This is a genomic window from Bradyrhizobium sp. ISRA442 (assembly GCF_038085055.1).
Classification (GTDB): Bacteria; Pseudomonadota; Alphaproteobacteria; order Rhizobiales; family Xanthobacteraceae; genus Bradyrhizobium.
Map to the genome: position 1 here is coordinate 1 of NZ_JALGCN010000022.1, position 111,062 is coordinate 111,062.

The following is a 111,062-nucleotide window of genomic DNA, read 5'->3' on the forward strand; positions in this document are numbered from 1 at the left end:
CTCGCTCGTCGCGTCCTTCAACACCTTCTGCAGGGTGTCGCCCTGCATCCGCACGATGTCGTCCTGGTACTTGAGCAGCGCACCCAGCGTGTCACCGACCACTTGCGGGGTCAGCGAGCGGGCATCGAGCTCGGACAGCGCAGTGGCCCAGTCGATGGTCTCGGCAACACCCGGCGACTTGTAGAAGTCCTGGTTGCGCAGTGCCTGCACGAAGCGCACGACCTGCTGCGACAGTTTTGCGGAAATGCCGGGCACGCGAGTCTTGACGATCGCGAGCTCACGCTCGGCCGCGGGATAGTCGACCCAGTGATAGAGACACCGCCGCTTCAGCGCATCGTGAATCTCGCGCGTGCGGTTGGAGGTGATGATGACGATCGGCGGATGCGGCGCCTTCACGGTGCCGAATTCCGGAATGGTCACCTGGAAGTCGCTGAGGATTTCGAGCAGGTAGGCCTCGAATGCCTCATCGGCACGGTCGAGCTCGTCGATCAGCAGCACCGGGGGACCTGCGACATCCGGCTCCAGCGCCTGGAGCAGCGGCCGCTTGATCAAATAGCGGTCGGCGAAGATGTCGCTGGAGAGTTGCTCGCGATCGGTATCGCCGGCGGCTTCCGCCATCCGGATGGCGATCATCTGCGCGGCGCTGTTCCACTCGTAGACCGCCGAGGAGATGTCGAGGCCCTCGTAGCACTGCAGGCGGATCAGCTTCCGGCCCAGCGCCACCGAGAGCACTTTCGCGATCTCGGTCTTGCCGACGCCGGCCTCGCCCTCGAGAAACAGCGGCCGGCCCAGGCGCAGCGCGAGATAGGTCACTGTGGCGAGCGACCGCTCCGCGAGGTAACCGCGCGAAGTCAGAAGTTCGAGCATCGCATCGACCGATGCCGGCAGGGCCGCTGAAGTCATGAAAGAGCCAGTCTCGCTACGCCCTCACCGGAGGACAAGTTGGAGCCGAGGAGTGAGGAAGCCTCACTCCTTGGCATTGGCCGCGTCGACGGCCCGCCGCGTCAGCACGCCGATCAGGTGCGCGCGGTATTCGGCGCTGCCGTGGATGTCGCTGTTCAGACCCTCTGCCGGCACGTTGATGCCGTCCAGCACCTTCGAGGAGAAGCGCTTCTTCAACGCTTCCTCGAACGCGGTGACGCGGAACACGCCTTCGGAGCCTGCGCCGGTGACCGCGACGCGCACGTCGGACGGACGGCGCGCGACGAACACGCCCACCAACGCGTAGCGCGAAGCCTGGTTGCGGAATTTGACGTAGGCCGCCTTCTTCGGCAGCGGGAACATCACCTTGGTGATGATCTCGTCGGCCTCCAATGCGGTCGAGAACAGTCCCTGGAAATACTCTTCGGCCTTGAGGCGGCGCTTGTTGGTGACGATGGTTGCGCCGAGCGCGAGGACTGCGGCCGGATAGTCCGCCGTCGGGTCATTGTTGGCGAGCGAGCCGCCGATCGTGCCCTTGTGACGCACGGCCGGATCGCCGATGCCGCCGGCAAGGTTCGCAAGCGCCGGGATCGCCTCGCCGACAATGGCCGAGCTCGCGACGTCGGCATGCTTGGCTGTGGCGCCGATCACCAGCGAGCGGCCCTTCATCTCGATCGTGTCGAGCCCCTCGATATGGGAGAGGTCGACCAGATGCGGCGGGCTCGCGAGCCGCTGCTTCATGACGGGAATCAAGGTGTGGCCGCCGGCGATCACCTTGGCGTCTTCGTTCTTCACCAGGAGATTGGCTGCCTGCCGCACGGTCCCGGGACGGTGATATTTGAATTCGTACATGAGGGCTTCCTGATCGCGGACTGCGCGGGAGAATCGGAGTTAGGCGAGATCGGATTTCGCCATCGCCTTGGCGCCGGCGGCGATCGAGGCGACGATGTTCTGATAGCCGGTGCAGCGGCAGAGATTGCCTTCCAGCTCCTCGCGGATGGTGTGGTCGTCGAGCTCGTGGCCCTTGCGGTGGACGATGTCGATCGCGGTCATGATCATGCCCGGCGTGCAGAAGCCGCACTGCAGGCCATGGTGCTCGCGGAAGGCCTCCTGCATCGGATGCAGCGGCGCACCATCGGCGGCCAGCCCCTCGATGGTCTTGACCTCGTGGCCGTCGGCCATCACGGCGAGCGTGGTGCAGGACTTCACGGCCTTGCCGTCGAGGTGCACGACGCAGGCGCCGCACTGCGAGGTGTCGCAGCCGACATGGGTCCCGGTGAGATGCAGATTCTCGCGCAGAAACTGCACCAGCAGGGTGCGGGGATCGATGTTGGCCGTGACAGGATTGCCGTTCACGATGAGGGAGATTTTTGCCATAAGACTCTCTATCAGCGCCCCGACGGGTCCCGTCGAAGCGGTTCTTATAATTATTCCAGCCCATCATATGGGCCATTCCACCATCGGGCAACATCGCCCAAAGCGCAGGCGGCCATGACGAAGGCGACGGGCCGTTAGCCCTGTACCGCCTTGGCAAAGTTCGCGAAAAATTCGTCGGCGAGCTTCTTGGCGGCGCCGTTGATCAGGCGCTGGCCGAGCTGCGCCAACTTGCCGCCGATCTGCGCCTCGACGTCATAGGACAGAAGCGTGCCGCCGTCCTTGTCCGACAGCTTCACGGCCGCGCCGCCCTTGGCGAAGCCGGCCACACCGCCCTCGCCTTCGCCGGAGATCTTGTAGCCGTTCGGCGGGTCGAGATCGCTCAGCATCACCTTGCCCCTGAAGCGCGCCGATACCGGGCCGACCTTCATCTTGGCCACCGCGCGAAAACCGCCGTCGTCGGTCTTCTCCATCTCCTCGCAGCCGGGGATGCAGACCTTCAGCACCTCGGGGTCATTGAGCTTGGCCCACACGGCCTCGCGCGACGCCGCAAGCTGGACTTCGCCGTTCATTGTCATGGCCATGGGGCGCCTCCCGGATCGGATTACTGCTCGTGCTGCTCAAGTAACGCACGGACGCCGCAAAGGAAAGGGCGGCGCCCGGTCACGTGCAATGCATATTCGCAACCGCAAAATGCTTGCGCCAGCGGATTTGGATTGGCAGAGCCGGGCCATGATGGTTAGGTCCCGCGCAACATGAGCACATCCCTCTCTCCCCTGCTCGCGCCGATGCTGTCGAGCGCCGCCATGCGGGCCGTCTGCGATGATCGGTCCACCCTGCAGAACATGCTCGATTTCGAGGCCGCCCTGGCGCGGGCCGAAGCTGCCATCGGTGTGATTCCCGCGGCCGCGGTCGCTTCGATCGAAGCCGCCTGCAAGGCTGGCTCGTTCGATCTCGCGGCCCTGGCCGAAGGCGCCACCAGGTCGGGCAACCTGGCGATTCCACTAGTCAAGGCGCTGACCGCCAATGTCGCCAAGACGGACAGCGAGGCTGCGCGCTACGTGCATTGGGGCGCGACCAGCCAGGACGTCATCGACACCGCGACCATGCTCACGCTTCGTGCCGGCAGCGACGCGCTGGACGCCGACCTCAGCCGCGCGATCAAGGGCTTTGCCGCGTTGGCGCGCAGCCATCGCAACACCGCCATGGTGGCACGGACCTGGCTCCAGCACGCGCTGCCGATGCCGTTCGGGCTGAAGGCCGCCGAATACGCCGCAAGCCTCGCCCGCGCGCGCTGCCGTCTGCGGCGGCTTCGCCGCGAGGGCCTCGCGCTGCAATTTGGCGGCGCCGCAGGCACGCTCGCAGCGCTCGGCGACAAAGGCCTCGCGGTTGCCGAACGGCTCGCACAGGAGCTGAATCTCGCTTTGCCCGAAGCGCCCTGGCACACCCATCGCGACCGGATCGCGGAGACTGCTTCAAGCTTGGCGATTCTCGCCGGAAGCTGCGGCAAGATCGCCCGCGACGTCTCGCTGATGATGCAGACCGATGTCGCCGAAGCGTTCGAGCCCGCCGGCGAAGGACGGGGCGGCTCCTCCACCATGCCGCACAAGCGCAACCCGGTCGCGGCCGCAAGCGCCCTTGGCGCCGCGACCATGACGCCGCAGCTCGCCGCGACGATCCTTGCCGCCCAGGTGCAGGATCACGAACGCAGCGCCGGCCCGTGGCACGCGGAATGGCCGACGCTGCCGCAACTGATGCTGGTTACCTCAGGCGCGCTCGCCGCCATCGTCGACATCGCCGAGGGCCTCGACGTCGACGCAAGCCGCATGCGCAGCAATCTCGATGCGACACACGGCCTGATCATGGCGGAAGCGGTGTCGATGGCGCTGGCCGAGAAGGTCGGCAAGAGCAACGCGCATCATCTCGTCGAGGCCGCGAGCAAGCGCGCGGTCGCCGAGAAGAAGCATCTGCGCGAGGTGCTGTCAGCCGATTCGCAGGTCACCGCGCATCTGCCGCCGGAAAAAATTGCGGCATTGTTCGAGCCGATGGCCTATCAAGGAGCGTCGCAGGCCCTGATCGACCGCCTGCTCGACAGCCTCGACCGCGAATAGAACGGAGATGCCGCCATGCCCATGATCGATGCCGACGGTTGCCTGCTCAACGTCTCCGTCGAAGGCCGCGACGGCGGGCCGACCCTGATGCTCTCCAATTCGCTCGGCTGCACGCTGCAGATGTGGGAGCCGCAGATGAAGGCCCTGACGCAGGTGTTCCGCGTCATCCGCTACGACCGCCGCGGCCACGGCAAGTCAGGCGTAGCCCCGGGCCCCTATTCGATGGAGCGCTTTGGCCGCGACGTGATCGCGATCCTCGACGATCTCAACATCGAGAAGGTGCATTGGTGCGGCTTGTCGATGGGCGGCATGGTCGGCCAGTGGTTGGGTGCCAACGCGCCGGAGCGGGTCGGCAAGATCGTCCTTGCCAACACCTCCTGCTACTATGCCGAGCCGACCAAATGGCTGGAGCGCATCCAGGCGGTGAAGCAAGGCGGCATCGCAGCGGTCGCCGATGCCGTGCTCGCCGGCTGGCTGACGGCCGATTTCCGCGAGCGCGAACCGCAGATCACCGCGAACATGAAGTCGATGCTGCTCGCCTCCCCGGTCGAGGGCTATCTCGCCTGCTGCGAGGCGCTGTCGACGCTCGACCAGCGCGAGCTCTTGCCGAAGATCAAGAGCCCGACGCTGGTGATCGCCGGCCGCCACGACATGGCGACGCCGATCTCGGCGGGCGAGCTGATCCGCAGCAAGATTCCCGGCGCGAGCATGACGATCATAGACGCCGCCCACATTTCCAACGTCGAGCAGCCGCACGCCTTCACCGACGCGGTGGTGGGATTCTTGACGCAACGCTGATCTCACAACGCGTCGAGGAGCGTAGCGACGAAGCAATCCAGACTGTTTCCGCGGACACATTTCTGGATTGCTTCGCTGCGCTCGCAATGACGGAGAGGAGGATAGGATGGACGACCAGAAGCGCCGCGATGCCGGACTGAATGTGCGCCGCAAGGTGCTGGGCAATGCCTGGGTCGACAAGTCGATCGCCAACCGCAACGCGTTCAACACCGACTTCCAGGACCTGATCACCCGTTATGCCTGGGGCGAGATCTGGACCCGGCCGCATTTCGACGAACGCACGAGACGGGTGCTGGTGATCGGCACCATGGTCGCGCTCGGGCAATGGGACGAATTCCGCCTGCACGTGCGCGCTGCGCTTGCCGAGGGCGGCTTCACGCCCGACGACATCAAGGAGATCCTGTTGCAGCAGGCGATCTATTGCGGCGTTCCGGCGGCGAACCACGCCGTGAAGGAAGCCTCAGCGATTGTGCAGGAGCTCGGCCTGCTCAAGACCTAGCAGTGCGGCGGCCTCATTGGCCTGCGGCGCCTCCGGCCGTTCGATCACCATCACGATCGCAGCACCGAGCAGCAGCAGCAGCTCGGTGGCATGCAGCCGAAGTGCGGCCATCTCGCCCACCTTAGATGCCATCACCATGCTGGTGAACGAGATCAGGCTGCCGATCGCAAGCGCGATGCCGAGCGCCTCGTCGCTACCGCCGGTCTTGCGGGCGCGGGGAATGCACAGAAGGGCGAGGTAGATCGCAAAGAACGCCACCACGGTCGCCCGGCCGAGTGCCAAGAGCCAGGCGGCACGCACCGTGCTCAGCCCCGCCAACTGGAGATGGTCGCTGAGGAACAGCGCGACCGCGACGCTCGGCCGCTCGTAGAGGCCGTGCACCGGCGCCACCATGATGTTGAAGGCAACGAGCGACCAGGCCGGGATGAAATAGGCCGCCAGCAGCGCGCCGTTGACTGAGCCGATCCGCCAATTCCTGAACATGCCGCTTCCCGCTTCGTTTGCCGCGGCCCGCGACGGACGGCGGCGATCTTTCCGGGAGCTAACTCGCATCAGACTGAGGCGGCAATTTAAACCCTTTGTTTACCTTAACTGTTCCCCGCTCCCGTCATTCCCGGGCACCGCGCGATCGGCGAGCCCGGAATCCATTCATCCACAGCGCCTGCGGCCCGATGGATTCCGGGTTCGCGCCACGCGCGCCCCCGGAATGACGGCAGCCACAAAAAAGGCCCCGCCCTTCGACGGGACCACCCTATTCTTACTCATCCTTGGGCTATCAGTCTTACCTGTTGTCCTGCTGACCGCCCTGCTGGCCGGGCTTCTCGCCCTGGCGCATCGGATCCTGCTGCTGCTGTCCGGGTTTCTGACCGCCGCCCTGCTGTTGCTGAGGGGTGCGCTGGCCGGGGTTCTGACTCTGCTGGCCCGGATTCTGGTTCTGCTGCTTCGTCATTCGGGGGAACTCCCTTGTTGGACGTCAGAGGCGAAATAACGGCCGCCCTGCATTTTGGTTGCCCGCGGAACCGGGTTCCTCCCTGCATCTGGGAACCAGCGGCGAAAAATGACCTCTGTACAAGCCTTTCTGCTGAGGCCTGGCCTGTTGCGGCGGCCAGTTCCGTCCTGTTAAGAAAAACCAAACGAACGAACGCTCAAGGGCTGCCGGGGCCCAAGAACTCTCTAAAGAGCTCCCTTTGAGCCGCGACAGGTTTGGTACGGCAGCCTATGGATTACTTCGCCCAGCAGCTCATCAACGGCCTCGTGCTCGGCTCGATCTATGGCCTGATCGCGATCGGCTACACGATGGTCTACGGCATCGTCGGCATGATCAATTTCGCCCATGGCGACATCTTCATGATCGGCGGCTTCATCGCCCTGATCACCTTCCTGATCCTGATCTCGATCGGCGTGACGGCGGTGCCGGTGATCCTGCTCGTGGTGCTTCTGGTGTCGATGGCGATCACCGCGCTCTATGGTTGGACCATCGAGCGCATCGCCTACCGGCCGCTGCGCCACTCCTTCCGCCTCGCCCCGATGCTGTCGGCGATCGGCATGTCGTTCGTGCTGACCAACTACTCGCAAGTTGCGCAAGGCGCCCGCGTCAAGCCGATCCCGCCCTTCATCACCGGCGGCTACACCTTGCATGAGAGCCCCGAGGGCTTCGTGATCCAGCTCTCCAACATCCAGATCATGGTGGTCATCATCACCATTGTGCTGCTGGCGATCTTCACCTGGCTGGTCTCGCGCACCCGGCTCGGGCGCGACATGCGCGCCTGCGAGCAGGACCAGACCATGGCGGCGCTGCTCGGCGTCAACGTCGACCGCACCATCTCAATGACCTTCGTGATCGGCGCGGCGCTCGCCGCCGTCGCCGGCCTGATGTACCTGCTCTATTATGGCCTGGTGGATTTCTTCATGGGCTTCGTCGCCGGCATCAAGGCGTTCACCGCGGCCGTGCTCGGCGGCATCGGCTCGCTGCCGGGCGCGATGCTGGGCGGGCTCGCAATCGGCCTGATCGAGACGTTCTGGTCGGCCTATTTCTCCGTGGAGTACAAGGACGTCGCCGCATTCTCGATCCTGATCGTGGTCCTGATCTTCATGCCGACCGGCCTGCTCGGTCGTCCCGAAGTCGAAAAAGTCTGACGGACCGGCCGCGTGACAACCTCCCCCACCATGCCGGCCAAACCCAGAGCGGGCATCCTCTCCATCCTGAAAACCGCCGTCATCAACGCAACTGTCGCGGTGGTGCTGTTTTCGCTGATGGTCGGCATCCGCACCGAGGCCGGCTCCGACGGCCAGCTCACCTACTGGACGCGCTTCGGCGAGCTCGCCTCCCTCGTCGCCGTCGTGTTCGGCGGCTCGATCGTGATCGAATTGTTGCGGCAATGGATCGGTCCGAGCGGCGCCGAACGGCTCGTGCCGCCTGCGGTGCAAAGCGGAATAACATTCCTCGGCCGCTTTCTCGCGCCGGCGCTTCTGATCTTCGCCCTGCTGATGCCCGTGATCTTCTATGACCAGCGTTACATCCTCGACCTCGGGATACTCGTCCTCACCTATGTGATGCTGGGTTGGGGCCTCAACGTCGTGGTCGGGCTCGCCGGCCTGCTCGACCTCGGCTACGTCGCCTTCTACGCGGTGGGCGCCTATTCCTACGGGCTGCTCGCGACCAATTTCGGCTGGTCGTTCTGGATCTGCCTGCCGCTTGCCGGCATGCTCGCGGCCCTCTGGGGCGTGATGCTCGGCTTCCCGGTGCTGCGGCTGCGCGGCGACTATCTCGCGATCGTGACGCTCGCCTTCGGCGAGATCATTCGCCTCGTCATCATCAACTGGCAGGACCTGACCGGCGGACCGAACGGCGTCTCCGGCATTCCGCGGCCTACGCTGTTCGGCATCCCGCTCGACAGCAGCGACGACGGGCTCGCCGCCAAGCTCGGCATCGAGTATTCGCCAACGCACCGCATCGTATTCCTGTTCTACGTGATCCTAGCCCTCGCCCTCCTCACCAACTGGGTGACGATCCGCCTGCGCCGCCTGCCGATCGGCCGCGCCTGGGAAGCGCTGCGCGAGGACGAGGTTGCCTGCCGCGCGCTCGGCATCAACACGACGACCACGAAGCTGACGGCGTTCGCGACGGGCGCGATGTTCGGCGGCTTTGCCGGTGCGTTCTTCGCCACGCGCCAGGGCTTCATCAGCCCGGAATCCTTCACCTTCCAGGAATCGGCACTGGTGCTCGCCATCGTCGTGCTCGGCGGCATGGGCTCCCAGCTCGGCGTCGCGCTCGCCGCGCTTACCATGATCGGCGGCTTCGAGCTGTTCCGCGGGCTCGAAACCTACCGCATGCTGGTGTTCGGCATGGCGATGGTGCTGATCATGATCTGGCGGCCGCGCGGCCTGATCGGCCACCGCGCGCCGACGGTATACCTGACCAAGGCGCAGGCGATCTCCTCCGACCTCGTCAAGGAAGGTCACGGATGAGCGGCGAGACGATCCTGGAAGTCGACCGGCTCACGATGCGCTTCGGCGGCATCGTCGCCGTGCACGAGCTGTCCCTCTCGGCCGAGCGGCGCAAGATCACGGCGCTGATCGGGCCGAACGGCGCCGGCAAGACCACGGTGTTCAACTGCATCACCGGCTTCTACAGACCCACCGGCGGCACCATCCGTCTCACCCATGACGACGGCAGAGAGATCGCGCTGGAGCGGCTGAACGACTTTCGCATCGCCAAGCGGGCCAAGGTCGCGCGCACCTTCCAGAACATCCGCCTGTTTCCCGGCATGACGGCGCTGGAAAACCTGATGGTGGCGCAGCACAACACGCTGATGCGCGCCTCCGGATTCACCTTCCTCGGCCTTATCGGCGTGCCCACTTACCGTAGCGCAGAAGCGAGCGCCATCGAGCTCGCCACCGAATGGCTGCGACGGGTCAACCTGCTCGACCGCGCCGACGATGCGGCCGGCAACCTCGCCTATGGCGACCAGCGCCGGCTCGAGATCGCGCGTGCGATGTGCACCGAGCCCGCGCTGCTGTGCCTGGACGAGCCTGCCGCCGGCCTCAATGCGCGCGAGAGCGCCGCCCTGAGCGAGCTGCTGCTGTCGATCCGCAACGAGCAAGGCACCTCGATCCTCCTGATCGAGCACGACATGTCGGTGGTGATGGAGATCTCCGACCACATCGTGGTGATGGACCACGGCGTGAAGATCGCGGAAGGCTCGCCCCGCGAGATCCGCGACGATCCCAAGGTGATCGCCGCCTATCTCGGCGCCGATGAGGAAGAGGCCATCGCCGTGATGGAGAGCGGGTCGTGACCGCGCCCCTGCTCGCGATCCGCGGCCTGCGCGCCGCCTACGGCAAGATCGAGGCGCTGAAGGGCGTCGACATCGAGATCAATGCCGGCGAGATCGTCGCGCTGATCGGCGCCAACGGCGCCGGCAAGTCGACGCTGATGATGACAATCTTCGGCAAGCCGCGCGCCCGCGCCGGCCAGATCCTGTACGAGGGCCGCGACATCACCGATGTGCCGACCCACGAGATCGCGCATTTGCGCATCGCGCAATCGCCCGAGGGCCGGCGCATCTTCCCGCGCATGAGCGTCGCGGAAAACCTCCAGATGGGAGCGGATGCCACCGGATGCACGGACGCGGAACGGGACGCTACGCTCGAGCGCGTGTTCACGCTGTTTCCGCGGCTGAAGGAACGCTACGCCCAGCGCGGCGGCACGCTGTCCGGCGGCGAGCAGCAGATGCTGGCGATCGGCCGCGCCCTGATGAGCCGCCCGCGCCTGCTCCTGCTCGACGAGCCGTCGCTCGGGCTCGCGCCGCTGATCGCGCGCCAGATCTTCGACGCGATCCGCGTCCTGAACCGGCAGGACGGCCTGACAGTGCTGATCGTCGAGCAGAACGCCAACCATGCGCTCAAGCTCGCCCATCGCGGCTATGTCATGGTCAATGGCCTGATCACGCTGGCCGGAACCGGGGCCGAGTTGCTGCAGCGCTCCGAGATTCGCGCCGCCTATCTGGAGGGCGGCCGTCACGGCTGACGGCGCCGGGACCGACCGAGTACGGCCGAATCTGGCGAGATACCCCGCCGCTGCCCGTATTTTGCCGGTGACTTCTCCCGAAAATCATTCGAGAATGGCGCCGGTTTGAGCCGGGCCTGCCCGGCAACGTCCACAGGCGATCACCCCGCGAGGTATCTCATGAAATCACTGAAGCTCATCGGTCTGGCATTCGGCGCATCGATCGCGCTGTCGAGCGCGGCGTTCGCGCAGGATGTCACAATCGCAGTCGCTGGCCCGATGACCGGCGGCGAGTCCGCCTTCGGCCGTCAGATGAAGAACGGCGCGGACATGGCCGTGGCCGACATCAACGCCGCCGGCGGCGTCAACGGCAAGAAGCTCGCGCTCGACGTCGAGGACGACGCCTGCGATCCGAAGCAGGCGCGCTCGGTCGCCGAGAAGATCTCCAGCGCAAGGATGCCGTTCGTGGCCGGGCACTATTGCTCCTCGTCGTCGATCCCGGCCTCGGAAGCCTATGCCGACGGTAACGTGCTGCAGATCACGCCCGCCTCGACCAACCCGCTGTTCACCGAGCGCAAGCTCTGGAATGTGGCGCGCGTCTGCGGCCGCGACGATCAGCAGGGCCTGATCGCGGCGCAGTACATCGCCAAGAACTTCAAGGGCAAGAACATCGCGATCCTCAACGACAAGACCACCTACGGCAAAGGTCTTGCCGATGAGACCAAGAAGGCGCTCAACAAGGCCGGCATCACCGAGAAGATGTACGAGTCCTACAACAAGGGCGACAAGGACTTTAACGCGATCGTCTCGCGCCTGAAGCGCGACAACATCGATCTCGTGTATGTCGGCGGCTACCACCAGGAGAGCGGCCTGATTCTGCGCCAGATGCGCGATCAGGGCCTCAAGACGGTGCTGATGGCCGGCGACGCGCTCGCCGACAAGGAGTACGCCTCCATCACCGGCCCGGCCGGCGAAGGTACGCTGTTCACCTTCGGTCCCGATCCGCGCAACAAGCCGACCGCGAAGAAGATCGTCGAGGCCTTCAAAGCCAAGGGCATCGATCCCGAGGGCTACACCCTCTACACTTACGCCGCGATGCAGGTCTGGTCGCAGGCGGCCAAGAAGGCGGGCAGCACCGACGCCAAGAAGGTCATGGCGGCGATGAAAGCCGGCAAGTGGGACACGGTGATCGGGCCGATCGAGTACGACGCCAAGGGCGACATCAAGCAGATCGACTATGTCGTCTACAAATGGGATGCCAAGGGCGGCTACGCCGAAATCGTCGGCGGCGGCACCTGAAGCACACAGCGTGCGGAGGGCTCTGCCGGCCTTAGCCGGTGCCCTCACGCCATCCAATCGAGACAGCGCCCCGGCTTGCCGGGGCGTTTCTTTTTGCGGTGCGGTCAGACCGCCGCACGCACCTCGCCAAGCGCGGCCGCCTGCGCGATCTGCAGCGCCTGCAGCAGGTCGTTCGGCCGAAACGGCTTTTGCAGGCAGACCACGTTGGCGAGGTGGGGCGACTGCTCCATGAAATCGAGCGCGGTCATCCCGGATACCGCGACGATCGGCAGCGCCGGTACGCGCTCGCGAAGGGTCGCAATGACGTCGACGCCGCTGGTATCGCCGAGGAAAATGTCCACGATCGCCGCGTCGAAGGAGTTTTCCTCGAAGGTTTTCAGCCCGGCGGCGCCGCTACCGGCCTCCACGACCTCGTAACGATTGACCCGCAGCAGGATCGCGACCATCGCGCGGACATCCTTCTGGTCGTCGACGATGAGAATTCGGGTCATGGGAACACCCCCGGATCCTGAAATCAAAATCGGATGATTCAAAGCTGGAACCCGCCGCAGCGGATGGGCATTATGGCACCGTCCAGTAAAGCGCATCTTACCCTGACCCTATTCCGTGTTCTCACGAGAATTAAGCAAGCTGTAACCTTCGGTTGAGCCGCGGCCGCATCGGTTCGGAATGCGCGCCCGGAACCCGCTACCATGGAGGTCAAGGCTGCCGGCTCGAATGGATTTTGCGGGAATGAGCAAAACCGGTCTGCAAGAGGTGACCGTGCCTTCGATCGATCGAAGCACATTTCTTTCGACCGTGCCGGCCACATCGAAGGATCACACCGCAGCATTGGTGATCGTCGGTGTTTCCGCGATCCTGTTCGCGCTGGCCGTACCCTTTGCCGGTATGCCGCTTGAACGCGTGCCGGCCTTCATCGCGAGCTATCAATCCGCTCTCGCCGTCTGTGACGTCATCACTGCAGTCCTCTTGTTCTCGCAATTCGCCGCGTTGCGGACCCGTGCATTGCTGTGGCTTTCGAGCGGCTATCTGTTCACAGCGGCAGCCGCTGTAGTCCACGCGCTGAGTTTTCCCGGCCTTTTCGCGCCGAGTGGACTATTTGGCTCCGGCCCGCAGACAACCGCTTGGCTCTATATGATCTGGCACGGCGGCTTTCCGCTGTTCGTGCTGGCCTATGTCTGGTGGAAAGGGGTGAACGGAGGGGTCGAAATCTCGGGCCCGACGCGAAACGCGATCATCGGCAGCGTGCTCGGAGTCGGCGCCGCGGTGGCGGCCGTCACCTGGATCGTCACCGCACGCCACGATCTGCTTCCGGCACTGTTGAAGGAAGGCGGCGGCTTCACGACGGCGCAGGTAGGCGTGATCTCGTTCGTGTGGTCTTTGAGCTTTGCCGCCCTGATTGGCCTCTGGTTCAGGCGGCCGCATGCGGTGATCGACGTCTGGCTTATGGCGGTGATGTGCGCCTGGCTGTTCGATATCGCGCTGTCGGGGATCTTCAACAGTGCCCGTTTCGATCTCGGCTTCTACGCCGGTCGTCTTTACGGCCTCTGCGCTGCAATCTTCGTGCTCGCGGCGCTGCTGATCGAGAATGTCCGTCTCCAGGCGCATACGGTCGACCTCGTCGGCAGGCTGCGCGAGCAGTCGGCCTCGGATCGCGACTTCTATGGCAAGCGCCTCGCGCTGTACGGCGCCGTCGTCGAGTCCTCCAACGACGCCATCATCACGACCTCCCTCGACGGCATCATCACCGGCTGGAACAGGGCCGCCGAGCGCCTGTTCGGCCATTACGCCACCGAGGCTATCGGCAAGCCGATCGATCTCATCGTGCCCAAAGACCGCAAGCCGGAAGTCCGTAACATTCTCAACCGCATCAGCAGCAACGAATCGATTGCTCAGCACGAGACGGTGCGGCTGCGAAAGGACGGCCGTCAGCTCGATGTCGTGCTCAACATTTCGCCGCTGAGGGCGGCGGGCGGGGAGATCATCGGCATCTCCAAGATCGCGCATGATATCACCGAGGAGATGCAGTCCAGGGAGAAGCTGCGCCGGGAGGTCGAGGAACGCCAGCGCATCTTCGAGACGTCGCAGGACCTGATCCTGGTCACCGACGGCTACGGCAATTTCGTCCAGGTCAGCCCGAGCGTGACCACCATCCTCGGCCTCAAACCGGAGGACATGATCGGGCACAGCGCGACCGAGTTCATCCATCCCGACGATCTCGAAAGTACGCGCAACGAGATGCGCGCGGCGCGACGTGGCCAGATCAAGCGCAGCTTCGAGGCGCGCTACTACCACTACGATGGTCACGAGGTCACGCTGAACTGGATGGGCACCTGGTCGGAGCCCGTGAAGCGCCATTTCTTCATCGGGCGCGACCTGACCGAGAAACAGGCTGCCGAGGCCCAGTTCAGGCAGATCCAGAAGATGGATGCCATCGGCCAGTTGACCGGCGGCGTCGCCCACGACTTCAACAACGTGTTGACCGTCATCACCGGCACGATCGGCATCCTGGCGGATGCCGTCGCCGATCGTCCCGAGCTTGCCGCCATCACCAAGCTGATCGACGATGCCGCCGAGCGCGGCGCGCAGCTCACCAAGCATCTGCTCGCCTTCGCCCGCAAGCAGCCGCTTCAGCCGCGCGAAATCGACGTCAACAGGCTGATGCTCGAAGCCGCCAAGCTGCTGCATCCGACCCTTGGCGAGCAGATCACCATCACCCCGCAACTCACCGAAGATGCCTGGCCGGCGCTGATCGATCCGAACCAGCTCACCACCGCGATCCTCAATCTCGCCTTGAATGCGCGCGACGCCATGCCCGACGGCGGCACGCTCGTACTGGAGACCCGTAACGTCTTTCTCGACGACGGCTATGCCAGCATGAACGCCGACGTCGCACCCGGCAACTACGTGATGATCGCGGTCAGCGATACCGGCAGCGGAATTGCGCCCGACTTGATCGATCGGGTATTCGATCCCTTCTTCACCACCAAGGAGGTCGGCAAGGGAACGGGCCTCGGGCTCAGCATGGTGTTCGGCTTCGTCAAACAATCCGGCGGCCACATCAAGATCTACAGCGAGGAAGGCCACGGCACGAGCGTGAAGATCTACCTGCCGCGTTCGACCGGCGTGCAGGAGACCGAGTACGAGGCGCTGCAGAATGTGCCGATCACCGGCGGCGACGAGAAGATCCTGATCGTCGAGGACGACGCCCTGGTGCGGCAGTATGTCGTGACCCAGATCAAGAGCCTCGGTTATGCCGCGCTCGAAGCCGCCAACGCGGCCGAGGCGCTCGCCGTCATCGATGCCGATACCGGCATCGACCTGCTCTTCACCGACGTCATCATGCCGGGCGCGATGAACGGCCGTCAGCTTGCCGACGAGGCGGCACGCCGGCGTCCGGACCTGAAGACGCTGTTCACCTCGGGCTACACCGAGAACGCCATCGTCCATCACGGCCGCCTCGATTCCGGCGTGCTGCTCCTGGCAAAGCCCTACCGCAAGTCCGAGCTCGCCAGGATGATCAGGACGGCGCTCGCCAGTTGAGCGAGCCCGGCGCCTGCGCTATCGCTTCAGGCAGGTCGCCTGCCCCAGGAGTGCCGTCCTTGAAAAACCTTCTCACCGATATTGCCGGCGTTCGCGTCGGTCACGCCGACGACGCCAAGCTCGCCTCCGGCACGACCGCGATCATCTTCGATTCCCCGGCGGTGGCGGCGATCGACGTCCGCGGCGGAGGACCCGGCACGCGCGAGGTCTCGCTGCTCGATGTCGCCAACACGGTCGAGCGCGTCGACGCGATCGCACTGTCGGGCGGCTCCGCCTTCGGGCTCGATGCCGGCGGCGGCGTACAGGCCTGGCTCGCCGAACAGGGCCGCGGGTTCAGGATCCGAGAAGCCGTGATCCCCATCGTGCCTGGCGCGATCGTGTTCGATCTGCTCAATGGCGGCGACAAGTCCTGGGGCCGCTTTTCGCCCTATCGCGATCTCGGCTACGCCGCGGCCGCCTCTGCCGGCCCCGACTTCGCTCTCGGCAGCGTCGGCGCCGGCCTCGGCGCCACCACGGCGACCTTCAAGGGCGGGCTCGGCTCGGCATCGGCCATGACGGCGAACGGCGTCAAGGTCGCCGCGATCATGGTGGTCAACGCGGTCGGCAGCGTCACCGTTGGTGACGGGCCGTGGTTCTGGGCCTCGCCGTTCGAGGAGAACGGCGAGTTCGGCGGGCGCGGCTTGCCGACCGGGTTCACACCGGACATGCTGGCGATGCGTATCAAGGGCGGCCCGGCCGCAAACGCGCGCGAGAACACCACGATCGGCCTCGTCGTCACCGACGCTGTTCTAACCAAGGCGCAGGCCAAGCGGCTCGCGATGATCGCGCAGACCGGATTTGCCCGCGCCATCTATCCCGTCCACGCCCCGCTCGACGGCGACGTGCTGTTTGCGGCGGCCACCTGCGAGAAACCGATCGAGCCGCTGGTCGAGCTCACCGAGCTCGGCATGGTCGCCGCCAACGTCGTCGCGCGCGCGATCGCACGCGGCGTCCACAGTGCCACCGCGCTGCCGTTCGCGGACGCGCTGCCGGCGTGGAGGGATAAGTTCGGCGCGTAGTAGGGACGCCCTCTCCCCACACGTCACGCGTCATCGCCCGGCGAAGACCGGGCGATCCAGTATGCGAGAGACGGTCGTGTGAAATCGACAGGCTGCGGCGTACTGGATGCCCCGCCTGCGCGGGGCATGACACCGTCATCGGCGGAAGAAGCGCCCCAGGCTCACACGCTCATCGACATCGATGAAGACGCGGTCGCGGACGAAGCCTGCCCCTGGCGCTGCATCATCTGCTCGAACCAGTTATAGGCTGCGTTGCCGGCGCCCGACGCGCCCGGAACCGTCGTCGACATCTTGAAACCGTCGGCGTAGGTGACCGTGGTGGTGGTCGAGCCGTCGGCGTTGGTCGTTGTGGTCGAGGTCGAACCGCCCGACTGCGAGCTGCCGGACGCATCGCCCGAGCTGCTCGCGCCCTGGGCGTGATGGTGGCCGTGATGGCCGCTCTTCAGCGCCTTCGACATCTCGTCGAGGCTGACGTTGCCATCGGAATTTGCATCGAGCTTCGAGAACACGTCATCGGCCTGCGCCAAATTGGTACCACCCGCGCCCAGTGCGTTCTCGAACTCCGACTTGGTGATACTGCCGTCGCCGTCGGCATCGATCTGCGAGAACAGATCCTTCAGCGCATCCTGCCGGCTCATCGACGAGGTCGAGCTGACGGACGTGCTCGTGCCGTTCGACGACTGGCCTTGCGCAGCAAGCAGCGCGCTCATCGTCTCCGGCGCGATCTGCGGGCAATTGCCCGAGTTGACCGACGAGGTCGTCGTGCTGGTCGTGCCGTTGCCGCTGTCGATCGCGAACGGGTTGGTCGCGCCTTGCGAAAAGCCCGTCTTCTGCGCCGACGAGGATTTCGAGCTCGTCAGCGACTGGATGGCATCGAGCGCAGTCGAGACGGCACCGAGGGCGAACAACATTGCACTACTCCAACCGATGCGGCATGCCGCGGCCAATGTTCTTACGCTTGTGTCAGCAAGCGCCGTGCCAGCACGAAAAGCTCAATGAAATCCGGCTTGGCCGCGCCTTCGGAGCCCCGGGAACATCGGCAATTCATGCCGCAGAGGGCAGAAATTTCCGCCCACAGGAACGACGCCTGCCCTGCATTGCCCGGCGCAAATGCCCATGTTAGGCGAGGCCTCACCTCTTTCGGCCGCCACGGGAAACAACGCCCATGACCCAAGCCCTCAGCCCCCGCCCCCTGGCGATCGCGCCCTCCATCCTGGCCTCGGATTTCTCCAGGCTCGGCGAAGAGGTCCGCGCGGTGGACGCGGCCGGTGCGGATTGGATCCATCTCGACGTGATGGACGGGCATTTCGTGCCCAACATTTCCTACGGCCCCGACGTCATCAAGGCGATGCGCCCGCATACGAAGAAGATCTTCGACGCGCATCTGATGGTCTCGCCCTGCGACCCCTATCTCGAAGCGTTCGCGAAAGCCGGCTGCGACCACATCACCGTGCATGCCGAGGCAGGTCCGCATCTGCACCGCTCGCTGCAGGCGATCCGCGCGCTCGGCAAGAAGGCCGGCGTCTCGCTCAACCCGGGCACACCGATCAGCGCGCTCGAATACGTCCTCGACCTGATCGACCTCGTGCTGGTGATGTCGGTCAATCCCGGCTTCGGCGGCCAGGCCTTCATCCCCTCCGCGATCGGCAAGATCCGCGATATCCGCGCGATGACCGCGGGCCGCCCGATCGACATCGAGGTTGATGGCGGTGTCGGCCCCGACGTCGCCGGCGCGCTGGCCGCCGCCGGCGCCAATGCGTTCGTCGCCGGCACCTCGGTGTTCAGGGGCGGCACGCAGGAAGCCTACAAGACCAACATCGCCGCGATCCGTAACGCCGCGCTCGGAGCGCGCGGCGAAGCGATCTGAGCCGCATCAAGCTCGACATGCGCGATGCAAGAGCCGCGGCTCCAGCCGCGATGCAGCGCGCAATCCTTAAAATTGCAACCTAAGTCCGTACTCCTCCGGACTTCCCTGATTCGCACAAATCACTTCAAGTGGGTCTTGCCTGTTTGGCGGGAGCACATCATGACGACAACCCTGGTATGGACTGGCGTGGCGTTGTGGCTTGGTTTTAGTGCATTTGTCGTTTTTGGCCCATCGGCCGGGCCGGTGAAGGCCGCACGCAGCATCCGGCATCGAACTTTTTTGGACTGACTGATGCAACCGCACTGCCCGAACTGCCTGAAGGAAATGACCAAGGCGACCGCTTCGCGCAGCCTTTTCAATTGCGAGCCCTGCCGCGAGATCATCCAGTACTTCGGCGGCAGCGCAGATCATAGCGAAGCCGGTCCGCACTTCTCTTGGCCCATCCGCCGCAAGCGCGCCCCGCACGCGGGCCACCCGGCCTGACCCAGCCTGTGGGCGAAGCGCTATCCCGTCGCCTCGCCCGTATCCGCCTCTGCCGCATCCGCAGCCATCCGCGGCGGCCGCACCACGGTGACGGTACAGGTCGCTTCCGCAGCTACCTTGGCCGAGACGCTGCCGAGCAGCGTGCGCCTGAACGAGCCCTGCCGCGCGCCGATGATGACATGATCGACCTGGTTGACCTCGGCGAACTCCAAAAGCGCCGCGGCGGGATCGACGGCCTCCAGCACGTGAACCGATAGCCGGCTCTCATCCAGCTTGAGCGGAGTGGCCCAGTGTCTGAGCGCCACCAGGCGGTCGATATGCTTGTTGGAGCCCTGCTCGTCCAGTGTCCGGTCGATGGCGATGCGGTTGAGTTTCAGCACATTGACGCAGGCAAGCCGCGCCGACGGGAGCGTCGCGAGAATGCGTTCGGTCGTGACACGCAGCGCTTCGTTCAGCTCGGGCGCGCCTTCCGCGGTGTCGAGCGCGACCGCGAGGATCGGGCTCGATGCAATCTGCGCCGCGACATCGGCTTTCGCGCGCGGCAGCGTGACGCCCTGGTTGAAGCGGCGCCGCCAGGCGACGCCGAGGGGATCGCGCTTCAACCGCTCCGAGCGCGCGGTGAGCTTGACCTGGTCCGGATGGGCAAGGTCGAAGGCAAGCTGGGCCGCGGTCGGATAGCGCCAGACCGGTTCGATCTCCAGACAGCGCAGCACCACCTCCTGGAGCCAGGGCGGATAGTCGGGGCGCAGCTTGCGCGGCGGATGCGGATCGCGCCACAGCCGGCGCCGCATCGCGCGCAACGTCTCGCCCTCGCCGAACGGCCGCTCGCCGGTGGTAAAGAAATAGAGCAGCACGCCGAGCGAAAACAGATCGCTGCGCGGATCGTCGCGCACGCCCAAGAGCCGTTCCGGCGCCATGTAGGGAGCGGTGCCGTAAGGCAGGCGGAACTCCTCCTGCAACAGGTCCGGCAGATGGTTGTGGTGCGACAGGCCGTAGTCGATCAACACCGCCTCGCCACTGTCGCGGAACATGATGCTGCTCGGCTTGACGTCGTGATGGATCACGTTCTGCCGGTGCAGGTCGGCGAGCGCGGTCGCGATTTTCGCGACGAGCAGCCGCGCCTCGTCGTAGGCCAGCGGCAGGTCGGGCAGCCGCTTGTAAAGCGTGGTCCCCGGAATGCGCTCGATGACGACATAGGGCTGGTGGGCGAAATCGCCGGTGCCGAAACACGTAGGCACGTGGCGTCCCGCAAGCCTCGGCAGGATCATCATCTCCATCTCGAAGGAGACGATCGCCGCGGGGTGCTCGCCCTCGGACACCCGCGGGATCTTCATCAGCAACGGCACGTCGATGCCAGGATGAGTGACGGTCCACAGCGTCGCCATGCCGCCGGCATGGACGCCCTCGCCGATGGTGTAGCCGTCGATCTCCGCGCCGGGCTTGACCAGAGGTTTCGGCATCGCCGTCAGCGTCCTTCCGACAGGCGGTCGGCCAGCCAGGGCGGCAGGCCGTTCTCGCGGATCCGGTTCGCCGCGCTCGCGATGTCATAGGGCGCGCGGCAATAGGTGATCTCGCACGAGACCGTGTCGAACAGCACGAAGGCCGCCGACGGATCGCCGTCGCGCGGTTGGCCGACGGCGCCGAGCACGGCGAGCCATTGCCGCCCGCGCAGCAGCGGCACGGAGACGTCGGTCTTGGGCACGAGGCTCGTCATCTTCGCCGTCACCGACATCGAATAGAGCGCGGGCCGGTGGATATGGCCGCAGAAGGTGACGTGCGCGGGCGTCGATATCAGGCTCTTGGCGGCGTCCGCCGTCGAGCGGATATAGTTCCAGCGCTTGGGACTCGAGGCTTCCGAGTGTACGAACAGACGGTCGCCGTCCTCGACGAGCATCGGCAGCTCGGCGAGGAACCGGCGCTGCACGGTGTCGAGCCGCCCCCGCGTCCATTCGATCGCGATCTGCGCCGCGGCATTCATGGTCTCGGCCGACGAATTCACTGCCTGGTCGTGATTGCCGCGCACCGCGATTGCGCCATGGGCGACCAGCTCCATCGCGGTATCCACCACCCATTCGGGATCGGCGCCATAGCCGACGAGATCGCCGAGCAGCACGATCCGCTCGGCGCCGCGCACCCGCGCGGCCTTCAGGCAGGCATCGAAAGCCTGCCGGTTGCCGTGGATATCCGAGAAGACAGCTAGGAGCACACACCCTCCACCCTCGAAAGGCTATCTGGAAGCCGATAAAGCCAATTTGAGGGACATCAACAAGATGCGCCAGCGCGGGGCGGTTTTCCAGCGCACTGCTATCGCAATGGTGAAGAGCCTATTGCTCGTCCTTCGGCGGCATCCGGGGCGGCGGCAGCGGTGTGAACACCGCGCCTTGTGCGCCGGCAGGCGGAGCATTGAATTCGCCGGTCGAAGAATCGCCCCCGCTGGTCTCGAGGATGGTCTTGGGCGTCACATATTCCCGGACCATGTCGATCAAGCTGCCCTCGCCACCGCCGAAATCGGCGGCGCGGCCGCCTTGCGGATGCCCTGCCGCGATCTCGTTCTGCGCCGTGTGGGTCTTGTCGGCCAGCCTATCGTTGTAGGGCACGCGGAAGGCCCGTGGGATGCCGCTCGGGCGATTGTCCTCGTCGAGCTCCTCGACCCAGAAATAGATCGAGCCGGGGTCGCCCTCCAGCGAATGCGGCTCGACGATGCGCGCCTGGAGCAGCTTGAAGGAGGTCGGCATCCGCTCGGCGCTGGCCCAGCCGAGCAGCCCGCGCATGCCGCCGAAGCTGACGACATAGAACACGCTGGTCACGACCACCGCGACCGCCTTCAGCGACCAGTGCAGGCGCGCATAGACCAGCACGACCAGCAGCAGCGCGCCGATCACGGCGTAGGCGACCGACAGCGTCAGGATGACCAGTTGCAGATCACTCACGGCGTATCCTCACACCGGTCTTCGGATCGACGTCGCCGCCGTTGCGCCAACTGCTGCGGAACGTCTCCAGCAGCGATTTCGGCCGCTGGTCGACGTTGACCACCTTGCCCTCGGCATCGAGCCGGAACCGCACCGCCGTCTTCTCGTCGCCGGTGTGATCGAGCGTGAATTTGTTGTCGAAGATGACCTGCGCGGTCGGATTGAGCTTTTGCACCTTCACGTTCGCCTGGACCGGCTCGCCGGTCGTCGCCACGAAGTGGGAGACGTTGACGGTGTATTCGCCGGCGACGATGCCGCGCACCGTGACGATCTCCTCGCGGATCGGCGACGCGATCTTCTTGCCGTTGACCATGATGAAATCGTTGGCGCCGCCACGGTCATCGCGGTCGAGCGTGAGGAAGCCGGCCTCGCGGTGCCGGTACCAGGCGATGTTGCCGGCGGGATCCTGCACGAACAGGTCGAGATCGTCGGGGTGATTGTCCGGCCAGTCCAGCGTGATCATGAACTCGGCTTTGGAGTCGATCTTGCCGTCTTTGGAATCCGGGGAGACCGCGAGCAGGGCGAGGAAGAACAGGAAGGCGATCACCTGGAGCGCCTTGAACAGCATCACGCCCAGCGGATCGAACGGCTCCTCGCGCGGATAGAGACCGAAATCATCCAGCATGACGGCGTTCCAGAGCCGGCGTGACATAGGTCTCGGTCAGCACCACGGCATCCGAGAACACCCGCTGGGTCGCCGCATCGAGCATGTAGTATTGGATGCGGACCAGGATCGAGCCGACGAGGCCCGCAAGCGTCGTGTACATCGCAACCGCCATGCCATCGCTCATCAGCCCCATCGAAGACCGCATCGCGACCTTGTCGGCGGCGTCCAGGCCAGCGATCGGCGCCAGCATGATGATGAAGCCGATGATGGTGCCGAGCAGGCCGAGCTTCATCAGCGTGTCGGAGACAAAGGCGCCGAAACCATTGGAGCCGCGCAGGCGGTCGGCCAGGGTCCGCAGCAGCAGGGTCTGGTCGACCGGCCGGTAGTCCTGCGCGGTGGCCTTCGTCACCAGGCTTTCGATGTGATCCCGCACCAGCCCGCGTGGCAGCGAGGCCCCGCCGGCCTCGAGCGCCTTGCTGCCACTGGCCGCCGCCAGCACCGTGCGGCAGCGCCGCGCCGCCGCCCCCTCACGCGCGATCGCCCGCGTCCGCAGAAAGCAGTGACCGCAGGTGGCGACGTAGAGCACCGCGATGACGCTCGAAATGTAGGTCCGGTCCGAGGTCAGCATCAGGTGGATCAGCCCGAACCGCCACAACAGGACGACGGCGAAGACGGAAAGGCCGGTGAAGATCATCCAGAACAGGAGCGCGCTCCGCTCCGACGGGTCGGCCGGTTGCCGTGCGGTCGGTCCAATCGTGATCGAGCTCATGCTGCATTGCTCCCGGCCTGCAACGATCTTTCGTCGCGGATTAGATCAAAATTACCGCCCCCGGTCCAAAGAGCCATGCCCAAACTGGCTTGGGAAATTTGCCCGAGCCTCATCCCTGCCCTTCCCTGCAATTGGCAAGGCGCGGCGGCGTTGTTACTGTGAGCTTAGCAAACGTCGGGGGTGATCGCATGCGTCTCGTGCTCCAGCTCGTCGCCCGCCTGCTTCTCATCGTCGCGCTCTGCCTCGGGGCAGCGACGGTGTGGGCGACGTTCGATGCCTATCGAAGCGTCGACCGCGCCACCGCGACATCCGCGCAGCGCGTCGCGAAAGCGTTGGAGGCACTGTACTGGCGCGAGCTGTTGTTGCGCAGCAGCAGAATGCGCGAGCACCTCCTGCCGGTTCCCGACTGGCGCACGCTGGAGACGATGAAGCTGATCTCGCCTGGCGTCTGCGTCGAGTTCCAGCCGGCGGCCGCATTCGAAAAGCCGCTCTGTGGCCAGAACCAGGGTATCGGCAAGGCGCCGCCCCGATGGTTTGCAGCGATCGTGCCCACGTTCCTCGGCAGCCATGCCGAGGTGGTGCGGCCCGTCAGCCCCCGCGCAGCCGCGGCCGGCACGGTAGTTGCGACCCCGGATGAAGCGGCCGCGATCTCGCTCGCCTGGGAGTACATCCTCAACGTGATTGACGTCGCGCTGTTGATGTCGGCGGCGATCGCGCTGCTCGCCTCGCTGGCGATCGCGCACACGCTGGCGCCAGCGCACGCGATCGTCACCGCGCTGCAGCGCATGGCGCGCGGCCAGTATCGCACGCCATTGCCACGTTTCCGCTCGATGGAGCTCGCAATGATCGGCAAGGCCGTGGGCGAGCTCGGCGGCCGGCTGGAAGAGGCGACCGAGCAGCGCGCAGCCCTGACAAGGCGCCTGATCGAGATCCGCGACGACGAACGTCGCGCGCTCGCCCGCGAGCTGCACGACGAATTCGGGCAGAACCTGTCGGCCATCCTGGCCTTCGCCAACACGATCGAGACGGCGAGCGCAAAGGAGAGCAAGGACAACGGCACTGCGCAGGATGCGCGCATGATCTCGCAGGCCACCCACCGCATCATGGCCTCGCTGCGCGATACGCTGAAGCGTCTGGGCAATCCCCTGCCCGAGGAGCTCGGGCTGGAGGCGAGCCTTGTCAATCTCGTCGATCGCTGGCGCTCGCAGAGCGCGACACAGCCGACGATCCAGCTCGATCTCAAGGGCAACCTCGCCGACATCAGCGGCCCGGCCGCAACCACCGCCTATCGCGTCGCCCAGGAATGCCTGACCAACGCGCTGCGCCACAGCGCGGCGCGCGAGATCTCGTTGCGGATCGAGCGCCGTTCGGGCGCAGACGATGCGCTCGTGATCCGGGTGGAGGATGACGGCGGCGGCGATGCCGAACAGGTGGCGCGCTCCGCAGGCTTTGGCCTCACCGGCATTCGCGAGCGTGTTGCGGCGGCCGGCGGCTCGCTGTCGATCCTCCCCGCAACGCGTGGCCTCAGCGTGGCCGCCACGATCCCGCTCGCGGCGTGAGGCCGGCATGACCGAGGTTGCGACAACAGGCATCTCCGTGCTGCTGGTCGACGACCATCCGATCGTGCGACAGGGCTATCGGCGCGTGCTGGAGAGTCAGGGCGATCTCCGTGTCGTGGCGGAAGCCGACAACGCCGCGGACGCTTATGCCGCCTTCAAGGCGCATGATCCCGACGTCGTCGTGATGGACATCTCGATGCCCGGCGCGAGCGGCCTGGAGGCGATCCGCAACATCCGCGCCCGCAGCCCGCGGGCGCGCATTCTGGTCTTCACCATGCACAACGAGGCGGTGCTGGTGAAAGCCGCCTTCAGCGCCGGCGCCAGCGGCTTCGTCACCAAGAGCAGCGAGCCGTCCGCAGTGGTCAGCGCGATCCGGGGCGTTGCCCGCGGCGAGCGCGCCATGAGCGACGACATCGCGCATGTGCTGGCTGAGGACAGCCTCGCGCCGACCGGCTCGGTGCTGGATCAATTGGGTGAACGGGAAATCGAGATTTTGCGTCAGTTCGCCGGCGGCGCTACGACCGAGCAGATCGCCTCACAGCTCAATCTCAGTGTGAAGACGGTCCAGAACTATCACTATCTGATCAAGGCCAAGACCGGCGCGCGCACGGACGCGCAACTCGTGCGGCTGGCCGCGACGTGCGGGCTGACGAAGATCTAGCAGCAAGGCTGCCGGATTCTCTGAGTGGACATCATAACTTTTCAAGTCTCTCTTCCCATCCGATTGCTGTACGAAATGGAACAGAGACCGTTCAGCTCCGGTTAGCACTGGAGTCGAAGGAGTAATGTCATGAGTAAGGCTAATCACAAGGCCGTCCCACGTCCCCCGATCATTACAGTAGGTGAGCTCATCGACGAACTTTGCCGCTTGCCGGATACGGCCATCGTCCACTTCCGCTGCCCCATGCTCGATCAGGAGTTAACATTCTCGCGCCTTCGAAAGCGTTCAAAGGACACAGTCGAAATCGCAGTCAATGTATACCCGGAAAGCCCGTCGGTTGTGCCATCGACCGGCGCCGCACTTCACGCACGGAAGCAGGCGGCCCCCTCGCCGTCGCATGGCGATGGAAACCTTCTTCACAAGCAGAGAGGGTGAAGTAGGCGTTACGAACTTTGGAATGGGAGCGTCGGTCTAAGCGGTCTGCAAACCGCGCAGAAGCAGCGCCAGCGTCGCATCGACGCGTGCCGGCAGATCGGCATCCTTCCACTCGTCGGCATGCGCCGGATGGTGGAAGCGGCTGGTGGCATCGAAGATCGCGCGTGCGGTGGCCTTGGTGTCGGTGACACGGAAGACGCCTTGCTTCACGCCGTCAACGAGGATCGCCGACATCTGGTCGATCAGCCCGTCCTTGTGGCACTTCACCGCGGCGCAGGCTTCGCGCGCCAGCGTCAGATAGGTCTGGAACATCTCGGGATCGTCGCAGACGCGCTCGCGCTTGGCGGCGAACAGCGTGCGCATCCAGCGGTCGAGCCGCTCCGGCGCGGGACCAGTGCTGTCCTCGGCGATCTGGCGCAGCGGTCCGTCGATGCGCTCGAGCCAGCGTTTTGCAACGGCTTCGCGCAGCGAGGCCTTGCTCGGGAAATGCCGGTAGACGCTGCCGTGGCTCACATCGAGAGCACGGGCAACGTCAACCACCGTGGCCTTGGCAAGTCCGTAGCGCCTGAGCACATCCTCAGTGACTTCGAGGATCCGCTCCGGCGTCAAGACAACGGCTTCATTCATGCCAGCACCATGTTCCCGATAAGGGCTCACTCATCCGGCGATGGAGCTGCTTCCGAAGCGCCCCTGCCGGTCGTTTCGGAAAGCTCTCGCCTTAATGAGGCAGTTTTGCAGCCTGCGCCGCGATCTGGCGCGCCACCAGCAAATTGAGCCAATGCCCAATCGTCCCGGTGAAATTGAGGATTTCGGTCGTCATTTTCTTGTTCTCCACTCGTCCGCGGCTCCTGCCCCTTCAATTACGTCCCTCGATCCGCAGATGTTTCGGATGTCGGGCGCCCCCGGGAGGTAGCCACGGGACGCCCAATCGGAGCGTCCGGAAACGGATATACACGTCTCGCTGACAGATTTCAATATCTGTTAGTCAATGATCCGTGATTGACAGTTAATTTCTGGACCCGGCTCGTTACGTCCGGACTGGCCGCGTTTCGCGCATGGCCGCCGGTCATCCCCTGCTACCTCGTCCCAGCCGTTTGTTTCGCCCTCCCCGCTCTGCTAAATCGCGGCGTAAAAAGCATTTTGGCCGGAGCAGCGCCCCTTGTTCTCCTTGGGACGCCCCGCCCCACCTTCCTGGAGCCGTCAGATGATCCCCCGTTATACCCGCCCGGAAATGGCCTCGATCTGGGAGCCGCAGACGCGGTTCAAGATCTGGTTCGAGATCGAGGCGCATGCGGCGGACGCACTGGCCGAGCTCGGCACGATCCCCAAAGAGGCCGCCAAGACGGTCTGGGACAAGGCGAAGAACGCCACCTTCGACGTCGCCCGCATCGACGAGATCGAGCGTGAGACCAAGCACGACGTCATCGCCTTCCTCACCCACCTCGCCGAGATCGTCGGCCCCGAGGCACGCTTCGTGCATCAGGGCATGACCTCCTCCGACGTGCTCGACACCTGCCTCAATGTCCAGCTCACCCGCGCCGCTGACCTCCTGCTCGCCGACCTCGACAAGGTGCTGGCGGCGCTGAAGAAGCGCGCCTTCGAGCACAAGATGACGCCGACCATCGGCCGCAGTCACGGCATCCATGCCGAGCCGGTCACCTTCGGCCTCAAGCTCGCTTATGCCTATGCCGAATTCTCGCGCGCCAAGGAGCGCCTGATCGCGGCGCGGAAGGAGGTCGCGACCTGCGCCATCTCCGGCGCCGTCGGCACCTTCGCGCAGATCGATCCGCGCGTCGAAGAGCATGTCGCAAAGGCCATGGGCCTGACGCCGGAGCCGATCTCGACGCAGGTGATCCCGCGCGACCGCCATGCGATGTATTTTTCAACCCTCGGCGTGATCGCCTCTTCCGTCGAGCGCCTCGCGGTGGAAATCCGCCATCTCCAGCGCACCGAGGTGCTGGAGGCCGAAGAGTTCTTCTCCGAAGGACAGAAGGGCTCCTCCGCGATGCCGCACAAGCGCAACCCGGTGCTGTCGGAGAATCTCACCGGCCTCTCGCGCATGGTGCGGGCCTATGTGACGCCGGCCCTGGAGAACGTCGTGCTCTGGCACGAGCGCGACATCTCGCACTCATCCGCCGAGCGCATGATCGGCCCCGATGCGACCGTCACGCTCGACTTCGCGCTGGTGCGCCTTGCCGGCCTGATCGACAAGCTCCTGGTCTACCCCGCCAACATGCAGAAGAACCTCGACCGCCTCGGCGGCCTCGTGCATTCGCAGCGCGTGCTCTTGGCCTTGACCCAAAAGGGCGCGAGCCGAGAGGACGCCTACAAGCTCGTGCAGCGCAACGCCATGCCGGTGTGGCGCGGCGAAGGCGACTTCCTCCAGCTCCTGAAGAAGGACGCGGAGGTGAAGAAGTATCTCACCGACGCCGAAATCGAAGAGCAGTTCGACCTCGGCTATCACCTCAAGCACGTCGACACGATCTTCAAGCGCGTGTTCGGCGAGAGCTGAGCGCGTCCGTAGCCCGGGTGAGCGCGGCGATACCCGGGGAGCCACGCACAAAGATCCCGGATGTCGCTTCGCTCATCCGGGCTACAACAACACAGAGACGGAGCCCTCATGCCCATCGTGAACCGCATCGCCGCCCTCTCCGACGAAATGGCCGCCTGGCGCCATGACTTCCACGAGAACCCTGAATTGCTCTACGAAGTCCACCGCACCGCCGGTATCGTCGCGGACAAGTTGCGCGAGTTCGGCTGCGACGAGGTGGTGACGGGCATCGGCCGCACCGGCGTCGTCGGCGTGATCCGCGGCCGCAAGTCCGCCTCCGGCAAGACCATTGGCCTGCGCGCCGACATGGATGCGCTGCCGATCATGGAGACCTCGGGCGTTCCCTACGCCTCCAAGATCCCCGGCAAGATGCACGCCTGCGGCCATGACGGCCACACCGCGATGCTCCTGGGCGCTGCCAAATATCTCGCCGAGACGCGCAATTTCGACGGCACCGCGGTTGTCATCTTCCAGCCCGCCGAGGAAGGCGGCGGCGGCGGCAAGGCGATGGTCGAGGACGGGCTGATGACGCGCTGGAACATCCAGGAGGTCTACGGCATGCACAACATGCCGGGCCTCGCCGAAGGCCATTTCGCGACCACGCCCGGGCCGATGCTCGCCTCCTCCGACAACATCCGGATCACCGTCAACGGCAAGGGCGGCCATGCCGGCGCGGGCCCGCACAAGGCGATCGACAGCGTGCTGATCGGCTCGCAGATCGTCAACGCGTTGCAGTCGATCGTCGCGCGCAACGTCGATCCCTTGAAATCGGCGGTCATCTCGATCACGCAATTCCACGCCGGCACAGCCTTCAACATCATCCCCGAAGTCGCCGAGCTCAGCGGCACCGTGCGCACGCTCGATCCTGAAGTGCGCGATCTCGTCGAACGCCGCATCGGCGAGGTCGCCGACAGCGTCGCCCGCGCCTATGGCGGCTCGGCCGAGACGAAATATACGCGCATGTATCCGGTGACGATGAACCATCCGCGCGAGGCCGGCATCGCCGCCGAGGTCGCCCGCGACATCGTCGGCGCCGAGCGCGTCAACGACAAGTTCATCCCTATGATGGGCGCGGAAGACTTCTCCTTCATGCTGGAGGCGCGCCCCGGCGCGATGATCCTGGTCGGCATGGGCGACGGCAACGAGTGCCACCACCCGGCCTACGTCTTCAACGACAACATCCTCGGCCACGGCGCCTCCTACTGGGTGCGCCTGATCGAGACGAGGATGCCGGCGGGCTAGTAGGTTCGTAGGGGACGACTACGTCCGCCGCAGCTCAACGAGCGAAGGCGGAAGGCGTAACCCACCTCGTTGCTTTCCGCGGATCGAGAAGTGGTGGGTTACGCTTCGCTAACCCACCTACGCGCTCCGTTAGAACATCTCTTTTACATCGGGGGGCCGCGGTTCGAATCTGTGACCGCCCACCAGCTCGCCTGGCCTAGCTGGTCGCTGTCAATTGCAGATTTCCACGTTGCTGCCGATGCCGGGCGCACCTCCGGCGAGCCCATTTCGAAATTCCACCCGGCAACCTTTCGCTACCGGCCGGCAGCCGGCGTTGTTGCATACGACTTGCCCGCTCGACTGCGGTTTGGATGGAGCAGACTCGACCTTCTTGCGTTCCGCGTCCCGCGAGGTCGCGTCGTCACGTTTGGCGACCGGCTTCTTCTCCTGGACCTTCTCGCATTCATTGTCGTCATTGACGCGATAGCCGGCGCGGCAGGTGATCTTGACGCATTGATCACCATCGGCCCTGAAACCGAAATTGCACACGAGCGGGCAGACCCGGCCCGGCTTCGCTTTCAGAGCATCGAGCGCGTCGACGCTGGCGAGCTTCACGTCGAACTGGGTGCCGGCGTATTTGTTGAACATCGTCAGCGAGCGCTGCGATGCGGCGCTCCAGTCGCCGTCGGCGGCAGCGGACAGGCAGCCCACGCGGCGCAGTTCGCTCTGCACGGATTTTGTCAGATCAGCCGCCGACAACGTCGACGCCGGCGCAGGCGAGAGAGCGGCCACTTTCTGGTTCTCGCCCTCAGGCATCTGCCGATCCGTCGACTGCTTTGCGCTCTGCTCCGCTGACGCCTTCTCGGCGGCCTGCTTGGCGGCGAGCTCGGCTTTGGCCTTCTCCGCCGCCTGCTTCTCCGCGAGCGCTTTCGCGGCGGTAGCCTCGGCCGCCTTGCGTTGCCGCTCGGCCGCTTCGGCTCTGGCCTGCTCGATCTGCTTCTGCTTTTCCGCCGCGATCCGCGCCTCTTCGGCGGCCTTGGCCGCCGCAGCCGCCTTCTCCTGCTCGGCCTTCTGGGCGCGTTCGTTGGCGAGCCTCGTCTTTTCCTGCTCGGCCGCCCTCGCCTTTTGTTCGGCTACCGCGCGCACCTCTTCGGCGGCAATCTTGTTCAACTGGCCCCTGGCCAGATTGGCGTAGAACCCCTCCGGATATTGCGTCAGAAACGCTTCCCAGGCGTCGCGCGTGGCGAGCTGGAGCGCGAGCTCATAATCCCTGCGAATGGCCTCCTGCGGATTGGCTTGCGGACCGGTCGGTGCCGGCCTCGCCGCAACCAGGGGCACGTCGTCGCCGCCGAGCGAGCCGTAGACATAGGGCTCCTGCTTGTAGCCCGTGCTCTTGAGCACATCGTCGCGCACAAAGCCGAAGGCCTTGCGCAGGTCCAGGCCCGGCTTCGGCAGGTACTCGACAAGCGCCGTGGCGAACGGACTGTTCTTGGAATCGCCATCCGACGCCGTCGATCCCGCCTTGGCCGCAAAGGCAATCATGGTATTGGGGCTGGTTGGCTCAACCTTGGCCAGCCCGCGCCCGATCGCGCGCGACGCCAGCGTGCGCTTCATCGTCTTCGCGAACGGATTATCGCGGCAGGCATCCAGAATGATCAGGCGCAACTGCTTGGCAGGCTCGACCGCGAACAGCGCGCGCTCGACCGGGACGGTCTCGTCGAGAACGTCGCCATCCGTCTCCAGCGCGGCATCGGTCGGAATGAGATAGTTGTTGCCATCGAGCTCGATGCCGTGGCCGGCGTAATAGATCACCGCCATATCGGCATCGCGGGTCCTGCCGGCGAACTCGCGCAACACGCGCCGCATCTCGCTGGCGTTGAGGTCCAGCTTGATGTCCACGGAATCGAAGCCCGCCTTCCTGAACATGCCGCCGACCAGGGTGGCATCGTTGACGGGATTGCCGAGCTTGGGCGCGCTCTTGTAGGCGGAATTGCCGATGACGAGCGCGACACGCTTTTCGGCCTGCGCGGGCGCGCAAGTGAACAAAGTTGCAAAAATCAATGCACAGAATAATCGAATGATATTCGCGTAAATCACCCGCGGATGCTGGTCCACTGCTTAGTTCGCCGTCGGCTAGTTGCACACCTCGTAATTCCCGCCAGTCGTGACATTCGAGCTGACCCTTCCGGGGATCACCCCGCTCACGAGCCGGCACCCTTTTTGCACCGGGCGACAGCCGGTCGAACTGCAGATAATCTGCCCGCTCGCCTCAGGTTTGGACGGCGAGGATTCGGTTGCTTTCCGTTCCGCGTCGCGTCTCGAAGGATTCTCGCGCGTCGCGACCGGCTTCTTGTCCTGGACCTTCTCGCATTCATTGTCGTCGCTGACGCGATAGCCGGCGCGGCAGGTGATCTTGACGCATTGATCGCCGTCGGCCCTGAAGCCGTGATTGCACACCAGCGGGCAGACCCGGCCCGGCTTCGCTTTCAGCGCATCGAGCGCGTCGACGCTGGCGAGCTTCGCGTCGAGCTGGGTGCCGGCATATTTGTTGAAGAGCGTCAGCGAGCGCTGCGATACGGCGCTCCAGTCGCCGTCGGCGGCGGCGGAAAGGCAGCCCACGCGGCGCAGTTCGCTCTGCACGGATTTTGTCAGATCAGCCGCCGACAACGTCGACGTCGGCGCAGGCGAGAGAGCCGCCACTTTCTGATTCTCGCTCTCAGCCATCTGCCGATCGGCTGTCGGCTTTGCGCTCTGCTCGGGTGACGCCCTCTCCGCGGCCTGCTTTGCGGCAAGCTCGGCCTTGGCCTTCTCCGCCGCCTGCTTCTCCGCAAGCGCTTTCGCCGCGGCAGCTTCGGCCGCCTTGCGTTGCTGCTCGGCCGCTTCGGCTCTGGCCTGCTCGACCTGCTTGGCCTTCTCGGCGGCGATGCGCGCCTCCTCAGCAGCCTTCGCCGCAGCGGTGGCCTTTTCCAGCTCCGCCTTCTGGGCCCGCTCGCTGGCGAGCCTCGTCTTCTCCTGTTCGGCAAGGCGCGCCTTCTCGGTCGCCGCAGCCCGCTCCTCTTCGGCCGCAATCTTCTTCAACTGAACACGCGCCAGATTGGCGTAGAATCCGTCGGGATAGGCTTGCAGAAATGCTTCCCAGGCCTCGCGGAGGCCGGCCTGCAACGCCAGCTCGTAGTCGCGGCGGACGCTGTCCTGCGGATTGGCCTGCGGGCCGGCGGCGACCGGCTTTGCCGGGACCAGCGCCACGTCATCGCCGCCCAGCGAGCCATAGACGAACGGCTCCTGCTTGTAGCCGGTCGCCTTCAGGACGTCATCGCGCACGAAGCCGAACGCCTTGCGCAGATCGAGGCCGGGCTTCAGCAGATGATCGCCAAGCGCCGTTGCAAAGGGACTGTTTTTGGAATCGCCGTCGGAGGCGGTCGAGCCGGCCTTCGCCGCAAAGGCGATCATCGTGTTCGGGCTGGTCGGTTCGATCTTGGCGAGACCGCGGCCGATCGCCCGCGAGGCCACCGTCCGCTTCATGGTCTTGGCGAAGGGGTTGTCGCGGCAGGCATCCAGGATGACCAGGCGAAGCTGTTTCGCCGGCTCGATGGCGACCAGCACGCGATCAAGCGGGAACGCTTCGTCGTAAACGTCGGTATCGGTCTCGAGGGCGGCGTCGGTCGGAATCAGGTAGTTGTTGCCATCGACCTCCATGCCATGTCCGGCGTAGTAGACGACCGCGACGTCGGCATCTCGCGTACGGGTGCCGAACTCGCGCAGCGCCTTGCGCATCTCGGCTCCGCTCAAGTCCTGCTTGACCTCGACGGAGTCGAACCCGGCCCTCTTGAACATGCCGCCGATCAGGCCCGCGTCGCTCACCGGATTGGCGAGCTGCGGCACGCTTCTATAGGCCGAATTGCCGATGACGAGCGCGACCCGCTTCTCGGCGTGAGCCGGTCCGTAAGTCAGCCAGGTCGCAAAAATCAATAATCCAAAAAGCCGAAACGGAATCACTGCAGTCCCCCCGGATGCAATTCCACAACACTACTGGCAGCATGGCCGAATGCCAAATCGTCCTATGTGATATTCGTCACACAAGGCGCCCTCGCCTGAATTTGGCGAGAGCTGAGGCCAGGCCTGATCCGGGGGGCTGCACTAAGCGTGCACTACCTCGTGCCGCATCACGAACGGTGCAAGCAGCGCGTGTACCTCGCCAACGACCAGCTCGCGCTCTTCCTCCGGGAGCCCGGCGAGCGTCACCGTGGCGATCGAGCCGTGGCTGCCATGGGCGCCGACCTGCACCTTGCAGTCGATGCCGCGCTCGGCGATCGGCGCCAGCACCTTGGTGAACACGCGCTGCGCAGCGTCCCAGCGAAGCTGCGGCTTGAACACCTTGCCGACGCCGGTCACCGGCATCGGGTCGATCGGGATGACCTGCACGGGCACGGCGGCGCGCTCCGGCGTGCGCTCGCGCACCCACGCCTCCAGCTCGCCCGGCTCGACCTTGGCGCCCGGCTTGAGCTGCACGTAGCCGACGGGAAGCTCGCCGGCATAGGCGTCGGGCTGCCCGACGACCGCGGCGAAGCCGACGGCGGGATGGCGGAACATGATCTCCTCGATCGGTGCGGGATCGATGTTGTGGCCGCCGCGGATCACGAGATCCTTGGCGCGGCCGGTGATCCAGAGATAGCCGTCGGGATCCAGCCGGCCGAGATCGCCGGAATTGACCCAGACCTCGTCGACGAAGGCGCCCTTGTTGTGTTCGTCGTTGAGATAGCCGCCGAACACGCCCGGCCCCGCCATGATCACGACGCCGATCTCGTCGGGCGCGCAGTCGCGGATCAGGCGGCCATCGGCATCGAGCTGCACGATGCGCACGCGTGCGTAAGGCATCGGCAGTCCGACCGAGCCGAGCCGGATCGGCCGCGACGGATAGGCCAGGGTGTGCACGCTCGACGTCTCCGTCATCCCGTAGACCTCGACCACCGGCAGCTTGAGCTTGTCCTGGATCGCCGAGCCGACGGCGACGGGTATCGCCGAGCCGCCGCCGGCGGCGTATTTCAGGCTGGAGATGTCGGCGTTGCCCGGCGGCACAGCGAGCGCGGCGGCGAGCACCGTCGGCACGCTCGACAGCGCCTCCACCCTGAAGCGCTCGACCAGTCCCCAGATGTTCTTCACCGAATTCGGATTGCGCCATCCGCTCGGCGACAGCACGACGAGTGATCCGCCGCTCGACAGCGTCAGCAGCACCTGCGTCAACGAGCCACCGACATGAAATAGCGGCATGCCGAACAGCATGTTGCCGCCGGGCTTCGACTTCAGCATCAGACCGAGCGCCCACGCCTGATAGACCTGGTTGGCATGGGTGTGGCGGACCAGCTTCGGCGTGCCGGTGGTGCCGCCGGTGTGGAAATAGGCGGCGATGTCGTCGCGATGAATCTTACGACCGCTGACGAGCCGGTCGGACGGCTGCTGCTTGATCAGGTCGCTGAATGCGTAGATTCCCTTGTCGGGATCGCCGCCGCCGGCCACCTGCACGATCGCCTTGAGATGTTTGAGCTGCGGGCGGATCTGCTCGACCTTCTGCCAGATGTCGGTGCCCGGCATCGGCCCCAGCACCACCAGAATCCTGGTGTTCGCGGCCTCGAGAATCTCGGCGATCTGGTGCGGCTCCAGCAGCGGATTGACGGGGTTGGCGATGCCCGCGGCCTCCGCGCCGAACAACGTCACGAAGGCGTCGGGCACCAGCGGCAGCATGAAGCTGATGACGTCGTCCTTGTCCGCGCCGAGCGCGTGAAACATGTTGGCGGCCTGCGTCACGCGGGCGATGAAGTCGCGGTAGCTGACGACGAGCGGCGTGTCGGCCGGATCGGCATTTTGCAGGAACTGGATCGCTGCCCCATCGGGGTTGCGTGCGGCTCCAAGCTGGATCGCGTCATAGGTGCTCTCGGCCGCAACGCGATCCGCATACGGGACCTGCTCGAAGGCCCGGACCTCTTCGTCCGTCAAAAGGTCCGGATAGTCGTTGCCGATAAGCCGATCGAGCGCATGGATGCCCGCCATGGTATTCCGTCCTCCCTCATGTTCATTCCCCGCCCCTTGTCGTTGACATTTTGGTTCAGGCGAGGTCCCGACCGATTGTGGGTCGAGCGCGGACAGAATGATGGATGAACTGGCGTTCGTCCATTGCCTCGGCACTGCGGCGACAATATCTGCTGACGCTGGATCGGAGAATCTGGTGCGGCTCACAACCCTCCCGCTGCCGAATCACGATCTGTTCGGATCACAGGCGCAACGAACGGGCAATTGCCGAAACTCCCGTTCGGGTTAAAATTTGCCCCTTGCGGCAGGACCGCCGGAAACTCCATTCAAGCGGTCGTCATTCGATTTCGGCTATACGTCTTAAGACCATCGATCAGGACTGAAGGCCTTACGCGGGGACATATCATGGCGTCCAGCAGCGCAGACATTTCGACGATCCTCGACCGCATTCTCGACGCGGCAACGGACAACCTCAGGATCGCGAAGATTTTGGTCCAGATGGGCCTCGATCCCAACGACGTCACCTACGACGCGATCTTCAATCGGCTGCTGGAGATCTTTCTGCACAACATCACGCTGGCCAATCTGCTCGCGGCCATCGGCGCCGGCTTCTTCGTCGCCACCTTGCTGATGCGGACGATGGTGCCGTTGCGCGTCGTCAACATGATCGGCTGCGTGTTCTTCGCCGCCTTCGGCGCGCTCTCGGCGAACGTCTCGACGTTCCTCCTGTATCTGCTGCTGCTTCCGATCAACGCCGTACGCCTGCGGCAGATGCTCAAGCTCGTCAAGAAGGCGCGCCATGCAGCGGAAGGCGACATGTCGATCGAATGGCTCAAGCCGTTCATGACCGAGCGCAAATATCGCAGCGGCGATGTCCTGTTCAAGCTGCGCGATCCCGCGAACGAGATGTACCTGACGGTCACCGGAAAATTCCTGGTCAAGGAGATCAACGTCGAGATCCTGCCCGGAACCCTGATGGGAGAGCTCGGCTTCCTGACGCCGGACAACCGCCGAACCGGCACGGTCGAGTGCATCGAAGACGGACAGGTGCTGACCATCACCTATGATCGGCTGCTCGAGATCTACTTCCAGGATCCGCAATTCGGCTACTACTTCCTGGTCCTCACCAGCCAGCGCCTGCTGCAGAACATCCAGCGCCTGCAGGACCAGCTCGCGGCAGAGCGGGCGGCGACCACGAACAGGATCGCGTGATCGGCGCCGTATAGTTCGACGACGGGACTAATAGTGTCGTCATTGCGAGCGCAGCGAAGCAATCCAGAATCTTTCGACGGAGATTGTCTGGATTGCTTCGCTGCGCTCGCAATGACGCGATTGAGGTGCGCGCGTCGCATAGTCTCACTGTCATCGCCCGCCTTGTGCGCAATTGCGCACTGAGGCGGGCGATCCAGTATTCCAGAGGCGGCGCGAGTATACGGATCAGCCGCGGCGTACTGGATGCCCCGGCCAAGCCGGGGCATGACAGCGGCGTATGGGGCTACAGCACTCGCAACGCCCTCGCGAAAACGCCCCTACCCCGCCTCGGCCTCGCCCGTCACCATCCGCGCCACAACACGGTCGCGGCGGATGAACTGGTGCCAGAGGGCGGCGACCAGGTGAAACGCGATCAGCGCAAGCAGCACATAGGCAAAGAAGATGTGGCGGTCCTCATAGGCGCCTGCTGCCGCGCGGTCGGGAGAGGTGAATTGCGGCACGTGAAACAGGCCGAAGAAGTCCGAGTAGTCGGGCGAACGCGCACCGGAATGCGCCCAGCCCAGCATCGCGACCAGCATGACGACGAGATAGAGCGCGCCATGGCTGACGTGGGCGACGATCTTCTGCCAGCGCGAGGTCTCGGCCGGCAGCGCCGGCGTGGGGTTGATGGCGCGCCAGACCAGGCGGATGAATGTGAGCAGCAGGATCACATAGCCGATGTCGGCGTGGATCCAACGGTAAAAGAACCGGTCGGGGCGCGCCGGGATGTGGTTCATCCACCAGCCGAAGCCGATCATGCCGATGATCGCCAGCGCCAAGATCCAGTGCAGCCATCGGGCGACGCTGCCCCAGCCGGCATTCGTATTTCTGATCATGTCAGCTTCCCCGGAATTTGCGGGTATGTCGTCGCCGCCCGCACCGCAGCACGGCTTCCTGATAGCGGGATAGGACGGCAGTTACGAAATGGAATTGTTCCAAATCAATATTCTGGCGGCTTGGCCGCAAAAGCGCCCCAAAAACCGAATGGTAACCATGCGAGGGCTAAGCTAGCGACGTGACCGATACTCCGACCATCCTGGTGTTCGATTCCGGCCTTGGCGGGCTCACGGTGTTGCGCGAGGTCGTGGCCGCGCGCCCGGACGCGCATTACGTTTATGTCGCCGACGATGCCTTCTTTCCCTACGGCCACCACAGCGAGGACGAGATCGTCGCCCGCGTGGTGCCGCTGATGGGGGAACTGATTGGCACGCACGATCCTGACCTCATCGTCATCGCCTGCAACACGGCTTCCACCCTGGTCCTATCGCAGCTACGCGCCGCTTATTCCGTGCCCTTCGTCGGTACGGTGCCGGCGATTAAACCGGCCTGCGCGCAGTCGAAGACCCGCCGCGTCTCGGTGCTCGGCACCAAGGGCACGGTGAAGCGCGAATATACGCGCGCGCTGATCCGCGACTTCGCGCAAGGCTGCGAGGTGACGCTGGTCGGCTCGCCCGAGCTCGCCTCGCTCGCCGAAGCCGCGCTTGGCGGCAAGCCGATCAGCGACGGCGACATCCTCGCCGAACTGAAACCCTGCTTCGTCGGTGACCCCGAGGACGCGACTGCGCGCACCGACACGGTCGTGCTCGCCTGCACGCACTATCCGCTGCTGCTCGAACGATTGAAGAAGCTTGCGCCCTGGCCGGTCGACTGGATCGATCCGGCGCCTGCGATCGCCCGCCGCGTCTCGGATCTGCTGGGGCCGAAAGCTGCCGATCTCGTCCAGACCGGCGCCGAGATGATCTTCACCTCGAACCGCGCGCATGGGCTTGGGCCTGCCTTGATGCCGTTCTTCGGCGGCCGCGTGCCGGCTTAGAGCATGATCCGGAAAAGTGTGCAGCGGTTTTCCGACCAGATCATGCTCCAACAAAACTAAGGCGCTGAAGCGCGGCGCGCTTTAGAGCCGACTTTCGGCCCACGCGGCGGGCTGCTAGCCTCTGCCGTCGTCATCCCGCCGCAGGTTTCCCATGTCGGTCCCATCAACGCCGCTCAACCGTCTCCGCCAGCTTTGGCGCGAGGGCCGTCCCGCCTTCGGCGCGATCGCGACGATCCCGAGCGTGCAGACCGTGCAGATCATGGCGCGCTCGCTCGACTGGATCATCGTCGATCTCGAGCACGGACCGATCGGTCTGTCGGAAGCGCACGCGATGATCGCCGCCACCACGGGGACGCCCTGCACGCCGCTGGTGCGGATCGCGGCCAACGAGCCGTGGCTTGCAAAGGCGCCGATGGACATCGGCGCCTTCGGCATCAATTTTCCGATGATCACCAACCGCGCTGACGCCGAGAAAGCGGTGCGCAGTGTGCGCTACCCACCGCGCGGCGACCGTCTCTGGGGCCCCTTCCACGCGCCATTCCGCTGGGGCCAGTCGATGCCGGATTACATGGCCGGCGCCGACGACGAGATGATCTGCATGATCACCATCGAGCATGTCGACGCGGTCAACCGCATCGACGAGATCATGGCCACGCCCGGCATCGACGTCGCGGTGATCGGCCCCGGCGATCTCGCGACCTCCATCAACAAGCGCGGGCAGATGGATGATCCGGAGCTGCTCGAGCTGATCGCCCGCGCCGAAGTCGGCATCCTCAGAAGCGGCGTGCCGATCGGCGGCGTCGCGCGCACCGCCGAGCAGGCCAACCGGCTGATCGACCGCGGCTACCGCGCGATCGCGCTCGGCTTCGACTGGTCACTGTTCCAGCGCGGCATCATGGCCGCGTTCGAGGGGATCAAGCGCTGAATGGACGGGCTGGCCTTGCCGGGAACGGCGGCGCTGCTAGGGTCTGCCGCTCCAGGGAGGAACTTTCATGATCAAGAAGACTTTGCTCGCTCTGACCTTCGCAGGCCTCGCTTTTTCGGCCTTCGCCCAGCAATCCGGTATCAAGCGCACCCCGCTCCAGAAGATCGACTTTCCGGAAGGCTACACGACGGTGACCGCCGTCGCCGAAGTGCCCCCGGGCGGCGCCGCCGGCCGCCACACTCATCCCGGGATCGAGACGGGCTATGTATTGGAGGGCGAGGCCGACCTCGTCATCGAGGGTCAGCCGGACAAGCATCTGAAAGCCGGCGATTCCTACCAGATCCCGGCCGGCGTCGTGCATGACGCCAAGACCCATGGCGACAAGTCATTGAAAGTCCTTGGGATCTACATCGTCGACAAGACCAAGCCGCTGGCGACGCCAGCCCCATGATGGGCCGAACCGACACCGGCCCCCAGCCGGTTGGTTCGTGCTAGTGCAGACGGCGAGCGGGAGCCCCTCGCCGCACCCCATTTCAATCCGCGGGAACCGGAGAACGATGCGCGGTACACCAAAGCACATTTCGCTGCCACGCCGTCTGATTTGCGACCTCATGCGCGCCTCGATGAGCGTGCCATTCGTTTCCCTGTCCCGACCGCTTCAGATCCGTCCCTTGCTCGAGGCGCGCGCCACCGCGCTGGCGCCAGCCGGTTGGGCCGCGATGTTCGTCAAGGCCTTCGCCCTCGTTGCCCGGGACGAGCCGATCCTGCGCACGGTCTACGCCAAATGGCCCCGGCCGGCGCTTTACGAGCTGCCCAAGAGCGTGGCGCTGATTGCGATCGCGCGGACCGAGGACGGCGAGGAATGCGTGCTGCCGCAGCGGGTCGCGGCCCCGGAGGCCCTGCCGCTCGCCGAGATCGATGCCCAGATCAGGCATGCCAAGGCGGCGCCGATCCAGGATGTGCCGATGTTCCGCAAGATCATGCGGGCGACCCGCCTGCCGCTGCCGCTGCGACGGCTGTCCTGGGCGGTGGGGCTGAATTTCGGCCGCCAGCGGGGCAACTGGTTCGGCAGCTTCTCCGTGACCTCGGTCGCCGCCTATGGCGGCGGCGAGCTCCAGGCCATCACGCCCGGCCCCTTCATCGTCAGCTATGGGGTGGTCGGGCGCGACCAGACCATCCATGTCGTGATCCGCTGGGACCACCGGGTGACCGATGCCGCCCCGATCGCCCGGGTCCTGACCAAGCTGGAACAGGTCCTGAACACTGAAATCGCTGCCGAATTAAGGGGGACCCGGTCAGCGGCCGAGCCGAAGCCGGTCCGGGCAGTCAGGACGTGACGGCAGCGGGCTATTCGCGTTGACAGGACAGCCCAAACTCCCCTAAAAGCCCCCTGCTCGCGGGCCGATTTCGGCCCGCGAAGCGTTTCGCGACCCGTGGTCCTGTTCCTTTCCAAGCTTTGGGGATTGGACCTGTCGGTGCCGGGCTAGCCCGTCACACAGGAGGGCGCGTCTCCTCAAATCATGAACCCTAAGAGGACGCGATGACTAAGCGCAGTGAGGCGAAGTACAAGATCGATCGCCGTATGGGCCAGAACATCTGGGGCCGCCCGAAGAGCCCCGTGAACCGCCGCGAATACGGCCCCGGCCAGCATGGCCAGCGCCGCAAGGGTAAGCTCTCCGACTTCGGCGTGCAGCTCCGCGCCAAGCAGAAGCTCAAGGGCTACTACGCCAACATCTCCGAGCGCCAGTTCCACGGCATCTATGTCGAGGCGAGCCGCCTCAAGGGTGACACCGGCGAGAACCTGATCGGCCTGCTCGAGCGCCGTCTCGATGCGGTCGTCTACCGCGCCAAGTTCGTCTCCACGATCTTCGCCGCGCGTCAGTTCATCAACCACGGCCACATCAAGGTGAACGGCCGCAAGGTCAACATCTCGAGCTACCAGCTCAAGGTCGGCGACGTGATCGAGGTCAAGGAAGCCTCCAAGCAGCTCGCCCACGTGCTGGAGGCGAGCCAGCTCGCCGAGCGCGACGTGCCCGACTATCTCGAAGTCGACCACGGTAAGATGACCGCAAAATACGCGCGCATCCCCGGCCTCTCCGACGTACCGTTCCCGGTGCAGATGGAGCCCCATCTGGTCGTCGAATTCTATTCGCGCTAATAACGAAATTCGAAAGGCCCCGGTTCGCCGGGGCCTTTTTGCTTAAGAGCCACCTCAGTGGCCGTCCCGCCGTCAGGAGGCGCCCCATGCTCTACACCCCTCCCCCCGTCGATCCCAAGGCGCCGCCGGTGCGCGTCAACCTGCTCTCGGACACGCAGACGCGGCCGACCGCTGCCATGCGCGAGGCGATGGCGCGCGCCGAAGTCGGCGACGAGCAGGTCGGCGATGATCCGACCGTGAACGCGCTGTGCGAACGCGTCGCCGATCTCCTCGGCAAGGAGGCCGCGGTGTTCATGCCGTCGGGCACGATGTGCAACGTCACGGCAACGCTGGTGCACTGCCGTCCCGGCGACGAGATCCTCGCGCATGAGACCGCGCACATCATCGCCCGCGAGGGCGGCGCCCACGCCGCGCTCGGCGGCTTCCAGGTTACGCAACTAAAGGGCCCCGACGGCCAGTTCACGCCGGAGACGTTCCGCAAGGCGCTCCATCCGCGCACCCGCTACCAGCCCTCGCAGACGATCGTCAGCGTCGAGCAGACCGCCAATATCGGCGGCGGCACGATCTGGAAGAAAGCGGCGCTGGACGAGATCGTCGCCATCGCGAAAGCAAACGGCCTCGCCACCCACATGGACGGTGCGCGCCTCCTGAACGCCACGGTCGCGACCGGCATCTCCGCGCGCGACATGACCGCCGGCTGGGACTCGGCCTGGATCGACTTCTCCAAGGGCCTCGGCGCACCGATCGGCGGCGCGCTCGCGGGTTCGCGCGCCTTCATCGACGCGGTCTGGCAGTGGAAGCAGCGCCTCGGCGGCTCGATGCGACAGGCCGGCATCTGTGCGGCCGCCTGCATCTACGCGCTCGACCATCACGTCGAGCGGCTTGCCGACGACCACGCCAATGCACGCGCGCTGGCACGCGGGCTGTCGCAGATCGCAGGCATCGACGTGCAGGAGCCCGAGACCAACCTTGTGTTCTTCAAGCCGGACGGCGCCGGCATTCCCGGCGACAAGATGATTGCGGCGTTACGCCAGCGCGGCGTGATGCTCGCGATGATGGATGGGCGCATCCGCGCCTGCACGCATCTCGACGTCACCGCGAGCCAGATCGAGGAGACGATCGGCCACGTCCGCGAGATCGTACGCGGCGCGTAGCGCTCAGCGCCCCATGGCCTGATAGATCAGCGTCTTCAGCGCCAGTTGAATCCGGCCGCGCTGCGATGGGGTCTGCACCATGAAGATCCCGAACAGGTCGTCCTCGGGATCGATGAAGAAGAAGGTGCCGCCCACGCCGTCCCAGCGATACTCGCCGAGCGGCCACGAGGTGGTCGGCGGCACCGAGGTGCGCACCGCAAAGCCGAAGCCGAAACCGCTGGTTGCGCCCGGATAATAGTTCTGGTCGCGCGCGATCCTTGTCTCAGGCCCGATATGATCCGACGCCATCAATGCGATGGTCTCGGGCTTCAGATAGCGCCGACCTTCATAGGTGCCGCCATTCAGCAGCATCTGCGCGAAACGGGCGTAGTCGCCGACTGTGCCGACCATGCCGCCGCCGCCCGATTGCCATTTCAGCGGTCGCCTGATGTCGCGGACCTGCGTCGTCGGATTGATGTTGCGGTCATCCGGCATCGGCTCGGCAATGCGCGAAAATTTGGCGGGATCGGCAACGTAGAATGCAGTCTCGCTCATCCCGAGCGGATCAAGCAGCCGCTCCTTCTCGAACTGCAGCAGCGTTTTCCCCGAGATCACCTCGACGACACGACCGAGCACGTCGGTGGAATAGCCGTAGTCCCACACCGTGCCCGGCTGCTCGGCCAGCGGCAGCGTGGCGATCTTAGCGACGAAGTCGGCATTGGTGAGATCGCCGTTGAAGAGGTTGGCCTCCGCATAGAGCTGGTGCACCGCGCCGCCGCCATAATAGCCATAGGGCAGCCCGGAAGTGTGACGCAGCAGATCCTTGATCGTGATCGGACGATTGAGCGGCTCCAATACCAGCGCGGTCTTGCCGTCCTCGGCCTTGGTCTCGACGCCGACCTTCATGCCGGCAAAGGCCGGAATGTATTTCGAGACGGGATCGTCGAGCGCGAGCCTGCCCTCCTCGACCAGCATCATCACCATGACCGAGGTGATCGGCTTCGACATCGAATAGAGACGGAAGATCGTGTCCGCGCTCATCGAAATCTCGGTCGCGACATCACGGACGCCGAAATTCTCGTAGTAGACCGGCTTGCCGTGCTGCTGCAGCAGCAGAATGGCGCCGGGAATTTTGCCGGTCGCGATCTCGTTCCTGATGTAGTCGGAGACCTTTGCCAGCCCTTCGGGCGAGAAATAGTGCGCAACGCGTCGCTCGGAGCCCGCCTGCGCACCGATTGCACCGAACAAAAGGACGAGCGCCGCGATGAGCGCGCGGCGCCCGCACATGTCACTTCTCCATCGCTTCATAAACCAACTGCTTCAGTGTCCGCTGCACGCGCTGGCGCTCGGTCGGGGTCTGCTCCAAGAGCACGAAGAACATGTCCTGCTTGGGGTCGATCACGAAATAGCAGCCGGAGGCGCCGTCCCACTTCAATTCGCCGAGATCGCCGGGCGGTGGCGGCTTGGCGTTGCCGGGATCGGTGCGAACCGCAAGCCCGAGCCCGAAGCCGAAGCCATCGCCGGGGAAGTAGAAGTAATCGCGATCGACGCCCGAGTTGGGGCCGACCTGGTCGGTCACCATCAGCTTGAACGTCTCCGGCTTGAGAATGGTCTTGCCGTCGAGGCTGCCGCCGTTGAGCAGCATCTGCGCAAAGCGTTCGTAATCCGCCATGGTCGAGACCATGCCGCCGCTGGCGGACTGCCACTTCTTGACCACGGTCGGATCGTTGATCCGGCCGACCCGGAAATCGCTGTCGTTCGGCACAGGCTGCGCCAGAAGCTTCTGCTTCGCCGGATCGGTGACGAAGAAGCCGGTGTCGACCATGCCGAGCGGATCGAGCAGCTTTTCCCGCTCGATCTCGAGCAGTGACTTGCCGGTGGCGACTTCCATGACGCGCGCCAGGATGTCGGTGGAATGGCCGTACTGCCAGAGCGCGCCCGGCTGGTTGTGCAGCGGCAACTTGGCGATGCGCTCGGCAAACTCGGCAAGATCGAAATCGCCCGCATAGATATTCGCGTCGCGATAGGCCTTGCGGACCAGGCTGTCGCCATAAAAGCCATAGGTGACGCCGGAGGTGTGCGTCATCAGGTCGTGCACCGTCAGCGGCCGGTTGGGCGGCACCAGCTCGAGCGACCTAGTGCGATCCTCGGCCTTCTTCTCGACGCCGACCTTCACATTGGCAAACGAGGGGATGTATTTCGAGACGGGATCGTCGAGCTTGATCTTGCCGTCCTCGATCAATCGCATCGCGACCACCGATGTGATCGCCTTGGTCATTGAGAACAGGCGGAAAATCGTCTTGTCCGTGATCGGCGCCTTGCTGATGACGTCCTGTACGCCGAACGCCTCGTGATAGACCGGCTTGCCGTGCTGGCGGATCAGCACCGTCGCGCCGGCGATCTTGCCGGTGGCAACCTCGTTCTTGAAGAACTCACTAATCTTGGCGAGCTTGTCCTGATTGAAATGCGCGCCGGCCGGAACTTCGTAAGTCCCCTCCGCCTGCGCCAGCGACATTGCGCCAAAAGATATCAAGGCGCCGCAAAGCAGCGCGCGCAGCCCAAAATATGAAGTCATATCCCCTCCCCGGAACATGGTCCGGCGGAGTGTACTGACCGGCTCAGTCGGCACAAGAGCCGCTGTGCCGATTGAGTGCCTCGGCATGGAGGGCGGCGCTCGGCTCCGAGAAGCAGCAAAACACGACGCGGGTGACGGAAGGTGCCTCCGGCAGCGCTTCGATCGTGGTGCGGACGGCAATATCGGCGGCCCGGTCGGCGGGGAAGCGGTAGACACCGGTCGAAATTGCGGGAAACGCCACCGAAGTCAGCTCATGCTTCCGGCACAGCGCCAGAGATCGACGATAGCAGGAGGCGAGCAGATCGTCCTCGCCGCTTGTACCATCGTTCCACACCGGTCCCACCGTGTGGATCACGTGGGCTGCCTTGAGCCGATACCCCTTGGTGATCTTGGCGTCGCCTGTCTTGCAGCCATGGAGCATGCGGCATTCGGCGACGAGTTCGGGACCGGCTGCCCGATGGATCGCTCCATCCACGCCGCCCCCGCCGAGGAGCGACGTGTTGGCCGCGTTGACGATGGCGTCAACGCTCAGCGTTGTGATGTCGGCAACAATGATCTCGAGCTGGGCGCCGCCAATCCGGCACGTCAGCTCCGGCATGCGTCAGACCGCGGCGTTGACCGCGACGCCCTTGTCCGAGAAGAGCTGCTGCAACTCGCCGGCCTGAAACATCTCGCGGACGATGTCGCAGCCGCCGACGAACTCGCCCTTAACATAGAGCTGCGGGATGGTCGGCCAGTTCGAATAGACCTTGATGCCGTTGCGCAGCTCGGCGGATTCGAGAACGTTGAGGCCCTTATAGCCGACCCCGAGATGATCGAGGATCTGGACGACCTGGCCGGAAAAACCGCACTGCGGAAACTGCGGCGTGCCCTTCATGAACAGAACCACGTCGTTCGACTTCACTTCGCTGTCGATGAATTCCTCGATGCTCATATCCATGTCCTTCTGGGGCGGAGCCCTCAACAATCGCTTCGGGCGGCTCCGCCGATTTAACCCGATCCTGCCTATATATGTAGCCCAAACTATTGTGCATCCAAAGTAAAATGGCGGCGACGAGGCTCCGGGCGCCCCCTCGGGAGCCCGGCGGGGCGATGGGCTGATGACGCCAATATCATCGCCGGGGAGGACTTTTATCCCGTAACGGAGGCCCTATCTAGGACGAACCTGAATTTTGGAACCGGACTACGCCACCAACGTTCTCTTGTCCTGTCTGGAGAAACACGTGACGAAACAAGCCTCCGCCACGACCACGCCACCGCTTTCGTCACCATTGTCCGTGCCGGGCGGCCTCGCCCAGACACTGGAGGAGGCGTTTCTCGCCGTCCGCAGCGAGACCGAGCGCCGTGCCGCGCCGCTTTCGCCCGAGGACCAGCAGATCCAGTCCATGCCGGATGCGAGTCCTGCGAAATGGCACCGGGCACATACGACGTGGTTTTTCGAGCAGTTTTTGCTCGGCGAACATTGTCCCGACTACCGGCCGTTTCATCGCGACTTCGCGTTCCTGTTCAATTCTTATTACGTCAGCGCTGGCCCCCGTCACGCCCGGCATCGCCGCGGCGACATCACGCGCCCGAGCGCCGATCAGGTCACCGCCTATCGCAAATATGTCGATGAAGCGGTGGTGAGATTCTTCCGCGAGGCCGATGCGGACAAGCTCCGCGCGATCGCGCCGCTGGTCGAGGTCGGCCTCAATCATGAGCAACAGCATCAGGAATTGATGTTCACCGACATCCTGCACGCGTTTGCGCAGAATCCGGTGCTGCCGGCCTACGACGCCGAGTGGCGCTTCCCGGCTGCGACACTGGCGGGCGAGGCGTGGCTGACGCTCAACGAAGGCATCCACAGCATCGGGCATGCCGGCGACAGCTTCCATTTCGACAACGAGAAGCCCGCGCACCGTGCGCTCGTCGGTCCGGTCAGGATCGCGCGCAATCTCGTCACCAACGGCGAATGGCTCGCCTTCATGCGCGACGGCGGCTATCGGACCGCGACGCTGTGGCTCATGGATGGCTTTGCCGCCGTGAACAACGAGGGCTGGGACGCCCCGGGTCATTGGCGCGAGGTCGATGGCGCGTGGCATATGATGACGCTGGCCGGCCTCAAGCCGGTCGATCCCGACGCGCCCGTCTGCCACGTCAGCTACTACGAGGCGGATGCATTCGCGCGCTGGGCCGGAAAGCATCTGCCGACCGAGATGGAATGGGAGGTCGCCGCCCGCGCCGGCCAGCTCAACGACGCCTTCGGCATCGTCTGGCAATGGACGCGCAGCTCATATTCGCCCTACCCCGGCTATCGCGCGATCGAAGGGGCGCTTGGCGAGTACAACGGCAAGTTCATGGTCAACCAGCTCGTGCTGCGCGGCTCCTCGCTTGCAACCCCGGGCGGGCACAGCCGTATTACCTATCGCAATTTCTTCTATCCCCACCACCGTTGGCAATTCACGGGATTGCGGCTCGCCGACTACGACTGAGTTCTCATCCGACGACAACCGCGCGCCGGACAGCGCGTTCAGGAGAGTATCATGAATGTGCACGCCAGCGCTTTGGCCGAGGCCCATCTTCCCGACGAGCAGACCACCGCGTTCGCCCGCGAGGCCATCGAGGACCTATCGCGGCAGCCGAAAAAACTGTCGCCGAAATATTTCTACGACGCGGCGGGATCGGAATTGTTCGAGGCGATCACACGCCTGCCGGAGTACTATCCGACGCGCACCGAGCTTGCGATCCTGAAGGAGCGCGGCAGTGAGATTGCGAAGATCATTCCGGAGCATGCCGCACTGGTCGAGTTCGGCGCAGGCGCGACCACAAAAGTCCGCCTGCTGCTCAAGCACTGCAAGTTCGCCGCCTATGTGCCGGTCGACATTTCCGGCGACTTCCTTAAGGCGCAAGCGAGCGGCCTCAAGCGGGACTTTGCTTCGCTCAGCATCTATCCGGTGGCCGCGGACTTCACCACGCCATTCGAGCTGCCCAGGGCGGTCGCATCGATGCCCAAGGTCGGGTTTTTCCCGGGTTCAACCATCGGCAATTTCGAGCCGCAGGAAGCCCAGGCCTTTCTCAGAAGCGCGCGCGAGATCCTCGGTCAGGGCGCGCTGATGATCATCGGCGCCGACCTCGAGAAAGACGAGCGGGTGCTCTACGACGCCTACAACGATGCCGCCGGCGTCACCGCCCGCTTCAATCTCAATGTGCTGGTGCGGATCAACCGCGAGCTCGGCGGCAATTTCGATCTGTCCGGCTTCACCCATCGCGCGATCTACAATCGCGAGCGGCACCGCATCGAGATGCATCTGATCAGCAAGAAGAGCCAGACCGTGCGCATGCTGGGCACGAGCTTCTCGTTCCGGCCGGGTGAAAGCATCCACACCGAGAGCAGCTACAAATACAGCCTCGAGCGCTTCGCTGCGCTGGCGCGGGGCGCCGGCTGGCGGGTGCGCGAGACCTGGACGGATGCGGCGAAGATGTTCTCGGTGCACGCATTGGAGGCCGCGGAGTAAACACTTCCGGGGCCGAACGCGCCAGTTCGAGCCGCCGTCAGCCGTTGCGTCAGGATATCCCGATTCCCTGGTGCGGATATCGTCGATCCGCCAGCCGGCGATTCAATGCTCCTCGGCCTCTGCCGGTGTCGACCCCAGCGATACCGACTCCCACACGGCGACCACGATCATGATCACGCTCGTCGCGATCGACAGCCATAACGGCGAGAGATCGGCTGCAAACCAGCTCAGCACGAGCAGCAGGACGATGCCGATGCCGTGCGAGAGTTGGAGGAAGCCGCGGATGGAATGCTTGAACAGGATCGTGCCGACCAGGAACACCAGCGGCCCGCCGATCGTACTCACGATGATCCGGATGTCGGAGTGGCCGGTCGGATGTTTCAGCACCAGCTCGTCCGAGACCGCGGTCAGGATGATGCCGGCGACGATCGGCAGGTGCAGATAGGTATAGGCGAGCCGTGCCAGCCGGCCGGATTCGGCGGTCTTCGAGATCAGCTCGGAGCCGGCCTCGGCGCCCTTGTGGAAGTAGATCCACCACATCGCGACGCTGCCGACGAGGGCCGAGACGAAGGCGAGAATGTTCTCCGTGGTCCAGTCCAGCTCGGCGAAGGTCGCGCCGTTGACGACAATGGCTTCGCCGAGCGCGATGATGATGAACCCGGCGCAGCGTTCGGCCATGTGGCCACCTTCAACGGCCCAGGCCTCGATCGACGAGAGGCCCAGCTTCGGAACCCAGAAGCGGGCCGCGGGTGAAACGTATTCGATCGTCAGCGCGACGATCCAAAGCCATAGCCGGGTCTCGCCCTCCGCAAAGCCGCCGAGGATCCAGAAGATCGCGGAGGCGGAGAGCCAGACCAGAATGCGGATGGCGTTGTGCCGTACCGGCGTGCGTTGCGGCGGGGTTGCAAACAGCCAGAATGCCGTGCGTCCGACCTGCATGCTCGCATAGGCGATCGCAAACCACAGTCCACGTCGCTCGAACGCCGTCGGGATCGTCGTCGACAGCACGAGGCCGCCGAGCATCATCAGGAAGAGCAGAATGCGGACTGGCGTCAGCTCGGGATTGAGCCAGTTGGTAACCCAGGTGGTGTAGACCCAGACCCACCACACCGCGAGAAACAGCAACGTGACGTGCACCGCGCCCAGCGGGGTGAAATGGTGCAGCAGCGTGTGCGATACTTGCGTAACCGCGAAGACGAAGACGAGATCGAAGAACAGCTCGGCATAGGTCACGCGGCTGTGCTGGTTCGGGACGATGACACGAAACATCGCGCCGCGAGGATTCTCCGCAGCCATTTTCGTCCCCCGGTCCCGCGATTAAATCAGGTCCCGGGCACTCCGGTCTGCAGCGCCAGCGCGTGCAGCACGCCGCCCATCTGGCCACGCAGCGACTGATAGACGATTTGGTGCTGCTGGACGCGGGACTTACCGCGGAAGGATTCCGAAATTACGGTCGCGGCATAGTGGTCGCCGTCGCCGGCAAGATCACGGATGGTTACCTCGGCATCGGGGATCGCTGCTTTGATCATCGCCTCGATATCGCGGGCGTCCATTGGCATTCGAGTCGCGCTCCTTCTGGTCTCGTTCGGCTTCGAATCACTGCCGGGGTCCCCTACCCGGCAGGGCCAAACTTAGCGTGAACGGTCTTCAAGGTCACGCACCCAGCCACTATATCCGCGATCCGACCAGGATAAAGGCACGACAAAGTGCCGCGCGCGGCAGATTGATCGAAAAGGCGTGAAATCATGAAGCTTCCAGGCCCCGACCACCCCATCACCATCACCCCGAACCCCCGGCGCGTCCGCGTGACGGCGGGCGACATCGTGATCGCGGATACCGCCAAGGCCCTGACGCTGAAGGAGGCCAAGTATCCGGCCGTGCAATACGTGCCGCGCGAGGACACCAACATGGCGCTGCTCGAGCGTACCGACCGCGTTACCCACTGCCCCTATAAGGGCGACGCGAGCTATTACAGCGTCAAGGCCGACGGCACGACACTCGACAACGCGATCTGGACCTATGAGACGCCCTACCCCGCGATGACCGAGATTTCCGGCCATCTCGCCTTCTACCCGGACAAGGTGAAGATCGAGGAAGTGGGGTAACATCCACGTAGGCCCGCCGTCATGGCCGGGTTTGCCGTCTTCGCTAAAGCTGCGCCGGCCCAATACTGAGTAGCCCGGCGAAGCCTTTCGGCGGAGCCGGGTCCCGGTCATCCGCGTTCTTGGCCATCGCAAACGCGAAAGCACGTGGATGCCCGGGACAAGCCCGGGCACGACGACTGACAATGCCGGAGCAGCCTCGCTACGCCCTGAATATCGTGAGACCCAATATCAGCAGCACCAGGAAGATCACGACGAAGATGTAGAACAGGAAGCGGGCGATGTCGGCGGAGGCAGCCGAGATGCCGGTGAACCCGAGTACGCCGGCCACGATCGAAATCAGCAGGAAGATCAGCGCCCATTTCAGGATGGTCATCGCCAGCTCCGACGCGTCGGTGGCCGCTTCAGGCGGCCTCAACCTTTTCGTGAATCCTAACTTCGCCACACCGCGCTGGTTCCTGAGGCCTTCGGGACGCGGGGGCGATGGCGCAAACTGCCCTTGCTGAATCCGGTTCCCGGCGGCACAGTCGGACCGGGGCAGGAACGCAAACCGGGGCGGCCATGATCACGATCTCACAGTCTGCGACGATCGGCGTCGAGGCGGACGCAGCGCCGAAGAGCAAGGCGCGCAACCTGGCACTCGATCGCGCCCGCACCTTCCTGACGCTGGTGGTGCTGCTGCATCACGCGGTGATCCCATATACTTACTTCGGTCACACCGATCCGAAATTCTTCTTCGGCTTCGACATGGTCGTGCTGGCCACCGACAGCTTCTTCATGGCGATGTTCTTCTTCCTGTCGGGCTTGTTTGCGTGGTCGGGCATCGCCCGCAAGGGACCGCTGAACTATTTGGCAGATCGCCTGCTTCGGCTTGGCCTGCCGTTCGTGATCTGCGCGTTCACGGTCATTCCGCTCGCCTATTACGCCATCTCGCTCCGACACCATCCCGAGATCGGCTTTTCGGAATACTGGTGGAATATGGTCACGAAGGGCCCGTGGCCGAGCGGACCGATCTGGTTCCTTTGGGTCCTGCTCGGCTTCGACGTGGTGGCCTGCATATTGTATCGGCTGTCACCCACCCTGCTCGATCCGATCAACCGCCTCTCGCTGCACGGTCGCCGTCGGCCCGAAATGTTCTTCGCGGTCATGCTTGCCGTCACCGCAGCGTTCTATGTTCCTGGGCTGATGCATTATGGACCAAGTAGCTGGTTCGAGTTCGGGCCGTTCTCGGTGCAGCACGGGCGCGTGATGCTTTATGCGAGCTACTTCTTTTTCGGTGCCGGCATCGGCGTCACGAATATGGATCGCGGCCTGCTCGCGGCAGACGGCCGGATGGCGAGGGTTAGCTGGGACTGGATGGTCTTGGCGATCGTTCCGTATTGCCTGCTCTGGGTGCTGATCTACATCAAGCGCGAAATACTGGGAAATCCGTCGCCGCTGCCGAACTGGTATGAGGGGCTCTATGCCATCTGCTTCGCTGTCTTCAGCGTGGCTATCATGTTTCTGATCCTGGCCCTTTTCCAGAGATTCAGACAATCGGGCTCAGCCAAGCTACTCGATCCGATGCAGGCGGACGCCTACGGCATGTTTTTGGTGCACTACCCGATCGCGCTTTGGCTGCAATACTGGCTGTTCGACTATGACCTGCCTGCGATCATCAAGGCGACGATCGGATTCGTGCTGACAGTCGCGTTCAGTTGGGCGCTGACGCGCGCCTTGCGCCAGATCCCCGGGGCAACGAGGGTGCTGTGAGGCGTCCGGCGCAAAGCGCCGCACGATGACAGGCTCCGCGAAATCCGGGTCTCTCGCCGTTGGGAACAGTCCCGGATTACGGTCTTGAGAATGCGGCGGCGGCTTACGCCGCCTTCCCGCTCATATACTCCGGCAACCAGCGCTCGAACGAGGCGCGCAGCGTGGCTATCGCAACCGGCGCTTCGCCCGCGATCGCGATCGCATCGCCGCCGGTGGTGCCGATCCGCACGCAGGGCACTTCACAGCCACGCATTTTCGCGAGCACGCGACCGGCCTCCGCTTCCGGCACGGTGACAATGTAGCGCGCCTGGTCCTCTCCGAACCAATAGGCCTGCGGGATCAGCGCGGTCGGCGCCGCCAGGAGGCGCGCACCAATGCCGCTCGCCATCGCCATCTCTGCCAGCGCGACCAGGAGGCCGCCATCGGAGAGGTCGTGCACGGCGGTCGCGGTGCCCGCATGGATCATGCCACGCACACAATCGCCATTGCGCTTCTCGGCAGCGAGATCGACCGGCGGTGGTGCGCCCTCCTCGCGACCGCAGATGTCGCGCAGGTACACCGATTGGCCGATCCAGCCATGTGTTTCGCCGATCAACAGGATCGCCTCGCCCTCAGCCTTGAAGGCGAGCGAGGCGGACTTGGTGAAGTCGTCGAGCAGGCCGACGCCGCCGATCGAGGGTGTCGGCAGGATCGCGCGGCCGTTGGTCTCGTTGTAGAGCGAGACGTTGCCGGACACGACCGGGAAGTCCAGCGCGCGGCAGGCTTCCGAGATGCCCTTCAGGCAGCCGACGAACTGGCCCATGATCTCGGGCCGCTCCGGATTGCCGAAATTGAGATTGTCGGTGATCGCGAGCGGCTTGCCGCCAACGGCGGTGATGTTGCGCCAGGCTTCCGCCACCGCCTGCTTGCCGCCCTCGAACGGATCGGCCTCGCAATAGCGCGGCGTGACGTCGACGGTCAGCGCGAGCCCCTTCGGCCCGTCCTGCACGCGCACCACGGCCGCATCGCCGCCGGGGCGCTGCAAGGTGTTGCCGAGAATGACGTGGTCGTACTGCTCCCAGACCCAGCGCTTGCTGCACAGGTCGGGTGTGCCGATCAGCTTCTCCAGCGCGGCGCCGGTGCCCATCGGCGCTGGCACGTCGCGGGCGTGCACGACCGGTAGCGCTGCGGACTCGACATGCGGCCGGTCGTAGACCGGCGCCTCGTCGCCGAGCTCCTTGATCGGCAGATCGGCCATGACATCGCCGCCGTGCTTGACCACGAAACGCTTGCTCGGCGTGGTGTAGCCGACCACGGCGAAATCGAGCCCCCACTTCTTGAAGATCGCCTCGGCTTCCTTCTCCTTCTCGGGCTTGAGCACCATGAGCATGCGCTCCTGGCTCTCCGAGAGCATCATCTCGTAGGCGCTCATGCCGGTCTCGCGGGTCGGCACCGCGTCGAGGTCGAGGTCGACGCCGAGGTCGCCCTTGGCGCCCATCTCGACCGCCGAGCAGGTCAATCCCGCCGCGCCCATGTCCTGGATCGCGATGACGCAGCCCTTTTCCATGATCTCGAGACAGGCCTCGAGCAAAAGCTTCTCGGCGAAGGGATCGCCGACCTGCACGGTGGGACGCTTCTCCTCGGACTTCTCATCGAACTCGGCCGAGGCCATCGATGCGCCGTGGATGCCGTCGCGCCCGGTCTTGGAGCCGAGATAGACGATCGGCATGTTCACGCCGGAGGCGGCCGCGTAGAAGATCTTGTCGGCATCGGCGAGGCCGACGGCCATCGCGTTGACGAGGATGTTGCCGTCATAGCGGGTGTGGAAGCGCACCTGACCGCCGACGGTCGGCACGCCGAACGAATTGCCGTAGCCGCCGACGCCAGCTACGACGCCGGAGACGAGATGTCGGGTCTTGGCATGTTCGGGCGCGCCAAAACTCAGCGCATTGAGGCAGGCGATCGGCCGCGCACCCATGGTGAAGACGTCGCGCAGGATGCCGCCGACGCCGGTGGTCGCGCCCTGGTAGGGCTCGATGTAGCTTGGGTGGTTGTGGCTCTCCATCTTGAAGACCACCGCCTGGCCGTCGCCGATGTCGATCACGCCGGCGTTCTCGCCGGGCCCCTGGATCACCCAGGGCGCCTTGGTCGGCAAGCCTCGTAGGTGGATGCGCGAGGATTTGTACGAGCAGTGCTCGTTCCACATCGCCGAGAAGATGCCGAGTTCGGTAAAGGTCGGCTCCCGCCCAATCAGCTTGAGGATGCGCTCATACTCGTCCGGCTTGAGCCCATGGGCGGCAATCAATTCGGGGGTGATCTTGGGTTCGTTCTTCGACATGGATTCGGGGCTTTCGGCGAGTTTGGCCGTTCTTAGGAACATCGGGGGGCCGGGAAAAGCCCTTTATGACGCAATTTCCCGCTGTCCCACGTTTTGCAGCCGGGGTCCGCAGGAACAGGAATTGCAACGCGCGCACGGATCGGATTTAAGGGCAAACGACCCGTAATTGAAGGCCCCATTTCCTTGCACGAGCTCACCAAAGCCCCCCTATCCCGCCGCCCCGACCTGCACATCGCGACCGAAGGGGAATTCACGGGCTGGAGGACCTGGATTCGCGACAGTTTTGAGAGCCACATCGGCCCGTTCTGGCACAAGGTCGAGGAGGACGGCGGCGTCCGCTGCGCCTTCCGGGTCGAGAAGAAGCACCTCAATGGCGCTGGGAACGTCCATGGCGGATGCTTCATGGCCTTTGCCGACTATTGCCTGTTTGCGATCGCCACACACGAGCTGGATGGGCCGGCCGTGACCACCAATTTCGCCTGCGACTTCCTCGACGCGGCCCGCGAGGGCGAGCTGATCGAATGCACCGGGGAAGTGTCCCGCGCCGGCGGCTCGCTGATCTTCCTGCGCGGCAAGCTGACATCGGGTGGACGGCCGCTGTTCACCTTCTCCGGCACGATCAAGCGGGTGAAGCGGAAGCCGCTACCTCGGCCAAACGCATAGCTCGACGGCTTCCCTTTCGGTGCGCCCTCGCCCAGACTTCGCGAGGCGCTGTCGCGCCGGGGAGCACGCAAAAGGTGCCGCAGAGCACATCAAGGACGGGTCGCGCTGCGCCAACGCCTTTACCGACCATTGCAGCAGGTGCCGCGCGCGGCTGGCGCGATTATGCGCTGCTGCTGGCGCTGGCCTGCTGCTGGAGCTCCACCTATCCGCTGGCCAAGCTCGCGCTCGATACGATCCCACCGATCACCTTCATTTCGGTGCGCTCGCTGGTCGCCGCCGCGTTCCTGTTCGCCATCCTGCGGATGCGCGGCGTCCGGATTCCCACGGACGCCAAGGCCTGGAAGCTGTTCGCGACCCAGCAATTGATCAACTCGACTTTCCCGTTCCTGATCATCACCTGGTCGCAGCAATATGTGCCGGCCTCGAACACGGTGGTGCTGGCCTCGACGACGCCGATCTTTGCCTTCCTGATCACCTCGCTGATCACGCGGCACGAGCCGGCAACCCTCCTGAAGCTCCTAGGCGCGATCCTTGGCCTCGTCGGCACCGTCGCTATCGTCGGGCTTGACGCGCTGCGTGGCTTCGGCAGCGAGATCGTGGCGGAGATCGCGATCCTGCTCGCCACCATCTCCTTCGCCTGCGCGACGATCTTCGGCCTGCGGCTGTCCGACTATGATCCCATGGTGGTGGCAGCCGGCTCGCTCCTGTTCGGCGGCCTCGTGCTGCTGCCGCCCTCGCTCGTCATCGACCAGCCGTGGACGCTGCATCCGACGCCGCAGGCGATCGCAGCCACCATCGTCATGGGGATCGTCTCCAGCGCCCTGGGACTGATGCTGTTCTATATGTGCCTCAGCCGGCTCGGCACGCTGACGACGAATGCGCAGGGCTATTTGCGCATTCCGATCGGCGTTGCGCTGTCGGTGGTGCTGCTCGGCGAAAGCGTGCCGTCCAACCTCGCGCTGGGACTGCTGCTGGTTATGGCAGGCGTGGCCGCCATGACGGTGCCGGCCGAGCGACTGAAGCTTCGATAGCGCAGAACGCTATTGCTTGGCGTCGTCCGCCAGCATTTTACGGTACTTCTCGACGTCACGCGTCACGAGCTGCTGGAGCACCTGCGGCGCGTGCTCGTCCGCGTCTGGCGCAACGGTCGACAGATCGGCAAAGCGCTTCTTCACCGCGTCGGTCTCCACCGCCGTGCGCGCGGCGGCATTCAGCTTGGCGATCACGGCCTGCGGCGTGCCCTTGGGCGCGAACAGGCCATTCCAGCCTTGTGCTTCGAATTCGGGCAGGCCCGCTTCGGCCGAGGTGGGCAGATCGGGCAGCGTGGCGAGGCGCACGGTGGAGCCAACCACGAGCCCGTTCACCAGCTTTTCGTTGATCGACTGCGAGACGGAGGCGGCGGCATCGCAGACGCCGTCGATCTGGCTGCCGACCGCGTCGGTGAGCGCGGGCGCCGCACCACGATAGCCGACTAGCGTCGCGTCGATCCCGGCCGCCGTCACGAAGCTCTTGCAGATCAGGTAGTTCGAAGAACCGACGCCGGCATGGCCGAGATTGATCTTGCCGGGATTGGCCTTGGCGTAGGCGATGAACTCCTTCACGTCCTTCGCCGGAAAATCCTTGCGCAGGGCGATGATACCGAACGTCTTCGCCACCATCGCGATCGGCACGAAGGAGTCCGGCGTGAACGGCAGCTTTGGATAGATCGTGTAGGTCGCGGCGTTCGTGCCGGCATTACCGATCGCAATCGTGTAGCCGTCTGGCTCGGCACGCGAGGCGCGCGCCAGTGCCGTCGAGCCGCCGGCACCGGCGACGTTCTCGATCACGATGGTCTGGCCGAGCGCGATGCCCATCTGCTCGGCGACCGTGCGCGCGATCACGTCCGACGTGCCGCCGGCCGCGAACGGCACGATCATCGTGATCGGACGCTTGGGAAAATCCTGCGCGAGCGCCGCGCTCGCAAGCAGAGCGACCACAATCGCGGCCGAGAGCCGCTTCAACACGAATGCAATCACGCGGCCTTTTCCAGGTGCTGGACGAGCCCTGCAAACAGGCCGCGCCCGTCGGTGCAGCCCATGATGTCTTCGACGTGGTTCTCCGGGTGGGGCATCATGCCGAGCACGTTGCCCTTGTCGTTGACGATGCCGGCGATGGAATGCGCCGCGCCGTTGATGTTGTGGGCCTCGTCGACCACGCCGTCGGCGGAGCAGTAGCGATAGAGCACCCGGCCCTCGCCTTCGAGGCGCTTGATGGTCTCTTCATCCGCTTCGTAATTGCCCTCGCCATGGGCGACCGGCACGCGGATCACCTGGCCGGCATTGTAGCCGCGCGTGAACGGCGTGTCGGAACGCTCGACGCGCAGATGCACGTCATGGCAGATGAATTTCAGCCGCTCATTGCGCATCAAGACACCCGGCAGCAGGCCGGACTCGCAGAGGATCTGGAAACCGTTGCAGACGCCGAGCACGAGGCCGCCCTTGTCCGCGTAGTCGCGCACCGCATCCATTACCGGCGCACGCGCCGCGATGGCGCCACAACGTAAATAGTCGCCATAGGAGAAACCGCCGGGCACGACGACGAGATCCGTTCCGGCCGGCAGCGAGGTCTCGGCGTGCCAGACCATCGCGGGCGCGTGTCCGGAGATCAGCTTCAGCGCCCGCGCCATGTCGCGCTCGCGGTTGATTCCGGGAAAGACGAGGACGGCGGCTTTCATGGTTTTAAGTTCCGGGCGAGGATTGGAATCGGGCTGGCGCGGGGGCCAATTCGCCAGGAGACATAACCATTTGACGCGGATTTTACCAGTGCTAGCCTCGCCGGAGAGCGTTGTGCACAGGCCATAGCCTGCCATTTGGCCGAACGATTTGCCGGGATGAAAGCCATGAATGTCCCGCCACGCCCGACATCTCCTGCCGAGCCGGTTTCCGCCGACGGCGTCGTCGCCGCCGGTGCCTATGTCGACGGGCGGCGCGTCGCCAATATCGCCATCAGCGAGGCCTCGAGCTGGCGGGCAAAGCCAGGTCATGTCGTCTGGATCGGACTGCACGAGCCCGACATGGCGCTGCTTACCGCCGTGCAGAAGCAGTTCGACCTGCATGAGCTCGCAATCGAGGACGCCAACCACGCCCATCAGCGGCCGAAGATCGAGCAGTATGGCGAGGCGCTGTTCATCGTGGCGCGAACGGCGCAACTGGCCGAGGGCCGGATCGCGTTCGGCGAGACCCACATTTTCATCGGCGACGGCTATCTCGTCACCGTCCGTCACGGCGCCTCGACCTCGTATACGACCGTGCGCGAACGCTGCGAGAGCTGCCCGCGGGCGCTCGCCCGCGGCGAGGATTACATCCTCTATGCGATCCTCGATTTCATCGTCGACAACTACTCGCCCGTGCTCGAGAGCATTCACGAGGAGGTCGAGGAGATCGAGGACTACGTGCTGTCGCACGCGATCACCAAGGAGCAGATCGAGCGGCTCTACATGCTGCGTCGCGACTTGTTGCGACTGCGCAACGCAATCGGGCCGCTGGTCGAGGTGTGCCGGCGGCTGGAGCATGATGAGCTTTCGATGGTGCGCCCGACCATGCAGCCGCTTTTCCGCGACGTCACAGACCACGTCCGCAACATCCAGGAGCGCATCGATTCCATGCGCGAGGTGCTGGCCTTCGCGTTCGAAGCGAGCCTGCTGGTCGGCCAGGCGCAGGAGACCGCGGTCTCGAAGAAGCTCGCCTCGTGGCTTGCAATCCTCGCCATCCCGACCGCGCTTGCGGGCATCTACGGCATGAACTTCAAGAACATGCCTGAGCTGCAATGGGAGTACGGCTATTACGTGCTGCTGAGCGTGATGGCGATCTCATGCGCCGCGCTCTATGTGCGCTTCCGCCGCGCCGGGTGGCTGTGACACCCGGCCGGCGCTCCGAGAGCTACACGATCTCGACGCGGTAATTCTCGATCACGGTGTTGGCGAGCAGCTTGTCGGCGGCCTCTTTCAGCACGGCTTCGGCCTTGGCCTTGTCGGCGCCGGCGAGCTCGATGTCGAACACCTTGCCCTGGCGCACGCTGGCGACGCCGTCGACGCCGAGCGACTTCAGCGCGCCTTCGATGGCCTTGCCTTGCGGATCGAGGATGCCCGTCTTCAAGGTAACGGTAACACGTGCCTTCACGTCGAAATTCCCTCTTTAGCTCTTCACCAGCACCGGGCCGGAGCCCGCCGGCCGCTCGTTCTCCATGAGGATGCCGAGGCGCTTTGCCACTTCAGTGTAGGCCTCGAGCAGCCCACCGAGATCCCTGCGGAAGCGGTCCTTGTCGAGCTTCTCGTTCGACTTGATGTCCCAGAGCCGGCACGAATCCGGCGAGATCTCGTCGGCGACGATGATCCGCATCATTTCGTTCTCGAACAGCCGCCCGCACTCCATCTTGAAGTCGACGAGGCGGATGCCGATGCCGAGGAAGAGGCCGGTGAGGAAGTCGTTGACGCGGATGGCGAGCGCCATGATGTCGTCGATCTCCTGCGGCGTCGCCCAGCCGAAGGCAGTGATGTGCTCTTCCGACACCATGGGGTCGTTGAGCTGATCGTTCTTGTAGTAGAACTCGATGATCGAGCGCGGGAGCTGCGTGCCCTCCTCGATGCCGAGCCGCTGCGACAGCGAGCCGGCGGCGACGTTGCGCACCACCACTTCCAGCGGCACGATTTCGACCTCGCGAATGAGCTGCTCGCGCATGTTGAGGCGGCGGATGAAATGGGTCGGCACCCCGATGTCGTTGAGGTGCTGAAACAGGTACTCCGAGATCCGGTTGTTGAGGACGCCCTTGCCCTCGATCACCTGATGTTTTTTTGCATTGAACGCGGTGGCGTCATCCTTGAAGTGCTGGATCAGGGTGCCCGGCTCCGGACCTTCGTAGAGGACCTTCGCCTTGCCTTCATAAATGCGACGCCGACGGCTCATGGGGATGTACCGTGTTTTGTTGAAATCCATGAATTTGGTGTGCTCCGGTTGACAAGGATTAGGACCCACAGCGGAGCTGCCGTGAACGGCCTGGAACCCATGGAAACAGAACAGGAACCAAGCCTTTAGGCAACCTATCCGATTGGCTGTCCCAGCACAATCGATCCGGCCCGTTTGGCGCCAACTTATACCGTCTTGCCTGCGGCTTAACGGCTCGTTGTTTTGCCGATTCGTGCTCTCTATCTAGGCAAGCGAAGGGCCGCCCGCAACGAGGGCCCGGAGGTCGATTCAGCAGGGAATTGGAAGAGGCATGAGCGAGTTCAACAAGCGCGAGGAAGGTTTCGAGAAGAAATTCGCCCTTGATGAGGAGCAGAAATTCAAGGCCGAGGCACGCCGCAACCGCCTGCTCGGCCTGTGGGCGGCGGAAAAGCTGGGCATTACCGGGGATGCGGCAACGGCCTACGCCAAGGAGGTGGTCGCTGCCGACTTCGAGGAAGCCGGCGACGGCGACGTGCTGCGCAAGGTCGTGACAGATTTCGCCGCCAAGAATGTCGCCATCACCGAACAGGCGATTCGCGCCAAGATGAACGAGCTCACCGCGGTGGCGGCCGCGGAGGTGAAGGCGGGGAAATAATCTGTTCAGGCCCGGCGCCGGCGTGCAATGACCTTGCGCGCTGGCGATCCCTTCTTGACGCCCCTTTTGGTCGCTACATCGAGCGCGCCATAATCGCGGCGAATCGTGTCCAACAGGCGTTGAGCGGCCGCGCTCAGGAAGCCGCCGCTACGTGTCACAAGAACGATATCCTGCTCCATGCCAAGATCGCCGACCGCGATCGTCGCGATCGAACCTGCACGCAGCTCCTCCGCCACATGGCTTCGCGCCAATAGCGCAAGGCCGAAGCCGGACTCCACAAGCCGCTTCTGCGCAGTGAGGCTGTCCACCGCGGTCCACTCCACCTCGCCCAGCCCTTGCGTGAGAAACAGCGCGAACACGTGAGCCGCCGCGATCTCGCGGCGCCCACGCGTCTCCGGGAACGCGATCCAGCGTTCGCCACGAAGCTCGGCAAGGCGCTTCACGCGCTTTCCCGCAAGCGGATGATCGGGCGCGCAGACGACCTGCAGCGCCTCGGTGAGCACCAGCTCGCACGCGAGGTCGCCAGCGCGATCGGTGTTGTAGCGCAGGCCGATCGTGGCCTCGCCGCGCCGGATGAGATCGCTCACTTCCGCGCTGGTCGCCGTCCGCAAGGCAAGCGTGACATCGGGATTTTCCTTGGCAAACCGCTTCATGATGGCCGACAGGCGGCCGTCGGCAAGCGTACCGGTCACGGCCAGCGCAACCGGCCCCGAATTCTGCCTTGTCAGCGCGCGTATCGCCTGTTCGGCATCCTGCGCCGCCGCGACCGCGCGCTCGGCATAGGGGATCAGCACGCGCCCGGCGTCGCTGAGCCTCGTGCGGCCCGCCACCCGCTCGAACAGCGGCACGCCGAGTTCCTGCTCCAACAGTGCAATACGTCGCGAAATCGCTGGCTGCGAACGATGCAGGAATTTCGCGGCATTCGAGATCCCGCCCTTGCGGTGAACGGCCAGGAAGGTGTTGAGGGCGTCGCTGTCCATCGCGGAGCTCATGCAAAAAACTGATGGTATTAAAAGAAATAACAAATTTGGCGGATGACGAGAATACCCCTAAGGGTGGCTCGAGCAGACGAGGTCAAGCGGAGACGAGCCATGACGAGCCAGTTGGAGAAAGCGAAGGCGTTTCGCGCCCTGCACGAGCGCCCCGGCGCCTTCATCATTCCCAACCCTTACGACGCCGGCACCGCGAAACTGCTCGCTGCGGCCGGCTTCGAGGCGCTCGCGACCACGAGCCTCGGTCTTGCCAACATGCAGGGAACTTCGACGGTCAGCCTCGACGCCATCCTAGACAATTGCCGCGCGATCGCGACAGCCACCGACCTGCCGGTCAGCGTCGACCTGGAAAACTGCGGCGCGCATGATCCCAAGCGCGCGGCGGAAGCGATCCGGCGCGCCGCCGAGGCCGGCGCGGTCGGCGGCTCGATCGAGGATTCCACCGGAGACGGCGAGCGGCCGATCTACGACTTCTCGCTCGCAGTCGAGCGCGTGCAGGCGGCCGTCGAGATGGCCCGCTCGCTGTCTATCCCGTTCACGCTGACGGCACGCGCGGAGAACCTTCTGCACGGACGCAACGATCTCGACGACACGATCCGGCGGCTCAGGGCGTTCGAGGCTGCCGGCGCCGACGTCCTCTACGCGCCGGGCGTCCATGACCTTGCCACGATCAAGACCGTCGTCGCTTCGGTGAACAAGCCCTTCAACCTCGTGATGGGCTTTGCCGATCCGACGCTGACGCTCGCGCAATTGTCCGAAGCCGGCGTCAAACGCATCAGCGTCGGCGGCGCCATGTCGCGATATGCGCTGGCGGCGTTCCTGCGGAGCGCACGCGAGATGAAGGAGAACGGCTCCTTCACCTTTGTTCGCGAGATGGCGCCGATCAAGGAGCTGCGCGAGGCCTTCGCTTCGGTCAGCCCTCTTTGAAGCCGTACTCCGGCACGTTGCCGCTCGCACCGTAGTATTTGTAGGGCAGGAATTTGCCGCTCATGGTGATCTTGACGCGGTCGCCCTTCGGGTTCGGCAGGCGCTCCATCACCATGTCAAAATCGATCGCCGACATGATGCCGTCGCCGAACTCCTCTTCGATCAGTGCTTTCCAGGCCGGGCCGTTGATCATCACGAGCTCGTAGAAGCGATAGATCAGCGGGTCGGTCGGCGGCATCGGCACGCCCTGTCCGCGCATCGGCGTCTCGTTCAGCATCGCGACTTCCGTCGTCGACAGGCCGAACAGCTCGCCGGCATTGGCCGCTTGCGGCTTCGTCAGTTTCATCTGGCCGAGAATGGCGCCGACGATCAGCACCTCCGAATAGCCGCCGATCTTCTCGCAGATGTACTTCCAGCTCCAGCCCTTCTCGCGCTTGATGTCGAGCAACTTTTCGGTGAGGTCGGAACGCTTCATGTCAGGGTCTCCCTTGGCTAGCCATTTGTCGCGCCAGTCCGTTCCCGTCCGGGAAGCAGAATAGAAGCAACGTCGTTTCGTGTCGCGTTCGATTGCACGAAACGTGCCAATGGATTGAGCAAAGGCTGCCCCACGAGTGAGTGCAAGCAGGAAGGGCGAAGGCGGCTCTAGGCGCTCGTTGCACTCACGAGAGCTTGCAGCCGCGCCAGCTCCGCTTCCAGATCGCGCTCCACCTCCGTGGCCCGCATCTCGATGACCCGGTAGTCCCGCGCCTCCAGCCACGCCCGCCTTGCGGCGCGGTCGGCGACGATGGTCTCGCCCTCGCCGACGTTCACCAGCTCGATCGCGATCCGGTGCGGAAACGAGACGAAGTCCGGAATGTGGCGACCGACCGGGGTCTGGCGCTTGAACTGGCCGGCGAAGCGGCGGTCGCGGGTGAGCGCCTGCCAGAGCAGGCGCTCGGCGTCGGTCGGGTTGCGGCGGAGCAGTCGCGCGAGCCCGCGCACCGTGCTGCCGCTGTCGGGCACCCCGCTTTGCCCATGTTCGGCCAGAAGCGCGCGCAGCCGCGTCGCCTGCTCGCCGTCGAGCACGCCGCCCTTGGCCGGGCCCTTGCGTCCTTCGGCGATCGCCATGACCACTCCGTGCAGGGTGTGCATGTCCTGCTTGGTCGGCTCCATCCGTGTGAAAATATTGCGCAGGTTGACCAGCATGGTGTCGCGCTTCTCGGGCGGACGTAAAAACTCGACCCGATCGAGCTCGCGCACGAGGTTATCGAAGAAGGCCTGCATCTGGTGTTGCGAGGCGCGCTCGGAGCGCTCCGGCATGCCGTGCGGCAGCGCGCCGGATGTCGCCTGCTTGAACCATTCATAGCCGACCAGCAGCACCGCCTGGGCGAGGTTCAGCGACGCAAAGCCGGGATTGACCGGGAAGGTGACGATGCGGTTGGCGAGGCCCACCTCCTCGTTGGTCAGCCCCCAGCGCTCGCGGCCGAACAGGATGCCAGCCCCGCCCCCTGCCGCGATGTGCCCCGAAATCTCGGCCGCGGCCGCCTCGGGCCCGACCACCGGCTTGGCCTGGTCATGGGCGCGGGCGGTGGCGGCGAACAGCAGGTCGAGATCGGCGACCGCCTCCTCGACCGTGTCGAACAGCTCGACCCGCTCCAGGATGTGGTCGGCGCCGGCGGCCGCGCGCTGCGCGGCGATGTTGGGCCAACCGTCGCGGGGGTTGACGATGCGTAAGCGGCTCAGGGCGAAATTGCCCATGGCGCGCGCCGCCATGCCGATGTTCTCACCGAGCTGCGGCTCGACCAGGATCACAATCGGACCGTCGAGGGCGAGGCCCGCCTTGCTCTTGTCAGTCCCCGACATCTCGCTTTGCTTTCACGCTATCTCTCAAGGCCTTGCGCAGGCGTTCCAAGGAATTGATTCAAGCCGCGCCCTTGGGCCGGCTCCGTCCGCCTGTCGTTTGCCTGTCCTGACAAAATTCTCAAGGGAAATAACGGGGTTAGAATCGACTTTTGAATCTCGCCTGAAACTTCATCCGCGGGGCGGCCGGCGACCGCCCGCGGCTCCCCGCCTGCGGAAGCTGGATGGGCTAAAAGTGCATAATCACTTGGCTTTCGCCCGCCGCTTCCCGGTGCTATGAGGCGCCGGACATTCCAGTTGGCGCCCGAGGCGCCGTTCCCAAGAGGCTTCCCCGATCATGGCAAAAATCAAGGTGACCAACCCCGTCGTCGAACTCGATGGCGACGAGATGACCCGGATCATCTGGCAGTACATCAAGGACAAGCTGATCAACCCGTTCCTCGATGTCGAACTGCTCTATTTCGACCTGGGGATGGAGTACCGCGACAAGACCAACGATCAGGTGACCATCGATGCGGCCGAGGCGATCAAGAAGGTCGGCGTCGGCGTCAAGTGCGCTACCATCACCCCGGACGAGGCCCGGGTGAAGGAGTTCAACCTCAAGCAGATGTGGAAGTCGCCGAACGGCACCATCCGCAACATCCTCGGCGGCTGCATCTTCCGCGAGCCGATCATCTGCAAGAACGTGCCGCGCCTCGTTCCCGGCTGGACCAAGCCGATCATCATCGGCCGCCACGCCTATGGCGACCAGTACCGCGCCACCGACATCAAGTTCCCGGGCAAGGGCACCCTCTCGCTGAAGTTCGTCGGCGATGACGGCACCGTGATCGAGAAGGAAGTGTTCAAGGCCCCCGGCGCCGGCGTCGCCATGGAGATGTACAATCTCGACGACTCCATCATCGACTTCGCGCGCGCGTCGTTCAACTACGGCCTGATGCGGAATTATCCGGTCTATCTCTCGACCAAGAACACCATCCTCAAGGTCTATGACGGCCGCTTCAAGGACATCTTCCAGGACATCTTCGACCGCGAGTTCAAGAAGGAATTCGACGCCAAGGGCCTGACCTACGAGCACCGCCTGATCGACGACATGGTCGCCTCGGCGCTGAAGTGGTCCGGCGGCTATGTCTGGGCCTGTAAGAACTACGATGGTGACGTGCAGTCCGACACCGTCGCGCAGGGCTACGGCTCGCTCGGCCTGATGACCTCGGTGCTGCTCACCCCCGACGGCAAGACGGTGGAAGCCGAAGCCGCCCACGGCACCGTGACGCGCCACTACCGCGAGCACCAGAAGGGCAAGGAGACCTCGACCAACTCGATCGCGTCGATCTTCGCCTGGACCCGTGGTCTCGCCCACCGCGCCAAGCTCGACAACAATCCGCAGCTCGCGAAGTTCGCGACCACCCTGGAGAAGGTCTGCGTCGACACCGTCGAAGACGGCTACATGACCAAGGACCTCGCGCTGCTCGTCGGCGCCGACCAGCGCTGGCTCTCGACCACCGGCTTCCTGGACAAGGTCGCCGAGAACCTGGGCAAGGCGCTGGCGGCGTAAGCTACCATCCGCCACCTCGTCATTGCGAGCGCAGCGAAGCAATCCAGAATCCCTCCATCGGACAAATCTGGATTGCTCCGTCGCAAAGACTCCCCGCAATGACGAGACCTTTGCTCGGCAAGCTCGACGGCGCATGCGAGAGGACCGGCGAGTTCGGGAGCGCGCCCTACTCGGCCCAGTACATCTTCCTGCGCAAGGGTTGATGTAGCCGCAGCATCATCGGTCGGAGCCCTCGCGCTCCGCCTGCGCCAGCTCGGCCATCGCGAGATCGCCCGTCTCCCCCAACCGCGCCTCGGCGGTCTTGCGGACGTGGGCGGCCAGTGTCGGCATGCGTTCGATCAGTGCATGAAAGTCCTGGGCGTCAAGCACGAGCAGACGGGTCTTGCGCGTCGCGGTCACCGTGCCGCTGCGCTTGGTTTTGTGCAGCAGCGCGATCTCGCCGAAGAAGGTGCCGTCGGCAAGGCGCACGTGCTGGCTCGGCAGCTCGATCTCGACCTCGCCGGCGGTGATGAAATACATCGACGTGGCGGCATCGCCCCGCCGGACCAGGATCTCGCCCTGCTCGATGGTGCGCGCCCGCAAGAGCCGCATGATGTCGGCGATCTCCGCTGCAGACAGATGCGAGAACAGCGGCACCCGCGCCAGCATGCCCCAGGTGACGACGAAGTCGCGCCGCTTCACCTCTTCGGCAAAGGCGGTGGAGATGATCGCGACCGGCAGCGCGATCATGGCAAAGCCGCTGATGATGGCGAACACGGAGACGAATTTGCCGAGCGGCGTCACCGGCACGACGTCGCCATAGCCGACGGTGCCGAGCGTCACGATCGCCCACCACATCGCCTGCGGGATGGTGCCGAGCTTGTCCGGCTGCACGTCGCGCTCGATGGCATAGAGCAGCGAAGCGAAGGTGAGCACCACACCGAACAGGATGACGATGCACCCGATCAGCGCCCGCCGTTCGGCGTGCACAGCGGCAAGCAGCGAGCGCATCGCCGGCGAATAGCGGATCAGCTTGAAGAACGGCAGCACGCCGAGCGCGGCCAGCGTCGCGTGCCGCCCCGTCGCCAGCACGATTGCGGCGGGGAGGAACGCCATGAGGTCGATGATGCCGAGTGCGGAGAAGACGTAGCCGAGCCGGTCCGCGAGCGCCGAGCCCGTGTGCGGCGTATGGCCCACCACGGTCCATAGCCGCGCGGCAAACTCCAGCGCGAACGCGATCACGCACAGGATGGCAATCGCCGAAAACAGCAGACCGAACTGCGCGTCCAGGTCCGGCACCGAGGCGAGCGTCATCGCGATCACGTCGAGCACGATGACGCCGATGATGAGCTGGATGAAGCGCGACCCGGCCGAATAGGCCAACGGATCATGTTCCAGCAATTCGTAGAGGCGATCCCTCAAATTGGGATCGCGAAGCCCACGTCCTCGCGGAACGAGGCGCACGGCGCCTACGCGCCGACCATGGCTTTTTCGATCGCCGAGAGCGCCGCCGCCGCATTGGCGCCGTCCGGACCGCCGGCCTGAGCCATGTCGGGCCGGCCGCCGCCGCCCTTGCCGCCGAGCGCTTCGGAGGCGATGCGAACCAGGTTGACGGCATTGAATCGCGAGGTGAGATCGGGCGTAACGCCGACCACCACGCCAGCCTTGCCGTCCTCGGTGACGCCGACGATCGCGACCACGCCGGAGCCGATCTGCTTCTTGCCGTCGTCGGCGAGGCTCTTGAGATCCTTCATCTCGATGCCCTCGACCGCGCGCGCCATCAGCTTGACGTCGCCGACCTCGCGCACGCCCGCTGCCGCGCCGTTGCCGGCGGACGCGCCGCCGCCCATCGCGAGCTTCTTGCGCGCGTCCGAGAGCTCGCGCTCGAGCTTCTTGCGCTCGTCCATCAGCGCGGTGATGCGCGCCGGGACGTCCTCGATCGAGGTGCGCAACTCGGCCGCCGCGGTCTTCGCCAGCGAGATGGTGTCGTTGGCGTGCTTGCGCGCGAAACGCCCCGTGAGCGCCTCGATGCGGCGGACGCCGGACGCAACCGCGCTCTCGCTTGTCAGCGTGATCAGGCCGATATCGCCGGTGCGCCTGACGTGGGTGCCGCCGCAAAGCTCGACCGACCAGCCGAGCGCGTTGGCGCCGTGCTCGCGCGCGGTCTTGCCCATCGAGACGACGCGAACCTCGTCGCCATATTTCTCACCGAACAGCGCGCGGGCGCCGGCCTCGCGGGCCTCGTCGACGCCCATGATGCGGGTCGTGACCTCGTCATTTTCCAGCACCACATCGTTGGCGATGTCCTCGACGCGAGCAAGCTCCTCCGCCGTGATCGGCTTCGGATGCACGAAGTCGAAGCGCAGGCGGTCGGGCGCGACCAGCGAGCCGCGCTGGGCGATGTGGTCGCCGAGCACCTGGCGCAGCGCCTCGTGGAGAAGATGCGTCGCCGAGTGGTTGGCGCGGATCGAGGAGCGTCGCACGTGATCGACGTCGAGCTGCAGCGCAGTGCCGATCTTCAAGGCACCCTGCTCCAGCGTGCCGGTATGAACGAAGAGATCGCCGACCTTCTTCTGGGTCTCGGTGACGCGGAATTTGATCCCGCCCTCGCCGACCATCACGCCGGTATCGCCGACCTGGCCGCCGGACTCCGCATAGAACGGCGTCTGATTGAGCACGATCGAGCCGGTCTCGCCGGCCTTGAGGCTGTCGGTTTCCTTGCCGTCCTTGACCAGCGCCGCGACAACGCCCTCGGCACTCTCGGTCTCGTATCCCAGGAATTCGGTCGCTCCGAGCCGTTCGCGCAGCGGGAACCAGATCGCTTCGCTGGCCGCCTCGCCAGAGCCCGCCCACGACGCGCGCGCCTTCTCGCGCTGACGCTCCATCGCGTCAGAGAAGGCAGCTTGATCGACGCCGATGCCGCGCGACTTCAGCGCGTCCTGCGTCAAATCGAGCGGGAAGCCATAGGTGTCGTAGAGGGTGAAGGCGACGTCGCCGTCGAACATGTCGCCCTTCTGCAAGGAGGCCGACTTCTCGTCGAGGATGGCAAGGCCGCGCACCAGCGTCTTGCGGAAGCGGGTCTCTTCCAGCCGGAGCGTTTCCTCGATCAGCTTCTCCGCGCGCACCAGCTCCGGATAGGCCTGGCCCATCTCGCGGACCAGCGCCCAGACCAGGCGATGCATCAGCGGCTCTTTCGCGCCCAGGAGCTGCGCATGTCGCATCGCGCGGCGCATGATCCGGCGCAGCACATAGCCGCGGCCCTCGTTCGAGGGCAGCACGCCATCAGAGACGAGGAAGGCCGAGGAGCGTAAGTGGTCGGCGATGACGCGGAACGAGGCGACGGTCTGCTCGTTCGGTCCGCTGCCAAGCGCGGACGCCGTCGCATCGATCAGGTTGCGGAAAAGATCGGTCTCGAAGACGCTCTCGACGCCCTGCAGGATGCAGGCCATGCGCTCGAGCCCCATGCCGGTGTCGATCGAGGGACGCGGCAGCGGTACGCGCTCCTCCTTCGTCACCTGCTCGAACTGCATGAAGACGAGATTCCAGAATTCGAGGAAGCGATCGCCGTCCTCTTCCGGGCTGCCCGGAGGGCCGCCCCAGATGTGCTCGCCGCGGTCGATGAAGATCTCCGAGCACGGACCGCACGGCCCCGTATCGCCCATCGCCCAGAAATTGTCCGAGGTCGGGATGCGGATGATGCGGTCATCGGAGAAGCCCGCGATCTTCTTCCAATAGCCGGCCGCCTCGTCGTCGGTGTGATAGACGGTGACAAGCAGCTTGTCCTTCTTCAGCCCGAAATCCTTCGTGATCAGATTCCAGGCGAGCTCGATCGCGCGCTCCTTGAAATAGTCGCCGAAGGAGAAGTTGCCGAGCATCTCGAAGAAGGTGAGATGGCGCGCGGTGTAGCCGACATTGTCGAGGTCATTGTGCTTGCCGCCGGCGCGCACGCATTTCTGCGAGGTGGTGGCGCGCTGATAGGGCCGCTTCTCCATGCCGGTGAAGACGTTCTTGAACTGCACCATGCCGGCATTGGTGAACATCAACGTCGGGTCGTTGCGCGGCACCAATGGCGAGGACGGCACGATCTCGTGGCCGTTCTTGGCAAAGAAGTTCAGAAAGGTCGATCTGATCTCGTTAACGCCGCTCATGTTCATCCAATCGGGTATGCTTGGACCCGCTTCACGCCATCCAAACCGGAAGATTTAGGCTGATATCTGCGGGCGAATGCGCTTTTAGACAAGGCCAGCTTCACTGTCCAGAAACTGTGCAGGCAGATCAGAGGGTTGCCGCAGGCGCGCAATCGACCGTTGATAGGCGTTCTGGACGCGTTGACAGCCTTGGCCGTGCCGTGTTCTGTACCTACCTGTATCGTACGGCCACGTCGGGAGAGACCGGCTTTTGGTAGCCGGCGCCGAAGGAGCAACCGCCCCGGAAACTCTCAGGCAAAAGGACCGCGTGGCTTTGACAGCATCTGGAAAGAGGCGCCGACGGGCTTGAAGCCCGGGTGGCACCCGCCGACGGGATAATACTCTCAGGCACAGCGACAGATGGGGCTTCGACTGGTTTCCATCGGGGAATCGTCCCCGGGAACCGCGAGGGCCCCTGTGATGCTAGCGCGCGAAGACCAAAACTCCCTCAGACGTACCCCCCTCTACGGGCTGCACGTGTCCCTCGGCGGCAAGATGGTGCCGTTTGCGGGCTATGAAATGCCGGTGCAGTACCCCGCAGGCGTCCTGAAGGAACACCTCCATACCCGAGCTTCCGCCGGCTTGTTCGACGTGTCTCACATGGGCCAAATCGCACTACGACCGAAATCCGGCAAGGTCGAGGATGCGGCAAAGGCGCTGGAAAAGCTGGTACCGCAGGACATCGTGGCGCTCGCCCCGGGCCGACAGCGCTACGCCCAATTCACCAATCCGGACGGCGGCATCCTAGACGATCTGATGGTCGCCAATTTCGGCGATCACCTGTTCCTGGTCGTCAACGCCGCCTGCAAGGCTGAGGACGAGGCGCATCTGCGCGCGCACCTCTCGGACGACTGCATCATCGATTCGCTTAGCCAGCGCGCGCTGATCGCCCTGCAGGGCCCGAAGGCGGAAGCTGCGCTGGCGAAACTTTGTGCAGAGGCGCCTTCCATGAAGTTCATGGATGCAGGGCCGCGCAAGGTCGATGGCCTCGACTGCTTCGTCTCGCGTTCAGGCTACACCGGCGAGGACGGGTTCGAGATCTCGGTTCCCGGCGGCGATGCCGAGCGGCTTGCCAAAACTCTGCTCGACAATTCCGATGTGCTGCCGATCGGGCTCGGCGCCCGCGATAGCCTGCGGCTCGAGGCCGGGCTCTGCCTCTACGGCCATGACATCGACGCCACGACCACGCCGGTCGAGGCCGCACTGGAATGGTCGGTGCAGAAGAGCCGCCGCACCGGCGGCGCCCGCGCCGGCGGTTTTCCCGGTGCTGCAAAGATCCTCGCCCATTTCGACCAGGGCGCGAACCGCCGCCGCGTCGGCCTGCGCACTGAGGGCCGCGCGCCGGTGCGCGAGGGCGCGCTGCTGTTTGCGGACGTGACATCGAACGAGCCGATCGGAAGGGTCACCTCGGGCGGCTTCGGCCCGAGCCTGAATGCGCCAGTGGCGATGGGCTACGTGCCCACCGCGCAGAGCGCGCTCGGCACGCAGCTTTTCGCCGAGGTGCGCGGCCAGCGCTTAGCCATGCAAGTCGCCGCCATGCCTTTCGTGAAGAACACCTACAAACGCTGAGGATCGAGAATGACCACGATGCTGTACACCTCTGACCATGAATGGCTGGCCATCGACGGCGATGTCGCCACCGTCGGCATCACCAACTATGCACAGGAGCAACTCGGCGACGTCGTGTTCGTCGAACTGCCTAAGATCGGCCGCACGCTCAAGAAGACTGAAGCCGCGGCAGTCGTAGAGTCCGTGAAGGCCGCCTCCGACGTCTACGCGCCGATATCGGGCGAGGTGATCGAGATCAACGAGGCCCTCGCCAGCGAGCCGGCGCTGGTCAACTCGGACGCGCAGGGTCAGGCCTGGTTCTTCAAGATCAAGATTGCCGACAAGAGCGAGCTCGGCGGCCTCATGGATGAAGCCGCCTACAAGGCGCACACGGCTTAAGCGATGGAGCAAGCGATGACCGCGCACCGCAAGTCCATCGGCGAGATCGCCGCCACCTTCGTCCGCCGCCATATCGGCCCGTCGGCGTACGATGTCGCCGCGATGCTGGACACCGTCGGCGCCAAAAGCGTCGACGCGCTGATGGCGGAGACGCTGCCCGCCTCGATCCGGCAGATTGCCCCGCTCGATCTCGGCAAGCCCTTGAGCGAGACCGAAGCGATCGCGCATATGGGCGAGCTCGCCGCGCAGAACCAGGTGTTCACCTCGCTGATCGGCCAGGGCTATTCCGGCACGGTCCTGCCCGCGGTCATCCAGCGCAACATCCTGGAGAACCCCGCCTGGTACACCGCCTACACGCCCTACCAGCCCGAGATCAGCCAGGGCCGTCTGGAGGCGCTGTTCAACTTCCAGACCATGATCTGCGACCTCACCGGGCTTGACGTCGCCAATGCCTCGCTGCTCGACGAGGCGACCGCGGCGGCGGAAGCCATGGCGCTCGCCGAGCGGCACTCGCAGGTGAAGGCGAAGGCCTTCTTCGTCGACAAGGACGTGCATCCGCAGACGCTTGCAGTGATGCGCACCCGCGCAGAACCCTTGGGCTGGACCCTGATCGTCGGCGATCCCCTCGCTGATCTCGACAAGGCAGACGTGCTTGGTGCGCTGCTGCAGTATCCGGGCAGTTCGGGCGCGGTGCGCGACCTGCGGCCCGCGATTGCGACACTGCGCGCCAAGGGCGCACTCGCGATCGTTGCCGCCGATCTGCTGGCACTGACGCTGCTCGCCTCACCCGGCGAACTCGGCGCCGACATCGCGATCGGCTCGGCGCAGCGCTTCGGCGTGCCGATGGGCTATGGCGGACCGCATGCGGCCTACATGGCGGTGCGCGATGCGCTGAAGCGCTCGCTGCCCGGCCGCATCGTCGGGCTTTCCGTGGACTCGCGCGGCGCGCCGGCCTACCGCCTCGCGTTGCAGACCCGCGAGCAGCACATCCGCCGCGAGAAGGCGACCTCCAACATCTGCACCGCGCAGGTGCTGCTCGCCGTGATCGCGTCGATGTATGCGGTCTATCACGGCCCCGAAGGCTTGACGCAGATCGCGCGTACCGCGCATCGCCGCACCGCGGTGCTGGCGACCGGCCTGCGCAAGCTCGGCTTCGCGCCACAGTCCGAATCCTTCTTCGACACGGTGACGGTGGATGCCGGCCCGCAGCGCGACGCGATCGTCGCCCGCGCCGTCGCCGAAAAGATCAATCTCGGCCTCGGTGGCGCGGCCTTGCGCATCGCGCTGGACGAGACCACCACGCCCGCCACCGTCGAAGCTGTCTGGCGCGCCTTCGGCGGCACCTTGTCCTATGCCGAGATCGACGCAGCGACGCGCGAAGCGCTGCCGGACGCCTTGAGGCGAACGACCGGCTTCCTCACCCATCCGGTGTTCCACGCGCATCGCTCGGAGACCGAGATGCTGCGCTACATGCGCAAGCTCAGCGATCGCGACCTCGCGCTCGACCGCGCGATGATCCCGCTCGGCTCCTGCACGATGAAGCTGAACGCGACCACCGAGATGATGCCGCTGACTTGGCCGGAGTTCGGCTCCCTGCATCCCTTCGCGCCGCGCGAGCAGGCACAGGGCTATCACGCGCTGTTTGCGCGGCTGGAAAAGTGGCTGTGCGACATCACCGGCTATGACGCGATCTCGCTGCAGCCGAATTCGGGGGCACAGGGCGAATATGCCGGCCTGCTCGCGATCCGCGGCTATCACACCTCGCGCGGAGAGAGCCACCGCAAGGTCTGCCTGATTCCCTCCTCCGCTCACGGCACCAACCCGGCCTCCGCGGCGATGGTCGGCATGGAGGTGGTGGTGGTCGCCTGCGAGAAGAACGGCGACGTCGACGTCAACGATCTCCGCGCCAAAGCGGAGAAACATTCGAACGATCTCGCCGCTGTCATGATCACCTATCCCTCGACGCACGGCGTGTTCGAGGAGCACATCCGCGAGATCTGCGACATCGTCCACGGCCATGGCGGCCAGGTCTATCTCGACGGCGCCAACCTCAATGCGCAGGTCGGCCTGTCGCGGCCGGGCGACTACGGCGCCGATGTCAGCCATCTCAACCTGCACAAGACCTTCTGCATCCCGCATGGCGGCGGCGGCCCGGGCATGGGCCCGATCGGCGTCAAGGCGCATCTCGCGCCGTTCCTGCCCGGCCATCCTGCGACGAACGCCGACGCGCCGACCGGTCCGGTCTCGGCCGCGCCGTTCGGCTCGGCCTCGATCCTGACCATCTCCTACATCTACATCCTGATGATGGGTGGTGAAGGCTTGAAGCGTGCGACCGAGATCGCGATCCTCAACGCAAACTACGTCGCGGCACGGCTCGCGCCGCACTTCCCGGTGCTCTACAAGAATGCCAGGGGTCGGGTCGCGCATGAGTGTATCGTCGACCCGCGGCCGCTGAAGAATACGTCCGGCGTCACCGTCGACGACATCGCAAAACGGCTGATCGACTACGGCTTCCACGCCCCGACCATGAGCTTCCCGGTGCCGGGCACGCTGATGATCGAGCCGACCGAGTCGGAATCGAAAGCGGAGCTGGATCGCTTCTGCGATGCGATGATCGCGATCCGCAAGGAGATCGCCGAGGTCGAGGCCGGCCGCTTCAAGATCGAGGCATCGCCGCTGCGCCTTGCGCCGCACACGGTGCACGACATCGCCGACGACAATTGGACGCGCGCCTACACCCGCGCTGAGGGCTGCTTCCCCGCCGGCACCTCGCGCACCGACAAATACTGGTGCCCGGTGGGCCGCGTCGACAACGTCTATGGTGATCGTAACCTCGTGTGCTCCTGCCCGCCGGTGAGCGACTACGCGCAGGCGGCGGAGTAAGCCGTCACGGTGCCACCAGCGAGCCGCTTTGTGCATCCCAGCGCCAGAGCCGTTCGTTGGTCAGAAGGGTGCCGCCCCACCAGCGCTTGATCGGATTGTGGCGGCGGAAATCTTCCCGACCCGCAAGGACCGCTTTGCCGAATTCCGTCAGCGCCAGCCGGCTCCGGCGATAGGCGGCGTAACGATGTCTCGCGTGGTCGGGGGTAAGTGTAGCCAGTTCCTCATCCAGACCGGCGACCGCCGGCATCGGACCGAACGCGAGCTCTTCGAGCAACGCCTCCGATTCCCATTGATCGAATACATGTACGTCGGCGGGTCCCCGCAGTTCAAACAGCCGCCTCGTGCGGGTACACCCGCTCGCAATCAGCTTGAGAAATCGCATTTCCGTAGCGCCAAGTCCCGTCGTCGACGACGGCAGTTCTGCAAGCAGTTCGCTCAAGGTCGGGCTTAGCAGCGGCAGGGCGCTCAGCTTCCTCCCCGATAAATAGAAGCAGGCCTCAGGCGTGGGTGCTCGGTAGGCCTCCCAGGCCATGCTTGCGGTCTCAAGCTCGTCTTCCGTGACGTCGACATCTCGCACAGCACGGGTGCAAAGCCCTTGACTGTCCGATCCGGCCAGATCGATATCAGGCAGGCACAACCGCAAACGCGAGGCGGTGGCGGGATCAGAACGCAGGTATTCGAGGATCCAAATCAGTTGCAATTGATCATTCGGATTCCGATCGAACCACAACTCGACAACGTCGAAGTTCTCACAGAAGTGAACCAACGCCCGATTCTTGCGCAGGCGGCTGACCCGCGAAGACCCACGGATGAACTGCGACCAGTGGGTTTCGAGATAGGGCGAGCGTGAGGCGAGATGGCCGGCCAAGTGATCCTGTGAGGGCAATGGTCCCCAGACAAACCGGAAGATGAGGGAAACAACCACATCCGCGCGGTTCGCAGGGATAAGGCAAAGGCCGGACGAACTGGTTAGGATTACACGCTTCATTTGCCCCAGCACCCCACACAAAACGAAACGGGCGCCGAAGACGTCGGCAACTCAACGTCCTCAGCGCCCGCTCCTCGCGAAAATTCTACTTCGGTGACGCTTACTCCTCGGTCGGCTCTTCGCCGTCGGCATCACGCTCCGGGGCGCCGGCCAAGATCTGCTCGGCGATCAGGCCGGAGTTCTGACGGATCGAGGTCTCGATCTTGGCGGTGATGTCGGGATTGGCCTTCAGGAACGCTTTCGAGTTCTCGCGACCCTGGCCGAGGCGCTGGCTGTCATAGGAGAACCAGGCGCCGGACTTTTCGACGATGCCAGCTTTGACGCCGAGATCGAGGATTTCGCCCATCTTGGAGACGCCCTCGCCGTACATGATGTCGAATTCGACCTGCTTGAACGGCGGCGCCAGCTTGTTCTTCACCACCTTCACGCGCGTGGTGTTGCCGACGACCTCGTCACGCTCCTTGATCGCACCGATGCGGCGGATGTCGAGACGGACGGAGGCGTAGAACTTCAGCGCATTGCCCCCTGTCGTGGTCTCCGGCGAACCGTACATCACGCCGATCTTCATGCGGATCTGGTTGATGAAGATCACCATGGTGTTGGACTTGTTGATGGAGGCCGTCAGCTTGCGCAGCGCCTGGCTCATCAGACGGGCCTGGAGACCCGGCAGCGCATCCCCCATCTCGCCTTCGAGCTCGGCCTTCGGCACCAGCGCCGCAACCGAATCGACCACCAGCACGTCCACCGCGCCCGAACGCACCAACGTGTCGCAGATCTCCAGCGCCTGCTCGCCGGTGTCGGGCTGGGAGATCAGGAGCTCGTCGATATTGACGCCAAGCTTTCGGGCATAGACCGGGTCGAGCGCATGCTCGGCGTCGATGAAGGCGCAGATGCCGCCCTTCTTTTGCGCCTCCGCGACCGTATGAAGCGCCAGGGTCGTCTTGCCCGAGGATTCCGGCCCGTAAATCTCAACGATGCGCCCCTTGGGCAGGCCGCCGATACCGAGCGCGATATCGAGCCCGAGCGAGCCGGAGGACACCGCCTCGATGTCCATCGAACGGTCGCTCTTGCCGAGCTTCATCACCGAACCCTTGCCGAATTGGCGCTCGATCTGGGACAGCGCGGCGGCCAGGGCTTTACTCTTGTCCATGGAAGATCCTTCGACGATACGCAGGGCAGTAGCGGACATTGGGTCGTGCTCCTTATGGCGGGGATTCGCGAGATGGACAAACGGTTGGCGAAGCGGGCCGGCGATAAGAGCAATGTACCCCATTTGTTCTAGGTTCGCAATATGTTCTTTTGCGGGTAGTACCTCGAATGCCTTAATGCGAATGAGCTAGGCTCGGCAAGGCCGGTGCCTACGGACGACCTACCCCGTGTGAAGCCCGCTTCGATTGGCGGGTCTCCTCGCCATCGCGAAAATTATGGAAAACAACCCCATGCAAAGTAGGGGTGAACACCCCTCCAATTGCCACAGACCACGACGTGACCGCTCCTGACGGGTAAAATTCCTCGAACCCGGCGCACCTTAGCTAGTTTCGCTCTTTCACTCATCCTTCGCGCCACTGGTAGTCTTTCAATCAGGCGAGCCACGCGCCGCCCGCCCCCAAGTCGCGCCTGTCGCCTACATCAGCGCCAACAGGATGATGCCGACGACCAGCACCACAAAGCCAGCCGCCGTCGCGGCGGCGAAAGACCGCTCTACGTTATCCATGATGCCACCCCAATATCGGCACGCCACGTTTCCCCCATGGCCTTGCCGAACGATTCAGAATGTCACCGACTTGTGTGTCCCTAGTTCTGCGATCGGGTGTCCAAATTGGGACCGGCGCGAGGCAGTATACGGCCGCTCTGGCGCGGCTATGGTTGCGAGCCGTAAGGCGCCTGTAAGCCGACTCTTCTAGCGTGATCCTGCCCGGTGGACCAACATCGAGCCTCCATACCCAGTCGACCCCGCGCTACCCTGAGCGGGGTTTTCTGTTTGGTGTCCACTAGCGACGATGCGGCGGCCGCCGATCCTGATTCTGACCGTCGGCATGTCAGGCTGCCGTAAGCTGAACCGGCTAGGGTGACGTGGCTATGGTGTTGCAGCCCAGCACCTCAGCCTCCAATAACCTTTGCCCCGCCCGGCTCTCCCCTGGCGGGGTTTTTTCGACCGCTGCGGCCAAATCATGCGTTCCCCTCCTCGCGCGTGAGCCGCAGCGCGAACGAGCGGATCGCCGGCGCCGCCAGCAGCACGATGGGCAGCATCGCGGCCCAGGCGACCATCCACGAGAGCAGCCAGTGCTTGACGAACAGCATCGCTTCTGCGGCCGGAAAGCTGGCAATGCCCGCGGCGATCAGCGACGTGAGACCGGACTGGATGACGCCGAAGACGAAATGACTGAAGCGTCGGGGAATGCCGAGCATGACGCGTGCCCTCGCTGTGCACCGTCGTCAGGCAAAGCAAGGCACGTGCCGTCGATCCGTCGCGACGCCGATTCGATCCTTCCGAATGCCCACCGCGCGAGGTCGCCGTCCCGATTCCGCGGCCGCTCGTTCAGCGACGTGCTCACGTGACTCCTCAAGCGCGATGGTCCTCGCCGCGAAGACGTGCGCCATATGGCTAATTTTCCGTGAACCTCAATCGAATAGCCCGTGGTTCTCCGGCCATGAACAGAGTTCCTGTGTCAGTCATCCTGACCGCAGAGCTTCCTCGAAATCAGATCGCGTTTGTTCCGGAGCGCGCTTTCAAGATTGCCGTGGACTTTCCACGACTTGACGGCAAGCTTGGCTTGTCCGCGGAATATTGCGACGGCCTCCAAGTGCCCGTTGCTCGGCAATATGTTGGCTTGCTCCGGGCCGCCAGTCCGGGCTGCCGCGGCGGGGGCCAATTCCGTAGAGGTCCGGAATTGATCTGCCTGCGGTTTGGGATTGCACTGGCCGCCTCATGGCCCCGGGGGGCGCAGCCTTACGCGATCGGTGTCAGCCATGCCACAATATTTCTTTCGAATCCGGAACGGCCGCTATTCCGGCTGCGCGGACCAAGCAACGGAATTCGCTAATCGCGATGCAGCCTGGAAGGAGATGACCAGCGTTTGCGCCGACATGGCATCCGGCATCGCTCGCAAGCTCCGCGAAAACTCGGAGTGGCACATGGAGCTTCTGGACGAATCCAAGGAGCCCGTGTTCCGCATCCGCATCGTCGCCGAATCCTTCGACTAAAGCGATCCACGCCTTAGTCGGCGCTGGGCAGCCGCCGCATGGTGAATTCGATGTCGCCGCCGGGCAGCTCGCGCCAGGTCTCGACTTCGCTCATATAGCCGGCCTTGGGGTATCGGGCGAAGAAGGCCCGTGCTCGCGCGCGTGCGGCCTCGCGCGGCAGAGTGAAGGTCTCGCGCAGATAGCCGTCGCCCGCGACTTCGGCCGACCGGACCGCCGCCCTGCGCCGGCGCGCCATCCGCTCGGCGAGATCCCGCGGACGATCGGCCATGTCTCACCTCCTCGACGCAACCCTTGGCAAAGATGTAGGGAGGGGGCTGACGAAGGGGAGTCCCGCCGGGAGCCGCATCATCGCGGCCCTCCCGGCTGGGTTCGGTCAGTTGGCGGCGGTGCCGGTCTTGGTCTTCTTGGTCGAGGTCGCGGCCTTCGGTGCGGCCGGCTTCGGCGGATCGGAACGCATCCCGCCCCAGGGATCGTTGGCCGTCTTGGCGTCGGGGATCTTCTTCAGCGTGTCCTTGTAGGCCCGCTCGCGCTCGGCATCGGCAGCCTTTTCATCCTCGGTCTTGCTGGGGCCGTCCTGCAGCAGATTGATATGGGGCGCTTGCGCGTAGGCCGGCCCTGCCAGCACAGCCAGTAGCGCCGCCATACGGAAAACCTTCATCATTCACTCCTTGATCATCGAGAGCGCAGATCACCGCGCCTCATCATTCCTGCCGCAGCGTTGCCGCGGTCCTTATCACGGGCCTTCATCACGAGTCCTTGGGCGCCGCGCAGGCCGCACGAACCGTCAGAGCCGGTCCGATCTGCACGACTTCGGGGAATGCAGCCAATCGTCCCAGATCGGGCCGCATTTGGTGCACCCGTTCAAAGCGAGCCCAAGCGCGGCCAGGCAAAACACCAAGACAAATCGACGCAACATCGTCCACCCACTGCCAAGCACGGTATTTTAGAAGGTGAAGTCGGGCATTTTCAAGCCGCTGGACCGCCGGCGGCCCGGGTGACTTTGCCGCGCCAATCCGGGCAGAATGGCTGAAACAACCGGCAACAGATGAGGAAACGACAGCAATGCAATCGCAGCCCGAAGCGGAGTTCGGCATCACTGAAGCCAGACGCGTGCTCGGCGAGGTCTTTGCCCCATGGGTCCAGGATCTCGGCCTCTCCGTCGAGCACATCGACCACATCGCGCCGGCCGACGTGCCGGACTGGCAACCGGGCGCAACCCTGCGCATGACCTTTTCGGAACGCCTGTGCCGGCACGGCGGCGTGGTCTGCGGCCAGGCGCTGATGGCGCTCGCCGACACCGCGATGGTGATCGCCATCCTCGCCGCCAATCGCGGCTACCGGCCGATGACGACAGTCGACCAGACCACGCATTTCATGCGCGCGATCGCATCCTCCGACGTGCTGGCGGACGCGCGCGTGGTGCGGCTCGGGCGCACCATGAGTTTCGGCCGCGTCACGCTGCTCTCCGCCACCGACAACAAGCCGGTGGCGATGGTCTCGAGCGCATTCGCGATGCTGCCTGGATGAGCATGACCAGCGCGCCGCGCCACAAAAGACAAAAGAACGGCTTTGAAAATCCAGCGGAGAAGAGTCCCCGCTTCGGCTTCGTAAACGAAGTCTGAAGCGCCGTGCAGGTAGCGCCAGTGTTGAATTCATTTCAACGTAATTTCTATGCACTATTTTACGATCGTCATAGTGGATGAACGCGATGATCGAGAAGCGTGCAGCGCAGCGCCACCGTGTTTTCAAGGGCGGCACGATCACCTTTGAAGGCAGCGGAATCCCGTGCACGGTGCGAAACATGTCGACGGGCGGCGCGGCGATCGACCTGGATGGCTTCGTTACGCTGCCGCAATCGTTCACATTATCGATCGCGCGCGACAATTTCGTGCGGAATTGCCGCCCGGTATGGCGCAACGACACGCGTGTCGGCATCGCCTTCGTGCAATAACGCAACGCGATGTGAACGGCCGTTCGCATCACCCAAGGCAGCCATCATGCCTGCTTGATACGACGCTTGCGGCGCCAGCGCAGGCCCGCGATCACCACGGCGATGATCGCAAGCACGATCGCTGACGATGCCGCCTGGAATCGTCCGCCGGGACGATCGACGGTGCGCGACCACAGTGACGCCGCCTCCCCCGGCCGCGCCAGGCGGAAGGCGACGACGCTGTCGCCGATCGAGGTGCCGGCTTCGGAGTGACCGCCGGCGCCGATCGCCACATACTGCTCACCCTTCCACAGATAGGTCATGGGGTTTGCGACACCGGGTACCGGCAGCCGGCCCTGCCACAGCTCCTTGCCGCTTCGCGCATCGAACGCGCGCAAATAAGCATCCATCGCGCCGGTGAAGACGAGACCGCCTGCGGTGACCGCAAGCCCGTTGACCAGCGGCGCGCCCCAGGGAAGCGGCACGCCGAGCGGCGCCAGATCCTCGGTGGTGCCGACCGTCGAACGCCAGAGGATTTTGCCCGCCTTCAGATCGACCGCGACCATCTCGCCCCAGGGCGGCTTGTTGCAGAGCAGCCCGAATGGCGACGTCACCACCGCACGCGACATCGCGAACGGCGCGCCCTGCTGCCGGCCGAAATCATGTCCGGGCGGCGGATTGAATCCGGCGGCTTCTGCGCGCGGGATCAGCTTGACGAGATGTACGGCGCGGCTGGTGTTGGCGTAGAGGATCTGGTGGGCCGGATCGAAGGCTGCGCCGCCCCAGTTCACGCCGCCGCCAGTGAAGGGAAACTCCAGCGTGCCGTGTACCGACGGCGGTGTGTAGAGTCCCTCGTTGCGCGCCTCCGCGAACTGCCGCTCGCAAGGGGAGCGGCGCAGGCCCGGCACTAGCGAGAGTGCATCGTCGTTCGAGATTGTCTGCGACGTCAGCGCCGGCACATGCGTCGGGAACGGCTGCGTCGGAGACAACCTTTCGCCCTCGGCACCGCCTTGCGGCACGGCGCGCTCCTCGACCGGCCACACCGGCTTGCCGGTGTCGCGGTCGAGCACAAAGACGAAACCCTGCTTGGTCGGCTGAATCACGACGTCGCGCTGACCGGCACCGGTATCGATCCGCGTCAGCGTCGGCTGTGCCGGCAGATCGTAGTCCCAGACGTCGTGATGCACGGTCTGGAACGCCCACACGAGCTCGCCGGTTTCGATGCGGAGCGCGACGACTGAATTGGCATGCTCGTTGTTGCCGGGACGCCTGCCGCCCCAGAAGTCCGGCGACGGCGAGGACGTCGGCAGGAACACTAACCCGCGCGCCTCGTCGACCGACATCGGCGCCCAGACATTGGCATGTCCGGCCGCGATGCCGTCGCGCTTGAGTGGCTCGAACGTCCAACGCGGCTGGCCGCTGCGCGCATCGAACGCACGCACCACACCGCTCGGCGCGTCGACGCGGCGGTTGTCGCCGATCGCAGAGCCGACCACGATGACACCGCGGCCAATCGCCGGCGGCGAGGTGATCTGGAATTCGCCGGGCCATTCCAGCGCCGTGCCGATATCGAGCCTGATCTCGCCGCTATTGCCGAAATCGGCACACGGGGCTCCTGTTTTCGCATCGAGCGCAATCAGGCGGACATCATTCGTACCCATGAAGATGCGCGATCGACAGGCGGCATCCGCAGGCGCCTTGTCGTCGATCCAGTAGGTGACGCCGCGGCAGACATAGCGATTGGCAGGACGTTGATTAGTGGCGATCTTCGGATCGTAGCGCCACTTCTGCACGCCGGTGCCGGGATCGAGCGCGATCACCTCGTTGAAGGGTGAGCAGAAGATCAGGCTGTCCTCGACGAACAGCGGCGTCGCCTCGAACTTCGTTCGCCGCATCAACTCGGGAGGGCGAGCCGCGAGATCGCCGGTGCGGAATTCGAATGCCCGAACGAGATTGCCTACATTGTCGGGCGTGATCTGCCCTAACGGCGAAAAGCGCGAGCCGCCGGCATCGCCACCCCAGCTTTCCCAGGCCGAACATGGCCGCGCCACAAGCAAGAGAAGCGCGATCAGGCCGACTGGATATCGCAGGCGCCTCGGCAACGCCCACCCCGCGTTATTTCGATTTCTTTGCGGGATCGCCCGGGCGTGCCCCGCTCCACGGATCGTACTTGTCCTTGGGCTCGGGAATGCGCTCGAGCGCGGCCTTGTAGGCCTTCTCGTCGACCTTGGGTTTGTTGTCCGCCTTGGGGGCATCATTGCCGGGCTGGCGCCGGCCGCCGCCCATCTGGGCCTGCGCCGAGGCGGCCGTCAGCACCAACACCGCGGCCGCAATGACCAAGATCCTCATTGGCGCAATCCCCCTCGTCTGGGGTACAAACTAGCCCGCAATCCCGTAATAGCAAATCCCGCTTGCCTGCCGACTTCAGCAAATGTTGATCGGCGGGGGCTTCGCCGGGTCGCATTTGTACCTATGTGTTGGCCCGCAGGGGGATTTTCACGAATGTTGCGGATTGTTGCTCGGGTGGCGCTGCTCGCCGGCGCACTTGCGCTCGGCGCGTGCGGCTTTGCCGATAGCCGCGCCCCGGTGCCCGAGTTCATGCGCATGAAGGAGGCCGAACAGCCGCCACCCGAACCGGCCCCGGACGTCAAGCGCGTGGTGCGCGAACAGATTGACGTGGTGTTCCTGACGACATCCTATCCTCGCGAGGTTCGTGTCGCCCCGCCCCATCACGAAGTGCGTGGACCGGGCTGGACGGCCTGTGTCCGCGCGCAGCTCACCTCCGCCACCGGTACGGCGCTCGGCATCCAGACGTACATCGTGACGATCGCCGGCGGAAAGGTGGTCGACCGGCGCCGCGCCGAACCTGACGACATCTGTGCGTCGGAGACCTACGAGCCGATCTAGCGGACTGCCTTGCGGCACATCGGACGTTTTCGGACGTGGTCACCGTATCGGACTCGCACCGCGAAAATGCTGGCGCTATAGCGGCTCCATGCTCGACTTCGATGGACGATATGAAGCCCTTCGCCGCCGCGACGCCGCGCTGGACGGCGTCATGTTCGTCGCTGTCAAGACGACCGGGATCTATTGCCGTCCCGTCTGTCCGGCGCGCACGCCGCTCGCTCGCAATGTGACATTCTATCGTAGCGCGGCCGCTGCCGAGCACGCCGGCTTCCGGCCCTGCCTCAGATGCCGTCCCGAAACGGCGCCGTTCTGCCCTGCGTGGAAGGGCACCAGGACAACCGTCGAACGTGCCTTGATGCTCATCAAGAACGGTGAGCTTGACCGCAGCAGCGTGGGCCGGCTGGCCGAACGGCTCGGAGTTGGCCCGCGCCATCTGGCGCGCCTGTTCGCCCGTCACCTCGATGCGTCTCCGCTGCAAGTGGCGCTGTCGCTCCGCATCCAGCGCGCCAAGCGCCTCATCGATGCAACCGATCTTCCCATCGCCGCTGTTGCGGAACGATCCGGCTTTTCGAGCACGCGACGCATGTGCATGGCTTTCACGCGCCTCTACGGCCGTCCGCCTTCGGCGTTCCGCAGAACGGCCAGAACGTCAAAGTTCGAAAACGGTCGAGGGAGATCACGATGACCACCAGGATCTACGGGACGGTCACTCCCGAACAACAGAAGCAAATGAGCGGCCTTGAGTTCGTGCAGGGCCTTGCGAGGCGAGCTCTACCTCTCAACACCATCGCGCAGACGCTCGGCTATGATGTGGTGGAGGCCGAGAGCGGTCGCGTCGTCGTCGCGCTTGTGCCAACGGCCGCTCACCTCAACCCGGCCGGCACGGTCCATGGCGGCCTCACGGCTACCCTGCTCGACAGTTGCATGGGGCTCGCCATTCAGTCGACCCTCGACAAGGGGATCAGCCAGACGACGCTTGAGTTCAAGATTTCTCTCGTGCGTCCCATCACGCCGGAGACCGGCCTGGTCCGGGCCGAGGGCAAGGTCTTGAATTGCGGCCGTCGCATCGGAACGGCCGATGGGCGCGTGACGGACGCCAAGGGTCGGTTGCTCGCCCACGGCACGACGACGTGTCTCATCTTCCCCGCCTGAATGCGGGAACCCATCGGCGCGAGGTCCAGTTCCGGGAAAAACATGAATACCGGCCGGAACGAACGTCGCCTCCTCTTCTTGTTACCGCCGAGGGCAGTACCGGAGGAGGAGATGATGAGGACGTTCACGATTGCGCTGCTGGCGGGCGTCGGAGCACTGGCCGCAACAGGCGGCGCGAAGGCCGCGGACTTCTACACGACCAGCGAATACACCAATCCTGATCTCATCCAAGAGGTACGGCTCGTCTGCGACGATGCCGGCCGTTGCTATCGCACCCGTGGCGGCTCGCGCGTGATCGTGCGCGACTCCTATGCCAGAATGCCGCGCGATCGCTACTACGAGCGTCGCACCTATCGCGATTGGGATGAAGGACCGCGGGCCGGCGTCGGCATCCGCGCCCCCGGCGTCAGCGTGGGCGTCGGCACCGACCGCTATTGATCGCACTTGACTTGGGGACCGGGCAAGCATGCTTGCCCGGTCCCTTCCATGTCATGGTGTCGGATGACTGACCTTCTAACTGTCGGTCAGGTTTCGAGCGGGTCGGGCGGCGTGACGAAGCGCGTCAACGACGGCAGGTGAGCGATGAAGCGGGCCAGCACCATGCCGGCACACATCGCGGCGACGAAAATGAAGGCGGACGCCGAGCCAAATCCGAGCGCAGTCAGCGCCGGCCCCGGGCAAAAGCCCACCAACCCCCAGCCGACGCCGAAGATGGCGGGACCGGCGACAATTCTCAGATCGACATCCGTTCGCGTCGGAACGTAAAACCGCTCGGCGAAGAAAGGCCGCGCGAGCTTCAAGACACGGTTGAAGCCGATGAAGGTCACGACGACCGCGCCGGCCATTACGAAAGCGAGGCTCGCGTCCCACGTCCCTCCCGGGATGCCGCCGACATCCAGGAAGTTCAGCACCTTTGCCGGATTGGACATACCGGAGACGATGAGGCCGAGGCCAAAGATCAGACCGATTGCGAATTGAACGAGGATGGCCATCACCGTCAGCTCCAATGCCGCATCAGGAAGACGGTGGCCATCCCCACCGCCATGAAGGTGATGGTGGCGACCAGCGAGCGCACCGACAGCCGCGACAGGCCGCAGACGCCGTGGCCGGACGTGCAGCCGCTGCCCCACACCGTGCCGAAGCCCGTGAGCAGTCCGCCGACAATCAGGGCCGTCGTTCCCGCTTCGATCGTCTGCGCCGGCAGGCTGCCGGTGGCGAGCCGCACCAAGACGGGGGCGGCAATGAGGCCTGCGACAAAGGCGAGACGGCCAGCGAATTCGCGGTCCTCATAAGGCGGAAACAGGCGCGCCGCGATGCCGCTGACGCCGGCGATCCGTCCCGTCGCCCACATCAAGAGCACGGCGGCCAGACCGATCAACGCCCCGCCCAGGAGCGAAGCGATCGGTGTGAAAGGCGTTGCGATCATGTTGATCCTCCGGATCGAGAGCACTCTTTGCGCATCCATCGCAGCATCCGGCGGCTTGCCGGGCGGATGCTCAATGAGACGTTAACAATATCACTCGAATTGAAACGGCGTCCCAACGGTATTTTTCCAATCTTTACGCTAAGCATGGCCGCGTGACCCGGCTTTTGCCGGCGTGAACGGGGACGACGGGACGTGGTCGACATCGCGCACCAGGCTGCGATCAATCCGGCATCCGCAATGGATGCCGTACCGGCGCGCGCGCTCGTCCCACTGACCTCCGTCGATATCGGACAATGGCGCGCGCTTGCCCAGCAGGCGATCGAGCCGAATGGCTATTACCTGCCCGCCTGGGAGCTCGCCGTCAGCGCGACAGCGCAGGGCCGCACCGGTGCGATGGCCTTGCGCGCGTTCGATGCTCCATCAAAGCGGCTGATCGGGCTGATGCCGGTGATCTCGCTCTGGCACGCATGGAAGATCCCCCTGCCCGCGCTGGTGAGCGCCCATCCCTACGGCACGCTGTGCAGCCCGCTGATCGACCGCGACTACTCAGCAGAGGCTGCCGCGTGTCTGCTCCAGCAGGCACGCGATGCCGTCGCGCATGCGCTGATCCTGCGCGACGTCGCGCTCCACGGCGCGGCGATGACATCGCTCGATAATGTGCTGGCCCGAACCGGTCTGAAGCCGCGCGTGCTGAGCTCCTACGTTCGTGCCGCGCTCGACGCGACGCAGGACGGCGAAAAGCTGCTGCAAGAGGCGCTCGGCACGAAGAAGCTCAAGGAGCTGCGCCGTCAGCGCCATCGCCTCGCGGAGCACGGCCCTGTCGTGTTCGAGGTGGCACGCAAGCCTGACGAGATCGGACCGGCGCTCGAAACCTTCCTGCAACTCGAAGCCAGCGGCTGGAAAGGCAAGCGCGGCACCGCGCTGATCCAGGATGCGGGCGATGCAACGTTCATCCGCCGCGCCGTGCCGGCGCTCGCGGAAACCGCGCAATGCGAGATCGTCAGCTTGCGCGCCGGCTTAACTCCGGTCGCCGCTGGCATCGTGCTGCGTCATCAGGACCGTGCCTTCTTCTTCAAGCTCGGCGTCGACGAGCGCTTTGCAAAATATTCGCCCGGCGTGCAGCTCACGGTCGAGCTCACCCGCCACCTCTGCGCCGATCCCGCCATCGCGAGCGCCGACTCCACTGCCAACGCCGACCATCCCATGATCAACCCGATCTGGCGCGGCCGCTTCGCGATCGGCGACGTGCTGATCCCCTTGAGGCGAAACGATCCGGTCGTGGCGCTCATTCACGCAGCGCTGGTGGCGCATGGTGCCGCCTCCGCAGCGGCACGACGCGCTGTTCGCTTGCTGCGGAAGTAAGACAGCTATTCCGCCGCCTGCGCGTTGATCTCCGCCGACACCTGGCGGATGGCGCGCGCGAGCAGGTTCGGATCCTGCGCGCCGGAGACGGCATATTTCTGCGCGAACACGTAGGTCGGCACGCCGGAGATGCCCTTGTCCGCTGCTTCCTGTGCATCCGCCGAGATGCGCGCAACGTCCTCGTCGGTGGCGAGGCGCCGCCGCACGTCCTCGGCATCGAGCCCGACATCGGCGGCGCCCTGCACCAGCACGTTCACGTCGGTGAGGTCCCCGCCGTCGCGGAAATAAAGCTCCATCAGGCGCTGCTTCATTTCGGGCGCCTTGCCGATCGCCTCCGCCCACAGGATCAGGCGATGGCAGTCGATGGTGTTGGGCTGGCGCGCGACCAGCTCGGGCCGATAGACGAGGCCCTCCTCGCTCGCCGCTGCGACGACGCGGCCGGCAATGCCCTTATAGGCCTCGACCGAGCCGAACTTGGTGGTGAGATAGTCCTCGCGGCTGATGCCCTCGCGCGGCACCCAGGGATTGAGGAAGAACGGGCGGAAATTGAGCTTGACCGGCACGTCCGGAACAAGCGCGAGCGCGCTCTCGATCCGGTGCTTGCCGATGTAGCACCACGGGCACACCACATCGGAGACGACGTCGATCTGGAGCGGTTTCAGCGTGCTCATGGGCGCCTCCTTCGGGCACTTCAAGGGTTTGCCCGAAGATAAGCCGAACCCGCGCCGAGGCAAGGTGCGCTAGGTCATACCTGCCGCCATCTGCTTCAACCGTTCGGCGGTGCGCTCGTCGGCCGCAAAGAAGGTCTCCAGCGCCAGCTCCGACAGGGTGATGTCGACGGGCGTACCGAACACCATGGTGGTGGAGAAGAAACTTAGTATCTCCCCCTCGTGGCGCAACTTGAAGGGGATCGCGACATTGTCGCTCGACAGCGGCCCAGCGCGCGCCGGAATCGGGTAGCTCTTGAGATCATTGTAGAGCTTGATCAATTCGGGATCGGCGGTCGCCTCGCATTGCCGATGCAGCCGCTCCAGCAGATGCCCGCACCACTCCGCGAGATTGACCGTGCGCGGCGCCAGCGCCTCCGGGTGAAAGGCGAGCCGCAGCACATTGAAGGGCTGGCCGAGCAGTCGCTGCGGAATGCCGTCGAGCAGCGGCGCCACCATGCGGTTGGCGGACACCAGGTTCCAGTGCCGGTCCACCGCGAGCGCGGGATTGGGCTCATGCGCTTTGAGCACGAGGTCGATCGCCTGGCGGGCTGATTTCAAGGCGGGATCCTCCAGCGGGCGCTGCGGAAAGGCCGGCGCGTAGCCGGCCGCGACCAGCAGCACGTTGCGTTCGCGCAAGGGCACGTCGAGGCGTTCGGCGAGCTTGAGCACCATCTCGCGCGAGGGCACGGCGCGGCCGGTCTCGACGAAGCTCAAGTGCCGCGCGGAGATCTCGGCCTCGCCCGCGAGATCGAGCTGACTCATGCGGCGGCGCTGCCGCCAATCGCGCAAGTGATCGCCGATATGGATCGGCTGGCTTCGTTCGGTGTGTGCGGTGGATGCGTGTGCGTTCATGGTCGAAAACCTAGCACGCGGATTTCGTCCCATCCATTACCCGCGAGGTAATCGAATTCGGCATCGCACCGGCGCATCTTCGCTCGCAACAGGAGATGACCATGATCGCGCTGCTGCTCTACCGCACCTTCGCAGACCACTTCGTACCCTGGGGTGTGACGTTCGCAACCCGGATGCTCGCGCGCGGCCTCAACATGCCGGAGCCGCTGGTGCATTCGACCGGCGACTACGTCGTCGCACAAGTGGCCGCCTTCGAACACGGCGTAGGCAAAAGCCTCTGCCCGTTCCGTCTCGCCCGCCTGATCCGCGCCTGGTGGCGCGGCCTGCACTGATTTTCCCGGAAGCCTCAACCCAAGGAGAACCAAGATGATCGACCCATCCACATTCCTGCGCCGCGCGCTCCTGGCCGATGCTGTCTTCAGCGGCGTCGCCGCCCTCGGCTTCACCTTCGGCGCCGGCGCATTCGCAGCGCTCTTCAACCTGCCCGAAGTGCTGCTGCGCGAAACAGGCCTGTTCCTGATCGCTTACACCGCGCTGGTCGGTTGGCTCGCCGCCCGCGCATCCGTGCCGAGGTCGCTCGTCCTCCTGGTCGTGATCGGCAATGCAGTCTGGACGGTCGCAAGTATTGCGCTCCTGTTCTCAGGAGCCGTGTCCCCGAACATTGCCGGCGAGCTCATGGTGGTTGCGCAGGCGATCGCGACCGGCGTGTTCGCCGAGCTGCAATATGTGGGATTGCGGAAGAGCGGGAATGTAGTGGCGGCGTGACGCTTGACCGCATCACAACTGCTAGTCGTCGCCCGGCTTGACCGGGCGACCCAGTATTCCAGAGACGGTAGTCGTATGCGGACAGGCTACGGCGTACTGGATTCCCCGCTTTCGCGGGGAATGACAGCGGACTTGACGGCTACGCTCGCGCGCGGCCGTTCGCCTTGCCGATGGCATGGCCGTTGAGCTTCTTCTTGGCGCCAGCCTTCGCGCCAGCCTGCCTGGTTTTGCGCTCCGCACGCGCCTTCACCTTGGCCCGCTCGGCCCGTGCCTCGGCGCGCAGTTTCTTGCGCTTCTTCTCGCAAGATTCGCACTTGCAGCCGATCGGCTTCAGATAGGCCTTGAAGTAGTCGGTGCCGTAGTCGTAGTTGATCTCGTCGCCCGGCTCGATGTTCTTGATGGCGCGGATAAAAACCTTGCGCTCGCGCGGGCGCACATCGGATTCCGCATTTGGCCGGCAGGAATGATTGATGTAGCGCGCAACGTTCTTGCGCACCGAGCCATCGATGGTCCAGCGGCCGTTGAGCTCGAACAGGTATTTGTTCTCAATCTCGTCGTGTTCGGGAATGCGCGAGTCCAGGATCGGTCCGAAATAGCGGATGATCCGGGTCCCCTTCTTGATCGGTTTGGTGGCGAAAAGACCGAGTCCGGTCTTGGAGCGGCCGACGCGATAAGGTTTGCTGGACGAGATGACTGGCATGATCGAGAGAAGCGACAACACAAACGAGGCGAGGATAGGCCGAAGCGAAGCCGCTCTTCTAGAACGATTCAGCGCCCCTGTCAGGGTCTGTTTGAACCTTCCCCACAATGAACCGTCTGACGGATGGAGTTCCAGAAGACGACGCTTCGTCATGAGGCGTTGTCACATTCGGTTGCTTGGCCATGCTGCCGGTTTGCGCCGTGCTCGATCGCGCCGGCGCCCAATCTCTGGGCAGTACGTATATCTCGGCCGCGCCAAAAGACTGCCGTCAGGCCGGCGAGCCGCGCGAGCTCGCCAGGATGCGCTGGGATCGCGGCGTCACGTGGGGAACTTCGGGCCCACCGTCGACTTCAGCATGGCTTCCAGCAGCCCTTCGGTCGTCGTGCCCTTGGGCAGCCGCTCGAGGATGTCCTCGAGCCGGCCATCGAGCAGCAGCGTGGTGAAGCCATGGACCATCGACCAGGCCCGCGCGATCGCGGCGCCCTGGTCCAGCGTCAGTGCATCGCCGCTGATCTGCTCCTGCCGCATCGCGCCGATGGCGTTGGCGAGCCCGGCGAAGGAGGCCTCGGCGGCCTCGTGCAGTGAAGGCTTGGAATAGTCGAGCCGTTCGGCGCGGAACATCAGACCGTACATGCCGGGATGCGCCTGCGCATAGGCGACATAAGCCTTGGGCCGCGCCAACATGCGTTCGGGCGGCGTCGCCGCGGCCGCGCAGGACGAGGCCATCGCTTCGTTGAACTGACGAAAGCCGATCGCCGCGAGCTCGCTGACGAGGCCGGTCAGGTCGCCGAAATGATGCGTGGGTGCGGCATGCGACACGCCCGCCTCGCGCGCCACCGCGCGCAGCGTCAGGCCAGCGAGCCCGTCGCGCTCCAGCACCCGTTCGGCCGCCTGCAGCAGCGCCTCGCGCAGGGCGCCGTGATGATAGGGCGTCTCGGTCTTCGCGCTGGCGGTGCGGCGAGGCCGTCCGCCGGCGGATGACGTCCGGCGCGCGCGGCGCGCTGTTTCAGTCCTGGTCTTGGTGTCGGTTTTGGCCATGCCTCAGCTATATGACGCAATATTGACAGTGTAAAGATTTCGCTTGACCGAGATCTTCACTCGGCCTATCTGATCTTTACGATGTAAAGATTGGAGGACTTGCCGTGCAGCAGGACGCCTTCGCAGAGCGCCGCAACAATCTCGCGCCGATCCCGTTCGAGGCCGACGCACCCTTCCTCAAGGTCGTCGGCGAGCTGCCGCGCGAGCTGAACGGCACGCTCTATCGCAACGGCCCCAACCCGCAATTCGAATCTCCCGGTGCGCACTGGTTCGTCGGCGACGGCATGCTGCACGCCTTTCACCTCGAAAACGGCCGCGCCAGCTACCGCAATCGCTGGGTCCGCACGCCGAAATGGCAGGCCGAGCACGATGCCGGCCGCGCGCTGTTCGGCGGCTTCGGCCGCAAGTTGCCGGATGCGCCGGCGCATCTGACCGACGGCGGCGTCGCCAACACCAACATCATCTTCCATGCCGGCAAGCTGCTCGCGCTGGAGGAGGCGCATCTGCCGACCGAGATCGAACCGGGCACGCTGGCCACGCGCGGCTATTGCAACTACCAGGGCCGCGTCGTCGGCACCTTCACCGCGCATCCGAAAATCGATCCGGTCACTGGCGAACTGGTGTTCTTCGGCTACAACGCCGCCGGGCCGCTCACGGCCAGCCTCTCCTACGGATCGATCGATGCATCAGGCAGAGCAACGCGCTTCGAGAGGTTCGAGGCGCCCTATGCCAGCATGGTGCACGACTTCATCGTCACCGAGAACCACGTGCTGTTTCCGATCCTGCCGCTCACCGGCAGCATGGAGCGCGCGATGGCAGGGCGGCCGCCCTACGCCTGGGAGCCGGAGAAAGGCGCCTATGTCGGCGTGATGAAGCGCAAGGGCACGTCGAAGGAGATCGTCTGGTTTCGTGCTGAAGCCTGCTACGTCTTCCACGTGATGAATGCGTGGGAGGACGGCAACCGCATCGTCGCCGACGTCATGCGGTTCGAGGAGGCGCCGCTGTTTCCGCATCCCGACGGACGGCCGACGGATCCGGAAAAGTCGCGCGCCCGCCACTGCCGCTGGACTTTCGATCTCGACGGCAATACCGACCGCTTCCAACAGATGTATCTCGACGACCTCACTGGCGAATTCCCCCGCATCGACGATCGCCGCGCCGGCTTGAAGAGCCGTCACGGCTGGTACGCCTGCGCCAATCCGAGGCTGCCGATGTTCGGCGCGCTGTCCGGCATCGCCCATGTCGACGGCAATGGCCGCCGGCTCGGACACTATCTGCTGCCGCCCGGTGACACCATCTCCGAGCCGGTGTTCGTCGAACGATCCAGGGATGCTCAGGAAGGCGATGGCTGGCTGCTCGCGGTGGTCTGGCGCGCGCGGGACAACCGCAGCGACCTCGCGGTGTTCAACGCCACCGATGTCGAGGCCGGCCCGGTCGCGCTGGTGCAGCTCGGCCATCGCGTCCCCGACGGTTTTCACGGCAATTGGGTTGGGGCGGCCTAGATGCCCCCTCCTCCCGTCACTCCACGTTGCGCAAGTGCGGTGGGGGCGCGCCGCTTGGCGCGAGCCCGGAATCCATTCGACCGCGTGTCATGCGGCACGATGGATTCCGGGCTCATCGCTTCCGCCCTCGCTCTTCGAGCTTCGGCGGACAAGTCGCGATGCCCCGGAATGACGGTGGAGGTCAAAACGTGGCTCGCTCACAGAATTTTGACAGTGTAAAGATTCGGCTTGACGGTTTCCTGCCCCTGAATTACTCATCTTGACATTGTCAAGATCAGTCTGATCGAGGCGGCCCATGGCGATTTTCCTGATCCTAGCCCCCTACGGCGTCTATGCCCTCCTCATGCTGCTGACCTCCGCCACCGTCAGCATGTTTGCGGCGACGGCGATCTGCCTCGGCACCATTGCAATCGACGTCGCCCGCGGCCGCTCGGTGAAGATTCTGGCGGCGGGCTCGGCCGTGGTGTTCGCGGGGACCGGCCTTTACCTCGTGCTGCTCAATCCGGCCCTCAGCACCCTCGCCGTCAAGCTGTCGGTCGACATCGGCATCTTTGCCATCTCGCTCGGCTCGATGCTGGCGCGGCGGCCGTTCACTCTGCAATATGCGCTGGAATCCGTCCCGGCCGAGACTGCGGCGATGCCCGGCTTCCTGCGCGCCAACTACATCATCACCGGCGCATGGACCGCGGCCGCCCTGCTGATGATGGCCTCGAATATCGTGCTGCTCTATGTCCCCGGCCTGCCGATCTGGTCGGGCCTGGCGGTCGCCTTCGCCGCCCGCAACAGCGCGATCTATTTCACAAAGTGGTATCCTGAGTATTGCAGGATCAAGTACGGTGTGCCGGCCGGCGCGCTACCGAATTCCCGATGAAAAGGATCGACGATGAAGGACGTGTTCGCCCGCCTCGCCTCCGACTTCCTCTCGGCCATCGTCTTCCTGGTCATCTACCTCATCACCGACAACGTCATCCTGGCGACGTCGGTGGCGATTGCGGGCGCGATCGCGCAGGTCATCTATGCTCGCATCAAGGGACGTCAGCTCAATTTCATGACCTATGCGAGCCTCGCGCTGGTTATCGTGCTCGGTGCCGTCACGCTGTTCACCAACGATCCCCGCTTCATGCTGGCAAAGCCCTCGATCGCGCATTTCGCGATCGGGCTCATCATGCTCAAGCGCGGCTGGATGCTGCGCTACGTGCCGCCGATCGTCGCGGAGACCGTTCCGGAATATGTGACGGCGGCCGGCTATGCCTGGGCGGCGCTGATGTTCGTGATCGGCGTGGGCATGATCGCCGTGGCCTCGACCGGCGACCTGAAGCTGTGGGCGTTCTATATCTCGGTGGTTGCGGGCGGCACCAAGATCCTGGCCTTCGCCGTGCAGTACGTGGTTCTGCGGCTCATCGTCACAAGCCGCTTGCGTGCCGCTGCTCGCGCCTAAAGCGCGATATGATCGCGCTTTAGGTTGTCATTTGCGCATGATCTGCTCGGAAAACCGCTACACACTTTCCGGATCATGCACACGGCGTTAGGCGCGCGGTGCAAGTTGGGTTATAGGCTCGGCGCTGGACCGGCCGCGGATTGTCGCGGTTCGCCGGACTATCTTGGGAGACGGGAATGGCCGTAGACGGTAACTGGAATCTGACCATGACGACGCCGATGGGCGAGCGCCAGGCAACGCTGAGCCTGAAGGCGGCGGGCGACACGCTCACGGGCACGCAGGGTGCGGACGGCAATATCGCCGAAATCTTCGACGGCACCGTCAGCGGCGACAACGTCTCCTGGAAGGTCTCGATCACCAACCCGATGCCGCTCACCCTCGAATTCACCGGCACGGTCTCCGGCGACAGCATCAACGGCGAAATGGGCATCGGACCGATGGGCAGCTTCCCCTTCACGGGCGCCAGAGCGTAAGCCTCTCCACGCATCCAGGCGTCATCACCGGACTCGTCCGGGACTGTTGTCATTCCGGGATGCGTGCGAAGCACGCAGGCCCGGAATCCATTCTACCACTTGCACTGAGGCCCGATGAATTCCGGCTCGCGCTATGCGCCCCGGAATGACGATAAGGCCTCAGCCCAAGTTCAACTCCTTGAAGAAGTCGTTGCCCTTGTCGTCGATGATGATGAAGGCCGGGAAGTCGACGACCTCGATGCGCCAGATCGCTTCCATGCCGAGCTCGGGATATTCGAGCACCTCGACCTTCTTGATGCAGTGCTCGGCGAGGTTCGCCGCCGCGCCGCCGATCGAGCCAAGATAGAAGCCGCCATACTTCTTGCAGGCCTCGCGCACGGCAGGCGCGCGATTGCCCTTGGCCACCATCACCATCGAGCCGCCGGCGGCCTGGAACTGGTCGACGAAGGAATCCATGCGGCCCGCCGTGGTCGGGCCGAACGCGCCGGAGGCGTAGCCCTCGGGCGTCTTGGCGGGGCCGGCGTAGTAGACCGGGTGGTTCTTGAAATAATCCGGAAGCGGCTCGCCCTTCTCGAGCCGCTCGCGCAGCTTGGCGTGTGCGGAGTCACGCGCGACGACCATGGTGCCAGTCATCGAGACCCGCGTCTTGATCGGATATTTCGAGAAGGTCGCCAGAATGTCCTTCATCGGTTGGTTGAGATCGATCTTGACGACTTCACCGCCGAGCGACTGCTCGACCTGCGGCAGATATTGCGCCGGGTTGTGCTCGAGCTCCTCGAGATAGACGCCGTCCCTGGTGATCTTGCCGAGCACCTGGCGGTCAGCCGAGCAGGACACGCCGAGCCCGATCGGCAGCGAAGCCCCGTGGCGCGGCATACGGATCACGCGCACGTCGTGACAGAAATATTTGCCGCCGAACTGCGCACCCACTCCCAAGCTTTGCGTCATCTTGTGGATTTCCTTTTCCATCTCGACGTCGCGGAAGGCGTTGCCGTCCGCCGAGCCGTGGGTCGGCAGCGCATCGAGATAGCGCGCGGAGGCGAGCTTCACCGTCTTCATGCAAAGCTCGGCGGAGGTGCCGCCGATCACGATGGCGAGGTGATAGGGCGGGCACGCGGCGGTGCCGAGGGTGAGGATCTTCTCCTTGAGGAAGGCGAGCAGCCGGTCCTTGGTCAGCACCGAAGGCGTCGCCTGGAACAGGAAGCTCTTGTTGGCGCTTCCGCCGCCCTTCGCCATGAACATGAACTTGTAGGCGTCGTCACCCTCGGCGTAGATCTCGCACTGCGCCGGCATGTTGTTGGCGGTGTTCTTCTCTTCATACATCGACAGCGGAGCGACCTGCGAGTAGCGCAGGTTACGGCGCAAGTAGGCATCGCGCGCGCCCTCCGACAGCGCCGCCTCGTCGTCGCCGTCGGTGATGACGTTGCAGCCCTTCTTGCCCATGATGATTGCCGTGCCGGTGTCCTGGCACATCGGCAGCACGCCGCCGGCAGCGATGTTGGCGTTCTTCAGGAAGTCGAGCGCGACGAACTTGTCGTTCGGGCTCGCCTCCGAGTCCTCCAGGATCGAACGAAGCTGCTTCAGGTGACCCGGACGCAGATAGTGGTTGATTTCGCCGAAGGCGGCCTCCGAGAGCGCCCGCAGCGCCTCGCGCGACACCACCAGCATGTCCTTGCCGAGGACCTTCTCGACCCGGACGCCCTCGCCCGTGACCTTCTTGTAGGGCGTCTCGTCCTTCCCGAGCGGGAACAGCGGTGTGTGCTTGTAGGGCGGGACGGGCTTGGACTGGTCGGGAAAGGCGGTGGGAGCGTTCATGGGTCGGTCTCGGGTTCTGGAGCCCTCGCGCGGGCTTCTGTCATAGAAGCGTTCTAAGCATTTTTGCCGTAAAGGAAAGGCGCTCTGGCGCGGCCGAAGCATGCCGATTCGGGCACCTTGGTGGCACTTTTGGTCACGGTGCAGCCTCGTGCCGGGCTCGTGCCCCCTGTCCAACACGGTCTGGCTGCACCCCTTGCACTCTGCGCGCGCCGACGATTGAATACGAACCCGAAGGGGCTTTTCATCATGACTTTGAAATTCGACGTTCGCGGCGCGATCCTGGTCGCCGCCGCAATCACCAGCCTTGTGGCTCTCGCCTCGCCGGCGCGCGCGGACCAGTGTGACGATATCGCAAAGCAGCTTGCCAGCGGCGTCGACAAACTGAAGGTCAACTTCAAGGCGGCCAACATCATCTATCTCACCCATCCAGCGGCGAAGGAGCTGTCGCTCGGCTGCCGCGCGCAGGGGCAGAATTATTCCAACGAGCTCTACGCCAAGGGCGACCGCAAGCCGACGCCGCAATTTTATGATCTGGTCGGCTCCGCAGCCGCGATCATCTTCACGCTGCCGAAGGACGACACCACCAAGGGGACCACGCGCTGCCTCAAGCGCATGGGTCTCTTCCGCGGCGACAAGGTGGCGATGCGCTACAAGCGCCTCAACATGGAATGCTCGCGCACGAAGACCGAGGCTGCGATCGCAATCACGCGGCCGAAGGACGAGTAGGCGCAAGGCACTTCTCGCGGCTGTTGGCCGCGGCCACGGTCCGTACGTGTCATGGCGCCGCGCGCCACATACTCCGTCATTGCGAGCGCAGCGAAGCAATCCAGAGTCCCTCCGCGGAAAGATTCTGGATTGCTTCGCTGCGCTCGCAATGACGAGGAGAGGTCCGTCGCCTCGCCGAAATAGCGCGATGGCGCGCGCGAAGGCCCACCAATTCCCTCGCATTTTAGCGATTCCCTTGACGGAAGCTTCGTCCCTCGCAGGTCAGTCTCCTGTTTCAATCTGTGAGGATTTGTGGATGAGCGTTTCCAGCGTTGCGCCGCCGCCGATCGCGATCGTGGTGCCGAACTACGATACGACCAAGCAGCAGGACGATCAGGCCAAAACCAAGGACAACGACCCGACCTATCAGCCGCCGCCGGCCCCGCTGCCGCCGGGTCAGGGCACCAGGATCGATCAGCTCGCCTGATCATGCCTCGCCGAGATAAGGCTGCTCGATCCGCTTGATCGGACTTGTCGCGCATTAATCCGCATCTTTGCCGGATAGCGGGTACAATGTGATGCGAGATTCGTCCGGGAATCGCGCATGATCGCACGGCTGCTGCTGCAGAATACGATCTTCGTCGTCGGAATGGGCGCGCTTCTGTTCGCGTCCGCCGGCACGATGAATTGGCCAGGGGCCTGGGTGTTGCTGATCGCCTCCACGATCCTCGGTCCGCTCTGCGGCTGGTGGCTTTACCGGCTCGATCCGGCGCTGCTCGCCGAGCGTCTCCGCCCGGTCATCCAGAAAGACCAGCCGCCCGCCGACAAGGCCTTCATGGCCGTGTTTATTCTGGTGATGCTGATCTGGCTGGTCGCGATGGGGCTCGACCGGCGCTATCTCGCCTCCGATATGCCCCTCGCCTTGCAGGCATTCGGCTTCCTGCTGTTCCTCGGCTCGACGCTGTTCACGCTGTGGGTGTTCCGCGAAAACTCGTTCGCGGCACCCGTCGTAAAGCTGCAATCCGAGCGCGCGCAGCGGGTGATCTCGACTGGGCCTTACGCCCATGTCCGCCATCCCATGTACAGCGGCATGATCCTGTTCTTCGGCGGCATGCCGTTGCTGCTGGGCTCGTGGTGGGGCCTTGCGACCGCGCCCGTCTTGCTCGCCCTGCTCGCAATCCGCATCCGGATCGAGGAGCGCACGCTGAGAGAGGGCCTGCCCGGCTATGCCGATTATGCGGCGCGGGTGCGCTACCGCCTCGTGCCCGGCATCTGGTAATTCACGCATCCAGCTCCTTGTAATGGCGGAAGATGCCCTGCTCGTTGAAGGCAATGCGGCGGTCGCTGTCGAGATAGGCCTTGACGTTCGGCCGCGCCGCAACGCGATCGCGCAAGGCGACGAGGCCGGGAATCTCATTCTCGAAGATATTCATCCGCTTTGGAAATGCGTAGCGCAAGCCGTCGACGAGCTGGAACAGCGAGAGATCGACATAGGTCAGTTTCCTCCCCGTGACGTAGACGCCGCCATTGGCGTCGAGAAGCTCCTCGAAATAGCCGAGATATTTCGGCACGCGCTCGTCCCAGAACTCAGCGGTGCGCTTCTTCGCAGCGGGCCGCGCGTCCTCGTAATAAAGCGATGGCCCGAGCGGATGATGGGTGTCGTGGATCTCCAGCACCAAATCGGCAATCGTGAGCTGAAGCTGATGCACCCAAAGCCTGCCACCTTCCGTCTTCGGCGCCAGCCCGTGGCGGGCGCCGAGATAGAGCAGGATGTTGGCGGTCTGGCCGATGACGAGCTTGCCGGCCTTGAGGAACGGCGGCGCGAAGGGCGGTGTGCCGCCCTGGCCGTTCATCATCTTCATCATGGCGCTGCTGCCGCGCGGGCCACGCGCTACATCGGCATAAGCAGCGCCCGCCTCCTCCAGCGCCAGCCGCACATATTCGCCGCGGCCCTGGATCTCAGGCCAGTAGTAGAGCTCGTATTTCATGGATGGCGTCCGTGAGCGTGAGTGCATCCGGACCAATGTAGCATTCGGCTCCCGATTCCGTCAGAGCAAGAGCGGAACCCATTCGCCACAACCTCGTCATCCAGAGTCTTTCCGCGGTAGGATTCCGGATTGCTTCGCAGAGCCTGCCATCGGGCCGCGCTACACACGGCCCCTGTGGCTCGCAATAACGATGGACACGAACTCGGCGCCTCAGTTCGACGCAAAGCAATACAGCAATCCGTCTCCGCCCGTGCTCCTCAAGTCGGCCTGAGAGCAACCACCGTCGGGGCCGCGCGAAAGGTGCGAACTGTTCCACGATTTCGATGGTTCGTCGTCGCGCAGGCCCTGTCGATCGGCATGGCCGACCACCGCTGCACCTTGCGTGCTCGACGTCCAGTTCTTGCAGGTCTTGTCATCGCCGGCGGCAAACGCCGTGCCGTCCGGCTGCGATCCCGTGAGGATGTCATGCCGGTTCGGCGTATCGCCGCGCCCGTTGATGACCTCGCCCTTCTCGCTCAGCGCCGTTTGCTTGGTGAGGTTGTTGGCGGCGCCGTGCAGATCGGCAACGTCTTTGGCGATGACCGTGCCCTTGGCGTTCTGCCACGGTCCCTTGCCGATGCGGTCGCGCGCATTGATGGCCGGCTTGCCGTCGGCGGCTTGCGTCGAGAGATAGGCGTGCCAGGTCTTGGCGCCGGCGCCGCCGGCCTGCGCGAGCTTTTGGCACTGTGCATCGGCACCTTCGAGGCCGCCGAGGTCGGCGCCCTTACCGGGACCGCTCGAGGTCACGAAGAAGGTCATGTCCACTGACTGTGCCCGCGCAGATGGCGCCGCGAGCAAGGCGAATGCGGCCACGGCGGGAGCAAGGCATAGGGATTTCGCGGATTTCTCCAAACGGGTCATCTCTTCCTCCGGTTGTGTTTATTGTTGGCTGCCTGACTTCAACCCGAGGCACGCCCTGTTATTCCGTGGGGCAAGTCGCCTCAAACAAAAAGGGCGCCGTACCGAAGCACGACGCCCCTTGTTGTTCGATCCGCCCGCGATCAGTTGGTCTGCTGGATCGCCGACAATTCCCAACCGCCGCCCGTGCGCCGAGCGAAGGTCCAGACTTCGGTGGCCTCGCTCGGCTGCTCGCTGCCGGCGACGAGCGCGCCGGTGTTGCGGTCGACCGTCTTGTCGGTCAGCGCAAAGCGCATCGCGACCGTCGCGTAGTCGGTCTCGCCCTCGCGCCAGGCTTCGGCGAGGTCGCCCTGCAGCAGCTTGACGTTAGTCGCCTTGTTGACGACGTTGCGCGCGCGGTTCTCCGCGAGGTCCTTCTCGAAATAGGAGACCATCTCCGGGGTTGCGAGCGTGTGCAGCTTGGCCACATCCTCGTTCGACCAGGCCGTCTGGGTCTCGCCGAGCAGGCGCTCGAACGCCTCATAGTCGGCCGGCTGGATTTCGAGCGGCGCATTGTTGGCGCCGAAGCCGAAGCCGCCGAGGCCGCTGCGATAGCTCGGCTGCGGGCCGGGACCGACATTAGCGCCGGCATAAGCGTGCTGCGGCGGCGCGTTGCGACGCTGCCACCACGACATCGCCAGCCGCACCACAAACACCACCAGCAGGATCTGGAGGATCAGGCCGAGGATCGACGACAGACCGCCGAGGCCACCGAACAGGCCGCCACCGAACAGCATGCCCAAGAGGCCAGCGCCGAGGAAGCCGGCCGCGAGGCCGCCCAGGAAGCCGCCGCCGCGGCCGAACAAGCCGCCGCGCGCCGGCGCGGTTGTCGGCGAGTTCATGCCTGCGCCGGGCTGGGTGTAGGTCCGGTTGAACTGGGACGTCGAACCCGGTGCGGTCGTGGTCGACGGCGGCGCCGAGTAAGTGCGCGAGCCGCGCGAGCCCGACGAGAAGCCGCCGCCGACGCGGGCGTCGGCGGACGAGATCGCGAGCGCGGTCGGCAGCGCCAGCGCCAGCACGACGGCAATCGTCTTCACGAAACTGCGGCTACGTTGCGAGAAATTCATGTGTGTTTCCCAAATCCCCGCCATGGGGAGGTGCTCTTAAGATGGGCAGCCTTGTACAAAAGTGAAGCCGGTTTCGGAACCCCCGGCTGCGGCCCTCAGTCGCGGGGATGTGGCAAAAACTCGTATTTGGAGGAGGTTTGGAGGGCGCGGAGCGGAACCGTGGTCGCAGGTTACCGGCGCCTTTGCTGCTCAGGATGAACGTTTGGTTCGCGTCCCACCGTCATTACGAGCCGCGTCCCGACGTCGTCCTGGACAAGCGAGCGGAGCGAGCGCCGATCCAGGACGACACCGCGGATTTGGCGGCATCGCCACGATCCTCACCAATGCCCTACCCCGACTTCGTCATCGTCTCCTTCACCGCCGCCACAAGCTGGCTCAGCGTGAATGGCTTTGGCAGGAAGTCGAACTGCTGGCCCTCGGGCAGGCTCTTTTCGAAGGCGTCCTCGGCGTAGCCGGAGACGAAGATGAACTTGATGGCGGGATTCTTTTCTCTCATCGCCTTGAGCAAGGTCGGGCCGTCCATCTCCGGCATCACCACGTCGGAGACGACGAGGTCGATGGCACCGCCCTGCTCCTCCAGCACCTCCATCGCCTCGACGCCGTTCTCGGCCTCGACCACGGTGTAGCCGCGTGAGCGCAGGCCGCGCGCATTCAGCGCGCGCAGGCCCTCTTCATCCTCGACCAGCAGGATGGTGCCCTGCCCGGTGAGATCGGTGCGCGGCTTCGCCTCCGCGGGCGCAGTCTCCTTCGCGGCGCCATTGGTTGCAGTCGCCGCCGCCGGCTGCTCGACCTGCGCCTCCGGCTCGGCATGGTGGCGCGGCAGGAAGATGTGGAACGAGGTGCCCTGCCCCGGCTCGGAATCGACATAGATGAAGCCGCCGGTCTGCTTGACGATGCCGTAGACGGTGGAGAGGCCGAGGCCCGTGCCCTTGCCCACTTCCTTGGTGGAGAAGAACGGCTCGAAGATCTTGTCGCGGATGTCGGCAGGGATGCCGGTGCCGGTGTCGGCGACCTCGATCCGCACATACTCCGCCGCCGGCATGCCCTTGTAGGCGAGCTTGCCCGCGTCCTCGGCGCTGACGTTGGCGGTGCGGATGATCAGCTTGCCGCCGTCGGGCATCGCGTCGCGCGCGTTCACGGCGAGATTGACGATGACCTGCTCGAACTGGGAAACGTCGACCTTGACCGGCCAGAGGTCGCGGCCGTGGATCAGGTCGAGCTTGACCTTCTCGCCGATCAGCCGGCGCAGCAGCATGGTGAGATCGGACAGCGCATCGCCGAGGTCGAGCACCTGCGGGCGCAGCGTCTGGCGCCGCGAGAACGCCAGCAACTGCCGCACCAGCGTCGCAGCGCGCGTGGCGTTCTGCTTGATCTGCATGATGTCCTGGAACGACGGATCGGTCGGCTTGTGCGCGTTCAGCAGGAAGTCGTTCGCCATCATGATGGCGGAGAGCACGTTATTGAAGTCGTGGGCGATGCCGCCGGCGAGCTGGCCGACCGTCTCCATCTTCTGCGACTGGTTGATCTGGTTTTCCAGCGCGCGCCGCTCGGTGGTCTCGAGCATGTGCACGATCGCAGCTTCAGTGTCGTTCTCGGCCGCATCGACCGGCGTCACGAAGAACTGCCCCCAGCGCTCCTTCGACCCTTCCAGCGCCACCTCGACCGGCGCGATGTCGGCTTGGCCTTCGGCGGCCTGGTTGATCGCCGCGGTCAGCAGATGCCGGTCGCGCGAATTGATGGCACGGAAGATCGACTTAGAGGCGCTGTCGAGCCCGAGGCCCTGCGCGAGCTTGGCGTAGCGCGCGTTGGCGCGGACGACATTACCGCCGCGGTCGACGGTGGCGATCGCCATCGGCGTATGGTCGAAGAAGCGCATGAAGCGCACTTCGGCAGCGCGGTCAGGATCGCTGCGCTCGTCGCGGGCGCGGCTGATGACGAGCGTGCGCGAGGGCCCGGGCGTCCCGTCGGCGCCGAAAGCGAGCTTGTGGTAGAGCCGGACCGGCATGGTCCGGCCGGTGCGCATGCGCAGATCGATGTCGAAGACTTCGGTCTTCACCTCGCCTGGCACCGCCACGATCGAGGTGAGCAGCGAGGCGCCGTCGCCGGAGACGATGTCGGTGAGCTTCAATCCGCCGGAGCCGATCTCGGCGAGATCGTAATCGAGCCAGTTCGCAAGCGTCGCATTGACGTAAGCCAGTTCGCCTGCAGGGTTGACCGAGAAGAAGCCGCAAGGCGCATGGTCGAGATATTCGATGGCGTGCTGGAGCTCCTGAAACACGTCCTCCTGGCGCTCGCGGTCGCGGGTGATGTCGGCAATCGACCACACCGCGTATTTGGCCTCGCGTTTTCCGGCGCCGAGCGGACGCACGCGCATGCGCAGCCAGCGGCCCTGACTGCCGTCGTGGCCGGAGATACGCACTTCCTCCTGCTGCCGTTTTCCTTCACGCGCCGCTTTCAGCAGACGGAATACCGCTTCCGAGACATCGGGATTGCCGATGAAGACGCGCTCGACCGGCCGCACGTCCTGCGGGCCGGTGGCGCCGGTCAGCGTCAGATAAGCGGCGTTGGAATAGACCACGTGGCCGCGTGCATCGGTGACCGCGAGCCCGTCGAAAGCGTGATCGGAGATGCGGCCGATAATGGGATCATCGAGACTGCGGTCGGCGAAGCGGATGATGCCGGCCGCGAAGGCGAACAGGTTGAACAGGCCGACCATCGCCAGGACCGCGAGGATGCCGAGGATATAGGGCTGCGCCTGCACGCGCCCGAGCGTCATCAGGCCGACGGCAACCGCGACGAGCGCCGCGGCCACCAGCAGCACGAGCGCGATGCTGCCCGAACGCGGCGCCGGCTCCTGTGCCGCAACAGGCTCGCGTGTGAGGTCGTGGTCGGTCTCGGCGGTCATCTCAAGCGGGTGCAGCCTGTCGGCAGATTACGAACGCGCCACGGGGCACGCGGGGTCCTCCCTGCCTGAATCGGACCCGCGGGCGCAAGGGCGCCAACGGCGAAAGGTACGCTGATTCCCAGATTACGGCCATTTCCGGTGCCTTGCGGGGATTTTATCCCCGTCCGGCGCCAAATCCGCGCTTCAGCCGCATGACGTAGCCGATGACTTCGGCAACCGCATGGTAGTGCTCGACCGGGATTTCCTGGTCGACCTCGACGGTGGCGTAGAGCGAGCGCGCCAGCGGCACGTTCTCGACGATCGGGATGTCGTGCTCGCGGGCGATCTCCCGGATCTTGAAGGCGAGATTGTCGACGCCCTTGGCGACACAGACCGGCGCTTGCATGCCGCGCTCATAGGACAGCGCCACCGAATAGTGGGTCGGATTGGTGATGATCACGGAGGCCTTGGGAACCGCCGCCATCATGCGCTTCTTGGCGCGCTGCTGACGGAGCTGCCTGATCTTGCCCTTGATGTGCGGGTCACCCTCGGACTGCTTGAACTCCTCCTTGATCTCCTGGAGCGACATCTTCTGCCGCTGGAACCAGCTTCGATACTGGAAGAAGTAGTCCGCGATCGCGACGATCGCGAGGGCGGCGACCACCGCGCCCAGAAGGTGGATGGTCATGCTGGTGGTGGCGCCGAGCATGGCGGACGGATCGAGCTTGACCATCGCCTCCATGCGGTGCCGCTCCGGCCACAGGACCATGGTCATGACCGCGCCGAGCGCGATCAGCTTGCCGATGCCCTTCAAGAAGTTCGCCGCCGCCTGCTTGCCGAAGATGCGCTTGAAGCCGGCGGCGGGGGAAAGCTTGCTGAACTTGGGTTTCAGGGATTCGGCGGACCAGACCAGGCGATGCTGAAGCATGTTGCCGGCAATCGCCGCCAGCGCCAGCATCAGCAGGGGCACGCCGATCGCCGCGAGCACCACGAATTCGAGCTGCTGCATCAACGCGAGCAGGCTCCTGCCGTCGGTCTTGATCATCCAGGAATTGGCGAGCAGGTTGCGCATCGGCGTGACCAGGCCGCCGCCGATCGAGCCTGAGAAGGTCGAGACCACGAGCGTGCCGCCCGCGATCACGAACCAGGTGTTGATTTCCTGACTTTTGGCGACGTCGCCACGCTCGAGCGCGTCGTCCAGACGCTTTTGCGTCGGGTCTTCTGTCTGACTCTCGGGATCGTTGTCTTCCGCCATAGATCGATCCCTCTCACTTGAGCGGCATCATCTGGTGCATGACACCGATGAAATAGTCGAGGAACGTGCCCATCATCGCCGCGATCACCACGCCGAGCACCAGGAAGCCCGCGAAAATCGACAGCGGCATGCCGACGAAATAGACCTGCATCTGCGGCATCAGCCGCGCCAGCACGCCGAGCCCGATATTGAAGACGAGGCCGAATACCAGGAACGGTCCGGAGAGCTGCAAGCCGAGGCGGAACGCGGCGGCGAAGGCGCGCGTCGCCAGCGAAGCGACGTCGCCGCTCGACACCGTCTCGCCCGGCGAGAAGATCGCGTAGCTGTCGTTCAGCGCCGCGATCACCAGGTGATGGCTGTCGGTGGCGAACAGCAGCGTCACGCCGAGCATGGTCAGGAAATTGCCGACCAGGACGCCCTGCTGCCCCTGGGTCGGATCGACCGAGGTGACGAAGCCGAGCCCCATCTGCTGTGCGATCACGGAGCCTGCGACCTGCAAGGCCGCGAGCGTCACGCGCGCGGTCGCGCCGAGCACGATGCCGATCACGATCTCGTGCAGCATCATGACCAGGAGCGGCGCGATCGAGCCCATGTCGACGTGATAGGCGTTACGATGCAAGGGTAGGATGATCAGCGTGAGCAACAGTGCGATCGACAGCTTCACCCGCGTCGGGATATTGGTCTCGCCAAGGCCCGGCAGCAGCATCACCATCGCGCCGATCCGGGCGAAGGCAAGCATGAAGGCCGCGGCGAGCGCCGGCAGCAGCGAGACGTCGATGCGCATAGTTCACGCACCTTGCCTCAGCCGCCGATGATTCGCGACGATATCCGCAGCATGTGGGCGTGGAGCGAGTCGGCCATGAACGGCAGCGCCAACAGCATCGTGGCGAAGATCGCCAGGATCTTCGGTACATAGATCAGCGTCTGCTCCTGAATCTGGGTCAGCGCCTGGAACAGCGACACGATCACACCGACCACGAGGCCGACCACCATCAGCGGCGACGACACGATTACGATCGTCCAGATGGCGTCGCGCGCGACGTCGAGGGTCTCAGGTCCGGTCATTGCTACTTCCTGGTCTTCTTGTTTGGCGTCTCGAAGTGGCGAGTAGCGAATGGCGAATAGCGAATAGAAAGCACCTACTCGCTATTCGCTATTCGCTACTCGCCATCCCCTAATCAAATCGGCATCTTCATGATATCTTCATACGCCGCGATCACGCGGTCGCGGACCGAAACCAGCGTGGAGACCGCCACGTCGGTGTCGGCGACCGCGGTGACGACGTCCATCACGTTGGCCTTGCCGGCGGCCATCGCCACCGTCTGCGCGTCGGACTTGCGGCCCGATTCCATGACGCTGCCGACAGCGTCCTTCAGAAGCGAAGCAAAGGATTGTCCGCTCGCTTCACTGCCCTTGCCGGCGCCGCTGTTTTCCAACACGCGGGCAAGATTCGCATAGGCATTGGCGGCGATCGTCGGTGAGGCCATGGCTCAGATGTCCCGTTCAGGTCTTGAGGATGTCGAGCGTGCGCTGGATCATCCGGCGCGTCGCACTGATGATGTTGAGATTGGCCTCGTAGGACCGCTGCGCGTCGCGCATGTCGGTCATTTCGACCACCGAGTTCACGTTGGGATATTTGACGTTGCCGCTGGCATCGGCCGCCGGATTGTTCGGCTCGTACTTGACGCGGAAGCTGGACTGGTCCGGCCGGATCTTGCCGAGCGTCACGACCTGCGCGTCGAGCGTGCGGTCCAGAGCGGAGGAGAAGGTCGGCACCTTGCGCCGGTACGGGTCTCCGCCGGCGGTGTGCGAGGTCGAATCCGCGTTGGCAATGTTTTCCGAGATCACGCGCATGCGCCCGGCCTGCGCGCGCAAGCCGGAGGTCGCGATCGCCATCGAGCGGGCAAAGTCACTGCTGTCGTTCGCCATGGTCAGCCTCCGTCAGGCTCCTTGTTTGAGCATGATCTCCGCGCAAACGCGTTCCGCGTTTGTCGCGAGGGAAAACCGCTGCACACTTTGCGCTAACGCGGCCCTTCGGGTCCGGATCATGCCCTAACCTTTGCCGATCGCGGTCTTGAGCAGGTGCAGGCTCTTGGAATAGAGCGAGGTCGCCGCCGCGTAGTCCATCTGGTTGCTCGCCGCCTTCATCATCTCTTCCTCGAGATTGACGGCGTTGCCCGCGGGGCGGGTCTCGAAGCCCGCATTCCTGTTCTGGTCGAAGCCTGATACCGCGCCGGAGGGCGTCATGTGGGAGGCACTGGTGCGGGTGAGCGCCAGGGGCCCCATCGACCCGGCGACGGCCCCGGTCTTGTCGAATTTCGGTTCGATCAGGTCGCGCGGCCTGAAATTGGGCGTGTCGGAATTGGAGACGTTCTCGGACAGGACACGCTGGCGTTCCTGGTGCCATTGCATCTTGGTACGAAGCGCCGAAAGCACCGGGAGGTCGTTGATGGACATCGTTGCGGCTCCTTCCGCCATTCGGATCTGTGTCCGAAGCTAGGCAGAATTTGCCGCCTGTATGGTTAACGGGTGGTTAAAGCGGCCGAGCGGACGTATCCCCCGGAATGGAACATGCGTTGCGCCCCGTAATTCTACGCCTCCCAAAAGCCGCATTAACCCAACCTCTTGGCGGCCTGCGCCGAGCCCAAGAAGTCGTTTTGGATCGGGCGATTCATGGGTTATTAAGAGTTGGGGACGGCAAAGCTTGCCGTGGGATGTTAAGAGATCGCAGTTTTTGGGGCTCGCACGCCGCTGGTCGGTGGATTCTGACCGTGGCTGGCACGTGAAAAGCGCCATTTGCCGGGGACAAGTATGCAAGGTAGCCCGATAACCTTCATCGTCGCGTTCATCGTCGTTCTGGCGTTGATCGGCGTCGCTGCGTGGCTGGTTCGGCGATTCGCCACCAGCCGGCTCGGCGCCAACACCCAGCGCGGCAGGATGCCCCGGCTTGCCGTGATCGATGCGGCCGCGGTCGATGGTCGCCGCCGCCTGGTGCTGGTCCGGCGCGACAACGTCGAGCATCTCCTGATGATCGGCGGTCCCACCGACATCGTCGTGGAGCCGAACATCGTGCGCGCCGCCCCAAGCCGCGACCAGCTTCCGCAGCGCGCCAACGTCGCCGAACCGCCCCGGCTTGCCCCGATGCCCGACACCAGCGGCTGGGCCGACGAAGTGCCGCGGCCCGAGTTGCTCGATCTCCCCGAACCGCACATGCCGGAGCCGCCGCCGCGGCCCGTACGTCCCTCCTTCGCGGACGAGGTGCGCCGGCCCGCGCCCGCGCTGGCCGAGCGTCGTAACGATCCACTCGCCGGCTTTACGCCCGAGCCAATCGCGCCGCGCCCGGAGCGCGAGCCGCGTCCCGAACCGGTTCCGCCGCGCGTTGCGCGCAGCGAGCCGATGATGCCGCGCCCGCCACGCCAGAGCGAGCCGGCGAAGGTGCCGCCGGTGCGCGCCGAACGCGCGGCCGCACCCCCGCCGCCAGTCCCGCAGGCTCCGCCTGTGCCGCCGCCGGCTCCGGTGCCGTCGAGCGCCGAGCAGAATCTCGCCGAGATGGCTCAGCGGCTCGAAGCCGCCCTGCGCCGCCCTGCCGGCGAGACCGTCGCGCCTCCGGTGGCTCCCGAGCCGCCGGCAGCGCCTCCTCCGCGCGCGGCGCGCAGCGAGCCGCCGGCGCCACCGGCCCCGGCCGCGCCCGCCAAGCCGACTGTCGAAAAGACCAGCTTTGAAAATCTCGAAGACGAGATGGCCTCGCTGCTCGGCCGTCCGAAGCCCCCTTCGTGAGCCTGCCGGCCCTCCCGCGTAGAGTTCTTTTCCTTTCTGTCCTGATCGCCGCGGCGTCGCTCGCGTCCCTTGCGCATGCGCAGGACATCAGCATCAATCTCGGCGGTCAGGGTGGCGGCGGCGTCACCGAGCGCGCGATCCAGCTCATCGCGCTGCTCACGGTGCTCTCGATCGCACCGTCGATCCTGATCATGATGACCTCGTTCACGCGCATCGTGGTCGTGCTGTCATTGCTGCGCACCGCGATGGGCACGGCGACCGCGCCGCCCAACTCGGTGATCATCGCGCTCGCGATGTTCCTCACCTTCTTCGTGATGGGGCCCGTCTTGCAAAAATCCTACGACGAGGGCATCCGCCCTCTCGTCGCA

114 protein-coding genes and 1 riboswitch (1 of these 115 running past the window's edge) are annotated in these 111,062 nt (G+C 64.7%); of the genes, 54 read left to right on the plus strand and 60 right to left on the minus strand.

What is annotated here, in order from left to right; all coding sequences use genetic code 11:
- The 4 genes from MTR72_RS31935 to MTR72_RS31950 all read right to left on the minus strand — a co-directional run.
- Positions 1-903 (minus strand): AAA family ATPase (locus MTR72_RS31935; RefSeq protein ID WP_341511769.1); only part of this gene is annotated, 903 nt, incomplete at its 3' end.
- A 63-nt stretch (positions 904-966) separates the two neighbouring features.
- Positions 967-1,773: an FAD binding domain-containing protein gene (locus MTR72_RS31940; protein ID WP_280970038.1), complete on the minus strand. Its 807-nt coding sequence runs from the start codon at positions 1,771-1,773 to the stop codon at positions 967-969.
- Positions 1,774-1,812: 39 nt separating this feature from the next.
- Positions 1,813-2,298, minus strand: a complete 486-nt coding sequence (locus MTR72_RS31945; protein WP_280970037.1) for a (2Fe-2S)-binding protein — start codon at positions 2,296-2,298, stop codon at positions 1,813-1,815.
- A gap of 134 nt (positions 2,299-2,432) precedes the next feature.
- Entirely contained in the window at positions 2,433-2,879 is a 447-nt protein-coding gene (locus MTR72_RS31950; RefSeq protein ID WP_280970036.1) for an SRPBCC family protein, read from the minus strand.
- Positions 2,880-3,050: 171 nt separating this feature from the next.
- Between MTR72_RS31950 and MTR72_RS31955 the strand changes: the two genes are divergently transcribed.
- The 3 genes from MTR72_RS31955 to MTR72_RS31965 all read left to right on the plus strand — a co-directional run bounded on the left by MTR72_RS31955 (position 3,051) and on the right by MTR72_RS31965 (position 5,703).
- The gene (locus MTR72_RS31955) at positions 3,051-4,406 is read left to right on the plus strand and encodes a 3-carboxy-cis,cis-muconate cycloisomerase (RefSeq protein WP_341511770.1); all 1,356 of its coding nucleotides are present in this window, start codon (positions 3,051-3,053) and stop codon (positions 4,404-4,406) included.
- Positions 4,407-4,421: 15 nt separating this feature from the next.
- Positions 4,422-5,204 (plus strand): 3-oxoadipate enol-lactonase, encoded by a 783-nt coding sequence (pcaD, locus tag MTR72_RS31960; protein ID WP_280970034.1) that lies wholly within the window; start codon positions 4,422-4,424, stop codon positions 5,202-5,204.
- A gap of 106 nt (positions 5,205-5,310) precedes the next feature.
- A complete protein-coding gene (locus MTR72_RS31965) occupies positions 5,311-5,703 on the plus strand; it encodes a carboxymuconolactone decarboxylase family protein (RefSeq protein WP_280970033.1) in 393 nt (130 codons plus the stop codon).
- Here the strand turns inward: MTR72_RS31965 and MTR72_RS31970 are convergent.
- Both MTR72_RS31970 and MTR72_RS31975 read right to left on the minus strand, forming a co-directional pair.
- Positions 5,665-6,186, minus strand: coding sequence for a hypothetical protein (locus MTR72_RS31970; RefSeq protein ID WP_280970032.1), 522 nt, complete (start codon positions 6,184-6,186; stop codon positions 5,665-5,667). The two genes, MTR72_RS31965 and MTR72_RS31970, sit on opposite strands and share 39 nt — an antisense overlap.
- A gap of 298 nt (positions 6,187-6,484) precedes the next feature.
- Positions 6,485-6,652, minus strand: coding sequence for a hypothetical protein (locus MTR72_RS31975; RefSeq protein ID WP_279376904.1), 168 nt, complete (start codon positions 6,650-6,652; stop codon positions 6,485-6,487).
- 269 nt (positions 6,653-6,921) lie between these two features.
- Between MTR72_RS31975 and MTR72_RS31980 the strand changes: the two genes are divergently transcribed.
- The 5 genes from MTR72_RS31980 (at position 6,922) to MTR72_RS32000 (ending at position 12,010) form a co-directional block, all read left to right on the plus strand.
- On the plus strand, positions 6,922-7,839 hold the full coding sequence (locus MTR72_RS31980) for an ABC transporter permease subunit (protein WP_280970031.1): 918 nt from the start codon (positions 6,922-6,924) through the stop codon (positions 7,837-7,839).
- A 30-nt stretch (positions 7,840-7,869) separates the two neighbouring features.
- Positions 7,870-9,171, plus strand: coding sequence for a high-affinity branched-chain amino acid ABC transporter permease LivM (gene livM / locus MTR72_RS31985; RefSeq protein WP_341511845.1), 1,302 nt, complete (start codon positions 7,870-7,872; stop codon positions 9,169-9,171).
- The gene (locus MTR72_RS31990; protein WP_341511771.1) at positions 9,168-10,001 is read left to right on the plus strand and encodes an ABC transporter ATP-binding protein; all 834 of its coding nucleotides are present in this window, start codon (positions 9,168-9,170) and stop codon (positions 9,999-10,001) included. The genes livM and MTR72_RS31990 overlap by 4 nt, the downstream gene beginning before the upstream one ends.
- Complete coding sequence (locus MTR72_RS31995; protein ID WP_280970029.1) at positions 9,998-10,732, plus strand: ABC transporter ATP-binding protein; 735 nt, start codon at positions 9,998-10,000, stop codon at positions 10,730-10,732. Before MTR72_RS31990 ends, MTR72_RS31995 begins: the two co-directional genes overlap by 4 nt.
- A gap of 159 nt (positions 10,733-10,891) precedes the next feature.
- Positions 10,892-12,010 carry a branched-chain amino acid ABC transporter substrate-binding protein gene (locus MTR72_RS32000; RefSeq protein ID WP_341511772.1) on the plus strand — a complete coding sequence of 373 codons (1,119 nt, stop codon included), beginning with the start codon at positions 10,892-10,894 and terminating at the stop codon, positions 12,008-12,010.
- Between the two features lie 104 nt (positions 12,011-12,114).
- Here MTR72_RS32000 and MTR72_RS32005 read toward each other — a convergent pair whose 3' ends face one another.
- Positions 12,115-12,501, minus strand: coding sequence for a response regulator (locus tag MTR72_RS32005; RefSeq protein WP_341511846.1), 387 nt, complete (start codon positions 12,499-12,501; stop codon positions 12,115-12,117).
- Positions 12,502-12,742: 241 nt separating this feature from the next.
- Between MTR72_RS32005 and MTR72_RS32010 the strand changes: the two genes are divergently transcribed.
- Both MTR72_RS32010 and MTR72_RS32015 read left to right on the plus strand, forming a co-directional pair.
- Positions 12,743-15,553, plus strand: coding sequence for a PAS domain S-box protein (locus MTR72_RS32010; RefSeq protein WP_341511773.1), 2,811 nt, complete (start codon positions 12,743-12,745; stop codon positions 15,551-15,553).
- 59 nt (positions 15,554-15,612) lie between these two features.
- Positions 15,613-16,611, plus strand: a complete 999-nt coding sequence (locus MTR72_RS32015; RefSeq protein WP_341511774.1) for a P1 family peptidase — start codon at positions 15,613-15,615, stop codon at positions 16,609-16,611.
- Positions 16,612-16,772: 161 nt separating this feature from the next.
- Here MTR72_RS32015 and MTR72_RS32020 read toward each other — a convergent pair whose 3' ends face one another.
- Positions 16,773-17,522, minus strand: a complete 750-nt coding sequence (locus MTR72_RS32020) for an EF-hand domain-containing protein (protein ID WP_341511775.1) — start codon at positions 17,520-17,522, stop codon at positions 16,773-16,775.
- A 254-nt stretch (positions 17,523-17,776) separates the two neighbouring features.
- Here MTR72_RS32020 and rpe point away from each other — a divergent pair, with 254 nt between their 5' ends.
- On the plus strand, positions 17,777-18,478 hold the full coding sequence (gene rpe / locus MTR72_RS32025; protein ID WP_341511776.1) for a ribulose-phosphate 3-epimerase: 702 nt from the start codon (positions 17,777-17,779) through the stop codon (positions 18,476-18,478).
- A 119-nt stretch (positions 18,479-18,597) separates the two neighbouring features.
- Here the strand turns inward: rpe and MTR72_RS32030 are convergent, their stop codons facing one another.
- The 6 genes from MTR72_RS32030 to MTR72_RS32055 form a co-directional block, all read right to left on the minus strand.
- The gene (locus MTR72_RS32030) at positions 18,598-18,861 is read right to left on the minus strand and encodes a hypothetical protein (protein WP_341511777.1); all 264 of its coding nucleotides are present in this window, start codon (positions 18,859-18,861) and stop codon (positions 18,598-18,600) included.
- Positions 18,862-18,981: 120 nt separating this feature from the next.
- Positions 18,982-20,421: a serine/threonine protein kinase gene (locus tag MTR72_RS32035; RefSeq protein ID WP_341511778.1), complete on the minus strand. Its 1,440-nt coding sequence runs from the start codon at positions 20,419-20,421 to the stop codon at positions 18,982-18,984.
- Between the two features lie 5 nt (positions 20,422-20,426).
- Positions 20,427-21,167, minus strand: a complete 741-nt coding sequence (locus tag MTR72_RS32040; RefSeq protein WP_341511779.1) for a metallophosphoesterase family protein — start codon at positions 21,165-21,167, stop codon at positions 20,427-20,429.
- A 118-nt stretch (positions 21,168-21,285) separates the two neighbouring features.
- On the minus strand, positions 21,286-21,891 hold the full coding sequence (locus tag MTR72_RS32045) for a hypothetical protein (RefSeq protein WP_280970018.1): 606 nt from the start codon (positions 21,889-21,891) through the stop codon (positions 21,286-21,288).
- Positions 21,884-22,555 (minus strand): hypothetical protein, encoded by a 672-nt coding sequence (locus tag MTR72_RS32050; RefSeq protein ID WP_280970017.1) that lies wholly within the window; start codon positions 22,553-22,555, stop codon positions 21,884-21,886. The genes MTR72_RS32045 and MTR72_RS32050 overlap by 8 nt, the downstream gene beginning before the upstream one ends.
- A complete protein-coding gene (locus MTR72_RS32055) occupies positions 22,545-23,306 on the minus strand; it encodes a MotA/TolQ/ExbB proton channel family protein (protein WP_341511780.1) in 762 nt (253 codons plus the stop codon). Before MTR72_RS32055 ends, MTR72_RS32050 begins: the two co-directional genes overlap by 11 nt.
- 188 nt (positions 23,307-23,494) lie before the next feature.
- Here MTR72_RS32055 and MTR72_RS32060 point away from each other — a divergent pair, with 188 nt between their 5' ends.
- Positions 23,495-24,865: a sensor histidine kinase gene (locus MTR72_RS32060; RefSeq protein ID WP_341511781.1), complete on the plus strand. Its 1,371-nt coding sequence runs from the start codon at positions 23,495-23,497 to the stop codon at positions 24,863-24,865.
- 7 nt (positions 24,866-24,872) lie between these two features.
- The gene (locus MTR72_RS32065; RefSeq protein ID WP_280970014.1) at positions 24,873-25,526 is read left to right on the plus strand and encodes a response regulator; all 654 of its coding nucleotides are present in this window, start codon (positions 24,873-24,875) and stop codon (positions 25,524-25,526) included.
- 471 nt (positions 25,527-25,997) lie between these two features.
- Here the strand turns inward: MTR72_RS32065 and MTR72_RS32070 are convergent, their stop codons facing one another.
- Positions 25,998-26,588: a TetR family transcriptional regulator gene (locus tag MTR72_RS32070; RefSeq protein ID WP_341511782.1), complete on the minus strand. Its 591-nt coding sequence runs from the start codon at positions 26,586-26,588 to the stop codon at positions 25,998-26,000.
- Between the two features lie 577 nt (positions 26,589-27,165).
- Between MTR72_RS32070 and purB the strand changes: the two genes are divergently transcribed.
- Together purB and MTR72_RS32080 are read left to right on the plus strand one after the other, a co-directional pair.
- On the plus strand, positions 27,166-28,473 hold the full coding sequence (purB, locus tag MTR72_RS32075) for an adenylosuccinate lyase (RefSeq protein WP_280970012.1): 1,308 nt from the start codon (positions 27,166-27,168) through the stop codon (positions 28,471-28,473).
- Between the two features lie 108 nt (positions 28,474-28,581).
- Entirely contained in the window at positions 28,582-29,754 is a 1,173-nt protein-coding gene (locus MTR72_RS32080) for a M20 aminoacylase family protein (RefSeq protein ID WP_280970011.1), read from the plus strand.
- A 210-nt stretch (positions 29,755-29,964) separates the two neighbouring features.
- Here MTR72_RS32080 and MTR72_RS32085 read toward each other — a convergent pair whose 3' ends face one another.
- The 3 genes from MTR72_RS32085 to MTR72_RS32095 all read right to left on the minus strand — a co-directional run bounded on the left by MTR72_RS32085 (position 29,965) and on the right by MTR72_RS32095 (position 35,778).
- A complete protein-coding gene (locus MTR72_RS32085) occupies positions 29,965-31,794 on the minus strand; it encodes a caspase family protein (RefSeq protein WP_341511783.1) in 1,830 nt (609 codons plus the stop codon).
- Positions 31,795-31,866: 72 nt separating this feature from the next.
- On the minus strand, positions 31,867-33,729 hold the full coding sequence (locus MTR72_RS32090; RefSeq protein WP_341511784.1) for a caspase family protein: 1,863 nt from the start codon (positions 33,727-33,729) through the stop codon (positions 31,867-31,869).
- 141 nt (positions 33,730-33,870) lie between these two features.
- On the minus strand, positions 33,871-35,778 hold the full coding sequence (locus MTR72_RS32095) for an acyl-CoA synthetase (protein WP_341511785.1): 1,908 nt from the start codon (positions 35,776-35,778) through the stop codon (positions 33,871-33,873).
- Positions 35,779-36,162: 384 nt separating this feature from the next.
- Here MTR72_RS32095 and MTR72_RS32100 point away from each other — a divergent pair, with 384 nt between their 5' ends.
- Positions 36,163-36,969, plus strand: coding sequence for a Crp/Fnr family transcriptional regulator (locus tag MTR72_RS32100; protein WP_280970007.1), 807 nt, complete (start codon positions 36,163-36,165; stop codon positions 36,967-36,969).
- Between the two features lie 317 nt (positions 36,970-37,286).
- On the opposite strand, the gene MTR72_RS32105 is transcribed toward MTR72_RS32100, so the two are convergent.
- Positions 37,287-37,844, minus strand: a complete 558-nt coding sequence (locus tag MTR72_RS32105) for a cytochrome b (RefSeq protein WP_341511786.1) — start codon at positions 37,842-37,844, stop codon at positions 37,287-37,289.
- A 179-nt stretch (positions 37,845-38,023) separates the two neighbouring features.
- Between MTR72_RS32105 and murI the strand changes: the two genes are divergently transcribed.
- The 6 genes from murI to MTR72_RS32135 all read left to right on the plus strand — a co-directional run bounded on the left by murI (position 38,024) and on the right by MTR72_RS32135 (position 43,058).
- Complete coding sequence (gene murI, locus MTR72_RS32110) at positions 38,024-38,821, plus strand: glutamate racemase (protein ID WP_341511787.1); 798 nt, start codon at positions 38,024-38,026, stop codon at positions 38,819-38,821.
- A gap of 151 nt (positions 38,822-38,972) precedes the next feature.
- Positions 38,973-39,746, plus strand: a complete 774-nt coding sequence (locus tag MTR72_RS32115) for an HpcH/HpaI aldolase family protein (RefSeq protein ID WP_341511788.1) — start codon at positions 38,973-38,975, stop codon at positions 39,744-39,746.
- Positions 39,747-39,813: 67 nt separating this feature from the next.
- Positions 39,814-40,197: a cupin domain-containing protein gene (locus MTR72_RS32120; RefSeq protein ID WP_280970003.1), complete on the plus strand. Its 384-nt coding sequence runs from the start codon at positions 39,814-39,816 to the stop codon at positions 40,195-40,197.
- Between the two features lie 106 nt (positions 40,198-40,303).
- A complete protein-coding gene (locus tag MTR72_RS32125; protein ID WP_341511789.1) occupies positions 40,304-41,083 on the plus strand; it encodes an acyltransferase in 780 nt (259 codons plus the stop codon).
- A 203-nt stretch (positions 41,084-41,286) separates the two neighbouring features.
- The gene (gene rpsD, locus MTR72_RS32130; RefSeq protein ID WP_212407322.1) at positions 41,287-41,904 is read left to right on the plus strand and encodes a 30S ribosomal protein S4; all 618 of its coding nucleotides are present in this window, start codon (positions 41,287-41,289) and stop codon (positions 41,902-41,904) included.
- Positions 41,905-41,990: 86 nt separating this feature from the next.
- Positions 41,991-43,058 carry a threonine aldolase family protein gene (locus MTR72_RS32135; RefSeq protein WP_341511790.1) on the plus strand — a complete coding sequence of 356 codons (1,068 nt, stop codon included), beginning with the start codon at positions 41,991-41,993 and terminating at the stop codon, positions 43,056-43,058.
- A 3-nt stretch (positions 43,059-43,061) separates the two neighbouring features.
- Here the strand turns inward: MTR72_RS32135 and MTR72_RS32140 are convergent, their stop codons facing one another.
- From MTR72_RS32140 to grxD, 4 genes are read right to left on the minus strand one after another with little or no spacing between them, the layout of a single operon-like run.
- Positions 43,062-44,324: a serine hydrolase domain-containing protein gene (locus MTR72_RS32140; protein WP_341511791.1), complete on the minus strand. Its 1,263-nt coding sequence runs from the start codon at positions 44,322-44,324 to the stop codon at positions 43,062-43,064.
- A gap of 1 nt (position 44,325) precedes the next feature.
- Positions 44,326-45,612 (minus strand): serine hydrolase domain-containing protein, encoded by a 1,287-nt coding sequence (locus MTR72_RS32145; protein ID WP_341511792.1) that lies wholly within the window; start codon positions 45,610-45,612, stop codon positions 44,326-44,328.
- Between the two features lie 43 nt (positions 45,613-45,655).
- Positions 45,656-46,210: an O-acetyl-ADP-ribose deacetylase gene (locus MTR72_RS32150; protein ID WP_341511793.1), complete on the minus strand. Its 555-nt coding sequence runs from the start codon at positions 46,208-46,210 to the stop codon at positions 45,656-45,658.
- Between the two features lie 3 nt (positions 46,211-46,213).
- Positions 46,214-46,546: a Grx4 family monothiol glutaredoxin gene (grxD, locus tag MTR72_RS32155; protein WP_280969997.1), complete on the minus strand. Its 333-nt coding sequence runs from the start codon at positions 46,544-46,546 to the stop codon at positions 46,214-46,216.
- A 289-nt stretch (positions 46,547-46,835) separates the two neighbouring features.
- Here grxD and egtB point away from each other — a divergent pair, with 289 nt between their 5' ends.
- Entirely contained in the window at positions 46,836-48,083 is a 1,248-nt protein-coding gene (gene egtB / locus MTR72_RS32160; protein WP_445819652.1) for an ergothioneine biosynthesis protein EgtB, read from the plus strand.
- 51 nt (positions 48,084-48,134) lie between these two features.
- The gene (egtD, locus tag MTR72_RS32165) at positions 48,135-49,106 is read left to right on the plus strand and encodes an L-histidine N(alpha)-methyltransferase (protein WP_341511795.1); all 972 of its coding nucleotides are present in this window, start codon (positions 48,135-48,137) and stop codon (positions 49,104-49,106) included.
- 102 nt (positions 49,107-49,208) lie between these two features.
- On the opposite strand, the gene MTR72_RS32170 is transcribed toward egtD, so the two are convergent.
- Together MTR72_RS32170 and MTR72_RS32175 are read right to left on the minus strand one after the other, a co-directional pair.
- On the minus strand, positions 49,209-50,402 hold the full coding sequence (locus MTR72_RS32170) for a low temperature requirement protein A (RefSeq protein ID WP_341511796.1): 1,194 nt from the start codon (positions 50,400-50,402) through the stop codon (positions 49,209-49,211).
- A 26-nt stretch (positions 50,403-50,428) separates the two neighbouring features.
- Complete coding sequence (locus tag MTR72_RS32175; protein ID WP_027552574.1) at positions 50,429-50,665, minus strand: BolA family protein; 237 nt, start codon at positions 50,663-50,665, stop codon at positions 50,429-50,431.
- A 186-nt stretch (positions 50,666-50,851) separates the two neighbouring features.
- Here MTR72_RS32175 and MTR72_RS32180 point away from each other — a divergent pair, with 186 nt between their 5' ends.
- Complete coding sequence (locus MTR72_RS32180; protein WP_280969993.1) at positions 50,852-51,211, plus strand: DUF427 domain-containing protein; 360 nt, start codon at positions 50,852-50,854, stop codon at positions 51,209-51,211.
- Positions 51,212-51,410: 199 nt separating this feature from the next.
- On the opposite strand, the gene MTR72_RS32185 is transcribed toward MTR72_RS32180, so the two are convergent.
- Complete coding sequence (locus MTR72_RS32185) at positions 51,411-51,584, minus strand: DUF1328 domain-containing protein (protein WP_027534540.1); 174 nt, start codon at positions 51,582-51,584, stop codon at positions 51,411-51,413.
- A 185-nt stretch (positions 51,585-51,769) separates the two neighbouring features.
- Here MTR72_RS32185 and MTR72_RS32190 point away from each other — a divergent pair, with 185 nt between their 5' ends.
- Complete coding sequence (locus MTR72_RS32190) at positions 51,770-52,960, plus strand: acyltransferase family protein (RefSeq protein ID WP_341511797.1); 1,191 nt, start codon at positions 51,770-51,772, stop codon at positions 52,958-52,960.
- 103 nt (positions 52,961-53,063) lie between these two features.
- On the opposite strand, the gene purL is transcribed toward MTR72_RS32190, so the two are convergent.
- On the minus strand, positions 53,064-55,277 hold the full coding sequence (purL, locus tag MTR72_RS32195; protein ID WP_280969991.1) for a phosphoribosylformylglycinamidine synthase subunit PurL: 2,214 nt from the start codon (positions 55,275-55,277) through the stop codon (positions 53,064-53,066).
- A 183-nt stretch (positions 55,278-55,460) separates the two neighbouring features.
- On the opposite strand from purL, the gene MTR72_RS32200 reads away from it, so the two are divergent.
- Both MTR72_RS32200 and MTR72_RS32205 read left to right on the plus strand, forming a co-directional pair.
- Positions 55,461-55,940 (plus strand): PaaI family thioesterase, encoded by a 480-nt coding sequence (locus MTR72_RS32200; RefSeq protein WP_280969990.1) that lies wholly within the window; start codon positions 55,461-55,463, stop codon positions 55,938-55,940.
- Between the two features lie 74 nt (positions 55,941-56,014).
- Entirely contained in the window at positions 56,015-56,971 is a 957-nt protein-coding gene (locus tag MTR72_RS32205; protein WP_341511798.1) for a DMT family transporter, read from the plus strand.
- A 9-nt stretch (positions 56,972-56,980) separates the two neighbouring features.
- Here MTR72_RS32205 and MTR72_RS32210 read toward each other — a convergent pair whose 3' ends face one another.
- Complete coding sequence (locus MTR72_RS32210; RefSeq protein WP_341511799.1) at positions 56,981-57,955, minus strand: tripartite tricarboxylate transporter substrate binding protein BugD; 975 nt, start codon at positions 57,953-57,955, stop codon at positions 56,981-56,983.
- Entirely contained in the window at positions 57,952-58,653 is a 702-nt protein-coding gene (purQ, locus tag MTR72_RS32215; protein WP_341511800.1) for a phosphoribosylformylglycinamidine synthase subunit PurQ, read from the minus strand. The genes MTR72_RS32210 and purQ overlap by 4 nt, the downstream gene beginning before the upstream one ends.
- A 165-nt stretch (positions 58,654-58,818) precedes the next feature.
- Between purQ and corA the strand changes: the two genes are divergently transcribed.
- The gene (gene corA / locus MTR72_RS32220; protein WP_341511801.1) at positions 58,819-59,835 is read left to right on the plus strand and encodes a magnesium/cobalt transporter CorA; all 1,017 of its coding nucleotides are present in this window, start codon (positions 58,819-58,821) and stop codon (positions 59,833-59,835) included.
- A 22-nt stretch (positions 59,836-59,857) separates the two neighbouring features.
- Here the strand turns inward: corA and purS are convergent, their stop codons facing one another.
- Positions 59,858-60,097, minus strand: a complete 240-nt coding sequence (gene purS, locus MTR72_RS32225; protein WP_027552583.1) for a phosphoribosylformylglycinamidine synthase subunit PurS — start codon at positions 60,095-60,097, stop codon at positions 59,858-59,860.
- Positions 60,098-60,112: 15 nt separating this feature from the next.
- Positions 60,113-60,880 (minus strand): phosphoribosylaminoimidazolesuccinocarboxamide synthase, encoded by a 768-nt coding sequence (purC, locus tag MTR72_RS32230; RefSeq protein WP_008974302.1) that lies wholly within the window; start codon positions 60,878-60,880, stop codon positions 60,113-60,115.
- A gap of 310 nt (positions 60,881-61,190) precedes the next feature.
- Here purC and MTR72_RS32235 point away from each other — a divergent pair, with 310 nt between their 5' ends.
- Entirely contained in the window at positions 61,191-61,514 is a 324-nt protein-coding gene (locus MTR72_RS32235; protein WP_341511802.1) for a DUF1476 domain-containing protein, read from the plus strand.
- A gap of 5 nt (positions 61,515-61,519) precedes the next feature.
- Here MTR72_RS32235 and MTR72_RS32240 read toward each other — a convergent pair whose 3' ends face one another.
- The gene (locus MTR72_RS32240; protein WP_341511803.1) at positions 61,520-62,494 is read right to left on the minus strand and encodes a LysR family transcriptional regulator; all 975 of its coding nucleotides are present in this window, start codon (positions 62,492-62,494) and stop codon (positions 61,520-61,522) included.
- A 111-nt stretch (positions 62,495-62,605) separates the two neighbouring features.
- Here MTR72_RS32240 and MTR72_RS32245 point away from each other — a divergent pair, with 111 nt between their 5' ends.
- A complete protein-coding gene (locus MTR72_RS32245; RefSeq protein ID WP_341511804.1) occupies positions 62,606-63,433 on the plus strand; it encodes an isocitrate lyase/PEP mutase family protein in 828 nt (275 codons plus the stop codon).
- Here MTR72_RS32245 and cynS read toward each other — a convergent pair.
- Positions 63,420-63,908 (minus strand): cyanase, encoded by a 489-nt coding sequence (gene cynS, locus MTR72_RS32250; protein WP_341511805.1) that lies wholly within the window; start codon positions 63,906-63,908, stop codon positions 63,420-63,422. The genes MTR72_RS32245 and cynS overlap by 14 nt on opposite strands.
- A gap of 167 nt (positions 63,909-64,075) precedes the next feature.
- Positions 64,076-65,275, minus strand: a complete 1,200-nt coding sequence (locus MTR72_RS32255; RefSeq protein WP_341511806.1) for a TrmJ/YjtD family RNA methyltransferase — start codon at positions 65,273-65,275, stop codon at positions 64,076-64,078.
- Between the two features lie 334 nt (positions 65,276-65,609).
- Here MTR72_RS32255 and MTR72_RS32260 point away from each other — a divergent pair, with 334 nt between their 5' ends.
- Complete coding sequence (locus MTR72_RS32260; RefSeq protein WP_341511807.1) at positions 65,610-66,824, plus strand: NADP-dependent isocitrate dehydrogenase; 1,215 nt, start codon at positions 65,610-65,612, stop codon at positions 66,822-66,824.
- Between the two features lie 216 nt (positions 66,825-67,040).
- Here the strand turns inward: MTR72_RS32260 and MTR72_RS32265 are convergent, their stop codons facing one another.
- Complete coding sequence (locus MTR72_RS32265; RefSeq protein WP_341511808.1) at positions 67,041-68,267, minus strand: cyclic nucleotide-gated ion channel; 1,227 nt, start codon at positions 68,265-68,267, stop codon at positions 67,041-67,043.
- A 5-nt stretch (positions 68,268-68,272) separates the two neighbouring features.
- The gene (alaS, locus tag MTR72_RS32270; RefSeq protein ID WP_341511809.1) at positions 68,273-70,951 is read right to left on the minus strand and encodes an alanine--tRNA ligase; all 2,679 of its coding nucleotides are present in this window, start codon (positions 70,949-70,951) and stop codon (positions 68,273-68,275) included.
- 224 nt (positions 70,952-71,175) lie between these two features.
- A riboswitch (glycine riboswitch) is annotated at positions 71,176-71,266 on the plus strand.
- A gap of 144 nt (positions 71,267-71,410) precedes the next feature.
- Here alaS and gcvT point away from each other — a divergent pair.
- Genes gcvT through gcvP form a run of 3 tightly spaced genes read left to right on the plus strand, consistent with a single transcriptional unit; the run spans position 71,411 to position 75,820 of the window.
- Positions 71,411-72,559, plus strand: coding sequence for a glycine cleavage system aminomethyltransferase GcvT (gcvT, locus tag MTR72_RS32275; RefSeq protein WP_341511810.1), 1,149 nt, complete (start codon positions 71,411-71,413; stop codon positions 72,557-72,559).
- 9 nt (positions 72,560-72,568) lie between these two features.
- On the plus strand, positions 72,569-72,937 hold the full coding sequence (gene gcvH / locus MTR72_RS32280; RefSeq protein ID WP_341511811.1) for a glycine cleavage system protein GcvH: 369 nt from the start codon (positions 72,569-72,571) through the stop codon (positions 72,935-72,937).
- 15 nt (positions 72,938-72,952) lie between these two features.
- Positions 72,953-75,820 carry an aminomethyl-transferring glycine dehydrogenase gene (gcvP, locus tag MTR72_RS32285; protein WP_341511812.1) on the plus strand — a complete coding sequence of 956 codons (2,868 nt, stop codon included), beginning with the start codon at positions 72,953-72,955 and terminating at the stop codon, positions 75,818-75,820.
- 4 nt (positions 75,821-75,824) lie between these two features.
- Here gcvP and MTR72_RS32290 read toward each other — a convergent pair whose 3' ends face one another.
- The 3 genes from MTR72_RS32290 to MTR72_RS32300 all read right to left on the minus strand — a co-directional run bounded on the left by MTR72_RS32290 (position 75,825) and on the right by MTR72_RS32300 (position 79,217).
- Positions 75,825-76,808, minus strand: a complete 984-nt coding sequence (locus tag MTR72_RS32290) for a DUF1835 domain-containing protein (RefSeq protein ID WP_341511813.1) — start codon at positions 76,806-76,808, stop codon at positions 75,825-75,827.
- A 100-nt stretch (positions 76,809-76,908) separates the two neighbouring features.
- Positions 76,909-77,997, minus strand: a complete 1,089-nt coding sequence (gene recA, locus MTR72_RS32295) for a recombinase RecA (protein WP_280969972.1) — start codon at positions 77,995-77,997, stop codon at positions 76,909-76,911.
- Between the two features lie 980 nt (positions 77,998-78,977).
- A complete protein-coding gene (locus tag MTR72_RS32300; RefSeq protein ID WP_280969971.1) occupies positions 78,978-79,217 on the minus strand; it encodes a DUF2798 domain-containing protein in 240 nt (79 codons plus the stop codon).
- A gap of 561 nt (positions 79,218-79,778) precedes the next feature.
- Between MTR72_RS32300 and MTR72_RS32305 the strand changes: the two genes are divergently transcribed.
- The gene (locus MTR72_RS32305; protein WP_280969970.1) at positions 79,779-80,012 is read left to right on the plus strand and encodes a DUF6894 family protein; all 234 of its coding nucleotides are present in this window, start codon (positions 79,779-79,781) and stop codon (positions 80,010-80,012) included.
- A gap of 13 nt (positions 80,013-80,025) precedes the next feature.
- Here MTR72_RS32305 and MTR72_RS32310 read toward each other — a convergent pair whose 3' ends face one another.
- Together MTR72_RS32310 and MTR72_RS32315 are read right to left on the minus strand one after the other, a co-directional pair.
- Positions 80,026-80,280: a hypothetical protein gene (locus MTR72_RS32310; RefSeq protein WP_280969969.1), complete on the minus strand. Its 255-nt coding sequence runs from the start codon at positions 80,278-80,280 to the stop codon at positions 80,026-80,028.
- A 105-nt stretch (positions 80,281-80,385) separates the two neighbouring features.
- The gene (locus MTR72_RS32315) at positions 80,386-80,670 is read right to left on the minus strand and encodes a hypothetical protein (protein ID WP_341511814.1); all 285 of its coding nucleotides are present in this window, start codon (positions 80,668-80,670) and stop codon (positions 80,386-80,388) included.
- A gap of 404 nt (positions 80,671-81,074) precedes the next feature.
- Here MTR72_RS32315 and MTR72_RS32320 point away from each other — a divergent pair, with 404 nt between their 5' ends.
- Both MTR72_RS32320 and MTR72_RS32325 read left to right on the plus strand, forming a co-directional pair.
- On the plus strand, positions 81,075-81,539 hold the full coding sequence (locus MTR72_RS32320) for a PaaI family thioesterase (protein WP_280969967.1): 465 nt from the start codon (positions 81,075-81,077) through the stop codon (positions 81,537-81,539).
- A 181-nt stretch (positions 81,540-81,720) separates the two neighbouring features.
- Positions 81,721-81,963, plus strand: a complete 243-nt coding sequence (locus tag MTR72_RS32325; protein WP_280970934.1) for a PilZ domain-containing protein — start codon at positions 81,721-81,723, stop codon at positions 81,961-81,963.
- Between the two features lie 44 nt (positions 81,964-82,007).
- On the opposite strand, the gene MTR72_RS32330 is transcribed toward MTR72_RS32325, so the two are convergent.
- Together MTR72_RS32330 and MTR72_RS32335 are read right to left on the minus strand one after the other, a co-directional pair.
- A complete protein-coding gene (locus tag MTR72_RS32330) occupies positions 82,008-84,044 on the minus strand; it encodes a pyrroloquinoline quinone-dependent dehydrogenase (RefSeq protein WP_341511815.1) in 2,037 nt (678 codons plus the stop codon).
- 13 nt (positions 84,045-84,057) lie between these two features.
- Positions 84,058-84,291: a hypothetical protein gene (locus MTR72_RS32335; protein ID WP_280969965.1), complete on the minus strand. Its 234-nt coding sequence runs from the start codon at positions 84,289-84,291 to the stop codon at positions 84,058-84,060.
- A 153-nt stretch (positions 84,292-84,444) separates the two neighbouring features.
- Between MTR72_RS32335 and MTR72_RS32340 the strand changes: the two genes are divergently transcribed.
- The 4 genes from MTR72_RS32340 to MTR72_RS32355 all read left to right on the plus strand — a co-directional run bounded on the left by MTR72_RS32340 (position 84,445) and on the right by MTR72_RS32355 (position 86,439).
- Positions 84,445-84,849 carry a hypothetical protein gene (locus MTR72_RS32340; RefSeq protein WP_341511816.1) on the plus strand — a complete coding sequence of 135 codons (405 nt, stop codon included), beginning with the start codon at positions 84,445-84,447 and terminating at the stop codon, positions 84,847-84,849.
- 88 nt (positions 84,850-84,937) lie between these two features.
- Positions 84,938-85,534, plus strand: a complete 597-nt coding sequence (locus MTR72_RS32345) for a bifunctional transcriptional activator/DNA repair enzyme AdaA (protein ID WP_341511817.1) — start codon at positions 84,938-84,940, stop codon at positions 85,532-85,534.
- On the plus strand, positions 85,531-86,001 hold the full coding sequence (locus MTR72_RS32350; protein WP_280969962.1) for a PaaI family thioesterase: 471 nt from the start codon (positions 85,531-85,533) through the stop codon (positions 85,999-86,001). Before MTR72_RS32345 ends, MTR72_RS32350 begins: the two co-directional genes overlap by 4 nt.
- Before the next feature lie 111 nt (positions 86,002-86,112).
- Positions 86,113-86,439 (plus strand): hypothetical protein, encoded by a 327-nt coding sequence (locus MTR72_RS32355; protein ID WP_341511818.1) that lies wholly within the window; start codon positions 86,113-86,115, stop codon positions 86,437-86,439.
- Between the two features lie 86 nt (positions 86,440-86,525).
- Here the strand turns inward: MTR72_RS32355 and MTR72_RS32360 are convergent, their stop codons facing one another.
- Together MTR72_RS32360 and MTR72_RS32365 are read right to left on the minus strand one after the other, a co-directional pair.
- Complete coding sequence (locus MTR72_RS32360) at positions 86,526-86,993, minus strand: DUF6691 family protein (protein WP_280969960.1); 468 nt, start codon at positions 86,991-86,993, stop codon at positions 86,526-86,528.
- A 5-nt stretch (positions 86,994-86,998) separates the two neighbouring features.
- Positions 86,999-87,427, minus strand: a complete 429-nt coding sequence (locus MTR72_RS32365) for a YeeE/YedE family protein (RefSeq protein ID WP_341511847.1) — start codon at positions 87,425-87,427, stop codon at positions 86,999-87,001.
- A gap of 192 nt (positions 87,428-87,619) precedes the next feature.
- On the opposite strand from MTR72_RS32365, the gene MTR72_RS32370 reads away from it, so the two are divergent.
- Positions 87,620-88,789, plus strand: a complete 1,170-nt coding sequence (locus MTR72_RS32370; RefSeq protein WP_341511819.1) for a GNAT family N-acetyltransferase — start codon at positions 87,620-87,622, stop codon at positions 88,787-88,789.
- A 5-nt stretch (positions 88,790-88,794) separates the two neighbouring features.
- Here MTR72_RS32370 and MTR72_RS32375 read toward each other — a convergent pair whose 3' ends face one another.
- Together MTR72_RS32375 and MTR72_RS32380 are read right to left on the minus strand one after the other, a co-directional pair.
- The gene (locus MTR72_RS32375; RefSeq protein ID WP_341511820.1) at positions 88,795-89,460 is read right to left on the minus strand and encodes a DsbA family oxidoreductase; all 666 of its coding nucleotides are present in this window, start codon (positions 89,458-89,460) and stop codon (positions 88,795-88,797) included.
- 69 nt (positions 89,461-89,529) lie between these two features.
- Positions 89,530-90,351 (minus strand): helix-turn-helix domain-containing protein, encoded by an 822-nt coding sequence (locus MTR72_RS32380; protein ID WP_341511821.1) that lies wholly within the window; start codon positions 90,349-90,351, stop codon positions 89,530-89,532.
- A 101-nt stretch (positions 90,352-90,452) separates the two neighbouring features.
- Here MTR72_RS32380 and MTR72_RS32385 point away from each other — a divergent pair, with 101 nt between their 5' ends.
- Both MTR72_RS32385 and MTR72_RS32390 read left to right on the plus strand, forming a co-directional pair.
- Positions 90,453-90,683: a hypothetical protein gene (locus MTR72_RS32385; protein WP_280969956.1), complete on the plus strand. Its 231-nt coding sequence runs from the start codon at positions 90,453-90,455 to the stop codon at positions 90,681-90,683.
- A gap of 34 nt (positions 90,684-90,717) precedes the next feature.
- The gene (locus MTR72_RS32390) at positions 90,718-91,116 is read left to right on the plus strand and encodes a hypothetical protein (protein WP_341511822.1); all 399 of its coding nucleotides are present in this window, start codon (positions 90,718-90,720) and stop codon (positions 91,114-91,116) included.
- Positions 91,117-91,255: 139 nt separating this feature from the next.
- Here MTR72_RS32390 and MTR72_RS32395 read toward each other — a convergent pair whose 3' ends face one another.
- Together MTR72_RS32395 and MTR72_RS32400 are read right to left on the minus strand one after the other, a co-directional pair.
- Entirely contained in the window at positions 91,256-91,816 is a 561-nt protein-coding gene (locus MTR72_RS32395; RefSeq protein ID WP_341511823.1) for an SET domain-containing protein, read from the minus strand.
- A 318-nt stretch (positions 91,817-92,134) separates the two neighbouring features.
- A complete protein-coding gene (locus MTR72_RS32400) occupies positions 92,135-92,854 on the minus strand; it encodes a TetR/AcrR family transcriptional regulator (RefSeq protein WP_341511824.1) in 720 nt (239 codons plus the stop codon).
- 104 nt (positions 92,855-92,958) lie between these two features.
- Here MTR72_RS32400 and MTR72_RS32405 point away from each other — a divergent pair, with 104 nt between their 5' ends.
- From MTR72_RS32405 to MTR72_RS32420, 4 genes are all read left to right on the plus strand, one after another.
- A complete protein-coding gene (locus tag MTR72_RS32405; RefSeq protein WP_341511825.1) occupies positions 92,959-94,356 on the plus strand; it encodes a carotenoid oxygenase family protein in 1,398 nt (465 codons plus the stop codon).
- A gap of 295 nt (positions 94,357-94,651) precedes the next feature.
- Positions 94,652-95,227 carry a hypothetical protein gene (locus tag MTR72_RS32410; RefSeq protein WP_341511826.1) on the plus strand — a complete coding sequence of 192 codons (576 nt, stop codon included), beginning with the start codon at positions 94,652-94,654 and terminating at the stop codon, positions 95,225-95,227.
- A gap of 12 nt (positions 95,228-95,239) precedes the next feature.
- The gene (locus MTR72_RS32415; RefSeq protein ID WP_280969951.1) at positions 95,240-95,794 is read left to right on the plus strand and encodes an inner membrane-spanning protein YciB; all 555 of its coding nucleotides are present in this window, start codon (positions 95,240-95,242) and stop codon (positions 95,792-95,794) included.
- A 176-nt stretch (positions 95,795-95,970) separates the two neighbouring features.
- Entirely contained in the window at positions 95,971-96,267 is a 297-nt protein-coding gene (locus MTR72_RS32420) for a hypothetical protein (RefSeq protein WP_280969950.1), read from the plus strand.
- Positions 96,268-96,426: 159 nt separating this feature from the next.
- On the opposite strand, the gene MTR72_RS32425 is transcribed toward MTR72_RS32420, so the two are convergent.
- Positions 96,427-98,082, minus strand: coding sequence for a fumarate hydratase (locus MTR72_RS32425; RefSeq protein WP_341511827.1), 1,656 nt, complete (start codon positions 98,080-98,082; stop codon positions 96,427-96,429).
- Positions 98,083-98,328: 246 nt separating this feature from the next.
- On the opposite strand from MTR72_RS32425, the gene MTR72_RS32430 reads away from it, so the two are divergent.
- From MTR72_RS32430 to MTR72_RS32440, 3 genes are all read left to right on the plus strand, one after another.
- Positions 98,329-98,808 (plus strand): hypothetical protein, encoded by a 480-nt coding sequence (locus tag MTR72_RS32430; RefSeq protein ID WP_280969948.1) that lies wholly within the window; start codon positions 98,329-98,331, stop codon positions 98,806-98,808.
- A gap of 295 nt (positions 98,809-99,103) precedes the next feature.
- Positions 99,104-99,274, plus strand: a complete 171-nt coding sequence (locus MTR72_RS32435) for a hypothetical protein (RefSeq protein ID WP_341511828.1) — start codon at positions 99,104-99,106, stop codon at positions 99,272-99,274.
- A 117-nt stretch (positions 99,275-99,391) separates the two neighbouring features.
- Positions 99,392-100,066 carry a methyltransferase family protein gene (locus tag MTR72_RS32440; RefSeq protein ID WP_341511829.1) on the plus strand — a complete coding sequence of 225 codons (675 nt, stop codon included), beginning with the start codon at positions 99,392-99,394 and terminating at the stop codon, positions 100,064-100,066.
- Between the two features lies 1 nt (position 100,067).
- Here MTR72_RS32440 and MTR72_RS32445 read toward each other — a convergent pair whose 3' ends face one another.
- From MTR72_RS32445 to flgB, 10 genes are all read right to left on the minus strand, one after another.
- The gene (locus MTR72_RS32445; protein ID WP_341511830.1) at positions 100,068-100,775 is read right to left on the minus strand and encodes a glutathione S-transferase; all 708 of its coding nucleotides are present in this window, start codon (positions 100,773-100,775) and stop codon (positions 100,068-100,070) included.
- A gap of 210 nt (positions 100,776-100,985) precedes the next feature.
- A complete protein-coding gene (locus tag MTR72_RS32450; RefSeq protein WP_341511831.1) occupies positions 100,986-101,675 on the minus strand; it encodes a lectin in 690 nt (229 codons plus the stop codon).
- Between the two features lie 140 nt (positions 101,676-101,815).
- Positions 101,816-102,802, minus strand: a complete 987-nt coding sequence (locus tag MTR72_RS32455; RefSeq protein ID WP_341511832.1) for a Tim44 domain-containing protein — start codon at positions 102,800-102,802, stop codon at positions 101,816-101,818.
- Positions 102,803-103,106: 304 nt separating this feature from the next.
- A complete protein-coding gene (gene cckA / locus MTR72_RS32460; protein ID WP_341511833.1) occupies positions 103,107-105,683 on the minus strand; it encodes a cell cycle histidine kinase CckA in 2,577 nt (858 codons plus the stop codon).
- Positions 105,684-105,837: 154 nt separating this feature from the next.
- Positions 105,838-106,917: a flagellar biosynthesis protein FlhB gene (flhB, locus tag MTR72_RS32465; protein WP_280969941.1), complete on the minus strand. Its 1,080-nt coding sequence runs from the start codon at positions 106,915-106,917 to the stop codon at positions 105,838-105,840.
- A 13-nt stretch (positions 106,918-106,930) separates the two neighbouring features.
- Entirely contained in the window at positions 106,931-107,701 is a 771-nt protein-coding gene (gene fliR / locus MTR72_RS32470) for a flagellar biosynthetic protein FliR (RefSeq protein WP_280969940.1), read from the minus strand.
- Positions 107,702-107,718: 17 nt separating this feature from the next.
- A complete protein-coding gene (gene fliQ, locus MTR72_RS32475) occupies positions 107,719-107,982 on the minus strand; it encodes a flagellar biosynthesis protein FliQ (RefSeq protein WP_011088555.1) in 264 nt (87 codons plus the stop codon).
- Positions 107,983-108,095: 113 nt separating this feature from the next.
- On the minus strand, positions 108,096-108,404 hold the full coding sequence (fliE, locus tag MTR72_RS32480) for a flagellar hook-basal body complex protein FliE (RefSeq protein ID WP_008142413.1): 309 nt from the start codon (positions 108,402-108,404) through the stop codon (positions 108,096-108,098).
- A gap of 16 nt (positions 108,405-108,420) precedes the next feature.
- A complete protein-coding gene (gene flgC, locus MTR72_RS32485) occupies positions 108,421-108,846 on the minus strand; it encodes a flagellar basal body rod protein FlgC (protein WP_280969938.1) in 426 nt (141 codons plus the stop codon).
- A 123-nt stretch (positions 108,847-108,969) separates the two neighbouring features.
- Complete coding sequence (flgB, locus tag MTR72_RS32490; protein ID WP_341511834.1) at positions 108,970-109,374, minus strand: flagellar basal body rod protein FlgB; 405 nt, start codon at positions 109,372-109,374, stop codon at positions 108,970-108,972.
- A gap of 354 nt (positions 109,375-109,728) precedes the next feature.
- Here flgB and MTR72_RS32495 point away from each other — a divergent pair, with 354 nt between their 5' ends.
- Both MTR72_RS32495 and fliP read left to right on the plus strand, forming a co-directional pair.
- Complete coding sequence (locus tag MTR72_RS32495) at positions 109,729-110,694, plus strand: flagellar biosynthetic protein FliO (RefSeq protein WP_341511835.1); 966 nt, start codon at positions 109,729-109,731, stop codon at positions 110,692-110,694.
- A protein-coding gene (gene fliP / locus MTR72_RS32500; protein ID WP_341511836.1) for a flagellar type III secretion system pore protein FliP crosses the window boundary here: on the plus strand, positions 110,691-111,062 show its start. It continues 384 nt past the right edge of the window; only the first 372 of its 756 coding nucleotides appear in the window; it begins with the start codon at positions 110,691-110,693; its stop codon lies off the right edge, out of view. The genes MTR72_RS32495 and fliP overlap by 4 nt, the downstream gene beginning before the upstream one ends.

Bases quoted from the DNA above. Each gene is read 5' to 3' on its own strand.
- rpsD (WP_212407322.1), top strand. From the start codon at position 41,287: ATGACTAAGCGCAGTGAGGCGAAGTACAAGATCGATCGCCGTATGGGC.
- MTR72_RS32240 (WP_341511803.1), bottom strand. From the start codon at position 62,494: ATGGACAGCGACGCCCTCAACACCTTCCTGGCCGTTCACCGCAAGGGC.
- MTR72_RS32120 (WP_280970003.1), top strand. From the start codon at position 39,814: ATGATCAAGAAGACTTTGCTCGCTCTGACCTTCGCAGGCCTCGCTTTT.
- MTR72_RS31990 (WP_341511771.1), top strand. From the start codon at position 9,168: ATGAGCGGCGAGACGATCCTGGAAGTCGACCGGCTCACGATGCGCTTC.
- MTR72_RS31975 (WP_279376904.1), bottom strand. From the start codon at position 6,652: ATGACGAAGCAGCAGAACCAGAATCCGGGCCAGCAGAGTCAGAACCCC.
- MTR72_RS32035 (WP_341511778.1), bottom strand. From the start codon at position 20,421: ATGCCGAAACCTCTGGTCAAGCCCGGCGCGGAGATCGACGGCTACACC.
- MTR72_RS32030 (WP_341511777.1), bottom strand. From the start codon at position 18,861: ATGATCTCGCGGCAGGGCTCGCAATTGAAAAGGCTGCGCGAAGCGGTC.
- flhB (WP_280969941.1), bottom strand. From the start codon at position 106,917: ATGGCGGAAGACAACGATCCCGAGAGTCAGACAGAAGACCCGACGCAA.
- purB (WP_280970012.1), top strand. From the start codon at position 27,166: ATGATCCCCCGTTATACCCGCCCGGAAATGGCCTCGATCTGGGAGCCG.
- MTR72_RS32125 (WP_341511789.1), top strand. From the start codon at position 40,304: ATGCGCGGTACACCAAAGCACATTTCGCTGCCACGCCGTCTGATTTGC.
- purL (WP_280969991.1), bottom strand. From the start codon at position 55,277: ATGTCGAAGAACGAACCCAAGATCACCCCCGAATTGATTGCCGCCCAT.
- MTR72_RS32135 (WP_341511790.1), top strand. From the start codon at position 41,991: ATGCTCTACACCCCTCCCCCCGTCGATCCCAAGGCGCCGCCGGTGCGC.
- MTR72_RS32175 (WP_027552574.1), bottom strand. From the start codon at position 50,665: ATGCCAATGGACGCCCGCGATATCGAGGCGATGATCAAAGCAGCGATC.
- MTR72_RS32145 (WP_341511792.1), bottom strand. From the start codon at position 45,612: ATGACTTCATATTTTGGGCTGCGCGCGCTGCTTTGCGGCGCCTTGATA.
- MTR72_RS32290 (WP_341511813.1), bottom strand. From the start codon at position 76,808: ATGAAGCGTGTAATCCTAACCAGTTCGTCCGGCCTTTGCCTTATCCCT.
- MTR72_RS32060 (WP_341511781.1), top strand. From the start codon at position 23,495: ATGCGTCTCGTGCTCCAGCTCGTCGCCCGCCTGCTTCTCATCGTCGCG.
- cynS (WP_341511805.1), bottom strand. From the start codon at position 63,908: ATGAAGCGTTCCGACCTCACCGAAAAGTTGCTCGACATCAAGCGCGAG.
- MTR72_RS32000 (WP_341511772.1), top strand. From the start codon at position 10,892: ATGAAATCACTGAAGCTCATCGGTCTGGCATTCGGCGCATCGATCGCG.
- pcaD (WP_280970034.1), top strand. From the start codon at position 4,422: ATGCCCATGATCGATGCCGACGGTTGCCTGCTCAACGTCTCCGTCGAA.
- MTR72_RS32255 (WP_341511806.1), bottom strand. From the start codon at position 65,275: ATGTCGGGGACTGACAAGAGCAAGGCGGGCCTCGCCCTCGACGGTCCG.
- gcvT (WP_341511810.1), top strand. From the start codon at position 71,411: ATGCTAGCGCGCGAAGACCAAAACTCCCTCAGACGTACCCCCCTCTAC.
- MTR72_RS32055 (WP_341511780.1), bottom strand. From the start codon at position 23,306: ATGAGCTCGATCACGATTGGACCGACCGCACGGCAACCGGCCGACCCG.
- MTR72_RS32495 (WP_341511835.1), top strand. From the start codon at position 109,729: ATGCAAGGTAGCCCGATAACCTTCATCGTCGCGTTCATCGTCGTTCTG.
- gcvH (WP_341511811.1), top strand. From the start codon at position 72,569: ATGACCACGATGCTGTACACCTCTGACCATGAATGGCTGGCCATCGAC.
- MTR72_RS32310 (WP_280969969.1), bottom strand. From the start codon at position 80,280: ATGGCCGATCGTCCGCGGGATCTCGCCGAGCGGATGGCGCGCCGGCGC.
- MTR72_RS32020 (WP_341511775.1), bottom strand. From the start codon at position 17,522: ATGTTGTTCGCCCTCGGTGCCGTCTCGACTGCGCTCGATGCCATCCAG.
- MTR72_RS32095 (WP_341511785.1), bottom strand. From the start codon at position 35,778: ATGGCGGGCATCCATGCGCTCGATCGGCTTATCGGCAACGACTATCCG.
- MTR72_RS32410 (WP_341511826.1), top strand. From the start codon at position 94,652: ATGGCGATTTTCCTGATCCTAGCCCCCTACGGCGTCTATGCCCTCCTC.
- flgC (WP_280969938.1), bottom strand. From the start codon at position 108,846: ATGGCGAACGACAGCAGTGACTTTGCCCGCTCGATGGCGATCGCGACC.
- MTR72_RS32010 (WP_341511773.1), top strand. From the start codon at position 12,743: ATGAGCAAAACCGGTCTGCAAGAGGTGACCGTGCCTTCGATCGATCGA.
- gcvP (WP_341511812.1), top strand. From the start codon at position 72,953: ATGACCGCGCACCGCAAGTCCATCGGCGAGATCGCCGCCACCTTCGTC.
- MTR72_RS32390 (WP_341511822.1), top strand. From the start codon at position 90,718: ATGATCGACCCATCCACATTCCTGCGCCGCGCGCTCCTGGCCGATGCT.
- MTR72_RS31950 (WP_280970036.1), bottom strand. From the start codon at position 2,879: ATGGCCATGACAATGAACGGCGAAGTCCAGCTTGCGGCGTCGCGCGAG.
- MTR72_RS32385 (WP_280969956.1), top strand. From the start codon at position 90,453: ATGATCGCGCTGCTGCTCTACCGCACCTTCGCAGACCACTTCGTACCC.
- MTR72_RS32395 (WP_341511823.1), bottom strand. From the start codon at position 91,816: ATGCCAGTCATCTCGTCCAGCAAACCTTATCGCGTCGGCCGCTCCAAG.
- cckA (WP_341511833.1), bottom strand. From the start codon at position 105,683: ATGACCGCCGAGACCGACCACGACCTCACACGCGAGCCTGTTGCGGCA.
- fliQ (WP_011088555.1), bottom strand. From the start codon at position 107,982: ATGACCGGACCTGAGACCCTCGACGTCGCGCGCGACGCCATCTGGACG.
- MTR72_RS32360 (WP_280969960.1), bottom strand. From the start codon at position 86,993: ATGGCCATCCTCGTTCAATTCGCAATCGGTCTGATCTTTGGCCTCGGC.
- MTR72_RS32420 (WP_280969950.1), top strand. From the start codon at position 95,971: ATGGCCGTAGACGGTAACTGGAATCTGACCATGACGACGCCGATGGGC.
- MTR72_RS32340 (WP_341511816.1), top strand. From the start codon at position 84,445: ATGTTGCGGATTGTTGCTCGGGTGGCGCTGCTCGCCGGCGCACTTGCG.
- MTR72_RS32450 (WP_341511831.1), bottom strand. From the start codon at position 101,675: ATGACCCGTTTGGAGAAATCCGCGAAATCCCTATGCCTTGCTCCCGCC.
- MTR72_RS31945 (WP_280970037.1), bottom strand. From the start codon at position 2,298: ATGGCAAAAATCTCCCTCATCGTGAACGGCAATCCTGTCACGGCCAAC.
- MTR72_RS32445 (WP_341511830.1), bottom strand. From the start codon at position 100,775: ATGAAATACGAGCTCTACTACTGGCCTGAGATCCAGGGCCGCGGCGAA.
- MTR72_RS32400 (WP_341511824.1), bottom strand. From the start codon at position 92,854: ATGGCCAAAACCGACACCAAGACCAGGACTGAAACAGCGCGCCGCGCG.
- MTR72_RS31940 (WP_280970038.1), bottom strand. From the start codon at position 1,773: ATGTACGAATTCAAATATCACCGTCCCGGGACCGTGCGGCAGGCAGCC.
- MTR72_RS32180 (WP_280969993.1), top strand. From the start codon at position 50,852: ATGAAGCTTCCAGGCCCCGACCACCCCATCACCATCACCCCGAACCCC.
- MTR72_RS32320 (WP_280969967.1), top strand. From the start codon at position 81,075: ATGCAATCGCAGCCCGAAGCGGAGTTCGGCATCACTGAAGCCAGACGC.
- MTR72_RS32365 (WP_341511847.1), bottom strand. From the start codon at position 87,427: ATGATCGCAACGCCTTTCACACCGATCGCTTCGCTCCTGGGCGGGGCG.
- MTR72_RS32325 (WP_280970934.1), top strand. From the start codon at position 81,721: ATGATCGAGAAGCGTGCAGCGCAGCGCCACCGTGTTTTCAAGGGCGGC.
- MTR72_RS32345 (WP_341511817.1), top strand. From the start codon at position 84,938: ATGCTCGACTTCGATGGACGATATGAAGCCCTTCGCCGCCGCGACGCC.
- MTR72_RS32335 (WP_280969965.1), bottom strand. From the start codon at position 84,291: ATGAGGATCTTGGTCATTGCGGCCGCGGTGTTGGTGCTGACGGCCGCC.
- MTR72_RS32380 (WP_341511821.1), bottom strand. From the start codon at position 90,351: ATGAACGCACACGCATCCACCGCACACACCGAACGAAGCCAGCCGATC.
- MTR72_RS31980 (WP_280970031.1), top strand. From the start codon at position 6,922: ATGGATTACTTCGCCCAGCAGCTCATCAACGGCCTCGTGCTCGGCTCG.
- MTR72_RS32190 (WP_341511797.1), top strand. From the start codon at position 51,770: ATGATCACGATCTCACAGTCTGCGACGATCGGCGTCGAGGCGGACGCA.
- MTR72_RS32115 (WP_341511788.1), top strand. From the start codon at position 38,973: ATGTCGGTCCCATCAACGCCGCTCAACCGTCTCCGCCAGCTTTGGCGC.
- recA (WP_280969972.1), bottom strand. From the start codon at position 77,997: ATGTCCGCTACTGCCCTGCGTATCGTCGAAGGATCTTCCATGGACAAG.
- MTR72_RS32425 (WP_341511827.1), bottom strand. From the start codon at position 98,082: ATGAACGCTCCCACCGCCTTTCCCGACCAGTCCAAGCCCGTCCCGCCC.
- MTR72_RS32170 (WP_341511796.1), bottom strand. From the start codon at position 50,402: ATGGCTGCGGAGAATCCTCGCGGCGCGATGTTTCGTGTCATCGTCCCG.
- purC (WP_008974302.1), bottom strand. From the start codon at position 60,880: ATGAGCCGTCGGCGTCGCATTTATGAAGGCAAGGCGAAGGTCCTCTAC.
- MTR72_RS32300 (WP_280969971.1), bottom strand. From the start codon at position 79,217: ATGCTCGGCATTCCCCGACGCTTCAGTCATTTCGTCTTCGGCGTCATC.
- MTR72_RS32260 (WP_341511807.1), top strand. From the start codon at position 65,610: ATGGCAAAAATCAAGGTGACCAACCCCGTCGTCGAACTCGATGGCGAC.
- MTR72_RS32350 (WP_280969962.1), top strand. From the start codon at position 85,531: ATGACCACCAGGATCTACGGGACGGTCACTCCCGAACAACAGAAGCAA.
- MTR72_RS32375 (WP_341511820.1), bottom strand. From the start codon at position 89,460: ATGAGCACGCTGAAACCGCTCCAGATCGACGTCGTCTCCGATGTGGTG.
- MTR72_RS31955 (WP_341511770.1), top strand. From the start codon at position 3,051: ATGAGCACATCCCTCTCTCCCCTGCTCGCGCCGATGCTGTCGAGCGCC.
- MTR72_RS32140 (WP_341511791.1), bottom strand. From the start codon at position 44,324: ATGTGCGGGCGCCGCGCGCTCATCGCGGCGCTCGTCCTTTTGTTCGGT.
- fliR (WP_280969940.1), bottom strand. From the start codon at position 107,701: ATGCGCATCGACGTCTCGCTGCTGCCGGCGCTCGCCGCGGCCTTCATG.
- MTR72_RS32355 (WP_341511818.1), top strand. From the start codon at position 86,113: ATGATGAGGACGTTCACGATTGCGCTGCTGGCGGGCGTCGGAGCACTG.
- MTR72_RS32235 (WP_341511802.1), top strand. From the start codon at position 61,191: ATGAGCGAGTTCAACAAGCGCGAGGAAGGTTTCGAGAAGAAATTCGCC.
- MTR72_RS32105 (WP_341511786.1), bottom strand. From the start codon at position 37,844: ATGATCAGAAATACGAATGCCGGCTGGGGCAGCGTCGCCCGATGGCTG.
- MTR72_RS32185 (WP_027534540.1), bottom strand. From the start codon at position 51,584: ATGACCATCCTGAAATGGGCGCTGATCTTCCTGCTGATTTCGATCGTG.
- rpe (WP_341511776.1), top strand. From the start codon at position 17,777: ATGACCCAAGCCCTCAGCCCCCGCCCCCTGGCGATCGCGCCCTCCATC.
- MTR72_RS32440 (WP_341511829.1), top strand. From the start codon at position 99,392: ATGATCGCACGGCTGCTGCTGCAGAATACGATCTTCGTCGTCGGAATG.
- grxD (WP_280969997.1), bottom strand. From the start codon at position 46,546: ATGAGCATCGAGGAATTCATCGACAGCGAAGTGAAGTCGAACGACGTG.
- MTR72_RS32080 (WP_280970011.1), top strand. From the start codon at position 28,582: ATGCCCATCGTGAACCGCATCGCCGCCCTCTCCGACGAAATGGCCGCC.
- MTR72_RS32430 (WP_280969948.1), top strand. From the start codon at position 98,329: ATGACTTTGAAATTCGACGTTCGCGGCGCGATCCTGGTCGCCGCCGCA.
- MTR72_RS31965 (WP_280970033.1), top strand. From the start codon at position 5,311: ATGGACGACCAGAAGCGCCGCGATGCCGGACTGAATGTGCGCCGCAAG.
- alaS (WP_341511809.1), bottom strand. From the start codon at position 70,951: ATGAGCGGCGTTAACGAGATCAGATCGACCTTTCTGAACTTCTTTGCC.
- corA (WP_341511801.1), top strand. From the start codon at position 58,819: ATGAATGTCCCGCCACGCCCGACATCTCCTGCCGAGCCGGTTTCCGCC.
- MTR72_RS32455 (WP_341511832.1), bottom strand. From the start codon at position 102,802: ATGGCGGGGATTTGGGAAACACACATGAATTTCTCGCAACGTAGCCGC.
- MTR72_RS32070 (WP_341511782.1), bottom strand. From the start codon at position 26,588: ATGAATGAAGCCGTTGTCTTGACGCCGGAGCGGATCCTCGAAGTCACT.
- fliE (WP_008142413.1), bottom strand. From the start codon at position 108,404: ATGGCCTCACCGACGATCGCCGCCAATGCCTATGCGAATCTTGCCCGC.
- flgB (WP_341511834.1), bottom strand. From the start codon at position 109,374: ATGTCCATCAACGACCTCCCGGTGCTTTCGGCGCTTCGTACCAAGATG.
- MTR72_RS32005 (WP_341511846.1), bottom strand. From the start codon at position 12,501: ATGACCCGAATTCTCATCGTCGACGACCAGAAGGATGTCCGCGCGATG.
- MTR72_RS32150 (WP_341511793.1), bottom strand. From the start codon at position 46,210: ATGCCGGAGCTGACGTGCCGGATTGGCGGCGCCCAGCTCGAGATCATT.
- egtD (WP_341511795.1), top strand. From the start codon at position 48,135: ATGAATGTGCACGCCAGCGCTTTGGCCGAGGCCCATCTTCCCGACGAG.
- MTR72_RS32245 (WP_341511804.1), top strand. From the start codon at position 62,606: ATGACGAGCCAGTTGGAGAAAGCGAAGGCGTTTCGCGCCCTGCACGAG.
- MTR72_RS31970 (WP_280970032.1), bottom strand. From the start codon at position 6,186: ATGTTCAGGAATTGGCGGATCGGCTCAGTCAACGGCGCGCTGCTGGCG.
- livM (WP_341511845.1), top strand. From the start codon at position 7,870: ATGCCGGCCAAACCCAGAGCGGGCATCCTCTCCATCCTGAAAACCGCC.
- MTR72_RS32305 (WP_280969970.1), top strand. From the start codon at position 79,779: ATGCCACAATATTTCTTTCGAATCCGGAACGGCCGCTATTCCGGCTGC.
- MTR72_RS32435 (WP_341511828.1), top strand. From the start codon at position 99,104: ATGAGCGTTTCCAGCGTTGCGCCGCCGCCGATCGCGATCGTGGTGCCG.
- purQ (WP_341511800.1), bottom strand. From the start codon at position 58,653: ATGAAAGCCGCCGTCCTCGTCTTTCCCGGAATCAACCGCGAGCGCGAC.
- MTR72_RS32065 (WP_280970014.1), top strand. From the start codon at position 24,873: ATGACCGAGGTTGCGACAACAGGCATCTCCGTGCTGCTGGTCGACGAC.
- MTR72_RS32100 (WP_280970007.1), top strand. From the start codon at position 36,163: ATGGCGTCCAGCAGCGCAGACATTTCGACGATCCTCGACCGCATTCTC.
- MTR72_RS32050 (WP_280970017.1), bottom strand. From the start codon at position 22,555: ATGCTGGATGATTTCGGTCTCTATCCGCGCGAGGAGCCGTTCGATCCG.
- MTR72_RS32415 (WP_280969951.1), top strand. From the start codon at position 95,240: ATGAAGGACGTGTTCGCCCGCCTCGCCTCCGACTTCCTCTCGGCCATC.
- MTR72_RS32315 (WP_341511814.1), bottom strand. From the start codon at position 80,670: ATGAAGGTTTTCCGTATGGCGGCGCTACTGGCTGTGCTGGCAGGGCCG.